This is a genomic window from Perspicuibacillus lycopersici (assembly GCF_025660475.1).
GTDB lineage: Bacteria > Bacillota > Bacilli > Bacillales > Caldibacillaceae > Perspicuibacillus > Perspicuibacillus lycopersici.
Genome location: NZ_JAOUSF010000003.1, coordinates 576716 through 692058, shown reverse-complemented (window position 1 = coordinate 692058; position 115343 = coordinate 576716). Strand labels below are relative to the sequence as shown.

General features: G+C 35.9%; 130 protein-coding genes, 1 pseudogene, 1 riboswitch and 2 other annotated features (2 of these 134 running past the window's edge). Of the genes and pseudogenes, 109 read left to right on the top strand and 22 right to left on the bottom strand.

Annotation, left to right across the window (positions count from 1 at the left end; translation table 11 throughout):
• Window positions 1-555 carry the 5' portion of a M24 family metallopeptidase gene (locus OEV98_RS11580; RefSeq protein ID WP_263073443.1) on the bottom strand. The gene continues 543 nt to the left of window position 1, outside the view, so only the first 555 of its 1098 coding nucleotides appear in the window; its start codon is at window positions 553-555; the stop codon falls past the left edge of the window.
• Window positions 556-938: 383 nt separating this feature from the next.
• Between OEV98_RS11580 and OEV98_RS11575 the strand changes: the two genes are divergently transcribed.
• The 3 genes from OEV98_RS11575 (at window position 939) to OEV98_RS11565 (ending at window position 3532) form a co-directional block, all read left to right on the top strand.
• Window positions 939-1619: a metal-dependent hydrolase gene (locus OEV98_RS11575; RefSeq protein WP_263073574.1), complete on the top strand. Its 681-nt coding sequence runs from the start codon at window positions 939-941 to the stop codon at window positions 1617-1619.
• Between the two features lie 216 nt (window positions 1620-1835).
• The gene (locus tag OEV98_RS11570) at window positions 1836-2072 is read left to right on the top strand and encodes a hypothetical protein (protein WP_263073442.1); all 237 of its coding nucleotides are present in this window, start codon (window positions 1836-1838) and stop codon (window positions 2070-2072) included.
• A gap of 143 nt (window positions 2073-2215) precedes the next feature.
• Entirely contained in the window at window positions 2216-3532 is a 1317-nt protein-coding gene (locus OEV98_RS11565) for a DRTGG domain-containing protein (protein ID WP_263073441.1), read from the top strand.
• Between the two features lie 38 nt (window positions 3533-3570).
• On the opposite strand, the gene OEV98_RS11560 is transcribed toward OEV98_RS11565, so the two are convergent.
• Window positions 3571-3882 carry a YtpI family protein gene (locus tag OEV98_RS11560; protein ID WP_263073440.1) on the bottom strand — a complete coding sequence of 104 codons (312 nt, stop codon included), beginning with the start codon at window positions 3880-3882 and terminating at the stop codon, window positions 3571-3573.
• A gap of 90 nt (window positions 3883-3972) precedes the next feature.
• Between OEV98_RS11560 and OEV98_RS11555 the strand changes: the two genes are divergently transcribed.
• Window positions 3973-4923 carry a DHH family phosphoesterase gene (locus OEV98_RS11555; RefSeq protein WP_263073439.1) on the top strand — a complete coding sequence of 317 codons (951 nt, stop codon included), beginning with the start codon at window positions 3973-3975 and terminating at the stop codon, window positions 4921-4923.
• A gap of 72 nt (window positions 4924-4995) precedes the next feature.
• On the opposite strand, the gene ytrI is transcribed toward OEV98_RS11555, so the two are convergent.
• Together ytrI and OEV98_RS11545 are read right to left on the bottom strand one after the other, a co-directional pair.
• Window positions 4996-5499 (bottom strand): sporulation membrane protein YtrI, encoded by a 504-nt coding sequence (gene ytrI / locus OEV98_RS11550; protein ID WP_263073438.1) that lies wholly within the window; start codon window positions 5497-5499, stop codon window positions 4996-4998.
• Entirely contained in the window at window positions 5496-5828 is a 333-nt protein-coding gene (locus OEV98_RS11545) for a YtrH family sporulation protein (protein WP_263073437.1), read from the bottom strand. The genes ytrI and OEV98_RS11545 overlap by 4 nt, the downstream gene beginning before the upstream one ends.
• A 419-nt stretch (window positions 5829-6247) precedes the next feature.
• Between OEV98_RS11545 and dnaE the strand changes: the two genes are divergently transcribed.
• The 8 genes from dnaE (at window position 6248) to OEV98_RS11505 (ending at window position 16931) form a co-directional block, all read left to right on the top strand.
• A complete protein-coding gene (gene dnaE / locus OEV98_RS11540; protein ID WP_263073435.1) occupies window positions 6248-9595 on the top strand; it encodes a DNA polymerase III subunit alpha in 3348 nt (1115 codons plus the stop codon).
• Between the two features lie 132 nt (window positions 9596-9727).
• Entirely contained in the window at window positions 9728-10957 is a 1230-nt protein-coding gene (locus OEV98_RS11535; RefSeq protein ID WP_263073434.1) for an NAD(P)-dependent malic enzyme, read from the top strand.
• The gene (locus OEV98_RS11530; protein WP_263073433.1) at window positions 10957-11592 is read left to right on the top strand and encodes a FadR/GntR family transcriptional regulator; all 636 of its coding nucleotides are present in this window, start codon (window positions 10957-10959) and stop codon (window positions 11590-11592) included. The genes OEV98_RS11535 and OEV98_RS11530 overlap by 1 nt, the downstream gene beginning before the upstream one ends.
• An 89-nt stretch (window positions 11593-11681) precedes the next feature.
• The gene (accD, locus tag OEV98_RS11525; RefSeq protein ID WP_263073432.1) at window positions 11682-12557 is read left to right on the top strand and encodes an acetyl-CoA carboxylase, carboxyltransferase subunit beta; all 876 of its coding nucleotides are present in this window, start codon (window positions 11682-11684) and stop codon (window positions 12555-12557) included.
• Window positions 12541-13512 (top strand): acetyl-CoA carboxylase carboxyl transferase subunit alpha, encoded by a 972-nt coding sequence (accA, locus tag OEV98_RS11520; protein ID WP_263073431.1) that lies wholly within the window; start codon window positions 12541-12543, stop codon window positions 13510-13512. The genes accD and accA overlap by 17 nt, the downstream gene beginning before the upstream one ends.
• 231 nt (window positions 13513-13743) lie before the next feature.
• Entirely contained in the window at window positions 13744-14703 is a 960-nt protein-coding gene (gene pfkA / locus OEV98_RS11515; RefSeq protein ID WP_263073430.1) for a 6-phosphofructokinase, read from the top strand.
• Between the two features lie 18 nt (window positions 14704-14721).
• A complete protein-coding gene (gene pyk, locus OEV98_RS11510) occupies window positions 14722-16482 on the top strand; it encodes a pyruvate kinase (RefSeq protein ID WP_263073429.1) in 1761 nt (586 codons plus the stop codon).
• 62 nt (window positions 16483-16544) lie between these two features.
• On the top strand, window positions 16545-16931 hold the full coding sequence (locus OEV98_RS11505; protein WP_263073428.1) for an FxsA family protein: 387 nt from the start codon (window positions 16545-16547) through the stop codon (window positions 16929-16931).
• 81 nt (window positions 16932-17012) lie between these two features.
• On the opposite strand, the gene ytvI is transcribed toward OEV98_RS11505, so the two are convergent.
• Entirely contained in the window at window positions 17013-18134 is a 1122-nt protein-coding gene (ytvI, locus tag OEV98_RS11500; protein ID WP_263073427.1) for a sporulation integral membrane protein YtvI, read from the bottom strand.
• Between the two features lie 299 nt (window positions 18135-18433).
• On the opposite strand from ytvI, the gene OEV98_RS11495 reads away from it, so the two are divergent.
• The 3 genes from OEV98_RS11495 to icd all read left to right on the top strand — a co-directional run bounded on the left by OEV98_RS11495 (window position 18434) and on the right by icd (window position 22077).
• Complete coding sequence (locus OEV98_RS11495) at window positions 18434-18892, top strand: DUF441 domain-containing protein (RefSeq protein WP_263073426.1); 459 nt, start codon at window positions 18434-18436, stop codon at window positions 18890-18892.
• Between the two features lie 684 nt (window positions 18893-19576).
• Entirely contained in the window at window positions 19577-20692 is a 1116-nt protein-coding gene (gene citZ / locus OEV98_RS11490; protein WP_263073425.1) for a citrate synthase, read from the top strand.
• Between the two features lie 116 nt (window positions 20693-20808).
• Window positions 20809-22077 (top strand): NADP-dependent isocitrate dehydrogenase, encoded by a 1269-nt coding sequence (icd, locus tag OEV98_RS11485; RefSeq protein WP_263073423.1) that lies wholly within the window; start codon window positions 20809-20811, stop codon window positions 22075-22077.
• 202 nt (window positions 22078-22279) lie between these two features.
• Here the strand turns inward: icd and OEV98_RS11480 are convergent, their stop codons facing one another.
• Complete coding sequence (locus tag OEV98_RS11480; protein ID WP_263073422.1) at window positions 22280-22699, bottom strand: hypothetical protein; 420 nt, start codon at window positions 22697-22699, stop codon at window positions 22280-22282.
• 233 nt (window positions 22700-22932) lie between these two features.
• Here OEV98_RS11480 and OEV98_RS11475 point away from each other — a divergent pair, with 233 nt between their 5' ends.
• The 9 genes from OEV98_RS11475 to OEV98_RS11435 all read left to right on the top strand — a co-directional run bounded on the left by OEV98_RS11475 (window position 22933) and on the right by OEV98_RS11435 (window position 34205).
• On the top strand, window positions 22933-23649 hold the full coding sequence (locus OEV98_RS11475) for a response regulator transcription factor (protein ID WP_263073421.1): 717 nt from the start codon (window positions 22933-22935) through the stop codon (window positions 23647-23649).
• Window positions 23646-25406, top strand: a complete 1761-nt coding sequence (pnpS, locus tag OEV98_RS11470; RefSeq protein WP_263073420.1) for a two-component system histidine kinase PnpS — start codon at window positions 23646-23648, stop codon at window positions 25404-25406. The genes OEV98_RS11475 and pnpS overlap by 4 nt, the downstream gene beginning before the upstream one ends.
• A 288-nt stretch (window positions 25407-25694) precedes the next feature.
• Entirely contained in the window at window positions 25695-26666 is a 972-nt protein-coding gene (gene hflK / locus OEV98_RS11465; RefSeq protein ID WP_263073419.1) for an FtsH protease activity modulator HflK, read from the top strand.
• Complete coding sequence (hflC, locus tag OEV98_RS11460) at window positions 26659-27588, top strand: protease modulator HflC (RefSeq protein WP_263073418.1); 930 nt, start codon at window positions 26659-26661, stop codon at window positions 27586-27588. The genes hflK and hflC overlap by 8 nt, the downstream gene beginning before the upstream one ends.
• 244 nt (window positions 27589-27832) lie before the next feature.
• The gene (polA, locus tag OEV98_RS11455; protein WP_263073417.1) at window positions 27833-30466 is read left to right on the top strand and encodes a DNA polymerase I; all 2634 of its coding nucleotides are present in this window, start codon (window positions 27833-27835) and stop codon (window positions 30464-30466) included.
• A gap of 28 nt (window positions 30467-30494) precedes the next feature.
• Window positions 30495-31325: a DNA-formamidopyrimidine glycosylase gene (gene mutM, locus OEV98_RS11450; RefSeq protein WP_263073416.1), complete on the top strand. Its 831-nt coding sequence runs from the start codon at window positions 30495-30497 to the stop codon at window positions 31323-31325.
• 109 nt (window positions 31326-31434) lie between these two features.
• The gene (gene ytaF / locus OEV98_RS11445; protein WP_263073415.1) at window positions 31435-32082 is read left to right on the top strand and encodes a sporulation membrane protein YtaF; all 648 of its coding nucleotides are present in this window, start codon (window positions 31435-31437) and stop codon (window positions 32080-32082) included.
• Between the two features lie 202 nt (window positions 32083-32284).
• Window positions 32285-32884 (top strand): dephospho-CoA kinase, encoded by a 600-nt coding sequence (gene coaE, locus OEV98_RS11440; RefSeq protein WP_263073414.1) that lies wholly within the window; start codon window positions 32285-32287, stop codon window positions 32882-32884.
• Between the two features lie 289 nt (window positions 32885-33173).
• The gene (locus tag OEV98_RS11435) at window positions 33174-34205 is read left to right on the top strand and encodes a glyceraldehyde-3-phosphate dehydrogenase (RefSeq protein WP_263073413.1); all 1032 of its coding nucleotides are present in this window, start codon (window positions 33174-33176) and stop codon (window positions 34203-34205) included.
• Window positions 34206-34320: 115 nt separating this feature from the next.
• Here the strand turns inward: OEV98_RS11435 and OEV98_RS11430 are convergent, their stop codons facing one another.
• The gene (locus OEV98_RS11430) at window positions 34321-35205 is read right to left on the bottom strand and encodes a GNAT family N-acetyltransferase (protein ID WP_263073412.1); all 885 of its coding nucleotides are present in this window, start codon (window positions 35203-35205) and stop codon (window positions 34321-34323) included.
• Between the two features lie 278 nt (window positions 35206-35483).
• On the opposite strand from OEV98_RS11430, the gene OEV98_RS11425 reads away from it, so the two are divergent.
• The 11 genes from OEV98_RS11425 to OEV98_RS11375 all read left to right on the top strand — a co-directional run bounded on the left by OEV98_RS11425 (window position 35484) and on the right by OEV98_RS11375 (window position 45046).
• Complete coding sequence (locus OEV98_RS11425; protein WP_263073411.1) at window positions 35484-35876, top strand: hypothetical protein; 393 nt, start codon at window positions 35484-35486, stop codon at window positions 35874-35876.
• A gap of 73 nt (window positions 35877-35949) precedes the next feature.
• Window positions 35950-36411 carry a transcriptional regulator NrdR gene (gene nrdR / locus OEV98_RS11420; RefSeq protein WP_263073410.1) on the top strand — a complete coding sequence of 154 codons (462 nt, stop codon included), beginning with the start codon at window positions 35950-35952 and terminating at the stop codon, window positions 36409-36411.
• A gap of 76 nt (window positions 36412-36487) precedes the next feature.
• The gene (locus OEV98_RS11415) at window positions 36488-37858 is read left to right on the top strand and encodes a replication initiation and membrane attachment family protein (RefSeq protein WP_263073409.1); all 1371 of its coding nucleotides are present in this window, start codon (window positions 36488-36490) and stop codon (window positions 37856-37858) included.
• 12 nt (window positions 37859-37870) lie between these two features.
• A complete protein-coding gene (gene dnaI, locus OEV98_RS11410; protein ID WP_407676507.1) occupies window positions 37871-38818 on the top strand; it encodes a primosomal protein DnaI in 948 nt (315 codons plus the stop codon).
• Between the two features lie 107 nt (window positions 38819-38925).
• Window positions 38926-39771, top strand: coding sequence for a putative sporulation protein YtxC (gene ytxC / locus OEV98_RS11405; protein WP_263073406.1), 846 nt, complete (start codon window positions 38926-38928; stop codon window positions 39769-39771).
• 193 nt (window positions 39772-39964) lie between these two features.
• Window positions 39965-40199, top strand: a binding site (T-box leader).
• A 153-nt stretch (window positions 40200-40352) separates the two neighbouring features.
• Window positions 40353-42290, top strand: a complete 1938-nt coding sequence (thrS, locus tag OEV98_RS11400; RefSeq protein WP_263073405.1) for a threonine--tRNA ligase — start codon at window positions 40353-40355, stop codon at window positions 42288-42290.
• Between the two features lie 267 nt (window positions 42291-42557).
• Window positions 42558-42696: a sequence feature (ribosomal protein L20 leader region), on the top strand.
• An 83-nt stretch (window positions 42697-42779) separates the two neighbouring features.
• A complete protein-coding gene (infC, locus tag OEV98_RS11395) occupies window positions 42780-43283 on the top strand; it encodes a translation initiation factor IF-3 (protein ID WP_263073404.1) in 504 nt (167 codons plus the stop codon).
• A gap of 20 nt (window positions 43284-43303) precedes the next feature.
• Window positions 43304-43492, top strand: a complete 189-nt coding sequence (gene rpmI, locus OEV98_RS11390) for a 50S ribosomal protein L35 (protein WP_263073403.1) — start codon at window positions 43304-43306, stop codon at window positions 43490-43492.
• Between the two features lie 39 nt (window positions 43493-43531).
• Entirely contained in the window at window positions 43532-43891 is a 360-nt protein-coding gene (gene rplT, locus OEV98_RS11385) for a 50S ribosomal protein L20 (protein WP_263073402.1), read from the top strand.
• A gap of 110 nt (window positions 43892-44001) precedes the next feature.
• Window positions 44002-44271: a DUF1294 domain-containing protein gene (locus OEV98_RS11380; RefSeq protein WP_263073401.1), complete on the top strand. Its 270-nt coding sequence runs from the start codon at window positions 44002-44004 to the stop codon at window positions 44269-44271.
• 202 nt (window positions 44272-44473) lie between these two features.
• The gene (locus OEV98_RS11375) at window positions 44474-45046 is read left to right on the top strand and encodes a TVP38/TMEM64 family protein (protein ID WP_263073400.1); all 573 of its coding nucleotides are present in this window, start codon (window positions 44474-44476) and stop codon (window positions 45044-45046) included.
• 113 nt (window positions 45047-45159) lie between these two features.
• Here OEV98_RS11375 and OEV98_RS11370 read toward each other — a convergent pair whose 3' ends face one another.
• Complete coding sequence (locus OEV98_RS11370) at window positions 45160-45567, bottom strand: sigma-w pathway protein ysdB (protein WP_263073399.1); 408 nt, start codon at window positions 45565-45567, stop codon at window positions 45160-45162.
• Window positions 45568-45805: 238 nt separating this feature from the next.
• Here OEV98_RS11370 and dut point away from each other — a divergent pair, with 238 nt between their 5' ends.
• Entirely contained in the window at window positions 45806-46240 is a 435-nt protein-coding gene (dut, locus tag OEV98_RS11365) for a dUTP diphosphatase (RefSeq protein ID WP_263073398.1), read from the top strand.
• Window positions 46241-46363: 123 nt separating this feature from the next.
• Here dut and OEV98_RS11360 read toward each other — a convergent pair whose 3' ends face one another.
• The 3 genes from OEV98_RS11360 to OEV98_RS11350 are packed head-to-tail and all read right to left on the bottom strand — an operon-like array spanning window position 46364 to window position 50423.
• The gene (locus OEV98_RS11360) at window positions 46364-48244 is read right to left on the bottom strand and encodes an ABC transporter ATP-binding protein (RefSeq protein WP_317633807.1); all 1881 of its coding nucleotides are present in this window, start codon (window positions 48242-48244) and stop codon (window positions 46364-46366) included.
• Window positions 48241-49968 carry an ABC transporter ATP-binding protein gene (locus OEV98_RS11355; RefSeq protein WP_263073397.1) on the bottom strand — a complete coding sequence of 576 codons (1728 nt, stop codon included), beginning with the start codon at window positions 49966-49968 and terminating at the stop codon, window positions 48241-48243. The genes OEV98_RS11360 and OEV98_RS11355 overlap by 4 nt, the downstream gene beginning before the upstream one ends.
• 17 nt (window positions 49969-49985) lie before the next feature.
• Entirely contained in the window at window positions 49986-50423 is a 438-nt protein-coding gene (locus tag OEV98_RS11350) for a MarR family winged helix-turn-helix transcriptional regulator (protein WP_263073396.1), read from the bottom strand.
• 193 nt (window positions 50424-50616) lie between these two features.
• Here OEV98_RS11350 and OEV98_RS11345 point away from each other — a divergent pair, with 193 nt between their 5' ends.
• A complete protein-coding gene (locus tag OEV98_RS11345; protein ID WP_263073394.1) occupies window positions 50617-51705 on the top strand; it encodes a M42 family metallopeptidase in 1089 nt (362 codons plus the stop codon).
• 19 nt (window positions 51706-51724) lie between these two features.
• Here OEV98_RS11345 and OEV98_RS11340 read toward each other — a convergent pair whose 3' ends face one another.
• The 3 genes from OEV98_RS11340 to sspI form a co-directional block, all read right to left on the bottom strand.
• Complete coding sequence (locus tag OEV98_RS11340) at window positions 51725-52873, bottom strand: glycosyltransferase family 4 protein (protein WP_263073392.1); 1149 nt, start codon at window positions 52871-52873, stop codon at window positions 51725-51727.
• Between the two features lie 484 nt (window positions 52874-53357).
• Window positions 53358-54200: an MBL fold metallo-hydrolase gene (locus OEV98_RS11335; protein WP_263073391.1), complete on the bottom strand. Its 843-nt coding sequence runs from the start codon at window positions 54198-54200 to the stop codon at window positions 53358-53360.
• 160 nt (window positions 54201-54360) lie between these two features.
• Window positions 54361-54567, bottom strand: coding sequence for a small acid-soluble spore protein SspI (sspI, locus tag OEV98_RS11330; RefSeq protein ID WP_263073390.1), 207 nt, complete (start codon window positions 54565-54567; stop codon window positions 54361-54363).
• Between the two features lie 153 nt (window positions 54568-54720).
• Here sspI and OEV98_RS11325 point away from each other — a divergent pair, with 153 nt between their 5' ends.
• The 16 genes from OEV98_RS11325 (at window position 54721) to OEV98_RS11250 (ending at window position 75148) form a co-directional block, all read left to right on the top strand.
• The gene (locus OEV98_RS11325; protein WP_263073389.1) at window positions 54721-55476 is read left to right on the top strand and encodes a TrmH family RNA methyltransferase; all 756 of its coding nucleotides are present in this window, start codon (window positions 54721-54723) and stop codon (window positions 55474-55476) included.
• 554 nt (window positions 55477-56030) lie between these two features.
• The gene (gene pheS, locus OEV98_RS11320; RefSeq protein WP_263073388.1) at window positions 56031-57083 is read left to right on the top strand and encodes a phenylalanine--tRNA ligase subunit alpha; all 1053 of its coding nucleotides are present in this window, start codon (window positions 56031-56033) and stop codon (window positions 57081-57083) included.
• 90 nt (window positions 57084-57173) lie between these two features.
• On the top strand, window positions 57174-59588 hold the full coding sequence (pheT, locus tag OEV98_RS11315) for a phenylalanine--tRNA ligase subunit beta (RefSeq protein ID WP_263073387.1): 2415 nt from the start codon (window positions 57174-57176) through the stop codon (window positions 59586-59588).
• Between the two features lie 188 nt (window positions 59589-59776).
• Complete coding sequence (zapA, locus tag OEV98_RS11310; RefSeq protein WP_263073385.1) at window positions 59777-60040, top strand: cell division protein ZapA; 264 nt, start codon at window positions 59777-59779, stop codon at window positions 60038-60040.
• A gap of 1 nt (window position 60041) precedes the next feature.
• A complete protein-coding gene (locus tag OEV98_RS11305; RefSeq protein ID WP_263073384.1) occupies window positions 60042-60572 on the top strand; it encodes a CvpA family protein in 531 nt (176 codons plus the stop codon).
• Between the two features lie 248 nt (window positions 60573-60820).
• On the top strand, window positions 60821-62548 hold the full coding sequence (polX, locus tag OEV98_RS11300; protein WP_263073383.1) for a DNA polymerase/3'-5' exonuclease PolX: 1728 nt from the start codon (window positions 60821-60823) through the stop codon (window positions 62546-62548).
• Between the two features lie 137 nt (window positions 62549-62685).
• Complete coding sequence (locus tag OEV98_RS11295; RefSeq protein WP_263073382.1) at window positions 62686-65037, top strand: endonuclease MutS2; 2352 nt, start codon at window positions 62686-62688, stop codon at window positions 65035-65037.
• Window positions 65038-65107: 70 nt separating this feature from the next.
• Complete coding sequence (locus OEV98_RS11290) at window positions 65108-65521, top strand: DUF350 domain-containing protein (protein WP_263073381.1); 414 nt, start codon at window positions 65108-65110, stop codon at window positions 65519-65521.
• Between the two features lie 336 nt (window positions 65522-65857).
• Entirely contained in the window at window positions 65858-67555 is a 1698-nt protein-coding gene (locus tag OEV98_RS11285) for an AMP-binding protein (RefSeq protein ID WP_263073380.1), read from the top strand.
• Window positions 67556-67743: 188 nt separating this feature from the next.
• Window positions 67744-68331 (top strand): TetR/AcrR family transcriptional regulator, encoded by a 588-nt coding sequence (locus tag OEV98_RS11280; protein ID WP_263073379.1) that lies wholly within the window; start codon window positions 67744-67746, stop codon window positions 68329-68331.
• 62 nt (window positions 68332-68393) lie between these two features.
• Window positions 68394-69167 carry an enoyl-CoA hydratase gene (locus OEV98_RS11275; RefSeq protein ID WP_263073378.1) on the top strand — a complete coding sequence of 258 codons (774 nt, stop codon included), beginning with the start codon at window positions 68394-68396 and terminating at the stop codon, window positions 69165-69167.
• Window positions 69168-69209: 42 nt separating this feature from the next.
• Complete coding sequence (locus tag OEV98_RS11270) at window positions 69210-69983, top strand: electron transfer flavoprotein subunit beta/FixA family protein (protein WP_263073377.1); 774 nt, start codon at window positions 69210-69212, stop codon at window positions 69981-69983.
• Between the two features lie 29 nt (window positions 69984-70012).
• On the top strand, window positions 70013-70990 hold the full coding sequence (locus tag OEV98_RS11265) for an electron transfer flavoprotein subunit alpha/FixB family protein (RefSeq protein ID WP_263073376.1): 978 nt from the start codon (window positions 70013-70015) through the stop codon (window positions 70988-70990).
• 210 nt (window positions 70991-71200) lie between these two features.
• Window positions 71201-71515 carry a thioredoxin gene (gene trxA / locus OEV98_RS11260; RefSeq protein ID WP_263073375.1) on the top strand — a complete coding sequence of 105 codons (315 nt, stop codon included), beginning with the start codon at window positions 71201-71203 and terminating at the stop codon, window positions 71513-71515.
• Window positions 71516-71740: 225 nt separating this feature from the next.
• Complete coding sequence (uvrC, locus tag OEV98_RS11255; RefSeq protein WP_263073374.1) at window positions 71741-73531, top strand: excinuclease ABC subunit UvrC; 1791 nt, start codon at window positions 71741-71743, stop codon at window positions 73529-73531.
• A gap of 90 nt (window positions 73532-73621) precedes the next feature.
• Window positions 73622-73800: riboswitch (Lysine riboswitch) on the top strand.
• 106 nt (window positions 73801-73906) lie between these two features.
• Window positions 73907-75148, top strand: coding sequence for an aspartate kinase (locus tag OEV98_RS11250; RefSeq protein WP_263073373.1), 1242 nt, complete (start codon window positions 73907-73909; stop codon window positions 75146-75148).
• 49 nt (window positions 75149-75197) lie between these two features.
• On the opposite strand, the gene OEV98_RS11245 is transcribed toward OEV98_RS11250, so the two are convergent.
• A complete protein-coding gene (locus tag OEV98_RS11245) occupies window positions 75198-75647 on the bottom strand; it encodes a YslB family protein (protein ID WP_317633806.1) in 450 nt (149 codons plus the stop codon).
• A 294-nt stretch (window positions 75648-75941) separates the two neighbouring features.
• On the opposite strand from OEV98_RS11245, the gene OEV98_RS11240 reads away from it, so the two are divergent.
• From OEV98_RS11240 to OEV98_RS11225, 4 genes are all read left to right on the top strand, one after another.
• The gene (locus OEV98_RS11240; RefSeq protein WP_263073372.1) at window positions 75942-76550 is read left to right on the top strand and encodes a succinate dehydrogenase cytochrome b558 subunit; all 609 of its coding nucleotides are present in this window, start codon (window positions 75942-75944) and stop codon (window positions 76548-76550) included.
• A 115-nt stretch (window positions 76551-76665) separates the two neighbouring features.
• Complete coding sequence (sdhA, locus tag OEV98_RS11235; RefSeq protein ID WP_263073371.1) at window positions 76666-78417, top strand: succinate dehydrogenase flavoprotein subunit; 1752 nt, start codon at window positions 76666-76668, stop codon at window positions 78415-78417.
• Between the two features lie 19 nt (window positions 78418-78436).
• Complete coding sequence (sdhB, locus tag OEV98_RS11230; RefSeq protein ID WP_263073370.1) at window positions 78437-79201, top strand: succinate dehydrogenase iron-sulfur subunit; 765 nt, start codon at window positions 78437-78439, stop codon at window positions 79199-79201.
• A gap of 116 nt (window positions 79202-79317) precedes the next feature.
• Entirely contained in the window at window positions 79318-79782 is a 465-nt protein-coding gene (locus OEV98_RS11225) for an acyl-CoA thioesterase (protein ID WP_263073369.1), read from the top strand.
• A 93-nt stretch (window positions 79783-79875) separates the two neighbouring features.
• On the opposite strand, the pseudogene gerE reads toward OEV98_RS11225, so the two are convergent.
• The 6 genes and pseudogenes from gerE to OEV98_RS11195 form a co-directional block, all read right to left on the bottom strand.
• Window positions 79876-79962, bottom strand: a pseudogene (gene gerE, locus OEV98_RS11220) (spore germination transcription factor GerE); the annotation flags it as partial.
• Window positions 79963-80007: 45 nt separating this feature from the next.
• The gene (locus tag OEV98_RS11215; RefSeq protein WP_263073368.1) at window positions 80008-80859 is read right to left on the bottom strand and encodes a DNA adenine methylase; all 852 of its coding nucleotides are present in this window, start codon (window positions 80857-80859) and stop codon (window positions 80008-80010) included.
• Window positions 80860-80915: 56 nt separating this feature from the next.
• Entirely contained in the window at window positions 80916-82628 is a 1713-nt protein-coding gene (locus OEV98_RS11210; RefSeq protein ID WP_263073367.1) for an AAA family ATPase, read from the bottom strand.
• 264 nt (window positions 82629-82892) lie between these two features.
• Complete coding sequence (locus OEV98_RS11205) at window positions 82893-83564, bottom strand: coiled-coil domain-containing protein (RefSeq protein WP_263073366.1); 672 nt, start codon at window positions 83562-83564, stop codon at window positions 82893-82895.
• Window positions 83565-83588: 24 nt separating this feature from the next.
• Window positions 83589-84173: an ImmA/IrrE family metallo-endopeptidase gene (locus tag OEV98_RS11200; RefSeq protein ID WP_263073365.1), complete on the bottom strand. Its 585-nt coding sequence runs from the start codon at window positions 84171-84173 to the stop codon at window positions 83589-83591.
• 14 nt (window positions 84174-84187) lie between these two features.
• The gene (locus OEV98_RS11195; protein ID WP_263073364.1) at window positions 84188-84607 is read right to left on the bottom strand and encodes a helix-turn-helix domain-containing protein; all 420 of its coding nucleotides are present in this window, start codon (window positions 84605-84607) and stop codon (window positions 84188-84190) included.
• Window positions 84608-84767: 160 nt separating this feature from the next.
• Between OEV98_RS11195 and OEV98_RS11190 the strand changes: the two genes are divergently transcribed.
• The 32 genes from OEV98_RS11190 to OEV98_RS11035 all read left to right on the top strand — a co-directional run bounded on the left by OEV98_RS11190 (window position 84768) and on the right by OEV98_RS11035 (window position 101559).
• A complete protein-coding gene (locus OEV98_RS11190; protein WP_263073363.1) occupies window positions 84768-85034 on the top strand; it encodes a helix-turn-helix transcriptional regulator in 267 nt (88 codons plus the stop codon).
• A gap of 178 nt (window positions 85035-85212) precedes the next feature.
• Window positions 85213-85977, top strand: a complete 765-nt coding sequence (locus OEV98_RS11185) for a phage antirepressor (protein WP_263073362.1) — start codon at window positions 85213-85215, stop codon at window positions 85975-85977.
• Between the two features lie 56 nt (window positions 85978-86033).
• A complete protein-coding gene (locus OEV98_RS11180; protein ID WP_263073361.1) occupies window positions 86034-86174 on the top strand; it encodes a hypothetical protein in 141 nt (46 codons plus the stop codon).
• 111 nt (window positions 86175-86285) lie between these two features.
• Window positions 86286-86792, top strand: a complete 507-nt coding sequence (locus tag OEV98_RS11175; RefSeq protein WP_263073360.1) for a helix-turn-helix transcriptional regulator — start codon at window positions 86286-86288, stop codon at window positions 86790-86792.
• Between the two features lie 2 nt (window positions 86793-86794).
• Window positions 86795-87070, top strand: coding sequence for a hypothetical protein (locus OEV98_RS11170; protein ID WP_263073359.1), 276 nt, complete (start codon window positions 86795-86797; stop codon window positions 87068-87070).
• A 263-nt stretch (window positions 87071-87333) separates the two neighbouring features.
• A complete protein-coding gene (locus OEV98_RS11165) occupies window positions 87334-87525 on the top strand; it encodes a hypothetical protein (RefSeq protein WP_263073358.1) in 192 nt (63 codons plus the stop codon).
• A gap of 100 nt (window positions 87526-87625) precedes the next feature.
• Entirely contained in the window at window positions 87626-88573 is a 948-nt protein-coding gene (locus OEV98_RS11160; protein WP_407676506.1) for a YqaJ viral recombinase family nuclease, read from the top strand.
• Window positions 88573-89433: a recombinase RecT gene (locus OEV98_RS11155; protein ID WP_263073357.1), complete on the top strand. Its 861-nt coding sequence runs from the start codon at window positions 88573-88575 to the stop codon at window positions 89431-89433. The genes OEV98_RS11160 and OEV98_RS11155 overlap by 1 nt, the downstream gene beginning before the upstream one ends.
• Window positions 89434-89595: 162 nt before the next feature.
• Window positions 89596-90471, top strand: coding sequence for a DeoR/GlpR family DNA-binding transcription regulator (locus OEV98_RS11150; protein WP_263073356.1), 876 nt, complete (start codon window positions 89596-89598; stop codon window positions 90469-90471).
• Entirely contained in the window at window positions 90365-91168 is an 804-nt protein-coding gene (locus tag OEV98_RS11145) for an ATP-binding protein (RefSeq protein ID WP_263073355.1), read from the top strand. The genes OEV98_RS11150 and OEV98_RS11145 overlap by 107 nt, the downstream gene beginning before the upstream one ends.
• Window position 91169: 1 nt before the next feature.
• Entirely contained in the window at window positions 91170-91427 is a 258-nt protein-coding gene (locus tag OEV98_RS11140) for a hypothetical protein (protein WP_263073354.1), read from the top strand.
• A 195-nt stretch (window positions 91428-91622) separates the two neighbouring features.
• The gene (locus OEV98_RS11135) at window positions 91623-91961 is read left to right on the top strand and encodes a MazG-like family protein (RefSeq protein ID WP_263073353.1); all 339 of its coding nucleotides are present in this window, start codon (window positions 91623-91625) and stop codon (window positions 91959-91961) included.
• A 171-nt stretch (window positions 91962-92132) separates the two neighbouring features.
• Entirely contained in the window at window positions 92133-92480 is a 348-nt protein-coding gene (locus tag OEV98_RS11130) for a hypothetical protein (RefSeq protein WP_263073352.1), read from the top strand.
• Window positions 92477-92887, top strand: coding sequence for a RusA family crossover junction endodeoxyribonuclease (locus OEV98_RS11125; RefSeq protein ID WP_263073351.1), 411 nt, complete (start codon window positions 92477-92479; stop codon window positions 92885-92887). The genes OEV98_RS11130 and OEV98_RS11125 overlap by 4 nt, the downstream gene beginning before the upstream one ends.
• Window positions 92888-92900: 13 nt before the next feature.
• A complete protein-coding gene (locus OEV98_RS11120; protein WP_263073350.1) occupies window positions 92901-93293 on the top strand; it encodes a replication terminator protein in 393 nt (130 codons plus the stop codon).
• A gap of 20 nt (window positions 93294-93313) precedes the next feature.
• Window positions 93314-94021: a hypothetical protein gene (locus OEV98_RS11115; protein WP_263073349.1), complete on the top strand. Its 708-nt coding sequence runs from the start codon at window positions 93314-93316 to the stop codon at window positions 94019-94021.
• 65 nt (window positions 94022-94086) lie between these two features.
• The gene (locus OEV98_RS11110; protein ID WP_263073348.1) at window positions 94087-94773 is read left to right on the top strand and encodes a hypothetical protein; all 687 of its coding nucleotides are present in this window, start codon (window positions 94087-94089) and stop codon (window positions 94771-94773) included.
• A gap of 164 nt (window positions 94774-94937) precedes the next feature.
• A complete protein-coding gene (locus tag OEV98_RS11105; protein WP_263073347.1) occupies window positions 94938-95174 on the top strand; it encodes a hypothetical protein in 237 nt (78 codons plus the stop codon).
• A 66-nt stretch (window positions 95175-95240) separates the two neighbouring features.
• Window positions 95241-95492 carry a hypothetical protein gene (locus OEV98_RS11100; RefSeq protein ID WP_263073346.1) on the top strand — a complete coding sequence of 84 codons (252 nt, stop codon included), beginning with the start codon at window positions 95241-95243 and terminating at the stop codon, window positions 95490-95492.
• A 47-nt stretch (window positions 95493-95539) separates the two neighbouring features.
• Window positions 95540-96115 (top strand): hypothetical protein, encoded by a 576-nt coding sequence (locus OEV98_RS11095; RefSeq protein WP_263073345.1) that lies wholly within the window; start codon window positions 95540-95542, stop codon window positions 96113-96115.
• A 43-nt stretch (window positions 96116-96158) separates the two neighbouring features.
• Window positions 96159-96473, top strand: coding sequence for a hypothetical protein (locus tag OEV98_RS11090; protein ID WP_263073344.1), 315 nt, complete (start codon window positions 96159-96161; stop codon window positions 96471-96473).
• 65 nt (window positions 96474-96538) lie between these two features.
• Window positions 96539-96715: a DUF3954 domain-containing protein gene (locus OEV98_RS11085; protein ID WP_263073343.1), complete on the top strand. Its 177-nt coding sequence runs from the start codon at window positions 96539-96541 to the stop codon at window positions 96713-96715.
• Window positions 96716-96949 carry a hypothetical protein gene (locus tag OEV98_RS11080; protein WP_263073342.1) on the top strand — a complete coding sequence of 78 codons (234 nt, stop codon included), beginning with the start codon at window positions 96716-96718 and terminating at the stop codon, window positions 96947-96949.
• A complete protein-coding gene (locus tag OEV98_RS11075; RefSeq protein ID WP_263073340.1) occupies window positions 96946-97296 on the top strand; it encodes a hypothetical protein in 351 nt (116 codons plus the stop codon). Before OEV98_RS11080 ends, OEV98_RS11075 begins: the two co-directional genes overlap by 4 nt.
• A gap of 53 nt (window positions 97297-97349) precedes the next feature.
• Entirely contained in the window at window positions 97350-97496 is a 147-nt protein-coding gene (locus OEV98_RS11070; RefSeq protein WP_263073339.1) for a hypothetical protein, read from the top strand.
• A gap of 130 nt (window positions 97497-97626) precedes the next feature.
• Window positions 97627-97899 (top strand): hypothetical protein, encoded by a 273-nt coding sequence (locus OEV98_RS11065; RefSeq protein WP_263073338.1) that lies wholly within the window; start codon window positions 97627-97629, stop codon window positions 97897-97899.
• Window positions 97900-97911: 12 nt separating this feature from the next.
• Window positions 97912-98397: a sigma-70 family RNA polymerase sigma factor gene (locus OEV98_RS11060; protein ID WP_263073337.1), complete on the top strand. Its 486-nt coding sequence runs from the start codon at window positions 97912-97914 to the stop codon at window positions 98395-98397.
• 125 nt (window positions 98398-98522) lie between these two features.
• Window positions 98523-98840, top strand: coding sequence for a hypothetical protein (locus OEV98_RS11055; RefSeq protein WP_263073336.1), 318 nt, complete (start codon window positions 98523-98525; stop codon window positions 98838-98840).
• A 78-nt stretch (window positions 98841-98918) separates the two neighbouring features.
• On the top strand, window positions 98919-99668 hold the full coding sequence (gene terS, locus OEV98_RS11050) for a phage terminase small subunit (protein ID WP_263073335.1): 750 nt from the start codon (window positions 98919-98921) through the stop codon (window positions 99666-99668).
• Window positions 99665-100930: a PBSX family phage terminase large subunit gene (locus OEV98_RS11045; RefSeq protein WP_263073334.1), complete on the top strand. Its 1266-nt coding sequence runs from the start codon at window positions 99665-99667 to the stop codon at window positions 100928-100930. The genes terS and OEV98_RS11045 overlap by 4 nt, the downstream gene beginning before the upstream one ends.
• 5 nt (window positions 100931-100935) lie before the next feature.
• The gene (locus OEV98_RS11040) at window positions 100936-101262 is read left to right on the top strand and encodes a hypothetical protein (RefSeq protein WP_263073332.1); all 327 of its coding nucleotides are present in this window, start codon (window positions 100936-100938) and stop codon (window positions 101260-101262) included.
• A 9-nt stretch (window positions 101263-101271) separates the two neighbouring features.
• Window positions 101272-101559: an ImmA/IrrE family metallo-endopeptidase gene (locus tag OEV98_RS11035; RefSeq protein WP_263073331.1), complete on the top strand. Its 288-nt coding sequence runs from the start codon at window positions 101272-101274 to the stop codon at window positions 101557-101559.
• 49 nt (window positions 101560-101608) lie between these two features.
• Here the strand turns inward: OEV98_RS11035 and OEV98_RS11030 are convergent, their stop codons facing one another.
• The gene (locus tag OEV98_RS11030) at window positions 101609-101773 is read right to left on the bottom strand and encodes a hypothetical protein (RefSeq protein ID WP_263073330.1); all 165 of its coding nucleotides are present in this window, start codon (window positions 101771-101773) and stop codon (window positions 101609-101611) included.
• Between the two features lie 96 nt (window positions 101774-101869).
• On the opposite strand from OEV98_RS11030, the gene OEV98_RS11025 reads away from it, so the two are divergent.
• The 20 genes from OEV98_RS11025 to OEV98_RS10930 form a co-directional block, all read left to right on the top strand.
• Window positions 101870-103387 carry a phage portal protein gene (locus OEV98_RS11025; protein WP_263073329.1) on the top strand — a complete coding sequence of 506 codons (1518 nt, stop codon included), beginning with the start codon at window positions 101870-101872 and terminating at the stop codon, window positions 103385-103387.
• On the top strand, window positions 103384-104766 hold the full coding sequence (locus OEV98_RS11020; protein ID WP_263073328.1) for a phage minor capsid protein: 1383 nt from the start codon (window positions 103384-103386) through the stop codon (window positions 104764-104766). Before OEV98_RS11025 ends, OEV98_RS11020 begins: the two co-directional genes overlap by 4 nt.
• Window positions 104766-104972, top strand: a complete 207-nt coding sequence (locus tag OEV98_RS11015; RefSeq protein WP_263073327.1) for a hypothetical protein — start codon at window positions 104766-104768, stop codon at window positions 104970-104972. The genes OEV98_RS11020 and OEV98_RS11015 overlap by 1 nt, the downstream gene beginning before the upstream one ends.
• A 289-nt stretch (window positions 104973-105261) precedes the next feature.
• Window positions 105262-105993: a scaffolding protein gene (locus OEV98_RS11010; RefSeq protein WP_263073326.1), complete on the top strand. Its 732-nt coding sequence runs from the start codon at window positions 105262-105264 to the stop codon at window positions 105991-105993.
• 20 nt (window positions 105994-106013) lie between these two features.
• On the top strand, window positions 106014-106385 hold the full coding sequence (locus tag OEV98_RS11005; protein ID WP_263073325.1) for a head decoration protein: 372 nt from the start codon (window positions 106014-106016) through the stop codon (window positions 106383-106385).
• 66 nt (window positions 106386-106451) lie between these two features.
• Window positions 106452-107531: a major capsid protein gene (locus OEV98_RS11000; protein WP_263073324.1), complete on the top strand. Its 1080-nt coding sequence runs from the start codon at window positions 106452-106454 to the stop codon at window positions 107529-107531.
• A 51-nt stretch (window positions 107532-107582) separates the two neighbouring features.
• Window positions 107583-107741: a DUF7210 family protein gene (locus OEV98_RS10995; protein ID WP_263073323.1), complete on the top strand. Its 159-nt coding sequence runs from the start codon at window positions 107583-107585 to the stop codon at window positions 107739-107741.
• Window positions 107742-107750: 9 nt separating this feature from the next.
• Window positions 107751-108119, top strand: a complete 369-nt coding sequence (locus OEV98_RS10990) for a hypothetical protein (protein WP_263073322.1) — start codon at window positions 107751-107753, stop codon at window positions 108117-108119.
• The gene (locus OEV98_RS10985; protein ID WP_263073321.1) at window positions 108116-108433 is read left to right on the top strand and encodes a hypothetical protein; all 318 of its coding nucleotides are present in this window, start codon (window positions 108116-108118) and stop codon (window positions 108431-108433) included. Before OEV98_RS10990 ends, OEV98_RS10985 begins: the two co-directional genes overlap by 4 nt.
• Window positions 108426-108866 (top strand): HK97 gp10 family phage protein, encoded by a 441-nt coding sequence (locus OEV98_RS10980; RefSeq protein ID WP_263073320.1) that lies wholly within the window; start codon window positions 108426-108428, stop codon window positions 108864-108866. Before OEV98_RS10985 ends, OEV98_RS10980 begins: the two co-directional genes overlap by 8 nt.
• An 11-nt stretch (window positions 108867-108877) precedes the next feature.
• Complete coding sequence (locus OEV98_RS10975; RefSeq protein WP_263073319.1) at window positions 108878-109282, top strand: minor capsid protein; 405 nt, start codon at window positions 108878-108880, stop codon at window positions 109280-109282.
• Window positions 109283-109286: 4 nt separating this feature from the next.
• A complete protein-coding gene (locus tag OEV98_RS10970) occupies window positions 109287-109832 on the top strand; it encodes a hypothetical protein (protein ID WP_263073318.1) in 546 nt (181 codons plus the stop codon).
• 61 nt (window positions 109833-109893) lie between these two features.
• On the top strand, window positions 109894-110259 hold the full coding sequence (locus tag OEV98_RS10965) for a hypothetical protein (protein WP_263073317.1): 366 nt from the start codon (window positions 109894-109896) through the stop codon (window positions 110257-110259).
• An 11-nt stretch (window positions 110260-110270) separates the two neighbouring features.
• Entirely contained in the window at window positions 110271-113336 is a 3066-nt protein-coding gene (locus OEV98_RS10960; RefSeq protein WP_263073316.1) for a hypothetical protein, read from the top strand.
• Between the two features lie 2 nt (window positions 113337-113338).
• Window positions 113339-113560, top strand: coding sequence for a hypothetical protein (locus OEV98_RS10955; protein WP_263073315.1), 222 nt, complete (start codon window positions 113339-113341; stop codon window positions 113558-113560).
• Window positions 113560-113739, top strand: a complete 180-nt coding sequence (locus tag OEV98_RS10950) for an XkdX family protein (RefSeq protein ID WP_263073314.1) — start codon at window positions 113560-113562, stop codon at window positions 113737-113739. Before OEV98_RS10955 ends, OEV98_RS10950 begins: the two co-directional genes overlap by 1 nt.
• A 62-nt stretch (window positions 113740-113801) precedes the next feature.
• The gene (locus OEV98_RS10945) at window positions 113802-114329 is read left to right on the top strand and encodes a hypothetical protein (RefSeq protein ID WP_263073313.1); all 528 of its coding nucleotides are present in this window, start codon (window positions 113802-113804) and stop codon (window positions 114327-114329) included.
• 62 nt (window positions 114330-114391) lie between these two features.
• A complete protein-coding gene (locus tag OEV98_RS10940; protein ID WP_263073312.1) occupies window positions 114392-114778 on the top strand; it encodes a hypothetical protein in 387 nt (128 codons plus the stop codon).
• 29 nt (window positions 114779-114807) lie between these two features.
• Window positions 114808-115107 (top strand): hypothetical protein, encoded by a 300-nt coding sequence (locus OEV98_RS10935; protein WP_263073311.1) that lies wholly within the window; start codon window positions 114808-114810, stop codon window positions 115105-115107.
• A 3-nt stretch (window positions 115108-115110) separates the two neighbouring features.
• On the top strand, window positions 115111-115343 hold the start of the coding sequence (locus OEV98_RS10930) for a phage tail tape measure protein (protein WP_263073310.1). The gene runs 2590 nt beyond the window's last position; 233 of the gene's 2823 nt are visible here — the first part of the coding sequence; its start codon is at window positions 115111-115113; its stop codon lies beyond the right edge, outside the window.

Genomic DNA, 115343 nt, shown 5'->3' with positions numbered 1-115343 from the left:
TTTTTTCTTAAGCTCATATTCAATCGCTGCAACAAGCTCAAGCTCAGTCACACCAGCTTTTATTTCATTTACACCTACAGTAATAGCATAATCAGCTAATTCACATGCTTTTTTTAATTTCTGTAGTTCCACCTCGTCTTTTACAAGGCGCAATTGGTTTAATTTTTCTTCAGCATGGATAAATGTTGCCTCTGGAAATGCTGCTTGGATGATTTCATAACGTTCGACATTTAAATGTGTTTTTTCTACAGCAATTTTCTTTACACTTTTTGTACGTTTTGCAATTTCGGTTTTCACAATTTCCCATGGGTCTTCGGTATCACTGTATCCAAATACAGTATGTTCAAATCCCGCTTGTCTCGCAGAAGGAACCTCCATTTGTGGACAAATTAAAAATGGCTCTTGCTCTGGGAATAATACGGTAGCTAGTAATCTTTCATGGGGATCACTATAAAATCCGCTAAAATAAAATACATTATCAGTAGAAGTTACAACGGCTACATCAATATCTTCCTGCTTTAGCCACTCCCCTAGTGCATGAACTCTTTTTAACATACAATCACCTCATTTTTATTAAATACAATAATAATTTTTTTAGAAATAAGAGGGTAGTATCAAATTATAGCTACTTAGTAGAAGGAATACACAAACATTCCCAAGAGAAAGCGGAGGGTATTCCTTCTGCAGGCTATGATAACCCACGAAATACGTAAACAAATTTCTAATAATTTTTTTAGTCAACCGATAGTATAAAAAATAATATATTGGTAAGCCAGTATGTACCAAATAATTGCTATTAGGAAAGAATATTAATTAAAATAATATAGAAAGAGTAGCACTTCTAAGGAAAAATGTAAACATTTGAATCAGATGCAGGAATTTTTCCTTCAAGTAGCGAAACAATGAAATTAAATAAACGAATGGAAGGGGAAATACAAATGAAAGTAACCTATCATGGCCACTCAATTGTAAAAATTCAAACAGGTGGAAAAGTGATCTTAATTGATCCCTTTATTACAGGAAATGGACTCACAGACTTGAAGGTAGAAGAAGAAAATCCAGATGTCATCATTTTAACCCATGGACATGGAGATCATGTTGGTGACACTTACACACTTGCAAAGAAAAGTAATGCGCTAGTAATTACAATGAATGAATTAGCTGTTTACTTACGATGGAAAGGTTTAAATACACATGGAATGAACATCGGTGGAGCTTATTCCTTCGACTTTGGAAAAGTTAAATTTACGCAAGCCTTTCATAGTACAGGTTTAGAAACAGAGCAAGAGGATTTTGTATACTTAGGAATGCCTGCGGGAGTTTTATTAATGATTGAAGGAAAAACAATCTATCATGCAGGAGATACTGGTTTATTTTCTGATATGAAGCTAATTGGTGAAAGACATCCAATCGATCTTGCATTTTTACCAATAGGTGATAATTTTACAATGGGACCAGAGGATGCAGCCTATGCAGCTAAATTACTACAGCCGAAAATGGTTGTACCAGTGCATTACAACACATTCCCTGTTATTCAGCAGAACCCAGAAGATTTTATTCGGTTATTAGATAATGTGAATGGAGTCATACTGCAGCCTGGTGAAGGGCTAGAATTATAGTTTGATGCATTTGTAAACAGTATCCAGACTGAATGCAAGCTTCTTCGGCGAGCGAGTGTGTATTCAGTCTGCTCATTAGTTCGTTCGGTAGCTCTATTGCAATGAAATACAACATTCCTGTATAAAATAGCCTAATAATTCGCGTTTCATTGAATCATTTTCTTCCCGTAGCATATATTTGAAACAAGCTTACTAAAAAGGAAAAGGGGAAGAAATATGAAAAATCGCTGTCTTTTATCATTGCTAATTTGTGGAGTAATGCTATATTACGCTCTGCCAAATTTAACCTTACGTGGATCAGGTCTTGACATGTACTTTTCTTGGGGATGGCTATTGTTTTTGCTCCTTGCTGTTGCAGGAAATTTAGCGGCCGTTCTTTATGTTCCAAAAAGACAAAAACAAAACGTGAAAAGCATTGGTGCTAAAACAAAAATTAGATCCTACCAAAATTAACACAGCCTGTGACTAATCGGTAGTGCAGTCCTTCCTTTCATCTTTGAATTTTTTATGAATTACTAATATATGTATGTAAAAACTGTTATAATGCTCTTGTGAGATATATTAGTACAGAATTTGTTTGATGAAAGGTGAAAGACGTGGCTACTAAACATGAGCAAATATTGAATTACATTGGAGAACTTCCGATTGGGAGTAAAATTTCTGTTAGACAAATTGCGAAAGCTTTAGGTGTCAGTGAAGGGACCGCTTATCGAGCGATTAAAGATGCAGAAAATAAAGGATATGTCAGCACGATTGAACGTGTCGGAACTATCCGAATTGAATTGAAGCGTAAAGAAAATATTGAAAAGCTGACATATGCCGAAGTCGTAAATATTGTCGACGGACAAGTACTTGGTGGAAAAAATGGGTTACATAAAACCTTGAATAAATTTGTCATCGGTGCGATGGAATTAGATGCAATGATGCGGTACACAGAAGCAGGAAATTTATTAATTATTGGTAACCGCATAAATGCACAAAAGCATGCATTGAATACTGGTGCAGCTGTATTAATTACTGGTGGCTTTGATACCGAAGATGATGTCAAACGGTTAGCCGATAAATTAGAATTACCGATAATTTCCACAAGTTACGATACGTTTACGGTAGCTACGCTTATTAACCGGGCAATATTTGATCAACTGATAAAAAAAGAGATTCTCCTTGTGGAAGATATATTAATTCCAAGAAATGAAACCTACTATTTAACGACAAATGATAAAGTGGAAAGCTGGTTTGAATTAAATAAACAATCTGGTCATTCTCGCTTTCCTGTAATCGATCAAAATTTTAAACTCGAAGGAATTGTTACGTCAAAGGATGTATTAAACCAAGAAGACAATCGACCAATTGAAAAAATTATGACGAAAAATATTATATCGGTAACCAGCACGACAAGTGTTGCCTCTGCTTCACATATGATGATTTGGGAAGGTATTGAATTATTACCGGTAGTAGATGAACAGTATCGGTTAATGGGAATCATTAGTAGACAGGATGTTTTGAAAGCATTACAAACGAATCAAAGGCAGCCACATGTTGGGGAAACGATTGATAATATTATTTCTAATAATATTCATGTGGATGAAGAAAAACAAGTAGAAAATAAATTATACACTTTTGATGTCACACCACAAATGACAAATCATCATGGAACATTGTCCTATGGTGTATTTACTTCCCTCATTATTGAATCCGCCAATCGAGCGTTTCGTTCGGTTAAAAAAGGCGAATTAATTGTGGAAAATATTACAATTTACTTCTTTAAGCCAGTTCAAATTGATCATACGATCAGTATTATTCCGAAGATTTTAGAAATCGGTAGAAAATTCGGTAAGGTAGATATTGAAGTGTTTAACGAGGGTTCTATTGCTGGTAAGGCAATGATGATGTTTCAATTTATTGATCGGTAATTTACAACAAAAAGAAAAAGTAGAGCTTTTATTGGGCTCTACTTTCCTACTTGGTTTGCTTCTTCATATTCTTTTACTACATATGGATAGTAATACTTATACGCCTTATAGCCTGTCCAAATACTAATAATACCAACAATAATAAATAAGCTACCGATAATGATTGCAATTGGAGTTTGAGTAATAAATAAGCGGTTTATTCCAAATAAACCTACAAACAATCCAAGTGCCATTGAAGATTTAGCAGCAAGCCATTTTTTCTCTATTGGTCTTTGTGAACGAACTTGTTTCATCTTATAATAGATATAAAATGAAAGGGATACTAAAATAATACAAACAAGAATTGGCATGAGCATTCCTCCGCTGACATTTCTGTTTTCATTTTACCGATTCCTTGTAAAAAATGCTACTATTAAGATTATTAAGGGAGTTTTCCAAGTATGATGGATAAAATATTAGAAAGAATAAAGGAATTTGAGACAATTATCATTCATCGCCATGTTCGTCCAGATCCGGATGCTTATGGATCACAAGGCGGATTAGCTAAAATAATTCAAGCCTCCTTTCCAAGCAAAAAAGTATATGTTGTTGGCGATGATGAAGCAACACTTCTCTATTTAAATAAAATGGATGTGATTGATGAAAAAGAATATCATGATGCACTGGTCATTGTATGTGATACAGCCAATCAAGAACGAGTAAGTGATTCTCGCTATTCGACAGGGAAATATTTGATAAAAATTGATCATCATCCAAATGAAGATCCATACGGTGACTTACTTTGGGTCGATACAAATGCAAGCTCGACCAGTGAAATGATCTATGAATTTTATTTAACATATAAAAACAATGGATTGACGTTACCAACCGAGGGTGCTCGGCTCTTGTATGCAGGCATTGTTGGCGATACTGGAAGGTTTTTATACCCAAGTACGACGGAAAAGACGTTTTCCTATGCAAGTGAATTAATTCAATATCCATTTTCAAGAACAGAGCTATATGATCAAATGTATGAAACACCGGAAAATCTAATAAAATTAAATGGGTTTATTTATCAAAACGTGGAAATTGGTGAAGGTGGGGTAGCTAAGGTCATTATCCCGAAGGAGCTACTGGAACAGTATCAAGTAAGACCGTCAGAAGCATCCTTATTGATTAGTACATTAGGAAATATCCAAGGTCTCATAGCATGGGCATTCTTTATTGAAGAAGCAGATCAAATTCGGGTCCGCTTACGTTCAAAAGGTCCGGTTATTAATGTAGTCGCTAAAAAATATAATGGCGGTGGACATCCACTTGCGGCAGGTGCATCGATATATTCATGGGATAAAGTAGATCAAGTAATGGATGATATTAAGCAAGCTTGCAAACAATTTTTAAGTAAAAAGTAATTCAAACGGCTACTGGTAATCAAAAAGACTCACACAAAAAAAGTGTGGGTCTATGGAATCAATGGCGATGAACTACTCTGCTATTTCTAATTCTATTCGAATAATCAATGTCGTATAAATGACCATTTCTCGTATTATTAATTTATAGCGCTTGTTATTAATACGAACGGGTCGGTTTTCTATTGCTTTTTTTAACAATTCCCTGCTATTAAATACTAAATTTAAATCTTTTGCTAACACCATATTTATATCCTCTTTAATGTCCTCGGTAACCTGAAATTCACTAAGTGAATCAATGTGATATTTATTAGCATTTGTTAGCTTCACAACAATTTCTTGTACGGTTAATAATTCTAAATTTTTGTCATTTAGCTTTTTATAGTCCTCTTGCCAAATATTTTTTTCCTTTTCTAATTCGGCTATTAATTCTTCTTGCTTATGAATCGTTTGTGCTTGTTTTTCTTGCATCTTTCCAAACATAAATAAAAACACACACCAACTAATGATAGCGCCAATGACGACTCCGAAAAACACACGCTGCCAATTTGGAGAACGATAATATGGTGGAACTCTCATGATAAATGCTCCTGTGTTAACCAAGTAATAATAAGTGATCCAGTTTGAGCACCACCAAGAGCAGATAAAATTAAAAATATTTGCTTAACCATTGTATCGGTTTCTCCTTGCATTAATCCACGCTCAAAATTATATACCGTATCAAAAGTTCCACCAATTGCAGCAACAATTGCCCAGATTCGTAAACTATTCGATAAACGATAAATTTCTGTTAATGGAGGATTCCCTGTTAAAAAGGCAGCTAATCCCCCAATTAAGGAACCACCGAGAAGCACGCCTAATGCAATAAAATAACTATGAAAAAATGTAGGAACAAATGCTTCGTTCACGTTATCAACCCCTAATTAGTCTCACCACACTAAAAATGCCTGTCCTTTACAATAATGTATTGAACAATTCGCTTGAATATGATTAGGACTCTATTTTTTTCTCATATGGAATTAATATGTGATTCTTTTGGACAGTTACTTAAACAGACAAATTGTACGTCGCTAACCAGTCGCCTCCGCTTTTCTGTCTAGCTGCGGCTCCTAGCGACTAGCAAACTTCGCCAATCCTCCGTACGATAAGTCAACATCGCTTCGCTTTGCTCAGCTTGTTTCCTTTATCTCCTGCAACTTGGCTCCAGTTTGTACGTCGCTAATCAGTCGCCTCCGCTTTTCAAAATAAATGTAAAAGCTGTGTAAATATAATATAATAGTGAAAAACGAACTGTATAAATATTATTGGAAGAAATGGTGGGAAAAGCATGTCTATCGTTCACCTACAAACCTATAGTGCCTATTCTTTATTATCGAGCACTATTACCCCTGATGCGCTCGTACTAGAGGCGAAGAAAAGGGGGTATGATGCAATTACCTTAACCGATCGGAATGTATTATATGGAGTCATTCCGTTTTATAAAGCATGTATGAAACATGGGATAAAACCTATCATTGGAATAACAGCAGATATTTTAATGGAGGAAAGTGAAAGCCCTCGTTCTTTCCCCCTTGTGCTGATTGCAAAAAATAAAGCTGGATATCAAAATTTAGTGAAGATTTCTAGTGCCATTCAAACAAAATCTGCAAACGGAATACCACTAAAATGGCTAAAATATTATAGTCGTCATTTGTTTGCTATTACTCCGGGAACAGAAGGAGAAATTGAGCAACTGATGGTAAACGACCAAATGGAGGAAGCCAAAGAAAGAATCCTATTCTATCAAAAGTTATTTGACTCCAATTCTTTTTTCCTATCGATTCAAAATTACCATACAAAACAAGAGCAACAACTTGTTGAAAAAATAATCCGGCTTTCGGAGGCGTGCAATCTTCCTATTGTTGCGACGAATCCAGTTTACTTTTTAGATAAAGCGGATTATGTTGCCTGGAATTGTTTAAAAGCAATTAAAGAAAATATCAATATAGATTCAGTTGCGACCAATCGATTGGAAGAGGAAAATTATTTAAAATCTGTACAGGAATTCGAAGCGCTTTTTAAAGATTTTCCACAGGCAATAAAAAACACCGAGGATATCGCAGCACAAACGAATATTTCTTTTGATTTTCACCAGCAGTTATTACCGAAATATCCATTAGCAGATAAAAATGCAGATGATTTTTTAACTGAGCTATGTGAAAAAGGCTTAAAGGAACGCATCACTTCTCCAACAAGTGAATATTATGAGCGGCTTGCCTATGAATTACAGATCATTCAAAAAATGAAATTCAGTGATTATTTTTTAATCGTTTGGGATTTCACACATTTTGCTCGAACAAATGGAATTACGATTGGTCCAGGACGGGGTTCAGCGGCGGGATCATTAGTAGCCTATGTATTAGGCATTACTGATGTCGATCCAATCCGGTATGACCTTTTATTCGAACGTTTTTTGAATCCTCAACGTGTAACGATGCCCGATATTGATATTGACTTTCCAGATCATCGGAGAGACGAAGTTATTGAATATGTTGCAAAAAAATATGGGACAAATCATGTTGCACAAATTATTACCTTTGGAACGTTTGCTGCAAAAGCTGCTATACGTGATGTCGCAAGAGTTTATGGTTTAACAAGTAAGGAATTAGAGCAATTATCGAAAGCAATTCCGAGTAGGCTAGGGATAACCTTGACATCGGCACTTAATGAATCTGCGACACTTAAGAAATTAGTGGAAATGGAAAAATACCAACTGATTTTTCAAACAGCTAAAAAAATTGAAGGATTGCCAAGACATACATCGACACATGCAGCAGGTGTAATTATTAGTGGGCAACCATTAGTCGATATTGTTCCAATCCAGCAAGGAAGTGGGGACGTTTTATTAACCCAATATCCAATGGGGATTTTAGAAGAAATTGGTCTATTAAAAATGGACTTTTTAGGTTTACGAAACCTATCGCTTATAGAGTCGATATTACAAGGCATCCAATATCAAACAAAGAAAAGAATTCGCTTAAAGGATATTCCAATAAACGACGAGAAGACATTCGAATTACTACAGGCTGGAAATACAACGGGAGTGTTTCAGTTAGAATCAGAAGGTATGAGAAATGTATTATTACGCTTAAAACCTACGGAGTTTGAAGACATTGTAGCAGTCAATGCGCTCTATCGACCAGGTCCAATGGCAAATATTCCAATTTACATTAATCGTAAGCATGGACAGGAACCTATTGTTTATCCACATCCTGACCTTGAAAGCATTTTAAAGAAAACGTATGGGGTTATCGTCTACCAAGAACAAATTATGCAAATTGCTGCTAAACTAGCAGGCTTTACATTAGGAGAGGCAGATCTTCTTCGCCGAGCAGTATCGAAGAAAAAGCGAGAAGTTTTAGATGAAGAAAGAGAACATTTTGTACAAGGAGCCATTCGTAGTGGGTATTCGCAAGAGATTGCCAATACAATTTATGATTTAATTGTTCGTTTTGCTGATTATGGATTTAACCGAAGTCATGCTGTTGCCTACAGTATCATTTCTTATCAATTAGCCTATTTAAAGAGCCATTATCCATTACATTTTATGGCTGCGCTGCTAACCTCGGTAATCGGGAATGAGGATAAAACAAAGGAATACATTAAGGAATTAAAGCAACTCGGGTATTTCATTTATGGCCCGTCCATTAATGACAGTAGCTATCGATATGAGGTAAGGAATGATGGAGTTCGTTTTAGCTTAGCAGCAATAAAAGGTGTTGGAATCCAAGCGTTGAAGGAAATTATGCGAGCAAGAAAAGAACGTCCTTTTGCAGATTTATTTGATTTTTGCTTACGTGTTTCTTTAAAAGTCGTGAATCGAAAGACGATGGAAAATTTAATCCATGCTGGCAGCTTTGATGAATTTGGCTACGATCGAGCAGTCCTGCTTGCGACATTAGACGTAGCAATTGATCATGCGCAGTTAATGAAGCCTGATGATGCGCAAATGGATTTCCTTCTAGAGGACGGCTTAGATATTAAACCAAAATATATGATGGTTGAGCCGATACCAATTGATAGTAAGCTCCAGCTGGAGAAGCAAGCATTAGGCATGTTTGTGTCTACCCATCCTGTAGCTTTATATCGAGAGCTTTTCTCCTTACATGGAGGATTACTTCTCGAGGATATAGCACCGAATGTAAGAGGGAGTAAGACGGGAGTGTATCTTGCAGAGGAAAGAAAAATTCGAACGAAAAACGGGGAAGCAATGGCTTTTCTACAAATCTCTGATGAATCCGCAGATGCTTCAGCGGTTGTGTTTCCTAATGTTTATAAAAAATATAGTGGAATTTTGAAAAAAGGAGAAATAGTATTTCTTACTGGTCATATGGAATCAAGGAACGGAAAAGAACAGTTTGTTATTCAAGATGTACAGTCTCTTTCGGTTTTAAAGGAACAAGCAGGTGATGTGCGAATATACTTACGAATTGACGATAATCATCAAACCAATTCATTACTTGTACAGTTAAAAACCATTATTAAAAAATATTCAGGTAACACTCCAGTAATTCTTTATTACGAAAATCAAAATCGTACCGTCCAATTGGCGAAGGATTTTTGGGTAGAGATGGATAGCGAATGTATTTCAAAGATAAAGCATTTATTAGGAGAAGAAAATGTTGTAATTAAATGAAGATTAAATTTCTTTACAACTAATTCTTTTATGTTAATATGAATAATATGGATTTACGTGGTCAGACCACTTAATGATCCATTGCAAATTCCAACCTAAATGATTACCCTTTGAAAAAAGGAGCGAAACCGATTGTCTAGTAAAGACGAGGCATTATACTATCATCAATTACATAAAGGAAAATTAGAGACAACTGTCAAAGTCCCATTAAAAACCGAAACGGACTTAAGCTTAGCTTATTCACCAGGGGTAGCTGAGCCATGTAAAGTAATCTATGATCGTCCGGAAGCAGTGTATGATTATACATTGAAGGGTAATACTGTTGCTATAGTAACGGATGGCACTGCTGTACTTGGATTAGGTAATATTGGTCCTACAGCAGCATTACCTGTTATGGAAGGTAAGGCAGTATTATTGAAAAGCTTTGCGGGTGTTGATGCATTTCCGATATGTCTTCAGACAACAGATGTAGAAAAAATTATCGAAACGGTAAAGCTCTTGGAACCAACATTTGGTGGAGTAAATTTAGAGGATATTGCAGCACCAAACTGTTTTGAAATTGAAGAAAGACTAAAAAAGGAACTCAATATTCCTGTTTTTCATGATGACCAACATGGAACCGCAATTGTTACAGTCGCTGGTTTAGTAAATGCAGTAAAACTTACTGGGCGAAGGATATCTGACTGTAAAGTTATTGTGAACGGAGCTGGCGCTGCAGGGATTGCGATTATTAAGCTGCTTGCTAATTATGGGGTTCAAAATATGATCATGTGTGATTCCAAAGGAGCTGTCTATGAAGGACGAGCATTTGGGATGAATCCAATCAAACAGGAAGTAGCAAAGTTTACTAATCTCCGAAAATTAACTGGTAGTTTGGAAGAGGTAATTAAAGGAGCGGATGTTTTCATCGGCGTTTCGGTTGCGGATGTACTTACGAAGGAAATGATTGCAACGATGAATGCAGAGCCTATTATTTTTGCTATGGCTAATCCAGAACCGGAAATCCTGCCAGATGAAGCTAGGAAGGCTGGGGCAGCCGTCATTGGAACGGGTCGTTCAGACTTTCCAAATCAAATAAATAATGTCCTTGCTTTTCCAGGGATGTTTAGAGGTGCGCTTGATGTTCAAGCGTCGGATATTAATGAAAAAATGAAACAAGCAGCAGTAGAAGCGATAGCGGGATTAATTCATGAAGATGAGTTATCAAGTGAATATGTGATTCCAAATCCATTTGATCCGAAAGTGGCACCAAAAGTTGCGGCAGCTGTTGCACAAGCAGCAATGGAATCTGGTGTTGCGAGGGTACATGTAAATCCAAATGATGTAAAAGCTAGGACTGAAAGGTTGGCATCCAGAAAATAATGGCGAGTGAAAAAAATAAACAATCGGACAATCAATCGAAAGTATATTTGGAAGTTGTTGGACGGATAAAAGAAATTATCGATGAAAATCAAATGGCACCAGGAGATAAGCTACCTTCCGAAAGAGAATTAACGGATATATTAGATGCTGGTCGTTCTTCTGTTCGAGAAGCATTACGTGCTCTTGAGCTTTTAGGCCTTATCGAAACAAGAAGAGGCGAAGGAACATTTATTTCAGATTTTCGTAATCATAGATTGGTTGAAATTTTAAGTGGTTTCATATTGCAAAATGAAAAAGCAAAAAAGGATGTAGTAAAAACAAGACAGTTGCTTGAGGAAATATGTATTTATACATTGATGAATCAATCGAAAAAGATAGATACAAGTTTTTGGGAGGCAAAGGAATCAATCGACGATGGGAAATTCTTTGCGATGCTAATGGGAGAGACAGATAATTATTTATTAGCGAAAATCTGGAGAATAATATCTAATTTCGAGCATTCGTTAAATTTGCCAAAAATCGAAGTAGCTAAAGAACATTATCTGCAATTATTAAAGGATATTAACATTGGCAATGTGAAAATAGCATTAAAATTTTATGAAGAAGAAATACGAAAAAATGTCGATTTCACATGACGAATTATGACAAACTTTTTGGTTTATTTTTCGTAAAGTAGTAGACAAGCATGTATAACTACATGGAAATCAACAGGGGAGGTTGTACCTTGCTAAAAGATATCTTTGCAAAAAATAAGAAAAAATATGCGACAATACCAGCAAATTCTACAAAAAATGAAGTTCCAGAAGGAATTATGACCAAATGTCCTAACTGTAAAAAAATAATGTTTACAAAAGAGCTAGAGAAAAATTTAAAAATATGTTTGCATTGTGCCTACCATTTTCAAATGGGTGCACATGAACGTTTAACTAGCTTGTTAGATGATGGTTCTTTTGAAGAAATGGACGAGGATATTATTTCTGAAAACCCTTTGCAGTTTCCTGGTTATATGGAAAAGCTTGAAAAGGATCGTAAAAAAGCGAATATTAATGAAGCAATTGTAACGGGCTTAGGTACAATTGAAGGAAATAAAACAGTTGTCGCAGTGATGGACTCTAATTTCCGGATGGGAAGTATGGGATCAGCTGTAGGTGAAAAAATTAAACGAGCAATTGACAAGGCAGATGAGTTAAAGCTTCCATTTATAATTTTTACTGCTTCTGGTGGTGCTAGAATGCAGGAAGGTATATTAAGCCTAATGCAAATGGCAAAAACAAGTGTTGCCCTTAAGCGGTTTAGTACGAATGGTGGACTTACAATTTCTGTTATGACCCACCCAACAACAGGAGGCGTTAGTGCTAGCTTTGCATCCTTAGGCGATTACAATTTGGCTGAGCCAGGGGCACTCATCGGATTTGCTGGGCGAAGAATAATCGAGCAAACGATTCGTGAAGAGCTACCAGAGGATTTTCAAACCTCTGAATTTCTATTAAAACATGGACAATTAGATGCGGTTATTCATCGGAAAGATTTAAGAGAGAAGCTTTCTCTTATTTTAGAACTGCATAAGTCAGGTGGTGAACAAAATGGCAATAGAGCTTGAGTTTGAAAAACCGATTATCGATTTACGAAAAAAAATCGAGGAATTAAGAGAGTTAACGAAAAATGCCGATGTAGATTTATCACAGGAAATTGAGAAATTAGAAACACGGCTGATGAATCTAGAAAATGAAATATATATTAACTTAAAACCATGGGATCGTGTGCAAATTGCCAGACATGCGGACAGACCAACAAGTCTCGATTATATCAATCTCTTATTTGAGGATTTCTTTGAATGCCATGGTGACCGTTTATTTGGTGATGATGAGGCAATTATCGGTGGGATTGCTAAATATAAAGGTACACCAATTACTGTTATTGGCCATCAAAGAGGAAAAGATACAAAGGAAAATATTCGCCGCAATTTCGGAATGCCACATCCAGAAGGGTATCGGAAAGCATTACGGTTAATGAAGCAAGCCGAGAAATTTAATCGACCAGTTATTTGCTTTATTGATACAAAAGGTGCTTACCCAGGAAAAGCCGCAGAAGAAAGAGGGCAAAGTGAAGCAATTGCCCGCAATTTATTTGAAATGGCAGGACTGACGGTACCAATTATTTGTGTAATTATCGGAGAAGGTGCAAGCGGAGGAGCTCTAGCAATTGGTGTTGGTAACCATGTATATATGTTAGAGAATTCTTGGTATTCGGTAATATCTCCAGAAGGTGCTGCTTCTATTCTTTGGCGAGATGCTGCCTATGCGAAGCAGGCTGCAGAATCGATGAAAATCACTGCTAAGGATTTGAAAGAATTAGAAGTTATCGACGGAATTATTCCAGAAGTAAAAGGTGGAGCCCATAAAGATGTGACGAAGCAAGCAGAGCTTATTGACGCTATGTTAAGCGAATCTTTACAGCAGCTACAACGCCTTTCAAAGGAAGAATTAATTAATCACCGTTATGAAAAATACGAACAAATTGGAAATTTTTCGTTTTTTAATAATACAAATGGATAAACTATGAACGTGCTTACTTATTAATAAGCACGTTCTTTTCTGTGTAGCTCTAACATTTCATATAAAAACACGAAATCATTTTATTTAAAGGACTATTCTGTTATTTTACAATTAGATATTAACATATTGAGTTAATGGTTTCATCATGGTATGTTAATTGTATATTCCTTAACAAAGTTTTATTTTTATTATTTAGCATTAATCTATTTCTACATATCGAGGGTGGTAATTATGAAAAAAATTGGTGTGTTAACTAGTGGTGGGGATTCACCTGGAATGAATGCTGCAATTCGCGCAGTTGTTCGGAAGGGTATGTACCACGATTTAGAAGTATATGGTATTTATAATGGATACCAAGGGTTAATAAATGGTAATATTGAAAAATTAGAATTAGGATCTGTAGGCGATATTATCCATCGAGGAGGAACAATTTTACGTTCTGCACGTCTACCGGAGTTTGCTAATTTAGAAGTGCAGAAAAAAGGTTTTGCGAAATTAAAGGAATTTGGCCTAGATGGCTTAGTAGTCATTGGTGGAGATGGTTCTTATCGTGGTGCGAATGCGCTTACGAAACTAGGATTCCCTTGTATTGGCATTCCAGGAACAATTGATAATGATATTGCTGGAACAGATTTTACTATTGGATTTGATACAGCAATAAATACTGTAATCGATGCGGTAGATAAAATTCGTGATACTGCTTCTTCTCATGAAAGAACCTTTGTGATTGAAGTAATGGGACGTAATGCTGGTGACATTGCACTATGGAGTGGTCTTGCTGGTGGTGCAGAAACAATCTTAATTCCAGAAGAAAATCAATCAATGGATGAAATTGTTGACCGCCTTACTCGTGGTAAAGAGCGTGGCAAGAAGCACAGTATCATTATTGTTGCTGAAGGTGTTACAAGTGGAGTTAAATTTGCCGAAGAAATTCAAAAACGATTAGATATTAGTGTACGCGTTTCCGTACTTGGACATATGCAACGTGGTGGATCACCTACTGTAACCGATCGTGTATTAGCAAGTCGACTTGCAGCACATGCTGTAGAGCTATTACTAGAAGGAAAAGGTGGACGTGCTGTTGGTATCCAGAAAAACCAAATTGTCGATCATGCAATTGCAGATATCGTGGATCAACCACACAGTATCGATTCAAAAATGTTCAATTTATCTAAAGAGCTATCTATTTAATCAGGGAGGATTTTTAAAATGAGAAAAACGAAAATTGTTTGTACGATCGGTCCTGCAAGTGAAAGCGTTGAAAAATTAGTCCAACTTATTGAAGCAGGAATGAATGTAGCAAGACTTAACTTTTCCCATGGGGATTATGAAGAACATGGAGCACGTATTAAAAATATTCGTGAAGCAGAAAAAATTACCGGAAAAAGTGTCGCCATTTTGCTTGATACGAAGGGACCAGAAATCCGTACACACAACATGGTAAACGGTGCAATTGAATTAAAAACAGGAAATACAGTAACGATTGCAATGGATGAAGTATTAGGAACAGAAGATAAATTTTCCGTTACATACAGTGGTTTAATTGATGATGTTCAAGTTGGTTCGAAAATATTGTTAGATGATGGTTTAATTGGACTAAATGTCATTGGCATTGATAAGGATGCAAAAGAAATTAAAGTAGAAATTTTAAATAATGGTACATTGAAAAATAAAAAAGGTGTAAATGTACCAGGTGTTTCTGTTAATTTACCAGGAATTACAGAAAAGGATGCGAATGATATTGTTTTCGGTATTGAGCAAGATATCGACTTCATTGCTGCTTCTTTCGTTCGTAGAGTATCTGATGTGTTAGATATCCGTGCTTTATTAGAAGCACATAATGCACCACATATTAAAATCATTCCTAAAATTGAAAACCAAGAAGGCGTCGATAATATTGATGAAATATTAGAAGTAAGTGATGGTTTAATGGTTGCTCGTGGGGACTTAGGTGTGGAAATCCCAGCAGAAGAAGTTCCACTTGTACAAAAAATGCTAATTAAAAAATGTAATAAATTAGCAAAACCAGTAATCACTGCTACACAAATGTTAGATTCTATGCAAAGAAATCCTCGTCCAACAAGAGCGGAAGCAAGTGACGTAGCAAATGCTATCTTTGATGGTACAGATGCTATCATGCTTTCTGGTGAAACAGCTGCTGGTACATACCCAGTGGAAGCAGTTCAAACAATGCACAATATTGCTTCACGTGCAGAAACAGCATTAGATCATAAAGAAATTCTTGCGTTACGTAGTAAAGAAACAGAACATAATTTTACAGATGCAATTTGTCAATCTGTTGCCCATACCGTTATAAATTTAGATATTGATGCTGTCATTACCCCAACAGAAAGTGGACATACAGCGCGCATGGTTTCTAAATATCGTCCGAAAGCCCCAATCATTGCAGTTACAAGCCATCCAAAAGTTGCAAAACAATTAGCACTTGTATGGGGAGTATATCCACGTGTAAGTGAAGCAGCAACAACTACAGATGAAATGCTAGAACAATCTGTAAATGAAAGCCTACGTAGTGGTATCGTAAAACATGGAAATAAAGTGGTTATCACTGCTGGTGTTCCAATCGGAGGATCAGGTACAACAAATATTATGAAAGTCCATGTAGTAGGAAATGTTTTAGCAAAAGGACAAGGTATTGGACGTAAATCTACGTTCGGTAAAGTTGTTGTAGCAAATAATGGTAAAGAAGCGCAAGAAAAGGTAACTGAGAGTTCTATTTTAGTAACATATTCATCTGACCGTGACATGATGCCTGCAATTGAAAAATGTAGTGCATTAATTACTGTAGAAGGTGGATTAACTTCCCATGCAGCAGTAGTAGGTTTAAATGTAGGTATTCCTGTAATTGTTGGTGTGGAAAATGCATTGGAAATTTTCAAAGATGGCCAAGAAATTACAGTTGATGCTGGAAGTGGTACTATATATGAAGGGCATGCAAGTGTACTTTAATACTGCTAATTTGGTATAATGGAATAAAATTCGGAAGTCGTAAATTATAGGCGGTGGTCCAAATGCGGTATTTGATTCCAGTGTTAATTATTTTGCCCGCATTAGAAATAGGTTTGTTATTATATTCAGGGCATCATCTCGGAATTGGCACCACGATTTTATTAATAATCTTTACTGGTGTAGTAGGAGCGTATTTAGCAAAAAAGCAAGGGCTCGAAACAATACGATCGGTCCAACAGCAATTGCAATATGGCATCCCACCAGGTGAAGCAATATTGGACGGACTATGTATTTTAGTAGGTGGCGTTCTATTACTTGCTCCTGGATTTATTACCGATTGTATCGGATTTCTCTTATTATTACCGTTTACAAGAAAAATCGTAAAGCCACTAATTAAAAAATGGTTTAAGCATTTGATCGATCATCGGACAATTACTATCATTCGTTAATATGAAAATAAAAAAACGGATCACAAACAGGAAAATAACCTGTTGCTGTGATTCGTTTTTTATTTTGTTTGAAACAACACATTATTCGATAGCATCTTTTCCTTTAATAAAATGCCATAAATCAGTGAATACACCTGTTCGAAACAGCGTAACAATGACAACAGCAATGATTGGACCGATAATTAAACCAGAGAAACCAAATATTTGTAGTCCCACAAAAATTGAAATGAGTGATGTTAATGGGGTAATGCCAATATTAGTGGATACAACTTTAGGCTCCATTAATTGCCTTTGAACAATTACGACAATATATAAAACCGAAAGACCGACGGCTACTGGGAAATTCCCTACTAAAAACTGATAAATAATCCATGGAACAAAAATTAAACCAGTTCCTAAATATGGTAATAAATCAATAATCGCAATAATAAAGGAAAGGGCTAGAGCATAGTCTACACGAATAATTAAAAGACCGATAAACACAATGACAAAAGTAATTGAAATTAATGTTAATTGTGCCACGATAAAGCCGAAAAATGCCTTGCGTAAATCAATATAAACATTCATACTGCTTTGTTTTACTTTATTGGGAAGAAATTTCCCGGCAAAATGTTTCAAACGATACCAATCATTACTTATAAAGAAGGTTGCTAATATCGTAAAAATTAGTACAGTGGCAGCATTTGGAAACCAAGAAATAAAACCAGGAAGCTTTGTTAATAGTGTTTGCATAAAACCCGCAACCGTGGTGGCAAGATGGGAACCAATTTCTTGAATATTGGTTATAATCGTTTGTTGCTGTTCTTCGCCAAGATTGAAAAATATATTTGTCAATTGGTTAATAAATGGATTGACAGTTCCGGTAATCCAATTTTGAATGGAATCCACTAATGCTTGAATTTGATCTGGTGAATTTTTCGCCAAATATTCTGCGCCGGATATGATTTCAAAAATTAATAATGTTAATAGACTAGCAATTAATGCGAAAATAATAATAAGGATTAATAATACAGCAAGTGGTCTTGGTAGCTTTCCTTTAAATTGGAGAAAATTAACTAGTGGGTTCATTAAAAACGCAATTATCCATGCAAAAATAAAGGGATAAACTACAGAAGATATATAATAGACGGCAACTAATAAAAAAAACGTACCGCCGACAACTATAATAGAGCGGAAAAATCGCTGAAAATAAATTGAGTTCAAGGAAAATCCTCCCAATGCATAATAACTTGACCATGTATTATATTTATTTTATCGATTTGCCTATGGAATGGAAAGAATAAAAGACAGATTATTCTCTGAATTCCTTCGACTCTATTCGAATAAATTATTTGTTTTATGACTTTTCAAGGAAAAAATTAATAAAAAATATGTAAAAGAATAGCGAAAATGGGCTATTGCTAGTTGAAATTGTCATTATTTTATTTCGATCCGTGTTTTGTTATTATTTAGGAATAAGGATGTATACAGTATAAAGAGTCTAAAAAGGAAAGGACATCAAGATGCAAGCATATTTATTTTTAGGTTTACTATTCATTATTGGCGTATTAGCGAAAAATCAATCATTAATTATCTCGATTGCCATTTTATTAGTGATAAAGTTAATTTTTCAACAGGATAAAATTTTGACTCTTATTCAATCCAAAGGAATTAATTGGGGGGTAACTGTCATTACGATTGCGGTATTAGCTCCAATTGCTACCGGGCAAATAGGTTTTAAAGATTTATATGAGTCACTAAAATCACCAATTGCATGGGTTGCTATTATTTCTGGAATTGCAGTAGCATTATTAGCCAAAAATGGTGTTGTTCTTTTAGCAAAGGAGCCCCATATTACGACAGCACTTGTATTAGGAACTATATTAGCGGTTACTTTATTTAAAGGTGTTGCCGTCGGACCACTCATCGGCGCAGGAATCGCATGGTATGCGATGAAATTATTTGGTATTTTGAATCCGTGAGTTGTTTTCGGTTAGATATTTGTTATTAGTGAGCAGACGGAATACATTTGAAGCATTATCGGAATTATTTTGCCCTGTGTAATCCGCCTGCTAAGCAATCTATCTGACTAGAAATCCATGCTTTTACTTGATTAAAATCATAAATGGAGAAAGCAAACAAGTCTTGATTTCCATATTAAGAAACACTTCCCCCGCTCCACACGATTATGCATCAGCCAGCATTTTTTGGTGCTGAAGCAGAAAAATTATTCCTATTCCACCAAATGGAAAAAATTGTGTAAGTAAATTTTTTTGGAAAAATAATAATTTCTTCACATTTTCGTCACTAACCATTCACAAAAGTAAAAAAATTAGTTATAATAAATCTGTGAACAATCTAATAGATGTGAATAGTGGTTTTTATGGAAAAATATTTTGTAAGCATTTTCTTTTTCCTTTTTGCTTTTTTATAATAGAATAAGATTATTACCAATCGTAGTTAAGTATCGTATGGATGGACTTAATACAATTTATTCTTGGATTTGAGGGGGATGGTATTTACTAAATTTCATTCTCAAAAATACTTGCAAGATTATTACGAACAAAGAACAACAAATGGGGATACTTTAATTTTTTTATTAATAAGTTTTTGATTATTTAAGTATGATAGAATAATAAAAAATTTTAAAGGAAAGGGAGAATTTTATGAGTGCAACTAAAGGGTTAGAAGGCGTTGTAGCAGCATCAACATCTATCAGTTCGATTATTGATGACACATTAACGTATGTAGGGTATGATATTGACGATTTAGCGGAAAATGCAAGTTTTGAAGAGGTAGTTTACTTACTTTGGTATCGTCGATTACCAAATGCAATTGAGTTAGAAGATTTAAAGATTCAGCTAGCAGCAAATGCTTCTATTCCAGCTGCAGTAGTTGATCATATTAAGTCCTATCCAATCAAACAAGTTCATCCAATGGCGGCTCTTCGGTCAGCAATTTCATTTTTAGGATTATTTGATGAGGAAGCAGATGATCAAAGCGAAGAAGCAAACTTCCGTAAAGCAATCCGTATTCAAGCAAAAATTCCAACTTTGGTGACAGCGTTTTCTAGAATCCGTAAAGGACTAGAACCAGTAGCACCACGTAAGGATTTTGGCTTTGCTGAAAACTTTTTATACATGCTTACCGGAAGTGAACCAGATTCCATTGCGGTAGAAGCATTTAATAAAGCGCTTGTATTACATGCAGACCATGAATTGAATGCATCAACATTTACTGCACGCGTATGTGTGGCAACCCTTTCAGATGTATATTCTGGGGTTACTGCCGCAATTGGTGCATTAAAAGGACCATTACATGGTGGTGCTAATGAACAAGTAATGAAGATGCTAACCGAAATTGGTTCTGTTGAAAATGTAGAAAGCTATATTAATAATAAAATCGCCAATAAAGAAAAGATTATGGGCTTCGGGCATCGGGTATACCGTCTAGGTGATCCGCGTGCGAAACATTTAAGAGAAATGTCTGAGAAATTAACAAAATTAACTGGTGAATCTAAGCTATACGATATGTCGGTGAAAATTGAAGCACTTGTAACAAGTCAAAAGAATATTCCACCAAATGTAGATTTTTATTCTGCATCTGTTTACCACAGCTTAGGAATTGATCATGATTTGTTTACCCCAATATTTGCGGTTAGTCGTGTATCTGGTTGGTTAGCTCATATTCTCGAACAATATGCTAACAATCGTTTAATTCGTCCACGTGCCGACTATGTTGGACCAAATAAACAGCAATATATTAAATTGGAAGATAGATAATAATTAATAATCTTTTTATTATTTTAAAAGATTGTTTTATAATAAGGATAGTAGGTTAGGAGAATAGTTTACTCCTAGCCTTTAACATGAAATTAGCGAACATGGGAGGAAGTATTATGACACAAGGTGAAAAAATTACTGTAACAAATGGCGTATTAAATGTTCCAAACAACCCAATTATTCCATTTATCGAAGGAGACGGCACGGGTCCAGATATTTGGGCATCTGCATCAAGAGTTTTAGATGCAGCTGTAGAAAAAGCATACAATGGTAAAAGAAAAATTGTTTGGAAAGAAGTTTTAGCAGGGGAAAAAGCTTTTAATCAAACAGGCGAATGGCTACCAACCGAAACATTAGATGTTATTCGTGAAAATATTATTGCTATTAAAGGTCCACTTACAACACCAATTGGTGGGGGAATTCGTTCCTTGAATGTTGCACTACGTCAGGAACTTGATTTATTCGTTTGCTTGCGACCTGTTCGTTGGTTTGAAGGGGTTCCTTCACCAGTAAAACGTCCGCAAGATACTGACATGGTTATTTTCCGTGAAAATACAGAGGATATTTATGCAGGTATTGAATATAAAGAAGGCTCTGATGAAGTGAAAAAAGTCATTAAATTTTTACAAACAGAGCTAGGTGTGAAAAAAATTCGCTTCCCTGAAACCTCTGGAATTGGAATTAAACCAGTTTCTAAGGAAGGGACGGAACGATTAGTACGTTCAGCTATTAATTATGCAATTAAAGAAGGGCGCAAATCGGTAACGTTAGTACATAAAGGTAATATTATGAAGTTTACAGAAGGTGCCTTCAAAAACTGGGGTTATGAATTAGCAGAACGCGAATTTGGAGATAAAGTCTTTACTTGGGCGCAATATGATCGCATTAAAGAAGCAGACGGAACAGATGCAGCGAATAAAGCACAAGCAGATGCAGAAGCAGCAGGAAAAATTATCATTAAAGATTCTATCGCAGATATTTTTTTACAACAAATTCTTACACGTCCTCGTGAATTTGATGTAGTTGCTACAATGAATTTAAATGGTGATTATATTTCCGATGCACTAGCAGCACAAGTTGGTGGAATCGGAATTGCCCCTGGTGCTAATATCAATTATGAAACCGGACATGCAATTTTCGAAGCAACACACGGAACTGCACCGAAATATGCGGGTCTAGATAAGGTGAACCCTTCTTCCGTTATTTTATCTGGTGTTTTAATGCTTGAACATTTAGGGTGGAATGAAGCAGCAAACTTAATTACAAATTCGATGGAAAAAACAATTGCATCGAAAGTAGTTACTTACGATTTTGCGCGCTTAATGGATGGTGCAAGAGAAGTAAAATGTTCTGAATTCGGAACACAATTAATTGATAATATGTAATTGAATAATAAACATTTGAGATAAATATTAATTCTCTATTGTTTTTCCTACGAGGCTGATACAAAACTTATCTCTAAACGAAAAGCCGATGATATTTTACTTTTGTAAAATATCATCGGCTTTTATTTTTTGCGGTTAAACTTTAATGTAGAAATAATGAGATAAAATTCGGGAAACTTTTAATAAAGGTTTCCCAATGCCTTTAAACGTCATTTAATATATGCTCTAAATATACAATTCCCATAAAAATTAGCCAGACTGCTAATGGAATTGCAAAACTTTTAATGGCTTGTCTCGGTTTATAAACTTTATTTTTCTTTTGTAGAACTCTATCTGTAATAAAGAATAACAATGAAGCCCCTAAACTATACAATAGTAATATAAGACCAAAAACAGCGTGTAAAATGTCAGAGATAATTATTTCAGATTTTTCTTTTTTCATTTTTGTTGAAGTGAATTGATTGACTTTATCACTAATGATTGAGGTTAATACTCCATAAAATAAAATTGCTGGGAAACTATACATCAAATAAACAGGTGTACTTAATGCAACAGCAAATAAATAATTTGGTAATGATGAAATAGTTTCACCAAATGGATTTGGTATGATTAGACCTAACATAATAGTAAACATAGAACCAGAGACAGATGCAGAAATTATTTTTTATGATATTATTTTATACACCTCCATACTACTCATTATAAACATAGAATGATGAAACTCTAAACATTCCATCCCCGATTTTTACAGCCCATATTTTTCGTTGGTTTCTTTTTCTCTTATCGTTATAATAAAGATATAGTTAGATGGATGTTTGGGGTTAAAATCAAACTATATTGGGGGAACAATAGAATATGGGCAAAAAGGTTTTGGTAATTGATGATGAGCAATCCATTGTAACGTTATTACAATATAATTTGAGTCAAGCAGGATATGAAGTAATTACAGCTTTAGATGGGGAAGAAGGACTGAATCTCGCAATTCAAGAGCAACCAGAGATGATAGTGTTAGATTTAATGCTACCGAAAATGGATGGTATTGAAGTTTGTAAGCTTCTCCGCCAACAGAAAATCGATATTCCAATTTTAATGTTAACAGCAAAAGATGATGAATTCGATAAAGTGCTAGGTCTTGAACTTGGTGCTGATGATTATATGACAAAACCATTTAGTCCAAGAGAAGTTGTGGCAAGAGTGAAAGCAATTTTACGAAGAGCCAACAACAATCTATCAGAGACGGCTAGTTTTAACCACCAAAATCATGAACAAATGAACATCGGTGAGCTTACCATCCTATCTGAGCAATATGAAGTTTATTTAAATGGAGAATTATTAGAGTTTACACCAAAGGAATTTGAATTATTATTGTATTTAACGAAAAATAAAGGACGAGTATTAACTCGTGATCAGCTATTGAACGCCGTCTGGAATTACGATTTTGTTGGTGATACAAGAATCGTTGATGTGCATATAAGTCATTTACGAGAAAAAATCGAAAAAAATTCTAAAAAACCAATTTATATAAAAACAATCCGTGGACTTGGATATAAGTTTGAGGAACCCCGTGTATGAGAAAGCTGCATTACAAATTAGTGTTAGCACTAGTTGTTTTAATAATCATTGTTTTAGTTTGTTTAGGCTTACTCATTGGACAATTATTTAAAAATTATTATATTAACTCTTTTCATAATCAATTTGAAAAAGAAGGTGCCATCTTAACGCAAATTATTGAAAAAGCTGGTGGCATATCAGATCTTGATTTAGAGGATTTACAAAAAAGCCACGATATATTACAAGCGAGAATTACTATTTTACAACCGGATGGTACGGTCACATATGATAGTGGAGATTCGGTTAAATACTACAATCATTCTGAAGTAATCGAAGCTATTATTGACGAATCCGCTTCTAAAGATTCCGGCCTATATCAGGTAGGACGAGGTTTTGATATTTCCTACTATTGGGAACGGATAAACATAAATGGGGAAGAAAATGGATTATTAATATTAAGTAGCACGATTAAAGAATTAAATACCGCTTATAAACAAATTTGGTTATTATTATCCATAAGCTTTGCATTAGCATTGGTCATTATTTTAATTATCGGGTCAAAAATTATGTCACGGTTTACAAAGCCTGTTGAATCTGCCGCAAATGCTGCGATTGAGCTAGCAAAAGGAAATTATCGGGCAAGGACATATGAAGATGACAATAATGAATTTGGGATTTTAAGTAAATCGATTAATATATTGGCAAGAAATTTGCAGCAAATCACAAAGGAGCAGGAAATGCAGCAGGACCGTCTAACGACATTAATCGAAAATATGGGGACCGGTCTATTGTTGATTGATGATCGTGGCTGCATTAACTTAACTAATCGTACATATAAAGAAATATTCGGTATTAAAGATCATGAGGTTGTTGGCCATTCATATAATGAAGTCATTAAATATAAGGATATTTGTAATATTATTGATGTTGTGTTTATGACCGAGCAAAAAATAAGAAAGCAAATTACAATTCCAATTGGTATTCATATGAAGAATTTTGAAATTTATGGGGCACCTATTTTCAGTTATCATAATGAATGGAAAGGTATTGTCATTGTTTTACATGATATTACCGAATTAAAAAGGCTGGAACAAATTAGAAAAGATTTTGTCGCAAATGTTTCGCATGAATTAAAAACGCCGATTACATCGATTAAAGGATTTGCAGAAACATTAATTGATGGTGCCTATTTAGATGAACAAGCGCTACATTCCTTTTTAAATATCATATTAAAGGAATCCGATCGCCTCCAATCGATTATTTCTGATTTGTTGGAGCTTTCCCGGATTGAACAGCATGGATTCCAGCTGAAGCTTGAGTTAGTAAATATTTACGAAGTAATCGCGCAAATTATGGAAATGTTACGAAATAAGGCAGACCGAAAATCGATTGAGTTAGAGCTTATCCATGATCAGGAAGAATATATAATAGAAGGTGATAGCCTTCGGATTAAGCAAATTTTTATCAATTTACTATCTAATGCTATTTCCTATACACCACAAAATGGAAAAGTAACGATTCAATTTCAAAAAGCAAATGATTTTATCCATGTTTCCATTACCGATACTGGTATTGGGATTGCAAGAGAAGAAATCCCAAGAATATTTGAGCGGTTTTATCGGGTGGACAAGGACCGAAGCAGGAACTCTGGTGGAACTGGCCTCGGTCTAGCCATTGTAAAGCATTTAGTAGAGGCACATCATGGAGAAATAGATGTGGAAAGTGAATTAGGGAAGGGTTCCACCTTTATCGTCAAGCTAAGAGAAAAACAAGAGTGAAACGGATGAAATTTACAAACGATTTACACTAGCTTTATGTAATATTAACATGGGGTTGTTACCATATATATGAAAACCCCATCATCCATAAACTGGATGGAAAAAGACAGAGCTACCCCGCTCTGTCTTTTTCTTTGTGTATTTTAAAGGGAGTCTGCTTTGTAGTTCCAGTGTCTCTATTGCAGAAAGTAATGAAAAATTAATGACGATGAAATAATTGAAACCTAAATGATCCTTCATACGTACTACTGTTTATTACGAAAATGTTTTAATAGAAAGGAAGATTAGATGACAAGTATAAAACGAATATATGTTACTACTGGTTTTGTCATTGGAATCATTATATTAGGAATTGTAGGCTTAACCTCTTGGTATACCGTTGATGAATCGGAGCAAGCCATCGTATTAACCTTTGGGGAGGCTGGTCCACCAATTTCTGAGCCTGGATTGAAATTTAAATTTCCATGGCCAATTCAGTCAGTAGAAAAATTATCAAAAGAAACATTCAGTCTACAATTTGGGTATGTAGAAAAAGACGGGGAAATAGTTTCGGAAAGTGAAGAAGATACAAAAATGATCACTGGAGATGAAAATATAGTTTTAGCAGATTTAGTTGTCCAGTGGAAAATAACAGACCCAGAAAAATATTTGTTTAATGCCGATAGTCCAGAGGAAATCTTATATAATGCAACAAGTGCATCATTACGGAGCATTATTGGAAGCTCTACTATAGACGAGGCATTAACAGATGGAAGAGCAGCAATCGAAGGAAATGTACGCGAGCTTTTAACAGAATTAGTCAACCAATACGATATTGGTGTTTCAATATCGGCAGTAAAATTACAGGATGTAGAACTGCCAAATGATGAAGTACGTGCCGCATTTACAAATGTAACGGATGCTAGAGAAACGATGAACACGAAAATTAATGAAGCAGAAAAGTATAAAAATCAAAAATTAAATGAAGCAATTGGGGAAGAAGAAGCTATTATTTCTCGTGCAGAAGGAGAGAAAACCGCTCGTCTTGAACAGGCAAGAGGGGATGTTGCTGTATTTAATGAGCTGTATGAACAATATAGTAGTAGCCCTGAAGTAACGAGAGAACGTTTAGTTATTGAAACATTAGAACAAGTGCTACCAAATGCAGAAATTTATATTATGAATGATGACGGCGATACATTGAAATATTTTCCACTCCGTCCATTAGATAGTACTGCACCTAAAACAACAACAGAGGAAGGAAGTGACACAAATGAGTAATGTTGTCGATATGGAGCCAAAACGAAATGACTTCCCAATCAGAAAATGGATACGAACAGGCTTCTTTTTCCTTGTAATTATTTTGGCTCTAATCATTCTCTTCACGAATGTATTCATTGCGAAGGAAGGAGAATATAAAGTCGTCCGTCAATTTGGGGAAATTGTTCGGGTAGAAAATGAGCCCGGATTATATTTTAAAATTCCTTTTATACAAGATGTTACAACATTACCAAAACATCAACTGTCTTATGATGTAAAGGAATCAGAAATTAATACGAAAGATAAAAAGCGGATGATCATTGATAATTATGCCGTTTGGCGGATTACCAACCCGCAAGAAATGATTACAAATGCTAGAACAGTAGATGGTGCGGAAGCAAGGATGGATGAATTTATTTATTCCATTGTTCGTACAGAGCTTGGACAATTGAATTATGATGAGATTATTAATGAGAAGGAATCGTCTCGTGGTAGTTTAAATGACCGAATAACCGATCAAGTTAATGAATTGCTAACAGCAGATAAGTATGGTATTGAATTAATTGATGTGCGGATTAAACGAACAGATCTACCAGAGGAAAACGAAAATTCCGTTTATACAAGAATGATCTCCGAACGTGAATCAACAGCCCAAGATTACTTATCACAAGGGGATGCTAAGAAAAACATTGTCATTGCAGAAACAGACCGAGAAGTACGGGAAAAGCTAGCAAAAGCAAATGCAGATGCAGAGGAAATTCGTGCAGAGGGTGAAGGGGAAGCTGCAAAAATTTATAATGAAGCATTCTCAAAAGATCCTGATTTTTATAGCTTATATCGTACGCTAGAGTCGTATAAAAAGACAATTAATGATAAAACTGTTATTATCTTGCCTTCTGATTCTCCATATGCGAGATTATTACAAGGTTACTTAGGTGAATAACTCCCTTATTAAATATTGTTAAATAACAAAATTCATTAAAAAAACGATATTTCAAAAGATGTATTAGATATTTTTGTCATGATAGCCGTTGTTTCCATTTTCCCATTATTCCATGATAGAATAAGGGAAGGAAATGACGGCTTTTTACTATTATTTTTTATCATGAAAGAAATTGATTTGATGTGTGATAGAAGCTTACAGGTCGTTTACATAAAATGAAAAAATGAACTAGGAGGTAAAATCAGTGGCTAATAAAGTTGTATTAATTGATGGAAATAGTATCGCCTACCGTGCCTTTTTTGCATTACCATTACTAAATAATGATAAAGGGATACATACAAATGCCATTTATGGATTTACGATGATGTTAATGAAGATTTTGGAGGAAGAAAAACCAAGTCATGTATTAGTAGCGTTTGATGCGGGGAAGACAACATTTCGCCATTCCACGTATAAGGAATATAAAGGTGGAAGACAAAAAACACCGCCGGAATTATCGGAGCAATTTCCATATATCCGTGAGCTATTAAAGGCATATGGCATTGTCCATTATGAGCTAGAAAATTTTGAAGCGGATGATATTATTGGAACATTATCAAAGCAAGCAGAAAACGAAGGGTTTGAAGTAACCATTGTTTCTGGGGATAAGGATTTAACACAGCTTGCTTCGGACAAAACTACCGTTTGTGTTACTAGAAAAGGAGTAACCGATATCGAGAAATACACTCCTGCACATATTGCCGAAAAATATGGATTAAGCGTCCAACAAATCGTCGATATGAAAGGGTTAATGGGAGATAGTAGTGATAATATACCTGGGGTACCTGGTATTGGTGAAAAAACGGCAATCAAATTATTAAAGGAATTTTCTACTGTAGAAAATTTATTGGAATCGATTGATCAAGTAAGTGGAAAAAAGGTAAAAGAAAATTTAACAACCTATAAAGATCAAGCTGTCATGAGTAAGGAATTAGCTACAATATTCCGGGAAGCGCCGATAGAAATAACACTCGATCAGCTTCAATACGACGGTATAAATAATGAGAAAATAATTCCGTTTTTTAAAGAGCTAGGCTTTCAATCATTATTAGATAAAATTGGTGGGAGTTCAGAAGCAGTAGAAGCAGAACAGCTAGAATCGGTAGCATATACTTTTGTAAAAAATATTTCAACCGAAATGCTCCAACCAGATAGTGCACTTTATATAGAAATAATTGAAGATAATTATCAGAATGCACCGATTTTAGGTATTACAGTTATTAATGATAATGACAATTATTATATACCTTTAAAAACGGCAATGGGGTCTGATTCTTTTAAAGCATGGCTGGAAGATGAAACTATGAAAAAATTTGTTTATGATGCGAAACGCTCCATAGTTTCCTTAAGAAAGCATGGGGTAGAACTTCGCGGGATAGCATTTGATTTATTAATTGCTTCTTACATTTTGAATCCTTCTGAAAATATACAAGACTTCAGTGATGTGGCAAAGGTTCATGGGTATACTAATATTTCATCTGATGAAGCGGTGTATGGTAAAGGTGCAAAACGTAGCGAACGTACGGATGAGGAACGTGCAGAGCATGTCGTTCGTAAAGGTATTTGTATCTATCAATTAAAGGAAACATTAGTGGAAGAATTACAGAAAAATGAGCAATATGAGCTATTCACCGATTTAGAAATGCCACTTTCAATTATTTTAGCGGAAATGGAGAGTACAGGTGTACAGCTAGATATTGGACGTTTACATGCAATGGGAGAAGAAATTAAAGGTAAACTCGAAACGATTGAAGAAGAAATTTACCGTTTAGCAGGAGAAACATTTAATATTAATTCACCTAAGCAATTAGGAGTAATTCTTTTTGAAAAATTAGGTTTACCAGTATTCAAAAAAACGAAGACAGGCTATTCTACCTCTGCGGATGTGTTAGAAAAGCTGCAGCATGACCATGAAATTGTTGATCTAATTCTTACGTATCGTCAGCTTGGAAAGCTTCAATCTACTTATATTGAAGGATTGCTTAAGGTCGTAAATAAAGAAACAAATAAAGTATATACCCGTTTTAATCAAGCATTGACCCAAACAGGAAGATTAAGTTCAACGGATCCAAATCTTCAAAATATCCCTATCCGTTTAGAAGAGGGCAGGAAGATTAGACAAGCATTTGTACCTTCCGAGCGCGATTGGGTAATATTTGCAGCCGATTATTCCCAAATTGAATTACGCGTTCTTGCCCATATTTGTGAGGATGAAAAGCTTATCGATGCGTTTATGCATGATATGGATATTCATACGAAAACAGCAATGGATGTTTTCCATGTGGAAAAAGATGAAGTGACCAGTAATATGAGACGTCAAGCGAAGGCAGTAAACTTTGGGATTGTCTATGGGATAAGTGACTATGGATTATCACAAAATTTAGGAATCACTAGAAAAGAGGCAGGCAAGTTTATTGATCGCTATTTTGCCTCTTATCCAGGGGTAAAACAATTTATGACAGATATTGTCCAAGATGCTAAACAGAAGGGCTATGTATCGACATTGCTTAAGCGCAGAAGATATATTCCAGAAATTACAAGTAGGAATTTCAATGTTCGAAGCTTTGCGGAACGGACAGCAATGAATACGCCAATCCAAGGTAGTGCAGCAGATATTATTAAAAAAGCGATGATTGATATGGCGAAGCGATTAGAAAAAGAACAATTACAAGCAAAGCTATTGCTACAAGTACATGATGAATTAATTTTTGAAGCACCAAAAGAGGAAATTGAGAAGCTTAAGGTGATTGTGCCAGATGTGATGGAGCATGCGGTACAATTAAAGGTACCATTGAAGGTCGATTATGCCTATGGTCCAACATGGTTTGATGCAAAATAATTAACGGAAAGAAGGATAGGATTTATCAATGCCAGAACTACCAGAAGTGGAAACGGTAAGAAAAACATTAGAAGCGCTAGTAATTGGAAAAACAATCGAGGAAATCCAAGTGTTTTGGCCAAAAATTATTAAACAGCCAGACGATGTTCAGGAATTTATCCAGCAAATAAAGGGTCAAACGATTCGGCGAATTGGTCGGAGGGGAAAGTTTTTAATTTTCTATTTAGATGAGGATGCGCTTATTTCCCATTTGCGAATGGAAGGAAAATATGGGGTGCATGCAAAGGAAGAAGCTTTCGATAAACATACACATGTGATTTTTTTCTTCACGGATGGAACTCAATTAAGATATCGTGATGTAAGGAAATTTGGTACAATGCATGTGTTTCCAATTGGCGAAGAATTTTCCCAGTTGCCATTAAAACAGCTTGGACCAGAGCCTTTTGATAAAGATTTTACACTACGTTATTTTGGGAATGCATTATCCAAAACAACGAGAAATATTAAGGCAGTATTACTGGATCAAACAGTTGTTACTGGCCTAGGAAATATTTATGTGGACGAATCACTGTTCCGGGCAAAAATTCATCCAGAGCGATTAGCAAATACGCTTTCGCAAGCTGATATTAAGCGACTAAGGACAGAAATCATTGCCACACTCCAAGAGGCTGTCGAAAAAGGCGGGAGCACTGTCCGTTCCTACGTAAATTCTCAAGGACAAATTGGTATGTTTCAATTGGAGCTAAATGTTTATGGTCAAGAAGGAAAGCCATGTAAACGATGTGGAACATTGATTGAAAAAACTAAGGTTAGTGGCAGAGGAACCCATATTTGCCCAAAATGCCAAAAGAACCAATAGAAATCAATTGCTCCAAGTATCCCATTCGACAAAATTAGCTAGCGAACATTTAAATAGCTCCTTTCATACGATGTAAATAGTTATGTATGGAAAGGAGCTATTTATCGTTATGCAGTTTTTCCCAGTATTACTTCTTGCCTTTGCCGTAAGTATTGATAGCTTTAATGTCGGTTTTACTTACGGATTAAGAAAAGTACAAATTCCTTTTCACGCAATAATTATTATTGCTTGTTGTTCAGGCTTGGCTCTGTATTTTGCGTCTATTCTTGGAGTCTATATGGGGACCTTTTTGTCACCAAGTATAAGCTCAACTGTTGGTGGAATCATTTTGATTCTGTTAGGTATATGGGCACTAGTGCAATTTTTTAAAACTTCAAAGGATAACCAGGCAGTGGATGTTTCTACAGAAAAGGTAGAAAAAGTTTTACTTAAGCTTGAATGGAAATCTGCTGGAATTGTCATCCATATTTTGAAGAAGCCATTGACGGCTGATTTAGATCACTCTGGTAAAATTACTGGCTTTGAAGCAGTTTTATTAGGGATGGCATTATCGTTAGATGCTTTAGGTGCGGGAATTGGTTCTTCCATGCTAGGGTTTTCTCCGCTTATTTTAGCAATCACGGTCGGGGTCATGAGCGCGTTTTTTGCTGCGGCTGGAATAAGAATTGGTGCATCCTTATCGAGTATTAAATGGATTAAGCAATTTTCGTTTATTCCAGGTATTTTACTCATTTGTATTGGACTATGGAAAATATAAATAGTGAGAGAGATAAAGGACGTTAACGTGTCATAGCTGTTTTTGAAAGAATATAAAAGGAAAGTATAGGCATTGATTATACTTTCCGCTAAAAAGCTATGCTCCTGTTCCGTAAAGCGTACCTCTATTGGCTGCTAATCATTGGCTTGTCCAATTTGACATGCTAAAATAGAGGTATTAACACAAACGGGAGGTAACATGGATGGCATTGGTTATAGGTGTTACAGGGGGGATAGCTACTGGAAAAAGTACGGTTTCGGCACTGATTAAGGAACAAGGGTTTACTGTAATCGACGCTGATATTGCTGCAAGACAGGTTGTTGAGCCTGGGGAAGTAGCACATCAGCAAATTATTGAAAACTTTGGGATAGATTTACTACTCGAAAATGGACAAATTAATCGGCAAAAATTAGGTAGTATCGTTTTTCATGATGAGGAAAAACGGCAATTACTGAATTCAATTGTTCATCCAGAAGTCCGGAAAAAAATGAACGATGAAAAACAGGCGGCTTTTGAGCGTGGGGAGCAAGTCATCTTTCTAGATATTCCATTATTGTTTGAAAGTAAGCTAACAGCCATGGTGGAGAAGATTATTGTTGTATATGTGGACGAACAAACGCAATTAAGTCGATTAATGAATCGAAATGGATTGTCAAAGGAAGATGCACTGTCTAGAATTCAATCACAGATTTCTATTGAAGAAAAAGTAAAATTAGGCGATGCCATCATCGATAATCGAGGCTCTATTGAAGATACAAAGCATCAATTATTAGCAATCTTTGAGAAATGGAATATACAATAATAAGAGTGAAAAGGTCGGTAATGAAATACATCTTGCTTTCATTAACAGCATAAAAAAAGATCAATTTCTTTCATTTGATGGAAAATTGATCTTTTTTTTAATGTGTATACAGAAATCATCATATAAATAAAGTGAAGAATAATTATGGATTATTTCCGGAGATTAATCAAAATTAGTTAAACATTTTTACTGATTTAAGAAAAATAATTACTAATGAAAAGATAATTATGTTATACTAATTATGAAAATAAACCTTTTTGTATATCATAATGTAACAAGGGGGCTCGTCATGGGGAAGAGAGTTGCAATTAACGGATTTGGGAGAATTGGACGAATGGTATTTCGAAAGGCAATATTAGATGATGCGTTTACTATTGTTGCCATTAATGCTAGCTACCCGGCTGAAACGCTTGCCCATTTAATCAAATATGATACCATTCATGGCAAGTTTTCTGCGGAAGTGAAAGCTGGAGAAGACTGTTTGATCGTAAACGGTAGAAAAGTATACTTATTAAACAATCGAAATCCACAGGAATTACCTTGGGAACAATTAAAGATTGATATTGTCATTGAAGCAACTGGAAAATTTAATGCACGTGAAAAGGCGGCATTACACTTACATGCTGGTGCGAAAAAAGTAATATTAACAGCTCCGGGGAAAAATGAAGATGTAACAATTGTGATGGGGGTAAATGAAGAGGATTTAAATATTGCAACACATCAAATTATATCAAATGCTTCCTGTACAACGAATTGTTTAGCGCCAGTCGTTAAAGTGTTAGATGAGGAATTCGGTATTGTAAACGGATTCATGACTACGGTGCATTCTTATACGAATGATCAAAAAAATATCGATAATCCACATAAAGATTTACGTCGAGCTCGTGCGTGTGGGCAATCCATTATTCCGACGACAACAGGAGCGGCGAAGGCAATTGCGAAAGTTCTCCCACAGCTTAAAGGAAAATTACATGGAATGGCATTACGAGTACCTACTCCAAATGTTTCATTAGTAGATTTAGTAGTAGATTTAAAAAAGGAAGTATCTGCTGAGGAAATTAATAGAGCTTTCGTCAAAGCAAGCGAAACATGTATGAAAAATCTTTTAGATATTACCTTTGAGCCACTTGTATCCAGTGATTTTAATACTAACTCAAAATCCGCGATTGTAGACGGATTATCAACAATGGTTATGGAAGGAAAAAAAGTAAAAGTTCTTGCATGGTATGATAATGAATGGGGATATTCCTGTCGAGTAGTAGATCTCGTAGGATATGTAGCCTATGAAATGGAGAAAAAAGTAGAGGTTTCTATGATGTAATAAATGAACCTCCACCACTGATTCTCCGTTCGGATAGGGTAATTGGTGGTGCAGGTTTTACATGGATGTATGAGCCGCTTATCAGCATGAAAATTTTTTTAAGAACAAACCATTTTTAACGAAGAATCTCTTTAGAGAGAAAACTTAAATTGTGAATGGCTAGGAAGCCTGCTTTTTTATATAATCTAATGGCAGCTTCTTTTTTTCTGTTGACACATAGTGTGATCGCATGAATATGTTCAAAAGTAAAGATCCAAGCGATTGCCCCAGCTAGCAACTGACCACCAATCCCATTGCCTCTTGAAACTTCTTTTACTGCGAAAAATTCGATGCTTGCCTCACCTACGAGCGGATCCACTTCTACATAAATATATCCCGCTAAACTTTGTAAATTTGTTGCAATAAAGATTTTTCGATAATCGTTTAGTCGCTCAATTATTTGCTTGCCACTATAATATGTGTTAGGAAAAATCTCATCATGTAGTTGTTGCATATCCGCGACATAGTCTGGCGATAGTTCGGCAATGGCCGTTTTTTTTACTAATGATTGATTTTCTTTAGGAAACGCTAAGATAGATTCTTCACTTTTTTTTATAAAACCAACCGCATTTGCTAGCTGAAGTGCCTGTGTATTTTTGTTGTTAGGAAACATATAGATGGTTTTTATTTCAATAGGGAGAAGCTGCTCGATTTCCTTCCATAATTCCAGTGGTGCATTTGCATGCCTACCTCCACCTTTAATAAAAGGTCCCCATATTTCAGCCGTTTGATTTTTCAAGTCCGCATCAAAACCTAATACACCTATTAATGTCGAATGGTAAAATGCAACTAGAAAGCTTTCTTGATAAGGAATCTCCAATTCTTCTAGTAAGTATTTCGTAATCTCCTCGGGATTTATCCCACAATAGCCAATATGTGATTCTTCTAGCTTATTTAATTCAGAGATAAAATGACTAATGATTTCCAGCTCTTCTAAATGCATTTTTCTAATTTGCAGCATATATTTTTCTCCATAAGTTTCTGTCTTTGTGAATATGTATATTTTCGATACGACATTATAAAACTCCTTTTTCCTAATGAAGCGGTATCTTGCCGACTAGAAGTAAACACATGTAACGACCGAATCTCTTAAAACCAGATGATACTGACACCTACAAATGATAGAAATACAAAAAAATCTCGTGATATTGACATCTATTAGAACATCATCATTTTTAATACGTAAAAAATGTAGTAAGATAGAACTAAATGAAAAAGTATCCGGAGGGATTGAACACAATGAGTAAAAAACGATCATTTTTTCAACGCTGGCAGAAGCAATGTGAAACGAGAGACGATCATTTTGATCCAGAATTAAAAAGTCATTATTATAAAACATCGTTTGATAAAGTTTTTCAAGGTGTAGAAGATACGATTAGAAAAAATACGAATATGACCATTACATCGACAGCAAAGGATAGAGGAGAAATTGCAATAAAAATGTCCAACGGTCCGAAGGCATTTATTGTTGCGACTGTTATTCAAGTTCGACCTTTTGAAACTGCTGTTGATTTTATGGTATCATCAGACAACTTATCCATTACTGGATTATATCCTTCACTTAAAAAAGTAGTATTACAATTATATGCAGAGTTGGATAAAAGTCTTCCGTTTGTAGGTACGAAAAAATAATCATTAATTGATGTGGAACTGCAAAAACACAAGATTTTTCATACTTCAATGGTTGGAAACGGAGGTGCAACGAATGAAATGTCCATCTTGTCAATACAATGGCACAAGAGTCATAGATTCTAGGCCGATTGATGAAGGTCGGTCGATACGGAGAAGACGTGAATGTGAAGCATGTAGCTTTCGTTTTACTACATTTGAAAAAGTCGAACAAACTCCTTTAATTGTGGTGAAAAAAGGAGGGACTCGTGAAGAATTTGACCGTGAGAAAATTTTACGAGGCTTACTGAAGGCATGTGAAAAGCGTCCTGTTCCGTTAAGTGTATTAGAAAATATTACGATGGAAATCGAGCATGAACTACGAAATATCGGTATATCAGAGGTAGACAGTGAGTCTATTGGCGAAATGGTAATGGACAAGCTAGCAACTGTAGACGAAGTGGCATATGTTCGCTTCGCATCGGTGTATCGTCAGTTTAAAGATATCAATGTGTTTATCGATGAACTTAAGGAATTGTTGAAAAAAGAAAAAGGATAATCAGCATGTAGTGTGAACGATTTTGTTCATACTACATGGTAAGTGAAAATTTGTAAAAAATACGAGGTTGATTTTTATGGAACCACATTGGAAGGAAGTTATTCCAGGTGATCAATATGTTGTTTCGATTGACGGACCTTTAAATGAAGGAGATCAAAAAGTTCTTTCATTTTTATATCAGCCTTTAATTGGTCCGATATGTGTAAGTTTATATTGGACATTAAGAAATCAAATTGAAGAGAATCGACTTTCGTCAGAGGTCGTTTCCCATTATTATATTATGAATTTAATGGATACTAACTTACAGGAAATCTATGCAGCAAGACAGAAACTGGAAGCCATTGGATTATTAGAAACCTATGTAAAAAAGCAAGAGGATAGTCGATTTTTTGTGTATTTGTTAAAGCCGCCATTATCTCCAAGTCAATTTTTTTCAGATGGTTTATTAAATATATATTTGTATCAAAAGATTGGTCAAGATTATTACAATCGTCTCAAACGATTCTTCGCAGACCAACATTTACCATTACATGATTTTGAAAATATTACAAAGGAATTTCAGCAAGTTTTTTCTTCCTCTAGCTCCTATGCATTTTATTCGAATGACTCGATGAAAGATGGAGAATGGAAAATCTCCGCTAAAGGAGAGGCAGTCCCTGTCACCGTTTCACCGGAAAGCTTCGATTTCGAATTACTGATGGCCGGGCTGAATGAAGCAGTTGTTCCGAAAGAGGCAATCACTTCGGAAGTAAAGGATGTTATTTTAAAACTTTCCTTCCTATATGGAATTGACCCCATTCAAATGAAAAATATCGTTTTAGGTGCCATTAATGAGCAAAATACGATTGATTTGGAAATGTTAAGAAAAGGTGCTAGAGATTGGTATACAATTGAGCATTACAGTTCCTTTCCGAAACTAGTAGATCGAATTCAATCGCCTATTTATCACACGGTTGTGGAGGCTCCAAAAACGAAAGAAGAACAATTAATCCACTATTTGGAAACGGTTAGCCCACGACAATTATTAGAAGATTTATCTGAAGGATCGGAACCTGTCGCGGCAGATTTACACCTTGTGGAAGATGTTATGTTTAAACAAAAACTAACGCCTGGTGTTATTAATGTGTTAATCCAATATTGCCTATTACGTACGGATATGAAGCTAACAAAAGGATTCGTAGAAAAAATTGCTTCCCATTGGGCTCGGAAAAAAGTAAAAACCGTTCCCGAAGCAATGGAATTAGCAAAAAGTGAAAATCGCCAATATTTGGAATGGCAGCAAGGAAAAAAAGAGAAGAAGCCAATACAAAGAAAACCGATTCGAACGGAAATGGTTCCTGATTGGTTTGAAAATCGTGTCCAAAAGAAAGAAACAGAGGAAGAAATAGATAATTTTGAAGAAGAAAAACGAAAAATGGAAGAAAAATTAAAGAAATATAAAAAGTAGGAGGTGGTAATGGTGGAGAAAATCGGAGATACATTAAAAAAACTAGGGGAACGAAGTAGTTTCCTAGACCGTTACGAAAAGATGAGAAAAGAAATTTTAGATAATCCCGAAGTTCGCCGATTTATTGAAGAAAACCGTGGCGAAGTAACACGGACGATGATTGATAATAGTTTAGTGAAATTGTACGAATTTATTTCGCAAAGCAAAAATTGTGCAAACTGTACCTGTCTTGGCGAGTGTAAAAATATTATTCCGGGCTTTGAGCCAGAGCTTGTGATCAATCGTAATGTAATTGATGTCCACTACGTTCCTTGTAAATTTAAAGTAATGGAAGATGAAAAAAAGAAGGCAGAAAGGCTAATTCAATGTTTGCATATGCCGAAGGAAATTTTACAAGCGTCGATGAGTGATGTATTAATTGATTCTCCCAGCCGTTTAAAGGCTGTTCAAAGGGCAGAACAATTCATTGAGAAATATAATAAAGACAATTTTCAAAGAGGTTTTTATTTCTATGGACCATTTGGAACGGGAAAAACCTATTTACTTGGCGCCATTGCAAATGAGCTAGCAAGGAGAAAAATACCGTCCTTAATCGTGTATGTTCCAGAGCTTATTCGTGAGATGAAACAATCCATCAATGATCATACGTTAAATGACAAGCTACAAATGTTAAAAAACGCACCTATTCTTATGTTCGATGATATCGGTGCAGAAGCGGTATCAAGCTGGGTGAGAGATGAAGTGCTATCTCCCATTTTACAATATCGCATGCTGGAGAAATTGCCGACATTTTTCACATCAAATTTTGATTTACAAGCATTATTACATCATCTAACCTATTCCCAGCGGGGAGAAGAAGAAAAGCTTAAAGCTGGGAGAATTATTGAAAGAATCCAGTATTTAGCAGATCCAATAAAGATCGATGGAAAAAATAAACGCTTTGAAAGCGAAGAGCAATAGATCTCATCTCAAGTATTGATATTGAAAATAAAATGAAAATCCACTTCTAAAATAACCAAGCCCCCCATATATATGAAAACAGGAATTCCTCATAGGGGGGAAAGAGTTTGGTTGTTATTCATTTTCAAAATCAAGAAGAAGTTGACTATTTATATATGCTTTTGAAGAAACATCAATCAGATGGTATACAGCTAACAAAAGGTTCGCTACAATTAACCGTCGATATTGACGATAGTAATATGGAATACGGATATTCTGTTTTGCATGTAGCGCTCAAGAAGCTAATATTAGAGAAAAAGAGAAATGATTGGTGGATAAGTATTTTAGAAGAGGAATTTTTTTATACGGATTTGGACGAGCAATTGCATATTCTTGATATGGTTCATTCAATTATTGCAGGAAAGCGTAATGATTTAACGGTAGAAATTGATCATGCTGCGGATGAACGGCAAATTGATGAAGCGATAAGCGATTTATTGCAAACAAGTCAATCGTTTTCTTTAGAGGCTTTCATTACGTTTCGCTTACGATTTTATATGGAAAAGCTTGTTACGTACATAGAGCTTGCGATTGATGAATATAAGCTGGAACAGGATTATCAAATGTTTATTCATTATTTACGTGATTTTATTAAAGATCGAAAGGCGCAAATGGATTGTGTTTATCTTGTAAACAATGAAGGCTTTATTTTTTTTGATGAAAATAAACAAGAAATAAAGCGTTCTGAGCTGAATAAACGGATTGACCGAAAATTATTAACACATCATCCAATTTATGTCGATTCAACTACGATTGCACCACTATTATCGATTGCTCCGAATAAAATTTATCTCTATACGAATGAACCTGAACAAGGAATTATTCAAACAATAAAACAAGTATTTGAAGAAAAGCTTGAAATCGAACCGTTATCTAATTTCTCATCATATTCCACGAATTTTCCCATCCAATGAAGATGGGATTTTTTTATGTTAAGATTATCGTATAGATGCATGGCAGACTAATGATGAAACTCCTTTATTTAGCAATCAAGAACATTTTATTGATTGTCGAATTTATATAGATTTTCTTGCATTATTGGATTAAAATTATTATAATACGTTCATAATACATTTATTACAGTCGTAATAGAAATAATTTCATACTACATAAGTAATGCGAAGGATATGAGTTTTTATACCGCCTTTACAGAGAGGGAAGCCTAGGCTGGAAACTTCCTACTGCGAATAAAATGCTTACCACCTTCAAACTTCAGCTGTGAAACCTTTTTAGTAATAGCTGACGGCAACAACCGTTATTGAAACTGAGTCGAATAGAGTTGAAATAGTATTTTATTCGAGAATCAGGGTGGAACCACGGGTAGCTAACACTCGTCCCTATTGACTAGGGACGAGTTTTTTTATTTTGTCTCTTTTCTAAAGGATTGTTTTTATTCCATAATATAGGTTTATTAAATGAGCTTAGAGTAACAACAATCTATAAGAAAACAACCTTTATAAAACAAATAAATCCAGAAAAAATAGGAGGAAGAAAAATGTCTGAAGTTATTAAAATTACATTCCCAGACGGTGCTGTAAAAGAATTTTCTAAAGGAACATCAATCGAAGATATTGCTGCTTCCATTAGCCCAGGTTTAAAGAAAAAAGCGTACGCAGGAAAACTCAATGGTAATCCAATTGACCTACGGACACCAATTCAAGAAGATGGAGAAATTCAAATTTTTACAGATAAAGATGAAGAAAGCCTTGAAATAATGCGCCACAGCTCTGCACATTTAATGGCTCAAGCAATTAAACGTCTTTATAAAAACGTAAAGCTTGGTGTTGGTCCAGTAATTGAAAATGGTTTTTATTATGATATTGATATGGAACAATCCATTACGCCTGAGGATCTACCAGTAATCGAAAAAGAAATGAAAAAAATCATTAATGAAAACCTAGAGATTACACGTAAAGAGGTTTCAAGAGACGAAGCCATTCGTATTTATAAGGAAATTGGGGATGAATATAAATTAGAGCTTATAGAAGCAATCCCTGAAAACGAAACGGTAACTATTTATGAGCAAGGGGAATTCTTTGACCTTTGTCGTGGCGTACATGTACCATCCACTGGTAAAATTAAGGAAATTAAACTATTAAGTATTGCTGGTGCTTACTGGCGAGGAAATAGCGATAATAAAATGCTTCAACGTATTTATGGTACTGCCTTCTTTAAAAAAGCAGATCTTGATGAATATTTACGCTTATTAGAAGAAGCAAAAGAACGGGATCACCGTAAGCTCGGGAAAGAATTAAGCTTGTTCACAAATAACCAATTAGTTGGACAAGGTCTTCCACTATGGCTACCAAAAGGTGCTACTATTCGCCGGACAATCGAGCGTTATATTGTTGATAAAGAAGTAAGTCTTGGCTATGATCATGTTTATACGCCAGTACTTGGTAGTGTTGATTTATATAAAACAAGCGGACACTGGGATCATTACCATGAAGATATGTTCCCTGTAATGGAAATGGATAATGAACAATTGGTACTTCGCCCAATGAACTGCCCACATCATATGATGGTTTATAAAAATGCGATTCATAGTTACCGAGAATTACCAATTCGTATTGCAGAATTAGGAACGATGCATCGCTATGAAATGAGTGGAGCATTATCAGGGCTGCAACGGGTTCGCGGAATGACACTAAATGATGCCCATGTTTTTGTTCGTCCAGATCAAATTAAAGATGAATTTAAGCGTGTGGTAGAGCTTATTATGGAAGTCTATAAAGATTTTAATATTACCGATTATTCCTTCCGTCTATCTTATCGTGATCCAGAGGATACGGAAAAATATTTTGATGATGATGAAATGTGGAATAAAGCACAAACGATGCTTAAAGAAGCAATGGATGATTTACAGTTAAATTACTATGAAGCGGAAGGAGAAGCAGCATTTTATGGTCCGAAATTGGATGTCCAAGTACGAACAGCACTTGGAAAAGATGAAACATTGTCAACCGTGCAGCTTGATTTCTTACTTCCAGAACGCTTTGACTTAACCTATGTTGGCGAAGATGGAAAACAACATCGTCCAGTTGTCATCCACCGTGGGGTTGTCTCAACAATGGAACGCTTTGTTGCTTATTTAATTGAAGAATATAAAGGAGCTTTCCCAACATGGTTAGCACCTGTGCAAGTACAAGTAATTCCAGTATCACCAGAGGTGCATTTCGATTATGCGAAATCTGTGAAAGAAAGCTTGAAGAAAGTAGGAATTCGTGTCGAGCTTGATGCCCGTGATGAGAAAATTGGCTATAAAATTAGAGAAGCACAAATGCTGAAAATTCCTTACATGCTTGTCGTAGGTGATAAAGAAGTAGCAGATAAAGCAGTAAATGTTCGAAAATATGGTGAACAAAAATCTGAAACGATTGATTTTGAAACGTTCTTAAATAATCTCTTAACGGAAGCGAAAATTATTAATTAATTCCATTGTTATGTGTGAACATCGTCCTTTTGCGAGGGACGATGTTTTCTGTTAAAAAACCAATTAAATATCGTGCAAAGCAAGGATAGCAGTATATGGCGATTCCTATTTTCAGCAGTCTGCAAAAACTTTCCTAATCGATGAAAAAAGATGGTTGTATTTTTGTATATTTTTTGATATATTAATACATGTTGATTTTATTATTGAACAAGAATTGACATCATGTCTTCATTGTGCTATATTAAGAAGAGTGAATTGAATACAGTTTGAGAAAAGAAGAGGCACCCGCTTCTCACCTGAAAGACGCTAATAGCTGTTAACAGGTTTTAGAATCTCATCATGAAATTATGTATTGTATACATGAAAATGAGCTGTGCGGGTGAATGACCTGCACTTTTTTATTGCCTAAAAATCGACAGTAAAATATCTTTTCGTCCAAACGATGTATTCAAGAATATACCTTGGAGGTGTCTTAATATTAGCAAAGATATGTTTGTAAACGAGGGCATTCGCGCTCGGGAAGTTCGTATAATTGATGCTAACGGCGAACAATTGGGCATTAAAACAAAGCAAGAAGCTTTGGAAATTGCTGCCCGTAGAAACTTGGATCTTGTGCTTGTTGCTCCAAATGCAAAACCACCAGTAGCCAGAGTAATGGACTACGGGAAATATCGTTTTGAACAACAAAAGAAAGATAAAGAAGCACGTAAAAATCAAAAAGTGATTAACGTGAAAGAAGTTCGATTTAGCCCAACAATTGATGAGCATGATTTCAATACTAAATTGCGTAATGCTCGTAAATTTTTAGAAAAAGGCGATAAAGTAAAAGCATCCATTCGTTTTAAAGGTCGTGCAATCACACATAAAGAAATCGGTCAAAAAGTACTTGATCGCTTATCTGCTGAATGTGAAGATTTAGCTACGGTTGAATCAAAACCGAAAATGGATGGTCGCAGTATGTTCTTAGTATTAGCACCAAAAATTGAAAAGTAGATTTTTAAGGAGGAATACCTATGCCTAAAATGAAAACTCACCGTGGCTCTGCAAAACGTTTCAAGAAAACAGGAACTGGCAAATTGAAACGTTCTCATGCATATAGAAGTCATATGTTCGCTAACAAATCTCAAAAACAAAAACGTAAACTTCGTAAAGGTGCAGTTGTATCTTCTGGGGATTACAAACGCATCCAACACATGATCTAATATTTATAAACTTTTGAAGGAATTTTAGGAGGGACTATAATGGCACGTGTAAAAGGTGGTACTGTTACGCGCAAACGTCGTAAAAAAGTACTTAAATTAGCAAAAGGTTATTTCGGTTCGAAACACCGTTTATATAAAGTAGCAAACCAACAAGTAATGAAATCATTAATGTATGCATATCGTGACCGTCGTAAACGGAAGAGTGAATTCCGTAAACTTTGGATCACTCGTATCAATGCAGCAGCTCGTATGAACGGACTTTCTTACAGCCGCTTAATGCATGGTTTGAAACTTGCAGGTATCGAAGTAAACCGTAAAATGCTTGCTGAATTAGCAATCACTGATGCAGCTGCATTTGCTGAATTAGCGAATACTGCTAAAGCTCAATTAAACAAATAATTTTTCTTTCATAATAAGTCATCCTCTAGACGAGGGTGGCTTTTTTGTTTACTCTGGACTTAAGTTCCTTTCTTCCGATTGAGAAAGGGTAAGGATAAGGAGATACAAATATGAAAATAATTAGCATTACTTTACTATTCATAAATTTGATTGGCTTTCTTTTAATGGGGATTGATAAAAAGAGAGCGAGAAAACATCAATGGCGGATCAAAGAAAGTACGCTATGGCTTTTCGCATTTATTGGTGGAGGTGTCGGAACGACTATAGGTATGTATTTGTTTCATCATAAAACAAAGCATACGAGCTTCAAGCTAGGATTCCCATTCCTTGCCATCATTCAAGTAGTGATTGTTTACTACCTATATAATCATTTTCGTTAGTCCTTTTATAAGCGAAAAGATGAATACAGCGATTATGTTCTTCTGGTAAAATCATTATTCCAAAAAAATCATTAGATTCCTCGAATAAAATAGAAACAAATTGTATAGGTATTAATAGAATCATATTTTTATGGCTTTATTCCTCTTATTCATGTTTCATTGCAACAAGTATTACAGCTGTAGACCAGAGGAGGATAGATAAATGGATGATAAGGCTTCTTTTGTCATATCGTTTTTGGAAGTGAGCGGGATATTTGCGCCGATTGCATTTATTGCATTTCATACGTTTAGACAATTTCTCTTTGTTCCAGTAGTGGTAGTCTGTTTAGCCGGGGGATTATTATTTGGCACCGTTTTTGGTTCTATATTTTCTTTAGTAGGACTCACGTTTTCTAGTCTTATGTTTTATTTTATTTTAAAAATGTTCCCTCGGGTTCATAAAAAACTGTTTGAAATTAAGAGGAAGTGGTTTGGACCATATTCGAATTTTACATCTGGGCAAGTAGCTGTATTAAAATTAATACCATTTATGCATTATCAATTACTATGTTTTTGTTTAATGGAACGTCAAAAAAGCTTTAGTGAATATGCGTTTGCATCCTTTATGACTAATATTCCGGTTGTCATCTTTTATACAGTATTCGGTCAGTTCTTTAAACAGTTTTCTCCATCCATGGCGATTATTGTATTAATTGCTTTGTCGGTTTTAATTGTAGTGTTGCGGGAAAAAGTAGTGGTCATCAAATGGAAGGACTTTTTTAAAGCGACTATTTAAATGGAAAAATGAGATGATCAAACTAGTTGACAGGGAGCTTTCATATTTTAAAGGGAAATGACAAAAGCCATCAAGAAGAAGTTCTCTTGATGGCTTTTATCGATAGTTTGCGCCTACCAGGAATGATCTGGTAGGTTTGCTTTGTTGTTTAAAAATTCCTTGATAGGGCTCTTCCAATCAATTTTAGCCTTTGGATAATGGACTAACACTTGCTGTTCAATAGCTTTGAAATCATTTTTTGTTAATCCTTTTAATGATGAAACGGTTCGAGGGAAAATAAAAATCGAAACTACTTCAAATGAATCGCGTGTTGTTCCAAGATATTTTTCTCCTTCAAATAATACTCCTTTATAAGTTAAGACAAAATTTTTTCGTACATTGTTTACATCATCTAAAAAATAAAACCGTTTTTGTTCGTGTGCGAGCTCCAATTTTCGTTTTGGATGAAGTAAATATCGAATGCCACTATAAATGAAAAGCACAATTAACACAAGTAGAACAAAACGTAATATAATTGCCATTTTGAAACCCTCCACGCGGAAATCCTCTTAGTATATCGTACCCGAAGGAAAAATTGTCCAAACCTGATTTAGTAGCTAACTTACTAAAAATAACTTGTATTATTACCGATTATACGTATGATTAAGGAAAAAGGTTTCACGATTTATTCATTTTGTTATAATTTTTTTATAAAGAATGAAATAAATAGGATACAAAAAAATGTAGTACGCTAAAAATGAATGAAGAAGAGGGATATTGATGGATTATAAATTGAAGGTTAAATTGATACATCATGATGCAAAATTACCATATCGAGCTAACGAAGGGGATGCTGGTTTGGACTTATTTTCTATAGAAGAGAAAATAATTAAGCCAGGTGAAGCAGAATTAATTAGGACTGGAATTCAAATGGAATTACCTAGAGGTACAGAGGCACAGGTTAGACCGAGAAGTGGTTTGGCACTCAAGCATTCAATTACCGTCTTAAATAGTCCTGGAACGATAGATGAGGGATATCGAGGAGAAATTAAAGTGATATTAATAAACCATGGTAAGGAAGACTTTAAGGTAGAGAGGCATATGAGAATAGCACAAATGGTTATCGCACCAGTTTTACAAGTGAAATTGAAGCAAGTAGAGGTGTTATCCGATACCGTACGAGATAAAGGTGGATTTGGATCGTCAGGGAAATAATATTGTAAAAAAATAATTGCGTTTGTTAGCAGTGGACAACCTGTAGAGTAAAAGGACAAAAAAACCTCAAGAAAAGGCGATAACCTTTATCTTGAGGTTTTACTAATAGTAAATAGTAACTGCTTAGCTGCTTCCATTTTGCTTACTTCCTGAAAATTGACTTTGATAAAGATCTGTATAAAATCCATTGGCAGCAAGTAATTCATCATGTGTACCTTTCTCAATGACATTTCCGTGGTTCATCACGAGTATTAGATCCGCATTACGAATTGTTGAAAGTCGATGGGCGATGACAAAGCTTGTTCGATTCTTCATTAATTCATTCATTGCTTGTTGAATTGCTACCTCTGTCCGAGTATCTACACTACTTGTTGCTTCATCCAAAATGAGAATGGTTGGATCTGCTAAAATCGCCCGGGCAATTGTCAGAAGCTGCTTTTGACCTTGTGAGATATTGGATGCTTCCTCATTAATTACCGTTTCATAACCATCTGGTAACGTGCGAATAAAATGATCAGCATATGCTGCTTTGGCTGCTTGGATAATCTCGAATTCCGAAGCATTCGTTTTTCCGTAACCAATATTCTCTTTAATCGTACCATTAAATAACCAAGTATCCTGTAAAACCATTCCAAATAAGCTTCGTAAATGACTGTACTTCATGTCTCGAATATTTACGCCATCAATCGTAATGGATCCATTGGATATTTCATAGAAGCGCATTAATAGATTCATTAACGTTGTTTTTCCAGCTCCAGTTGGGCCGACAATAGCAACCATTTGTCCTTGTTTAATGTCAATATTCATATCCTCAATAAGTGGTTCATCCTGCTTGTAGCGAAATGCGACATGCTCAAATCGTACATTTCCTTTTGGATTACTTAATTGTTGTGGGTTTTCTTTTTCTGGAATTTCTTCTTCTTCATCTAAAACCTCAAATACTCGTTCAGCAGAAGCAATTGTCGACTGGATAATATTGGCGATATTGGCAGCCTGTGTAATCGGTTGGGAAAATTGTCTTGCATATTGAATAAATGCTTGAATATCACCAACCTCTATCGCACGCTTCGTTACAAATACTCCACCAAAGATTGCAACTAGAACATATCCAATATTATTAACAAATCCCATTAAAGGCATTATAATTCCGGATATGAATTGTGCCTTCCAGCCAGCATTGTATAATGTTTCATTTATTGCTTCAAATTCACCAATCGCTTTTTTCTCTTGACCGAATGCTTTGACGATTTGATGGCCAGTGAACATTTCTTCTACATGTCCATTTAGTTTTCCAAGGGCTACTTGTTGTCCTTTAAAATAGCCTTGCGATTTTTTTGCAATTAGTGCTGTAATGACAAAGCTTAACGGTAATGTAAGCAAAACAATAAGTGTCATTAGCGGACTAATCGTTAGCATCATCACGATTACACCAATTATGGTGACAATGGAGGTTATTAATTGGGTAAGACTTTGCTGTAATGTATTACTAATATTATCGACATCATTGATTACCCGACTTAATACTTCTCCGTGTGTATGGGAATCAAAATATTTTAATGGCAAACGGGAAAACTTCTCATCCACTTCTTTCCGTAGCTGGTACACCGTTCGTTGTGCCACACTAGCCATTACGTATTGCTGAATGTAACTAAAGAATGAACTTAAAATATATAGCCCAGCTAATAGAAGTAAAATTTGCCCAATATACGAATAATCAATAGAAGCACCTGGTATGCCTTGGAACTTAGCCATCATTCCTTCAAAAATTTTCGTAGTAGCATTTCCGAGTAGTTTTGGACTTAAAATCGTGAAAATGGTACTTAAAATAGCTGCTAACAAAACGATTAGTAAACGATAACGACTTGGCATTAAATAGTGGCTGAGTCGTTTTAATGTTCTTTTAAAATTTTTTGGCTTTTGCCCCTTCATCATCGCCATTCCGTGGGGACCACCGCCTCTTGCGTGGGGATGATTGGATTTGTTTTGTTTTTCATTTCCACTCATGCTAACTCCTCCTCTGAAAGCTGGGAGTACACAATTTCATGATAAACAGAACTTGATTGTAAAAGTTCTTGGTGCGTGCCAATTCCAGCAATTTTTCCCTCATCTAATACAATAATTTGATCTGCATCCATTACCGTACTCACTCTTTGCGCAATCATTAAAACGGTGGCATTATTTATTTCGTTTTTTAATGCAGCACGTAATTTTGCATCTGTTTTGAAATCGAGTGCAGAGAAGCTATCATCAAAAATATAGATTTCCGGCTTTTTAATAAGGGCACGAGCAATGGATAATCTTTGTTTTTGACCACCTGAAACATTAGTACCACCTTGGGAAATTTGTGTTTGTAAACCATCCTTCATCTCCCGAATAAAGCTGCTAGCCTGTGCAATTTCTAATGCCCTTTCTACTTCCGTATCGCTTGCGTCTTGTTTTCCGTATTTTATATTTTCGGTAATTGTTCCAGTGAACAACACTGCCTTTTGTGGAACAAAGCCGATTTTTTCCCGCAAATAATCTAAATTCCATTTCCGTACATCGATTCCATCGACAAGTACAGTTCCTTCTGTTACATCATAAAATCTTGGAATTAGATTTACTAATGTTGATTTACCAGCACCAGTACCACCGATAATAGCAGTTACTTCACCAGGATTGGCTCGGAAAGAGATGTTGGCGATTGCTGGAATTTCTGCCCCGGGATAATGGAAGGTTACATTTTGAAATTCAATTGATCCCTTGATGCTGCTTGTACTTTTTGGGTTATTAGAATTTTTGATTGATGATGTCGTATCTAAAATTTCATTAATCCGTGTAGCGGAAACTTGTGCACGTGGAAATAGGACAAACATCATCGAAGCCATCATAAAGGCGAACATAATTTGCATGGCATATTGAATAAATGCCATTAAATCACCTACTTGCATGTCTCCATTGCTAATACGAATACTACCAAACCAGACAATCGCAATAGTGGAGAAGTTAATGATTAACATCATGAGCGGCATCATGAACGCCATAATTTTATTTACTTTAATTGCAGTACTTGTTAAATCTAAATTGGCATCATTGAAGCGGTTTTCCTCGTATTTTACACGATTAAAGGAACGAATGACACGAACACCAATTAATTTTTCACGTAAAACGCGATTTAAGTTATCTAATTTCTTTTGAATAACTTTAAATAATGGGATACCTTTTCGTGCAATTAAAAAAATAGTAAGTGCTAGAATAGGCACTGAAATTAGAAAGACAAGTGATAGTTTGGCATCTGTTGTTAGTGCCATGAAAATACCACCAATTGCCATAATAGGTGCCATGACCATCACCCGTAAGGTTAATATAAGTACCTGTTGTACTTGGTTAATATCGTTTGTCGTTCTTGTAATTAATGAAGCAGTACCAAGCTTATCAAATTCATCCTGTGAAAAGCTTACGACATGTTTAAATACTTTATCACGTAGTCCCCGGCCAAATCCGGTAGCAATCTTTGCCGAAAAAAAACTAGCAAAGATGGAACAAATCATCCCGCCTGCTGCAACGAGCAGCATTACTCCACCAATGGACCATATATAGTCAATATCTCCATTAACAACTCCATGGTCAATAATATTGGACATTAAACGTGGTAAATAAACCTCGGATATTGTTTGTAACAAGGTGAGTACTAAACTAATCGCAATTGCGATTCGAAATGGTTTTAAAAACGGTAAGATTTTCTTCATAATGTCACCTCATTTTTTTATTGGTCTAATGGTTCATCTTTTGGAAGATTCACCATTTTTTCAATGAGTTTCGTTAAAATGATTACTTCCTGTTTCGATAATTTAGAGATGTATGCATGGAAAATTTTATGTCTGTTTTCCAGTACAGTAGTTAGCTCTTTTTTTCCTAATGGTGTTAACTCCACCAAAATGGATCTTCGATCGCTTGGATCGTTAATTCGCTTTACAAAGCCTGGTTTTTCTAATCGATCAATCATTACGGTAATCGCACTAGGCTTTACATCTAATAACTCCGCTAATTTCGTCAACCGTATTTTTCCTGCTTTGTTAATTGCGTATAAAAGGAAAAGCTGTGACTTTGTAATCGTGGAACCACCTAGTTTCTCGATGTCCGAATCAATATTTCTTTTTAATGTCTCAATGGCGATTTGTAATCGTTCGATTGGTTGATCCAAAAGCGAGCCTCCTTTTTTATTTAATCAAATTAATATTTAAACTGTTTAAATATTAATTCGTGTCATAGGAAAAGTCAAGATAATAATAGAGGTATCATTACTTTCTTTAAATAGCTTAAGAAAATTCATATTTGTCCATTAAATTATCATCTAGTATAATAAGAATATTCTTGTAAGAAATGGAGGAATGGAATTGGGATCATTAGATGAAACATTAACAATGCTTAAAGATTTAACAGATGCACGAGGAATCCCAGGGAATGAAAAAGAACCACGAGAAGTATTTAAGAAGTACATAGCACCTTTTTCGGATGAACTATCACAGGATGGGATTGGTAGTTTAATTGCAAAAAAAGTAGGTCAAGAAGACGGACCTTCTGTAATGATAACTGGGCACTTAGATGAAGTTGGTTTTATGGTGACGAATATTGATGAAAAAGGCTTTATTCGTTTTCAAACAGTTGGTGGCTGGTGGAATCAAGTGATGCTTTCCCAACGGGTGACCATTGTAACATCTACAGGAGAATCAATTACAGGTATAATCGGTTCCAAACCACCACATATTTTACCGGCTGAAGCTCGGAAAAAACCGTTTGACATTAAGGATATGTTTGTAGACATTGGCGCAACTAGTAAAGAGGAAGCAACTTCTTGGGGCGTTCGTCCAGGAGATATGATAGTTCCTTATTTCGAATTTACAGTAATGAAAAATGAAAAGCATTTATTGGCGAAAGCATGGGATAACCGAATCGGTTTAGCAATTGCAATCGATGTGTTAAAAAATTTGAAAAAGGAAAAACACCCAAATGTCGTTTACGGCGTTGGTGCTGTCCAAGAGGAAGTAGGACTGCGTGGAGCGAAAACAGCAGCTTTCAAAGTGGAGCCAGACATTGGTTTTGCAGTGGATGTTGGTATTGCGGGGGATACTCCAGGGATTTCTGAAAAAGAAGCTTTATCTAAGTTAGGTAATGGTCCACAAATAATTGTTTATGATGCATCAATGATTTCTCATAAAGGTTTACGAGATTTCGTTACGAATGTAGCTGATGAATTACAAATTCCTTATCAATTTGAGTCGATTCCTGGTGGCGGAACGGATGCTGGGTCTATCCATTTAACAAAAGCAGGAATTCCATCATTAGCAATTACGATTCCAACTAGATATATCCATTCCAATGCAGGAATTCTTCATCGTGATGATTATGAAAATGCAGTGAAATTAATTACCGAAGTTGTGAAACGTTTAGATAAAGAAACAGTGAATAATATTAAATTTGATTAAAAGAAAATTGGGCTCCTTATTAGGAAGCCCAATTTTTTAATTGTTCTATCTGATCAAGTGCTTCTTGATAATCGAGTAATAATTGGTCGAAAATGGCATCCCAGCTTTGTGATAGTGCAAATTCCCGTGCGTTTAAACTCCATTGATTACGTAATGAATGATTTTCTATTAATAAAATAATGGCATCAATAAATTGCTGCACAGCTTTTGGCTCACAAAGTGTCCCGGTAATGCTTTGCTTAATTAAATTTTTTACTCCACCTGAATTTGCTCCAATGACAGGAGTTCCCGAAGCTAATGATTCGATAACGACATTCCCAAATGTTTCGGTTGGAGAAGGGAAGACAAAGATATCTGATCCAGAATACACTTGTGCTAATTCCGCACCATTTAAAAAACCAGTGAAGGTCATATTGGCAGGTGCATTTTTCATCATTTCTTCCTTTGATGGACCATCACCAACGATTAACCAATGAACCTGTGATTTGATTTTATCCGGTAATTGGCTGGAAATTTTCATTAACGTATCAATATCTTTTTCTGGAGCTAGTCTGCCGACAAAGGATAAAATAAATTTTTCTTTAATAGAATATTTCTTTCTTAATTGTTCTGGATCATAATTTGGATGGAATAATTCGCAATCTACCCCGCCGGGCCATATTTGTAAATTCATAAATCCTTTTTTCTTTAATTGAGCAATTGTATCATTGGAAGGAACAAATATTTTCCGGAAGGATTTATGAAACCATTTCATATATTTCCATACGAATGGCTTTAAAAATTGTAAATTATAGTATTCTAAGTATTTATCAAAATTTGTATGATAGGATCCGACAAGCGGAATATTATGTTTCTTCGCATAACGCAATCCACAGTATCCGATGTTAAACGGTGTAACAATATGGATGATATCAGGTTTAAATCGTTGTAGCTCAGCCTTTACTTTAAACATATTTGGCAGTGCTAATCGACATTCAGGATATAAATAAAATGGTAAACTAGCAAAACGACGAATTTGACTGTCAAAATTATTTTCTTTTTTATTATCTGGTGCAAAAACGATATATTCAATTCCTTTAGAATCTAAGTATTGAGTATAATGTTTTAGTGTTACGGCTACCCCATTGACATCTGGTGCAAAAGTGTCCGTAAATATTGCAATTTTCATCTAATCCCCCCACGTAAAAAAATATACTCGTTTACAGCTTCCCTGATTTTTATTGCTCAACATTGCATATAATAAGTATTTTAAAGTTTATTGGTTTCGAAGTTTCCTATATTATTTGATCCTTAATTTTGTCATATTTAATATCTTTATAATCATTATAAAGGAAAATTATTTAAATAATTATAATTAATTTTAAAATGTGTATAAAATATGTATTTTTTTTAATTTACAATTGATGAATTTCATAAAGGGTGTTTTCGTAAAGAGTGTAATAGCCTGTAAACTGTGTCCCTCCGTGTATTTTCCTCTTAAGCACAATAAGCTTTAGAAAAAAGTAGAAAAAAGCAAAAAAGCACTCTATTGTATTAAACAGTATGAGTGCATAAAAGGCAATATTATAAGTGGACGTTTGTAGGTTTACAGCATAGACATAGTCTGGCTGCGCACGATGAGAGAATTTCTTCACTAACAAACAATTTGTATTTTAAATGTATTTCCCATGATCTGGGATTTCTGATTGGTCGAAATTTTTTACTAAGGTTTTTAAACCTTTGTGAAGTTCTTCCCCTGTTAGTGGCAAACCGTGACCGGTGATGGCTGCGTTTGGGTCTAGTTTGGCTAGTTTTATTACGGATTGTTTTGCAGCTTTCCAATCGGTTGTTAAATATCTCGGTGGGCCGTGGATTTCCTGTTTTTGTACGAGTACATTGTATAAGGAATCTTGTTTAACCGTTACAAATGCATCGCCAACTATTAAGGTACGATCATTTTTACGAAATAAGGAAATATGCCCATCAGAATGACCGGGAGTATGTATCCAATTCCAGTCAGGCAAATGGGGCAATGTTCCGTCGCTTGGTAGTGCCTGAATATGATTTTTTAAATCAATCCCTTCATTTGGAAATAGTGGGGATACTTTTGCTATTATTCCACCTTCTACCGTTCCATCTGGTTCGGGATAATTTTTTTGTCCTGTTAAGTAGGGTAGCTCGAGCTTGTGGGCATATATTGGAATATTCCATTCTTGAATTAAATGTTCCAATGCACCAATATGGTCAAAATGGCCATGAGTTAAAATGATTGCTTCTGGTTTTGCATCGCGACCAAACTGCTCATGAATGAAGGAAATAATTGTTTTACTAGAACCTGGCATACCCGCATCCACCATTACAAAGCCAGTGTTTGTTTCGATAAAGGCAATATTGACGATTTGAACGGCATAGCAAAAAACACCGTCTGCCACTTCTTGGAATAAACCACTAGTAAGAGATGTCATTGGGATAAATTTTCGACTCATTGTATGGTTTTCATGTTCTTGCTGGTTCATGTCCATAGCTTCACCACGTTTCTGTATGCTTTAATAAACAGTCTATTTTCTAAAGGAATAATGTTACGTAACTTGATAAGAACTAGCCATAAATTGATCAAAGGCAGTGAAAAAGTAAAAGGGGGCAATTCTATGGAATAGCCCCAAGAAAACAATGGAATTACTTTAAGCCTTCTTCTAACGTTTCTAACATCATTTTTTGCTCTTCTTGTGATGCGTTATTCCATATAACTTCAAATAATACGCCAAGACCTGGAAGCATTTTTTCTTCCCCAACTTGGATGGCGTCGACAATTGTGTCTTTCAATTGATCCTGTGTATTACCTGAGACATTTTGAATAATCGCATTTCTTAAATTGAAATTCATTGCAAATCATCCTCCAAATTTTTATATCAGTGATATTGTGTTACTTTTCAATGTGTAATATGTATAAATAATTAGGTATACTGTAAAATGTGAGAAATAAGGGAGTAAAAATAAATTCCCTTTTGTAAAATTTTTGAATATAGGAGAATCCAAGTGAAATACATTCAATCAAGTAAAAACGAGAAAGTGAAACAGTGGAAAAAATTAACAACAAAAAAAGAACGAGATAAATCGGGCTTATTTCTCGTCGAAGGAGAGCATTTAGTAGAAGAAGCATTACAGGCAGGACTCATCCAAGAGGTAATTGTTACAGAAAGCTATCAGCCAAAGCTTGCAAAGGTAAAATTCTCTGGTCATGACGTATTTGTGATTGCAAACGATATTAGTAAACTAATCTCTGAGACCGAAACACCGCAGGGGATTTTTGCTGTTTGTAAACAATTCAACCATTCGAAAGTGGCTGGTAGTAAATATTTACTTATCGATGCGGTACAGGACCCAGGTAATTTAGGTACGATGATTCGGACAGCCGATGCTGTTGGAGCCGATGCAGTAATCGTCGGTGAAGGTAGTGTAGACGTTTATAATGCGAAAGTATTACGCTCTGCACAAGGAAGTAATTTTCATTTACCAATTATACGGGGCAATCTTCACGAATGGATAGATAAATTACAGCAACAATCGATCCCAGTTTACGGAACAGCATTACAAAATGGAGAACCGATGTATGAAGTGCAGTCCGGAGCAAGCTTTGCAATTATTGTAGGAAACGAAGGACAAGGAGTCGATCCGTCCTTATTAGCGAAAACAACCAAAAATTTATATATTCCGATTTACGGAAAAAGTGAATCATTAAATGTAGCTGTCGCAACTGGTGTGCTACTTTATTATTTACGAGGAAATAAATAAAAATTATATTTTATCAGGAAAAATGGGGCAAATTTTTATATAGATGGGTATTAGCCATTGAAATTACTGGAAAACACCGATATAATAACAATAATATTAAGTTAAATAAGGAAAGCGATGATTGAGGCAAGTAATTTGGCAAATATATTTGCTCGGAAAGTATGTCGAAGCGAACGCCATCATGCTACTTGCAGGGAGAAAATGCCTAGATTGAAAGCATTTCAGTAGCACCCAAATGAAAATTCACCTCATGAGCTCTCTTCGGGACCACTTCCATTAACCGAATACTGCGTACTTTGTACGTATTTTTGGTGAAAGAAGTGTAAAGACTGAGCGGAAATTCCGTTATCAAATGAAGTGGATACACTTATCCAAATCCTCGTACTAGAGGAATAGTGGATTAATGTATCAATAAGGGTGGTACCGCGATTCAATCCTCGTCCCTTTTTGGACGAGGATTTTTTGTGTTCATTTTTTGAAATAACCAAATGGATATGCATTCCGTTGTGTTACAAACATCATTCATTTTTACGTATAAAAGGAGGTAATTAAACGTGCAAGATCGTTTAAATCAATTGCAAGAAGAGGCATTATTACAAATTGAAGCAGCAAGCAGCTTGAAAGAATTACAGGATGTCCGTGTTGCTTATTTAGGGAAAAAAGGACCAATAACAGAAGTATTACGTGGTATGGGGAAGCTTTCTGAAGAAGAACGTCCATTAGTTGGCGCATTAGCAAATGAAGTACGCGGAAAAATTGCAGAACGTTTGCAGGAAAAACAAGTATTACTTGAAGCAGAAGCGGTTCAGAAGAAATTAGCAGAGGAATCCATTGATGTAACATTGCCAGGAAGACCAGTACCACAAGGGAATGATCATCCATTAACACGAATTGTACAAGAAATTGAGGACCTATTTATTGGCCTTGGCTATACAGTGGAGGAAGGTCCGGAAGTTGAAACCGATTATTACAACTTTGAGGCATTGAATTTGCCTAAGGATCACCCAGCACGTGATATGCAGGACTCCTTCTATATTACAGAAGAAACATTAATGCGAACGCAAACTTCTCCAGTTCAAGCAAGAACAATGGAAAAACATAAAGGAAAAGGACCAATTAAAATTATTTGTCCAGGAAAAGTATATCGCCGGGATAATGATGATGCGACACACTCCCATCAGTTCATGCAAATTGAAGGTTTAGTTGTTGATGAAAATATTCGCATGAGTGATTTAAAAGGAACACTAGAAGTATTTGCGAAAAAAATCTTTGGTGCCGACCGAAAAATCCGGTTACGTCCAAGCTTTTTCCCTTTTACAGAGCCTTCTGTTGAAATGGATGTTTCCTGCAAAATTTGTGGAGGAGATGGCTGTAGTGTATGTAAAGGAACTGGTTGGATTGAAATTTTAGGTGCTGGTATGGTTCATCCGAATGTACTGCGCATGAGTGGTTTTGATCCAGAGAAATATAGTGGATTTGCATTCGGAATGGGTCCAGAGCGTATTGCAATGTTGAAGTATGGGGTAGATGATATTCGTCATTTCTATACAAACGATGTTCGTTTCTTGAAACAATTTTCACCTGTCGATTCTTCAACCGAGAAGTAATGGCACCAACAGTGAATACTTGTTTAGAAAATAGATTGGTTAATGGCCAAGGCCGTGATTATTGAAAAGGAAAGATATGGAGGTTAAATCATGCTTGTTTCATATAAATGGTTACAATCATTCGTTGATTTAGGAAATATTACTCCTGAAGAATTAGCGGAAAAAATTACAAAATCAGGAATTGAAGTAGAAGGAATAGAACAAAAGAGCACAACAATGAAAAACATAGTAGTTGGTCATGTGTTGGAAAAAGAAACACATCCAAATGCAGATAAATTAAATAAATGCTTAGTAGATCTCGGAGAAGGGGAACCAGTTCAAATCATATGCGGAGCTCCAAATGTCGCTGCTGGACAAAAGGTAGTGGTTGCAAAACCAGGTGCAAGACTTCCAGGCAATATAAAAATAAAAAAATCAAAAATTCGTGGGGAAGAATCAAACGGAATGATTTGTTCCTTACAAGAGCTTGGTTTCGAAGGGAAAGTTGTACCAAAGGACTATGCAGAAGGAATTTATGTATTACCAAGTGATGCTATAGCTGGTAGTGATGCATTAGAATTGTTAAATTTAAATGATGCGATTCTTGAGCTTGGCCTGACACCAAACCGTGCAGATTGTATGAGTATGTACGGAGTAGCATATGAAACAGCTGCGATACTAGGTAAATCCGTTCAGATTCCGAAATCAAATTATACATCTTCGAATGAAAAAACAAGTGATTATATTTCAGTAACAGTAGAAGCAACAGCTGATAATCCTTTGTACACTGCAAAAGTGATAAAAAATGTTAAAATTGGTCCATCGCCACTATGGTTACAAACAAGATTAATGAATGCAGGGATTCGCCCACATAACAATGTAGTAGATATCACCAATTTCATTTTATTGGAGTATGGGCAACCATTACACGCATTTGACTATGATCGTTTCGGTTCAAAAGAAATTGTCGTTCGTCGTGCAAAAGTAGGAGAAAAGCTAACTACTTTAGATGATGTCGAGCGGGAATTGTCCAGTGATCATCTTGTTATTACAAATGGAAGTGAGCCAGTAGCATTAGCAGGTGTAATGGGTGGCGCAAATTCGGAAGTACAAAATGATACGACAACGATTCTTTTAGAATCTGCCTACTTTACAGGTGCAGTCGTTCGTAAAGCATCAAAGGACCATGGCCTACGTAGTGAAGCAAGTAGTCGTTATGAAAAAGGTATTGATCCAAAACGCATTCATCTAGCAGCAGAGCGCGCAGCAGCATTAATTGCCGAGCTTGCAGGCGGTGAAGTGCTAGATGGTTTAGTAGAATTCGATCAATTAGTAACTGAACCAATTTCGATTGCAATTGAATTGAGTAAAGTAAATCAATTTCTAGGAACGGAATTATCGTTGGATGATGTAGCAAGCATATTGCAACGCCTCCAATTCCCTTATCAATTGGATGGAGAAAAAATCTCAGTTTCAATTCCTACACGGAGATGGGATTTACAAATTGCTGAAGATATGTATGAGGAAATTGCCCGAATATATGGATATGATAATTTACCAACTACATTACCGAAAGGTGAACAAACAGCAGGTGGCTTAACTGCATATCAGAAGAAACGTCGGATTGTAAGAGAAGTATTGGAAGGTGCTGGTGTTAACCAAGCGATTACCTATTCGTTAACTAGTAAAGAAAAAGTTAGCCAGTTCGCGTTAACGAAGGCAGAGCCTGTAGAGCTTGCAATGCCAATGAGCGAGGAGCATGGTGTTTTACGACTAAGCTTAATACCACATCTTTTAGATGCAGTTTCCTATAACCGCGCAAGAAAAAATGAAAATGTATCCTTATTTGAAATTGGATCTGTCTTCCTTTCAAATGGAGCAGGTGTATTACCAAAGGAAAGCGAGCATTTAGCAGGGGCACTTACTGGCTTATATATAAACCATCCATGGCAAGCACAAAAGGTTGTAGTTGATTTCTATACAGTTAAAGGAATATTAGAACAGCTATTTAAGAAATTACAGCTAGATACAATGATTCGCTATGAGAAAGCCGAATATGAAGGAATGCATCCTGGCCAAACAGCAAATATTCTATTGAACGATCAAGTAGTTGGATATGTTGGAAAAATCCATCCATCCGTTGAAAAACAATATGATGTGAAAAACGTTTATGTGTTTGAACTAATGTTAGATGAGCTTCTTCATACAAATGTTCCACCTTTAGCATATACAATGATTCCAAGATTCCCATCGATGACACGTGATATTGCGTTAATCGTTGAGAATGGTACAACAGCAGGAGAATTAGAGGAAATTATTCGAACTGCTGGTGGTAAGTTATTAAAAGAAGCGAAAGTATTTGATGTGTATGAAGGAGATAAAGTAGAGGCGGGTAAAAAATCTGTTGCCTTCACGTTAACTTATTTTGACCCAAGCCGTACCTTGACAGATGAAGAAGTAGGGAAAGCACATGAGAAAATTTTAACTGCCCTAAAGGATAGAGCAAGAGCAGAGTTAAGACAATAATGAATAGCGGTTAAAAAAGGCGTACAACTCGTTTCGGAGTTGCCGCCTTTTTTGTTTATAAGAAACTAGAGAAAGTCCAAACCTGATAAATGATTGACTAAAAGACAATTTTTACAAATTCCCTTCACAATTTAATTTTTTTCATGTTATCATATAAACTAGGATTCTTTTGAATGGAGGCAATAAACTTGTCCGAAAATGAGAAAAATAGAATTACAGTAGAAATTTATGGTCAACCATATATTATTGTAGGACCGGAAAGTTCGGAGCATATCCGTATGGTTGCTGCAATGGTAGATGAAAAAATGCGCGGTATTGGCAAAAGGAATCCTTCTTTAGATACAAGTAAATTAGCTGTTCTTACTGCAGTAAATGCTGTTCATGAATATATAAAAATGAAAGATAAAGTAGAGCAATTGGAAAAAGAAATACAGGATCGGAAGGTTGACTAGCATGCTTACGATTATATTGATTATCCTTTTAATCATCGGTTTTATTGTTGGTTTAAGAAGAGGATTTATTTTACAATTAATTCACTTAACAAGTTATTTTATCGCATTTATTTTAGCTGCATCCTTTTATAAGGAATTGGCACTTCGACTTACCTTGTGGATACCATATCCAACGTTTGGAGACCAGGATACGATTCAAAGCTTATTAAATGTAGTAAATGCAGAGGAGGCTTATTATAATGGGATTGCTTTCTTTGTAATTTTCTTCGCAGTGAAAATTATTCTGCAAATTATTGGATCCATGCTGGATTTTGTTGCAAGCATTCCTATTATTAAACAATTAAATGTTTGGGCAGGAGGAATTTTAGGCTTTCTAGAAATCTACTTAATGATCTTCATTCTATTATACTTAGCTTCCCTACTTCCTATTGAACAAGTCCAAACAACGATTGATCAATCAGCATTGGCAAAGGGTATTATTAAGAATACGCCACTTTTCTCTCAGCAATTACAGGAAATGTGGTTTAATTAAAGATAACTTCTCTTTCTAAGAGAAGTTTTTCTTTTGATATTTTCAGGATATAGCTGCTTCCAATTCTTTGTATGGATGGCGTTTATTTTTTGTTTCTATGATGAAAAATGGTAAAGTAAACATAGTAAAGTTTGTGTTATAAATGATAGAAATGATTGTTATTCCATCTGTAATTGGTGTATGGATGGTATAAAATTTTAAGCTTACATCGAAAAATGAATGGTGGAGCGAAAGAATAGGTGAGGGTTTTGATAGACAATAAAAAAGACATTATTCGTTTATTGGAAACGATTGCTATATATATGGAGCTTAAAGGAGAAAATCCGTTTAAAATACAAGCTTTTCGAAAAGCCGCATTAATAATCGAACATGAAGAACGGACATTACAAGAAATAGAGGATTTTATGACATTACCGGGGATTGGAAAAGGAACCGCTAGTGTGATAGAGGAATTTATCCAAACGGGTAAATCTGAAGCATTGAAGAAACTGCAGGATGAGGTACCGAAAGGATTAATATTATTATTGCAAATTCCTGGCCTTGGTGGAAAAACAATTGCAAAGCTATATAAGGAATTAGGCATTGAAAATGTCGAGGATTTAAAAGCTGCTTGCCTAGAAGGAAGCATTCGCGGTTTAAAAGGATTTGGTGTGAAAAAGGAAGAGAAAATTTTAGCGGCAATTGAAACAATAGGAAATCGCCCAGACCGTTTACCACTTGCGTTTATGCTGCCACTTGCTAATTGGATTGAAGAACAGTTGAGGCAATGTAAAGCGATCGAACAATTTTCCCGTGCTGGAAGTATTCGACGAATGAAGGAAACAATTAAAGATTTAGATTTTATTATTGCAACAAATGATCCGAAGACTGTAAAAGAAGAACTAATGAAAATGCCAAATATTAAAGAAGTAACCAATCAAGGGGATACAAAAGTTTCTTGTATTTATTCCTTCGAGCTCGATGTTTCGGCAGACTTTCGATTAGTAAAGCCAGAGGAATTTGCAACAACATTGCATCATTTTACTGGCTCAAAGGAACATAATGTACGGATGCGACAGCTTGCAAAAGAACGAAAAGAAAAAATTAGTGAATATGGGGTAGAGCAATTAGAGACGGGAAAAATATTGACGTTTCAAACAGAAACAGAATTTTATCAGCATTTTAATCTTCCTTATCTATCCCCTGAGCTGCGTGAAGATGGTAGTGAACTGGATAAACTAAATATAGTAGCGGATTTAATATCATTACAAGATATTCAAGGAGACCTTCACATGCATTCTACCTGGAGTGATGGGGCGCATTCAATAGAGGAAATGATTGAAAGCTGTAGGTCACGTGGATATCAATACATGGCAATTACCGACCATTCACAGTTCCTCAAAGTTGCGAATGGCTTGGATAAAGAAAGATTACGGAAGCAACGGGAAATTATTCATGAGCTGAATGAAAAATACGATGATATTACCATTCTCTCTGGAATTGAAATGGATATTTTACCAGATGGAACATTAGACTTTGAAGAAGATGTGTTAAAAGAAATGGATATTGTAATAGCATCGATTCACTCTGCCTTTGGCCAAACAGAAGCGGCAATCATGAACCGATTAAAAACAGCCCTAACCAATCCATATGTTAATATCATCGCCCATCCAACGGGTAGAGTAATCGGAAAACGTGATGGATATTCAGTGAACATGGATAAACTGATCGAATTAGCTAAAGAAACAAACACGATATTGGAATTAAACGCAAGTCCAAAACGACTAGACTTAGCAGTGGAATATTTAATAAAAGCCCAAGAGGCAGGAGTAAAAATTATAATAAACACCGACTCCCACCATAAAGACTCTTTACGAAACATGGAATTAGGAGTAGCTCATGCAAGAAAAGCATGGCTAAAAAAAGAGACGATAGTAAATGCATGTTCGAAGGAAGAACTATTACAAATATTAAATAAAAAGACTGCCCTTTCATAATACTTATAGAGGGTAGTACATGTAATAACTATATAGTAACGAGTTACGAATACTATTCCAATGAAATAGTATCAGCAATAGATATAAAGAAAACTTTCATGTAAAAAGCATGAGTGATAAAAGAGGAGGATTTCTCCGTGAACGAAAAAGCATTACACACATTAGAATTTAATAAAGTAAAAACACAATTAATAAAACATGCCGCATCTGCCCTCGGAAAAGAACTAGCAGAGCGCCTAATACCATCAACTGATTTTGAAGAAATTGTCCGATTGCAAAAAGAAACAGATGAAGCTGCAAATGTCCTACGCTTAAAAGGACATGTACCACTTGGAGGAATATTTAATATTATTCCAGCAGTCAAACGTGCAGAAATCGGCGGTATGCTCCATATTGGCGAACTTGTAGAGATTGCTAGTACTATTCGTGCAAGTAGACAAATAAAAAAATTCTTTGAACCGTTATTTGAGGAAGCAAAACTAGAAATCTTACAACAATATTATGAAGATATGAATCCTCCGGTATCATTGGAACGTACAATTAGTAATGCGATTAGTGAAAACGGTGAAGTTTTAGATAGTGCAAGTGATAAGCTACGCACCGTTCGGGTACAAATTCGCAGCTACGAAGGTAGAGTACGAGAAAAATTAGAAAGTATTATCCGTTCGTCAAGTGCCCAAAAGATGCTTTCAGATGCCATTATTACAATACGAAACGACCGATTTGTTATTCCTGTAAAACAAGAATATCGTACCCATTTTGGTGGAATGGTTCACGATCAATCCTCCTCCGGGCAAACGTTATTTATTGAACCACAATCGGTTGTATCATTAAACAATGAGCTACACAATGCGCGAATGAAAGAGCAAATAGAAGTTGAACGGATATTAACCGAATTGTCAAATGAAGTAGGGGCTCATAGTGAAGAACTACGAATTCTTGTGGCCATTTTAAGAGAAATAGATTTTATGTTTATGAAAGCAAAGCTTGGCGCAGAAATGAAGGCAACCAAGCCGGAAATAAATAATGAAGGTAAAATCCGTCTTTTTAAAGCACGTCACCCGTTTATTCCACGGGATGAAGTAGTTGCAAATGATATAGAGCTTGGAAAGGACTTTACAACAATTGTCATTACTGGACCAAATACCGGTGGTAAAACTGTTACATTAAAAACAGTGGGCTTGATTACGTTAATGGCACAAGCGGGCTTACAAATTCCAGCGCAAGATGGTTCAGAGGTTGCGGTGTTCCAATCGATTTTTGCAGATATCGGCGATGAACAATCGATTGAACAAAGCTTGAGTACCTTTTCCTCACATATGGTTAATATTGTGGAAATTTTAAAGCATGTCAATCATGAAAGTCTTGTATTGTTTGATGAACTAGGTGCAGGTACAGATCCACAAGAAGGTGCAGCATTAGCAATGGCACTACTGGATGAAGTACATCGATGTGGTGCAAGAGTCATTGCGACTACCCATTATCCAGAACTAAAAGCATATGGCTATAATCGTGAAGGTGTTATTAATGCAAGCGTGGAATTTAATGTAGAGACACTCAGTCCTACCTATCGTTTATTAATCGGTGTTCCGGGAAGAAGTAATGCTTTTGAAATATCGAAACGATTAGGATTATCTACTGAAATTATTGAAAGAGCAAAAACGCATATCCATGCAGAGACAAATAAAATTGATAATATGATTGCTTCATTAGAGGAAAGTACTCGACAAGCGGAAAGAGAAGAGAAAGATGCCCGCGATTTATTGAAATCAGCGGAAAAACTACATGAAGATTTACAAAAAGAAATGATGGATTACTATCAGAAGAAAGATCAGTTGATAGAGAAAGCAAAATTGAAGGCGAAGGCAATTATTCAAGAGGCTGAAAGAGAAGCAGAAGAAGTTATCACAAGCTTGCGGCAAATGCAATTTGAAAAAGCAGCAGAAATAAAAGAGCATGAATTAATTGAAGCTAAGAAAAGGCTACAAGATGCCGTTCCTGTTATTGCCATGGACGGGAAACAAAAGATAAAAAAACAAAAGCAAAGCTTCCAGCCTGGTGATGAAGTGAAGGTTATTAGCTTTGATCAAAAGGGGCATCTGATCGAAAAAGTTGCCAATGATGAATGGCAAGTCCAAATTGGTATTTTAAAAATGAAGGTGCAGGAACATGATTTAGAATTAGTAAAAAGTAAACCTACTGTTGAGGCGAAATCAATTACGACAATAAAAGGGAAAGAGTACCATGTTGGGCTAGAGCTAGACTTACGTGGTGAACGCTTTGAGGATGCACTAATCAAAGTAGAAAAATATATCGATGATGCATTGCTTGCCGGCTATCCAAGGGTGTCGATAATTCACGGAAAAGGAACTGGTGCGCTTCGCTCAGGTGTCCAAAATTATTTGAAAAATCATCGTGCCGTGAAAAATATTCGCTTCGGAAATGCGAATGAGGGCGGAATTGGAGTTACGGTTGTAGAATTTAAATAAGCACCTTTTAAATTCAATTTAGCTATTATGAAAAACATATATGAACATTAAGGATAAATGAGGGATAGTGATGGAAGGTTTTTGGGAACATAGTTTGGTCATTCATGCGGCGAATTTTAGTGTAGCAGTTCTTTGCACACTTCTCTTTATGGCGATATTTGAACTTGTAACAAAATATAATAATTGGGATGAAATCAAAAAAGGAAATATTTCCGTTGCAATGGCAACAGGCGGGAAAATATTTGGTATTGCAAATATTTTCCGTCATTCCATTATGCATAATGACACATTATTAGTGATGATTGGTTGGGGATTTTTTGGTTTCTTCTTGCTAATTACCGCCTATTATATTTTTGAATTTTTCACACCGAAATTTAAAATCGATGATGAGATTGCAAATGATAATCGAGCAGTTGGGCTAATTTCTATGATTATTTCCATCGGTTTATCATATGTAATTGGTGCAGGTATCACATATAAATAATTCATCAAACGACAGAGAAAGATGTTTGGGAGGAGAAAGTTCTGGAAAGACTTGGGAAAATTTTATTCATTTTCTGTGGCTTATTTTTTGTCATTGGTATCATTTATTTATTCTTTTTTGCTTAACGAGTGATTTGTTACTCCTACATGAATTTGTAGGAGTTTTTACTTTGTTTAACGGTTGTAAATGTAGGGTATATCCCCTAATGGAGATGTCATAAAAATTATTTGTTGTACTACTATTCTCTCTTGTAAACGCTACCATTTTTATATATGATTAGTTTTAAGAACAATTAAAAAAGTTCTTATTTATCGGATAATAAAAGGGAGGGAGAATATGACAAATAGGCCATGGTTAAAGCATTATCCAGAAGAAATTCCTCATGAATTGGAATACCAAAATGAACCGCTTCAGTATAGCTTAAAAAGGACTGCGGAAAAATACCCCGATCATTGTGCAATTCATTTTATGGGTAAGGAATTAACGTATAAAGAATTATACGAATCTGTATTATGCTTTGCTAATTATTTACAAAAAATTGGGATTGAAAAAGGTGACAGGGTAGCGATTATGCTTCCGAATACTCCGCAAGCAGTGATTAGTTTTTATGGAATCTTATTTGCCGGTGGTATTGTAGTACAAACGAATCCTATGTATACCGAACGTGAATTGGCCTTTCAAATGCAAGATTCGGGTGCAAAAGTAATTATTGCCTTAGATATTTTATTTCCAAGAATAAAAAAGGTGGAAAAGGAAACGAATGTAAAACATATTATTGTTACTGCAATTAAGGATTTTTTACCATTTCCGAAAAATCTAGTGTATCCATTTATTCAAAAGAAACAGTATGGTTTTTCTGTTAAAGTTGCCCATTTAGGAAATCACCATGTATTATCGGAATGTATTAAGCAAGGAGTACCAGAGGAAACCGTGCAAACGGTGAATTATCATGAGGATATTGCAATATTGCAATATACTGGTGGAACGACGGGATTTCCAAAAGGAGTTATGCTTACTCATGAAAATCTTGCATCCAATGCTAAAATGTGTGAGGCTTGGATGTATAGGTGTAAAGAAGCAGGCGAAGTAGTGTTAGGTGCACTTCCACTATTTCATGTATATGGAATGACTACTGTATTACTATTATCTGTTGCCAGAGGGCAAAAAATGGTATTAATTCCAAAGCCAGAGACAAAAACGATGTTGAAGGCGATATCCGAGCAGCAGGTGACGCTTTTTCCAGGTGCACCAACAATGTATATCGGTTTATTAAATCATCCGGAGCTGACGAAATACGATCTTTCCTCTATCGATAGCTGTATTAGTGGATCTGCACCATTACCTGTAGAAGTTCAAGATCAATTTGAAAAAATAACCGGTGGAAAATTAGTGGAAGGCTATGGATTAACCGAATCGTCACCAGTTACCCATGCAAATTTGCTCTGGGATGGTGAACGGGTAAAAGGTAGTATTGGCCTACCTTGGCCAGATACTTTAGCAGAAATTCGTTCACTTGAGACGGATGAAGCACTCCCGCCAGGGGAAATGGGAGAACTAGTTGTCAAAGGTCCTCAGGTTATGAAAGGGTATTGGAAGCGCCCAGAGGATACAGAGCAAACATTGCGTGACGGGTGGTTATATACTGGAGATATTGGTTATATGGATGAGGAAGGTTATTTTTATATTGTGGATCGGAAGAAGGATGTTATTATCGCTGGAGGATTTAATATTTATCCAAGAGAGATTGAAGAGGTATTATACGAGCATTCTGCAATTAAAGAAACAGTTGTTGTTGGCGTTCCAGATCCATATCGTGGGGAAACGGTGAAAGCATATATCGTATTAAAAGATGGGGCGAATGTGACAGAGGATGAATTAAATACTTTTACGCGAAAGCATTTAGCAGCATTTAAAGTTCCTCGTGTATATGAATTTCGGAAAGAATTGCCGAAAACAACGGTTGGAAAAATTTTAAGACGACAATTAGTAGCAGAAGAAAGACAGAAGCTTGAACGATTAAATAAAATAGATTAAAGGCTATTACCGTTCATGAAGTATTTGCCCGAAACTTTGGGCATGCTTTTTCGTTAAGTTTGGACAACTATATAGACATTTTCATTGACAAAAATATGATAACCCTTTATCATAAAATATGAATGATGATTCATTCATATTTTATTTTTCTCAGCTAGTATTTACGTAAAAGGATAAAGGTGAACATAATGAAAACACAAAAACCAAAATATAAACAAATCATTGATGCAGCAGTTGTAACTTTTGCTGAAAATGGCTATCACCAATCACAAGTTTCTAAAATAGCGAAAAACGCAAAAGTAGCAGATGGAACCATTTATCTTTACTTTAAAAATAAAGAAGATATATTAATTTCCGTTTTCCAGGAAAAAATGGGTCAGTTCGTCGAGAAGCTAGAGGAAGTAATTCAAGGAGAAAACAGTGCATCTGAAAAATTACGATTACTGATTGAAAATCATTTTCGGATATTATCAGAGGATAGTAATTTAGCAATTGTTACACAATTAGAATTGCGTCAAACAAACAAGGAATTACGTGCACAAATTAATGAAATTCTTAAAGGATATTTACAATTAGTAGATCAGATTTTAATTCAAGGAATAGAAACTGGGGAATTCTCAAAGGAATTAGATACAAGATTAGCGCGCCAAATGGTATTTGGTACGATTGATGAAACCGTTACTACTTGGGTTATGAATGAACAAAAATATGATTTAGTCCGACTTGCACCAAAGGTGAAGGATATGCTAATCCACGGGTGCGGGTCTCATCACTAATATATCGTACAAAGGGGTATAAAACTACTAATTTTTCAATATAGTGAAGGGAGATGGGTTGAATGGAATTTTTAAAATGGAGACTAGAGAGCAAAACTGCAATAATAACGATTAATCGTCCACCAGCAAATGCATTGTCTAATTCATTGCTACATGAATTGGATGGATTATTATCCGAGCTAGAAAATAATACGGATGTTCGTGTCATTGTATTGCATGGGGAAGGAAGATTTTTCTCTGCTGGAGCTGATATTAAAGAATTTACTGTTGTCCAATCTGGAGAGCAATTTTCGAAGCTTGCACGTGATGGACAGCAGCTTTTTGAAAAAATGGAACGGTTCCCAAAACCAATTATTGCATCCATCCATGGCGCAGCATTAGGAGGTGCATTAGAGCTTGCGATGAGCTGTCATATTCGATTAGTAAGTGAAACGGCGAAGCTAGGATTGCCAGAGTTACAATTAGGAATAATTCCTGGATTTGCTGGTACGCAAAGACTACCAAAATATGTTGGTACAGCTAAGGCAGCAGAAATGATGTTTACTAGTGAGCCTATTTCTGGATTGGAAGCGGTTCAATGGGGATTAGCGACAAGGGCATTTCCTGAAGAGGTGCTAATGGAACAAACGATGAAACTAGCAAAGAAAATAGAGAAGAAGAGTCCAGTGTCATTAAAAGCGGTTATTAAATTACTAAACTATAGTAAATCAGCCCAATTTTATCAAGGGGTTGAGAATGAAGCAACAATGTTTGGTGAAGTTTTCGATACTAATGATGCGAAAGAAGGAATCCAAGCATTTATCGAAAAAAGAGAGCCTAATTTTACCGGGCAATAATAATAGTATTACATTTAATAATTTCATAGGAGGTAGTCCACAATGAATATATTTGTACTATTAAAGAGAACGTTTGACACGGAAGAGAAGATATCCATTGCAAATGGTGTGATTAATGAAGATGGGGCCGAATTCATAATTAATCCATATGATGAATATGCCGTTGAAGAAGCAATTCAAATTCGTGATGATCATGGAGGAGAAGTAACAGTTCTTACGGTCGGTAACGAGGATGCCGAGAAACAGCTGCGAACGGCATTGGCGATGGGAGCAGATAAAGCAGTACTTATCAATATTGAAGATGATGTGGAATATAGTGATCAATACACTACCGCAAAAATAATTGCAGAATACTTAAAAGATAAGGAAGTAGATTTAATAATTGCAGGAAATGTTGCGATTGATAATGCATCTGGCCAAGTCGGTCCACGTGTTGCGGACTTACTGGATATCCCATATATCACGACTATAACTAATTTAACGATTGATGGAAAAAATGTAAGCGTTGTCCGGGATGTGGAGGGAGATGAAGAAAAAATCGAAACTACCTTGCCATTGCTTGTAACAGCACAGCAAGGCTTGAATGATCCTAGATATCCATCGCTTCCAGGAATAATGAAAGCGAAAAAGAAACCTTTAGCAACATTAGAATTAGATGATCTAGATTTAGAGGAAGAAGATGTAGAAGCAAAAACAAAAACAATTGAAATATATTTACCACAACAAAAACAAGCTGGGAAACTATTAACAGGAGAAATAGAAGAACAGGTGAAGGAGCTAGTTTCCTTACTTCACACGGAAGCAAAAGTAATTTAAAATCATCCGACGAATGGGAGGTTAATTAAATGGCAAGGAAAGTATTGGTCTTTGGGGAAGTAAAAGAAGGAAGCCTTCGAAATGTTTCTTTTGAAGCAATTGCTGCAGGAAAGACGATTGCAGAAGGCGGAGAAGTAGTTGGAGTATTAGTGGGAGATGCCGTTGCACAGCTAGCGGATCATTTTTTTCACTATGGAGCAGATCGTGTAGTTGTTGTAGAGCATGAAAAATTAAATCACTATACTTCTGATGGATATTCACAAGCACTTTTAGCAGTAGTGAATGAAGAAAAGCCAGAAGGAATCGTGTTTGGACATACTTCATTAGGAAAAGATTTATCGCCAAAATTAGCAAGCAAGCTTGATGCTGGGTTAATATCAGATGCGATTTCTGTAGAAGCAGTCGGGGGAAATATTGTATTTACACGACCGATTTATTCCGGAAAAGCTTTTGAGAAAAAAATAGTCACAAGCGGTATTATTTTTGCTACGATTCGTCCAAACAATATTACACCATTAGTAAAGGATGAAGCACATACAGGTGAAGTAACCACGATTGCAGTGGATATTAAAGATTTACGTACTATTATCAAAGAAGTAGTTCGGAAAACAAGTGAAGGTGTGGACTTAACCGAGGCAAAAGTTGTTATTGCTGGTGGCCGGGGATTAAAAAGTGCGGACGGCTTTAAGCCTTTACAAGAATTAGCAGATGTATTAGGAGGAGCAGTTGGTGCCTCGCGCGGAGCCTGTGATGCAGGGTATTGCGATTATTCCTTGCAAATAGGGCAAACAGGTAAGGTTGTAACACCTGATTTATATATTGCCGTAGGAATATCAGGAGCTATTCAACATTTAGCTGGAATGTCCAATTCAAAAGTAATTGTCGCTATTAATAAAGATCCGGAAGCAAATATATTTAATATTGCAGATTACGGTATCGTTGGGGATCTTTTTGAAGTACTCCCTATTCTTATCGAAGAAATGAAAAGCCTAAAGGTAAAAGCATAGTAAAAAACAGCTAATAAAATGTGGTCCCATGATGGGAAGCAACAAGCAGCGAGGATTTTTCTTCAGCTGCTTTTTTCATACTCGGTTCAATTATTGGTTATTTTTGAATAAATGGGGTAAAATGTTTTTTGAATCTAATTATTCGCAAAAACAAGCGAACGGTGATATACTGTCGATAAGATTTTAGAATATTTTTAGGAGGATTTTAATATGGCAATTACACATGCATCTGACAAAAGTTTCTCACAAGAAACTAGTAGTGGTCTTGTATTAGCTGATTTCTGGGCAACATGGTGTGGACCTTGTAAAATGATTGCTCCAGTTCTTGAAGAAATTGATTCAGAAATGGGAGAAAAAGTAAAAATCGTTAAATTAGATGTTGATGATAACCAAGAAACAGCAGCTAAATACGGTGTTATGAGTATCCCAACGTTAATTTTATTTAAAGATGGAGAAATCGTTGATAAAGTAGTTGGCTACCGTCCAAAAGAAGCTTTAGAAGAAGTAATCAACAATCACCTATAATAAACAACACTAAGCAGCCCTCGTGGCTGCTTTTCTTTTCATATGAATATCCTCAATTGCGAAAGCCCATTCAATTTTTACGAACCTAAAAGCGTTTTTTCCGCGCAATGTATAGTATAATATCCATAAATAAATACTGTTATTTTTAGTGTCTGCGGACCATTACCATAAGAATTTTAAATGTATATAGAGTGTTTGCTTATATTTACTGACGGAGTGACAAAAATGGAAAAAAACAACGTAATTCAAGAAAAACTAGCATTACTCCCTGATCAGCCTGGTTGTTATTTAATGAAAGACCGTCAAGGTACGATCATATATGTAGGGAAGGCGAAAATTTTAAAAAACCGTGTCCGATCTTATTTCACTGGTTCCCATGATGGAAAAACTCAAGCACTAGTCAATGAAATCGTTGACTTTGAATACATCATAACCTCATCCAATATTGAAGCATTAATACTAGAAATGAATTTAATTAAGCAATACAATCCAAAATATAATGTAATGTTAAAGGATGATAAAAGCTATCCCTTTATCAAACTGACAGCTGAACGACATCCAAGACTAATCATCACACGAAAAGTAAAGAAGGATAAAGGAAAATATTTCGGCCCTTATCCAAATGTCCATGCAGCAAACGAAACAAAAAAATTGCTGGATAGATTGTATCCACTGCGGAAATGTAGTACTTTACCAAATCGCGTCTGCTTGTACTATCATATCGGACAATGTATGGCACCTTGTATCAATGAAATACCGGAAGCAACCTATAAGGAAATGACCGATGAAATTACGAAGTTTTTAAATGGTGGATATAAAGAAATTAAAAAGCAACTATCTGAAAAAATGATGGCAGCAGCAGAAAATTTAGAGTTTGAAAAGGCAAAAGAATTTCGTGATAAAATTTCAGATATTGAGACAACAATGGAAAAACAAAAGATGACAGCAACCGATTTTGTTGATCGTGACGTGTTCGGATATGCAGTCGATAAAGGCTGGATGTGTGTTCAAGTATTCTTCATTCGGCAAGGAAAAATGATTCAGCGAGATGTATCTATGTTTCCAATTTATGATGAGCCAGAAGAAGAAATGCTTACGTTTTTGGGACAATTTTATCAACAACCGAATCACTTTAAGCCAAAGGAAATTTTACTACAAGAAGAGGTAGATGCAGAAATCGTAAAAGAGCTGTTAGATGTAAAGATTCTTCAGCCAAAACGTGGGCAAAAGAAGGACATCGTCCAATTGGCTAGCAAAAATGCAGCTGTCGCTTTGAAGGAAAAATTTTCATTAATTGAACGAGATGAGGCGCGAACCATTAAAGCGGTGGATCACCTTGGGGAAATTCTTGGAATTTACACACCATATCGTATTGAAACATTTGATAATTCGAATATTCAAGGGACAAATCCCGTTTCTGCTATGGTAGTATTTACGAATGGAAAACCAGACAAAAAACAATATCGTAAATATAAGATTCGAACGGTAGAAGGTCCGGATGATTATGAGTCAATGCGTGAGGTTATTCGTAGACGATATACAAGAGTATTGAAAGATAATTTACCATTACCAGATTTAATTTTAATTGATGGTGGGAAGGGGCAGATTGAAGCAGCAAAGGATATTTTAATTAATGAATTAAATTTAGAAATCCCGGTTGCTGGTCTTGCGAAAGATGATAAACATAATACTGCCAATCTTCTATTCGGGGACCCGCTGGAAGTCGTCCCATTAGATAGAAGCAGTCAGGAATTTTATTTATTGCAACGAATTCAAGATGAGGTCCATCGATTTGCAATTACCTTTCATCGACAATTACGTGGAAAATCGATGTTTCAATCCATACTCGATGATATTCCAGGTATCGGCGAAAAGAGAAAGAAGTTACTTATGAAGCATTTTGGATCAGTGAAGAAAATGAAAGAGGCAGCAATCGAGGAGTATATAGAAATCGGAATTCCAAAAAATGTTGCAGATGAAATTATTAGTGCGTTAAAAGAGTCGGATAAAAATTAATTTTTAGACTTTTCCTAAATACAATAATATTATTGTAGTAAAAAAATTGCTATGCTATAATGATGAAAAATTTAATATTACTTCATACTAAGTGAAGGTAGAGGTGCGAGCTTCAAAAGTACATGTTTGGAAGAGAATGGGCTCTGAAGAAAAACATGGAAAGGGTAGTCTCGCCGAAAGAAAAAATATCCCGATCTATATTTTTTCTTGGTTTTGCCATTGAATAAATGCAGAACTGTCAAGATTGTTCTTGGAGGGCTATCTCACTGTGAAACGCTATTTTTATTAATTTTGCGTAACGCAGGCAATGGGATAAATTCTCATTGCCTTTTCTTTTTTAAAATTTATTTGCAACGAAGAAATGAGGGAAACAAGTTGGGGATTATTGTCCAAAAATTTGGTGGTACTTCGGTTGGTTCAATCGAAAGAATTAGAAATGTAACGGATCGAATAGTGGAGGAAATGAGTAAAGGAAATCAAGTGGTTACGGTTGTATCCGCGATGGGAAAATCAACCGATGAATTAGTCGGATTAGCTAAACAAATCAGTGCCACTCCTGCGAAAAGAGAGCTTGATATGCTGCTTGCAACAGGTGAACAGGTGACTATTTCACTGCTAACGATGGCATTAATTGAAAGAGGATTGCCTGCTGTATCTTTAACTGGTTGGCAAGCTGGCATTCAAACCGAATCGGTACATGGGAATGCTAGAATTTTACATATTGACACGAAGCGGATAAGCAATGAATTAGCGGAAGGAAGGATCGTTATCGTTGCTGGGTTCCAAGGTGCTACGGTAGATAATCAAATTACGACACTAGGTCGCGGAGGGTCGGATACAACTGCTGTAGCAATTGCGTCCGCTCTCCAGGCTGAACGATGTGATATTTATACAGATGTGACCGGAGTATATACAGCAGATCCACGATTTGTGAAAGGGGCACGCCAATTACCAGCTATTTCTTATGATGAAATGCTTGAGCTTGCTAACTTAGGTGCAGGTGTACTGCATCCAAGAGCAGTGGAATATGCAAAAAATTATCAAATTCCACTTGTCGTTCGTTCTAGTATGGAACGAAAAGATGGAACATACGTATTGGAGGAAGCAATAATGGAACAAAACTTAGTGGTTAGAGGTGTAGCTTTTGAAAAAGATACTACGAAAATGACGGTATTTGGTATGAAAAATGGACTATCGAGTTTATCCACGATTTTTACTCCGTTAGCAAAAAATCATATTAATGTGGATATCATTATTCAAAGCTATACCGATAATAAAGAAAACAATGTATCGTTTTCCGTAAAAAGTGAAGATAAGCAAGCAGTGCTTAATGTATTAGAGGAACAAAAGGAAATGATTCAATACGATCATATCGATTGGGAGGATAAGCTTGCAAAAGTTTCTATCGTCGGTTCTGGAATGATTTCAAATCCAGGTGTGGCAGCTCTAATGTTTGACAGTCTCGCAAGTCAAGGAATAATGATTAAAATGGTAAGTACCTCAGAAATTAAAGTTTCTGCAGTTGTAGATGAGTCGGAAATGATAAAAGCTGCTCAAATTTTACATACAGCATTTCATTTGGATGAGGTTTTAGAAACAGTTAGTGTGGGTAAATAATGAGAGGAAAAATGAAAAACTTCATCATAAATTGATGAAGTTTTTTCGATTACAAATCTAGAGGAATATTGTCCCATTTAATGGTAAAGCTAACTATACCATCACGTTTTTTGGGATGCTCATATGCTTCTGTGTACAATTTTTTTTGTTGTTGAATTTGTTCAGCTAAAAATCCTGCTTCTAATTGAAAGGTAGGGTTTGTGTTGGCATGGAGCCGATATTGGATAAGGTCACTAGTTAGTGTTAATTCCATTTCATTTTTCTTTTGCTCTTCTAGTTGTAGTGAACCCCAACCTGCTTTTATAAAAAATTCCTTAATTTCATCAAATGTAAATAGTGGGTATTTCCTAGCCAGCCTTTTCCCTGCCCAATACAGAAGGCTTGGACCATCTTTTCCTAGCAATTCATTTATAAGCTCTTCACGGATCAATTCATATCCAAAAGCAGGAATTGAAATTTCTGACAAATTCAACGTTTCATCCATTATCTTTCGCTTCACCGATGCTCCCCCTTTTCTCTAAATCTATTATATACAATTTTCCATTGATTATTTATGTTTTTTTTCACTGGGAAAAATTATATTAATATATTCAATGTAAAATATTCCAAATAAGAATGTTAATTAATTTTTAATAAACATTATAATAAAATACTTTTTGAATATTATTAAATGTGTATCCGTTTTCTTGACGCTCATACATATAAAGAGTAAAATAAACATGTCAAATATTTGCCATAGTTTTTACAATTTATTGTTTAATATTTTCTTAGAATAAGGGGGGTACATCTTAGGATGGCTAAAAACCGCGAGTTTTTGAATCGGAGACTGCACTCGTTATTAGGAGTAATTCCGGTAGGGGTATTTTTAACTTTGCATTTAGTTGTGAACTATTCTGCAACGAAAGGCGTCGAAGCATTTAATTCTGCATCAAAATTTATGGAAAGTCTCCCTTTCCTACTGTTTCTCGAAATTTTTATAATCTACATACCAATTTTGTATCATGCAATATATGGAGTATATATTGCCTTTACTGCAAAAAATAATTTGGGTAGATTCAGTACATTTCGTAATTGGATGTTTGTACTTCAACGTTTTACTGGTGTTTTCCTAATTATTTTTATAGCTTGGCATGTTTGGGAAACACGACTTGCAAAAGCGTTCGGTTCAGAAGTTAACTTCGATATGATGGCGAATATATTAGACAATCCATTTATGCTAGCTTTTTATATCATTGGGGTTCTTTCTGCAACATTCCACTTTGCTAATGGATTATGGTCATTCTGTGTGAGCTGGGGTATCACTATTTCGCCAAGATCTCAAGTTGTAACAACATATGTGACACTAGTAATTTTTGTCATTCTATCGGTAATTGGAGTACGAGCGTTGCTAGCATTCATCTAATTGTAAGAAAAATAAACCGAATATTATATTTTTATGAAAATAGAAGACTACTTAAGGAATTCAACTGTCATATTGCATCAATAGATTAAATGATTAAGAGGAGTGAGCCTAAGAAATGAGTAAAGGAAAAATTATTGTTGTTGGCGGTGGATTAGCCGGATTAATGGCAACAATCAAATCAGCCGAAGCAGGAGTACCCGTTGAACTATTCTCATTAGTTCCAGTTAAGCGTTCTCACTCTGTTTGTGCTCAAGGCGGAATTAACGGAGCGGTAAATACAAAAGGGGAGGGAGATTCTCCTTGGAATCACTTTGATGATACCGTATACGGAGGAGACTTTTTAGCTAACCAACCACCTGTTAAAGCAATGTGTGAAGCAGCACCAGGAATTATTCACTTGTTTGACCGTATGGGGGTTATGTTTAACCGTACTTCAGAAGGGCTTCTAGACTTTAGACGTTTTGGTGGAACATTATTTCACCGTACAGCATATGCAGGTGCAACCACTGGGCAACAATTGCTGTACGCATTAGACGAACAAGTGCGTCGTCATGAGGTTGCTGGATTAGTTACGAAATATGAAGGCTGGGAATTTTTAGGAGTAATCCTTGATGATGAAGGAATTTGCCGAGGAATTGTTGCGCAAAATCTGAAATCAATGGAAATTAAATCCTTTGCAGCAGATGCGGTTATTTTAGCATCTGGTGGACCAGGTATTATATTTGGTAAATCAACGAATTCCATTATTAATACTGGATCTGCTGCCTCTATCGTGTATCAACAAGGTGCCTATTATGCAAATGGCGAATTTATTCAAATACATCCTACTGCAATTCCAGGAGATGATAAGCTTCGTCTAATGAGTGAATCTGCTCGTGGAGAAGGTGGCCGAATTTGGACATATAAAGATGGTAAGCCTTGGTATTTCTTAGAAGAAAAATATCCATTGTATGGAAATCTTGTTCCACGCGATATAGCAACACGTGAAATATTCAAAGTTTGTGTCGATATGAAGCTAGGAATTAATGGGGAAAACATGGTTTATCTTGATTTATCCCATAAGGATTCGCATGAATTAGATGTAAAACTTGGTGGGATTATTGAAATTTATGAAAAATTCATGGGTGAAGATCCTCATAAAGTTCCTATGAAAATTTTCCCGGCGGTTCATTACTCAATGGGTGGACTTTGGGTAGATTATGATCAAATGACCAATATTCCAGGATTATTTGCTGCAGGGGAATGTGATTATTCTCAACATGGTGCGAACCGATTAGGAGCGAATTCCCTTCTTTCTGCTATTTATGGTGGAATGGTTGCAGGACCGAATGCAGTTCGATATATCGATGGATTAGAAAAGAGCTCGGATGCTATTTCTTCTACATTGTTTGATCGCTATCAAAAACAAGAAGAAGATAAATGGGAAAACATATTGGCAATGGATGGAACCGAAAATGCATATGTTCTTCACAAAGAACTTGGGGAAATAATGACGGATAATGTAACAGTAGTTCGTTACAATGATAGATTGCAAAAAACGGATGAAAAAATTCAGGAATTATTGGAAAGATATAAAAACATTAATATTAATGACACTGGAAGATGGAGTAACCAAGGTGCAATGTTTACAAGACAATTGGAAAACATGCTGCAATTATCGCGAGTGATTACCATTGGTGCATTAAATCGTAATGAGTCAAGGGGTGCTCATTATAAACCAGATTTCCCTGAAAGAAATGATGAAGAATGGTTAAAAACGACAATGGCGAAATTTGTTAGTCCTAATGAAGCGCCAGCATTCCATTATGAAGATGTAGACGTGTCATTAATTAAACCACGGAAACGGGATTATACAAAAAAACATTAAAAAGGGGAGAGATTAATTCATGGCTGAGCAACAAAAAACAGTAACATTTATCATTACAAGACAAGATAGTCCGGATTCTCCTCCATATGAGGAAACATTTGAGATTCCTTACCGTCCAAATTTAAATGTAATTTCTGCATTAATGGAAATTCGCAGAAACCCAGTAACGGCTGATGGCAAAAAGACAACACCGGTAACTTGGGAAATGAGCTGTTTAGAAGAGGTATGTGGCGCTTGCTCGATGGTGATTAATGGAAAACCAAGACAATCCTGCTCTGCAATCGTTGATCAATTAGAGCAACCAATTCGATTAGCACCAATGACTACTTTCCCAGTCGTTCGTGACTTAATGGTTGACCGTAGCAGAATGTTCGATTCCTTGAAAAAGGTAAAGGCTTGGATTCCAATCGATGGTACCTATGATTTAGGTCCTGGGCCACGTATGCCAGAAAATAAACGACAATGGGCATATGAATTATCCAAATGTATGACTTGTGGGGTATGTTTAGAAGCTTGTCCAAATGTGAATTCAGATTCTGATTTCATCGGACCAGCACCACTATCACAAGTTCGTTTATTCAATGCACATCCAACAGGTGAAATGAATAGAGCAGAACGGTTAGAAGCAATTATGGGTGATGGTGGATTAGCAAACTGCGGTAATTCACAAAACTGTGTGCAAGCATGTCCGAAAGGCATTCCGTTAACAACTTCCATTGCTGCACTAAATCGCGAAGCAACAATGCAAATGTTCCGTAATTTCTTTGGTAGTGACTATAATTAATATTAGTATAATAGAATAATATTTTTAAAATTTAGGTTGGTTTGTTAAAAGATAAATCAACCTAAATTTTAAACTAAAAACGAATGAATATTCATTCATTATTAGGAGGGAAACAGATGAAGCAAATTTCTTATATTGAGAATATAGATGAATGGATGGCTGGATTTACTTTTTTTCGACCATTGAAAGTCCGGTTTATGGAAACAGATATGTTTGGCCATGTTAATAATACGATTGCTTTTACTTATTTTGAATTTGCTCGGATTGAATTTTTTAAATGGCTAGGATTTATGCAGGATTGGGTAAAGCAAGAGAATGAAACCATTCCGGTTGCGGCTGACTTACAATGTGATTTTATTAACCAAATGTACTTTGATGATGAACTAATGATCTATGTAAAGGTAGGCAAGCTAGGGAATTCCTCTGTCGATCTTCATTATTTCGTTAGAAAAAAGGATGGTACGATTTGCTTAACTGGTAGAGGAGCAATGGTTCAAGTGAACAAAAACACGGGAAAAGCAGTACCGTGGAATGAGGCTATGCGAGCGAAATTTTTACATGGGAAAGGGAAAGAAGCGTAGAAAACGAACCGATTATAACACAAATGTCTATTCATTTATATAGAAAATAAAACAATATTAAACCGGCCATCTTTCATGATAGCCGGTTTTCTTCTAAAGCTTTAACTCCCCCATGCGGAGAAGTTCAACAACAGCTTGTGAACGCCCCTTTACTCCAAGCTTTTGCATGGCATTTGAGATACATAGCAATTGCAAAAAAAATAGGGCTATACCTTTTGGTTAGCCCTATATTAATTGTAAATAATCTTTTGGATTTAGTTGATTGAGTTTTTTTGAAAAAAACATGTATTCTATACCTTTAGTTTTATTTTGTGCAGAATAGCTTAGATAATATTCAATATAAGGTAATTTATCATACATTTTTTTTACTTCTATTTCGTGGTCATAGGTTACAATCCATTTTCTATTAATTAATTCGTTTTGTATTTTATTTGATAGTAAAAGATGGTCATCATCTGTATAAAAATTTGTATATAGAGCAGGTCCTTGTTTAAAATATGGGGGATCAAAAAAAGTAAAAGAATTTCTTGTTTTTTTTATGACCTTCTCAATAAATTCCACTGCATCCATATTGGTAACTCTAATATGATCCTTTTTACTGGCTATAAGTTTTATTTTATTTATAAGATCTCCTTTATTAAAACGACAGTCTAGTTTGTACATGCCGTTCTGGTTTTTTCCCCCCATTACCCCCCCTTTGATAATTCCAGACCGGTTTGTTCGATTTAGATATAGGGTCGAAAAACCAAGCGATAATAGATCCATGGTTTCTTTACCCGTTTGAATTTCTTTTTGTTTATACCATTCATCAATGCTAATATTGCAACTACTTATTTTATCTACTAGTTCATCAGTATGGTTTATTACAGAATACCAGAAGGAATATATTGATCTATCGTAATCATTAATAACGACTTTATTTACATCATTATTTAAAAGAAGAGCGATAGCTACTCCAGCACCCCCAGCAAATGGTTCGATGTAAGTGGAACTTTTATTTTGTTCTATTAAGGCTTTAATGTATCTATGTATCTTGTATTTCCCCCCTGGATATCTTAAAGGTGAAGGGTTTGCCATTTTTCTCACACTCCTGACCAATTTATATTATATTATAGTTATTCATAATTGGCCAGTTAAAATCCCTTGCTCTTTAATTGTGATAGCTTAATATCAACTAATTTTGTGAAATTTTTAGAGAAATCAAAAATATCATTCTGTTTTTTTATTTCGTTATAATAATATTTATATATACCGGATTGTTCAAAGAAAGATAAATGTGATCTAAACCATTTTTTAAAATCATCCCTATTTAATTTTTTATTAATTATCATCTCATCCAATTCAATTAATATATTCTGTGGGTGATAATTTCCTAAATTTATATTATTCTCCACTGAATTCCAAAATGAGAGATGATTTTCTTCTTCTTTAGCTATATTATATAACGCTCTAAATAGAGTTGCCTCAGGACTAAAGTCATCAGGTAAAAATAAGACATTACTAGGGATATTATTAATTTTGTTATAACCGATTGGTTCATTTTCTAAATAATTGTATACATTTGGCTGTTTATTATATTTTGCATCTCCATCAAGAATAATAATGGTATCTTTAAAATAACTATCCTTCTCAGGAAGGTTTAATAAGGTAGAACAACTTATTTGTGAAGAAATTAATTCACATTGGTTTAATAAATTCTTCGTCTCAGATTCTTCCTCATATATTTTAAGTATCTGCTCTAATGCGAATCTAGCTTCTTCATCCTCTAGGTAAATTTTTACCTTCGGCATTGAGTATTGTATTTGTGAAAAAAGATCGGCCTTTATTGAAGTGTAGGTATCTGTTCCTCTATAGTATGGCCTTAAATTATTTCTAAAATAAAGTACAGCGAATTTAGTTTTATCTTTATTCTGCAGTTTTAGCATTTCTTTGATGATTGTTAAAGAATGACTAGTAAAAATAATTTGTAGATTTAGTTTCTCAGCTTGTTCCCTTAAAAGACGTAATAATCTAATCTGTGCATCTGGGTGTAAAGAGGCATCAAGCTCGTCAATACAAAGAATTCCACCATTGTAATTTGGCTCGTTTGAGATATTTTCAAAGGAAAGTAAGGCATTAAGGATGCCACTAATGCTATCTTGACCGATGGACTGAGTTAGTATACTCGATGAATCTGGTTTGACATAAAATCCAGAATATTTGATTTTCGGTTTTATTGTCTCATACAATTCATCTTTTTTAGGATCAATCGATCTAGGAAGTACTTTATTGTACATTTCAATATAATTTTTAGTGATATGTTCCTGATTGTTAATGTTTTTTCTATTTGTTACTTTTGTTAGATTTTCATCTGTAGATTTTGATTCTCCAAAAGGGAATAGTCTACTAGTACTGACGAAAAAAGTAGGAAGAGGAATTCTCCCTGATTCTGTAATTCCTGTTTTACTATATACATCATTAGTAACTACTTCATTCTGTACCCCATCAAAACTCACAGTTCTTGGGACTAATTTTAAATACGGTTCATTAGGATGTGAAGTTCTTACTCTTTTAAAAATATCCATATTTTTATAGTTATACTTTAAAGTTACCTCATAATAATCATCAAACTTCCTTGCATCTCTATGTTCATCTTTACTTAAAATGAAATAATCTTTAAATTCTGGATGAAAATCCTTATTACTTAAGGTTTTAAAAGATTTTGTTCCAGATCCGTTTGCTATAATACCTAACAATGTTGATTTACCAATACCATTTGTGCCAGATATTAATGTTAAACGTGATGGAATTTCAAGAAAAAGTTCATTAAACTTACGGAATTTTTTAATGTTTATATTTTTTAACATAACTGCCTCCAATAAATAATAAAATCGTTCCTAAGATTTATTTTTAATTATCATTAAAAGGAGTGGGTAAGTTCCACTACTGAAAAATATAAATTTAGATTTTTAATTCACTGGTATAAGTGTAGCTGAGGTGGTAAGTTCAATCCAATATCCATCCGAACAATACTGGCAATCTATTGGTGTCTGCTATCGTTTTAAATACACCTTCCAATTCTCCCTCGTTTTTCTTCTTGCATAAACATACTCTCTTGAAAAACTACGGTTTTATTCAACCGGTACCAATATTATCGGAATCGTTGCTTCGATTTCCTCACCGTCTAAACCATCAAAAACAAAGCTTTCTATTGAATATTCGCTACCTTCCCCAAAAGTTTCAGCTACTTTGCTTATTCCGTTTGTTCCGCGAACAAAAATATTTCCTCTATAGCCATCTTGGGCACGGAGTTCATATCTCCCAGTAGGGATATCAGAGCCAAAATAATAGTATCCTGCACCAAGTTTATAAGGGTCTTCCCCAGTCTTTTTAATTTGAACGGTTAATGCATCTAATTCTTCTTTTTTCTTTTTGATATCTGTATCAAGAACGGCCAATTCAGTACCTTTATCGTTTATTTCATTGGTTAATGAATCGCGGTTATTAATAATTTCATTGGCTTCATCAATTATTTTCTTGTTTTGGTTAATTTCGTTTAAAACTTTATTTTTTTCATCAGTCACACTGACTAACTCCGTCCTTGTCTCATTAATTTTATTCTCTAAATCCTCTAATTCAGTATTTTTTGTTTTAATCTCTGTGGTAATTTGGTCATAACTCATTTTCTTATTATCAATTTTTACTTTTGCTACTGACTGACCTATTCCTAAGCCAATTAAAAAGAATATAATTGCACTTACAGTAATCAAAAACCATAATTTCTTATAGAATGGTGTTTCCAAAAAATTTCCCCCTCTGTTATGAAATTAAATCCATTCTAAACTACCTAATTTATTCTTTAATGTCGCAAAACCGTCCACTCTATGATGATATGTTAGTTCTAATCGATACCGTGCGAATTCTTCTGTAACAACAAAGTAATCCGCAATATCAGAAATAAGCACCGTCTCAGTAACTGCAGCTTGATAAATTTGTTTCAGAAATTTGAATGGCATAAGAAGATACGCTGCCATTCTTTTTGCCTGGTTCTCTTGCTTATTTATTAAATGCTTGTCTAAATGTAACTGAGAGGAATCATGAGAATAGCAGTGGCAAAATTCCTCTGCCAATAACAGTTTTTTCTCTATTGCGTTTAACCCTTCGGCAATGAAGATGGTTCCTCTACGGCCGCTGGACTTAAGAACTGAAAACGATTTTAGTTTATTAATAGATTCGTAATCTACATAAGTTTCTGTAAAATCAGGATGCAATGGCATTATCTTAATGCCATACTTCCAACATATTTCATACAAATCTATTTCATCTGGATAGCGATAGTTAAAATGGGACAATACATAGTTTGCACGTTCTTCCCAATAATCTTGTGTTGGTCTGATTATCTGTTGCTGCATAACTTACATCTCCATTAATCCTCAAATTCTCCAAATCCTTCTGGATCTTCTTCATCGTCATCTTCTAATAAAATCTTCTTCATTTTATACAATGTAATCAGTTCTTTAACCTTTTTTTCCGGATCAGAGGCTAAGTCGTGGAAAATGACTTTGTGTTTTTTTAGTTCCTCAAATACTTTATACTCATCTTCAGTTAACTTTATTTCTTTCCCTCCAACCGAAATTTGTTTCTCTTCATCGTCACCGGTAAGATAGGAAACCGTAACCCCAAATTTCTCTGCTAATTTTTTTAAATTTTCAACAGATGGTTGATTTCTTCCTTGCTCGTAATAGCCGTAACCACTTTCGGTCATCCCTAAATAATCAGCGACATTTTTTTGAGTTAATTTATTTCTTTTTCGTAGCATTCGTAATCTTTCAGATAATATTGACATGTTAATCTTCCTTTGTTTTCTTGGGTTTTTACTAATTATACAACTTGTAGTTGGGTTAAAAAATATTTCTAATTAAATACAACAAAAAATTGTATTTTGATATTGACTTACAACTTTTTGTTGGGTAAAATTAAAACAACAAAACGTTGGGAGGTGCGAAATGGTTCAGCGAAGAACTAAGCTTATTTCACTTAGAAAGAGTCATCACTATACTCAAAAATACGTTGTTGAACTTCTTAAAGAACAACATGATATCGAAATAACTGAGAGTTACTATGGCATGATTGAACAAGGTGTACGGACTCCTAGTTTGAGTGTCGCTTTGGCAATTACAGAGTTATTTAATGCAGATCCAAATGAAATTTTTTTTAAAGTAAAACCCAACGAAATATTGGGTGATGTAAATTCATCCAAGGAGGCGATTTAAATGGATTTAGAAACAGTTGCACTCCTAGCTGAAATAAAATACAAAATTTTAGAATCGGCAGTACTCATCAATAACGATTGCACAAAGGAAGAAGCATCGAAACTTTAGTAGAAGCAGTCAGAGCTATCGATGGTAGCATTCCAGAAAAAATTGAATATTGAACAAAGGAGTTGAACTAATGAATAAATTACAAGTATTTAACTTCAATCATAATCAAGTCCGTACCATTTTGCAGAATGGTGAACCATGGTTTGTTGCAAAGGATGTATGTGAAGTTTTGGAAATCGTTAATGTTAGTCGCACTCTTGATCGTTTGGATGAAGATGAAAAGGGTCTTCATACTGTGAATACCCTTGGAGGTGCGCAACAGTTATCAATCGTAAATGAACCAGGTCTATATTCTTTGATACTTACAAGTCGAAAATCGGAAGCCAAACAATTTAAAAGATGGATTACGCATGAAGTTATTCCTTCTATCAGAAAACACGGCGCGTATATGACACCTGAAAAGATTGAGGAAGTTCTTCTTAACCCAGATACTCTAATCAAACTAGCTACCAATCTTAAAGAGGAACAGCAAAAACGATTGGCAGCTGAGCATCTGATTGAGCAACAAAAACCGCTCGTAAGTTTTGCCGAATCATGTATGGCATCCGATAAAAGTTTGTTGATTCGAGAAGTGGCCAAACTCATTTCGAAACAAGGCATCTTGATAGGGGAAAAGAGACTCTTCCAAAAGTTGAGGGAATGGAAGTTAATCTTTTCGGGCAAGAACGAACCCTATCAAGAGTACATAGAGAGAGGCTATTTCGAGATTTCCCAAGGTATCAAAGAAAGTGAAAAAGGGTCCTTTACTTGGTTAACAATGAGAGTCACTCCAAAAGGACAAATGTATATTATTAACCGCCTCAAAAAAGAGCTGGGACAGAAGGCTGTTATCTAAGATGAGAGGGTTGTACTGCCTTCCCAATAGCATAGCAATATATTGAGGTGATCTGTATGGCAAAAAAAGAGAAAAAGAAATCACCGCTTTATGTAGGTAAAGAAACCTACGGAGATATGCCAATTGAAGAGGCGTTCAAAAAAGCATTGGAGCCATACTTCAACGGTGACAAACTGCTTAGCAAGAAAATTTCGTAGCCGATTTCGGCTGCCTTTTTGGACAGACAAGCTCTTTGTTGATCCAAGTCTACAAGTAAACGTTGTATATAAAAAGACAATTTTAAATACAAAAAGGGAGATGGAATTTACATGATTGGAGAGGCTCTTCGACATTTGCGAGGAGAAGAGGAGCTTACTCAAGAACAACTAGCATTTGACCTCAACGTGAGTAAGCAAATGGTATCGCACATGGAAACAGGTAGAAGGAAAATGCAAAAGGATATAGCAAAAGCAGCATTATCTACCTACGACGTACCAGAAGTAGCAATTGAACTTATTTATGAATTTAGTGGAGGTTACACTTCCCCTTTGTTTAACGGAAAAGCAATTGAACGTCATCGGTTAGCTCTAGAAGAATTTGCAATCCGAGAATCGAAGGAAGCTATTCGGATTTTGGAAGAGGTTAGCTTTATCAAACCTCCCGGCGAGACCACCTCGGATGAGAGGGAGAGAGTGGGAAGGGTAATTGATGAATTAATCGATGCAGAAGCAGCAATCAACAACTTAAAAGCCATTCTCGCTAAGGAATATAAAATCAGTTTAAAAAAACGGTATGACCTACGAAAACCATATTGGAAAGCGAAAGGATGGATTTAATAATGCTCGGAGCAAATTTTTTAATAGAGGACCAAGAAGCTGCTTTAAAAGAGTTAGTGTGTATCGCAGATTGCCTGCAACTAATGACGATGCGTATCCAAAAAGGACAATTCAATGCTGCAAGACTTCACATAGAAGATATTGATCGTTCACTACAAGAACTTGCTATCTTAAAAAACAATAGGTTGCAACGGAAAAGCGATATCGATGTTTTATTCGAGGAATTAAGTGATCTTGGGGTAGATGTGCATTACGTAAGTGTAGGAGAGCGAGGCTAACCAAATGAGTGAATTATATACAGTACTTATGTCTGTCATAGTCTTAAATGTTTGCATTAAATCCCTAGTAAAAAAAGAAAAGCAGTAGCCACCCTAGCTACCGCAAATCACAATCAAAATAAACTTACTTTTATTATACCTGATGGGCGTTAAGCCCGTCAACATTGGCAGAAAGGGATGATCCCCATATATAACCCCCTCCCGTTGCTTTCTGTCAATGTTGATGGTTTTAAACCATTAGAAAAAAGAAAGGAGAAAATAAGATGCCATTTTATCCAATGATCAATGAAGAAATACAAACTAGTCATTATGGTGTGGATTATTTTGGTCAAGAGGTACTAATCGGAGACGAAATCATGGTTTTAGATGATGAGTTTTTCTTAAAGGACGAGCTTTTATCTGAAACAGTGAAAGTTTTAGAATTAGCAGGCGCAACAACTACGATTGCACAATAAAAGACTCCCACCAGGCAAGGTATAGGAGTCTTAAACAAAATTAACATTTACCGTAATTGTAGCATAACGGTAACGATTCTGCAAAGGAGGAATGGGAAATATGGCAATGAATCAAAATGCCATTCACACGCTTAATATGAGTCGATTTGAATGGTTGCAAGAAAGAACAAAAGGCATTGGCGGTAGTGACGCAGGAATTATTCTTGGATTGAATAAGTATCGTACAGCTTTTGAATTATGGTTGGAAAAAACAGGACAAGTGGAACCACAGGAAATCGATAATGAAGCGATTTATTGGGGAAACCAGATGGAAAATGTAGTTGCAAAAGAGTTTGAAAGAAGAACTGGTAAGAAAGTTAGAAGAACCAATTATATGTATAACCATCCGGAATATTCCTTTATTAAGGCAAATGTGGATCGTGTGATTGTCGGTGAATCAGCGATTCTAGAATGTAAAACAGCGAGTGCTCATTTATACAAGGAATGGGCAGGCGAAGAAATACCAGCAACTTATTTAGTACAGGTTCAGCATTATCTTGGTGTCACTGGCAAAGAAAAAGCATATATCGCAGTCTTAATCGGTGGAAATCGATTTATATGGAAAGAGATTGAACGCGATGATGAATTAATCCATATGATTTTCGAAGCAGAAAAACACTTTTGGAATTATCATGTGGAACAAAACATTGCTCCAGCGTTAGATGGATCAAGTGCTGCTGAAAAGTATTTGAAAGAAAAATACGAACTAGCCGAGGCAAATAAAGAAGTTGTATTGCCAAGTGAGTATAAAGATTTGCTGCTTCAATACGAAAAGGTAAAACAGGATGAAAGTCTTATCAAAACGGCAAAGACAGAAATCGAAAACAAAATCAAAGCAGAGCTAAAAGATGCCGAAACAGGGATTATCGATTCGTATATCGTTACTTGGAAAAATCAGTTCCAAAATCGTGTAGATACCAAGGCATTGAAAGAAAAGTTTCCTGATATTTATCAGCAAGTCTTAAAAGAAACATCATTTCGGAAATTCGCAGTTAAGGAGGCTAAATAATGGCAACTAATGCAGCATTGAAAAATCAGTTATCTAACAAACAAGAAGGAGCACCAACAAAAGTATCTGCTCAATCGTTAGGTCTTAAAGCATTGCTAAGTACACCAACGATGAAAAAGAAATTTGATGAGGTTTTGGACAAGAAAGCACCTCAATTCATGGCATCACTACTTAATCTTTACAGTGGAGATCCTGGACTAAGAGAAGCAGAACCAATGAGTATTGTCTCGAGTGCCATGGTAGCAGCTTCATTAGATTTACCGATTGATAAAAATTTAGGATATGCGTGGATTGTTCCATTTTATGACAGCAAGAAGGGGTATAAAGCAGCACAATTCCAACTGGGATATAAAGGATACATCCAATTAGCACTCCGTACAGGTCAATATAAAGCCATAAACGTGATTGAAGTATACGAAGGCGAATTAAAGAGTTGGAATCGATTGACAGAGGAAATTGACCTAGATTTATCAGCAACAAAAAGCGATAAAGTCATTGGCTATTGTGGTTACTTCAAACTAGTAAACGGATTTGAAAAAGCTGTTTATTGGACTCGTGATCAAGTCGAGACTCACCGTATAAAACACAACAAAATGAAGGATAAAACAGCTTTAAACAATGTTTGGAAATCGGATTATGATGCAATGGCTATGAAAACAGTTCTTCGGAACATGTTAGGTAAATGGGGAATTTTATCCATTGAAATGCAAAAAGCCATTTCCGAGGATGAAGCAGATCATGAATTAAAGGATATTACAGATGAAGCTTCCGAGGTTGCTGATGTTGATGTAATTGAAGCTGAGGCAGAACTTGTAACTGAACCAGAACAAACAGAGGTTTCATTCGATGAAGCTCAGTGACGTTCCTTATAAAGTCCTTCTCCCGGGTTGGATCTGGGAGGAGGCTAAAGATAGTAACCATTTTAAAAAGCTTGTACTTCAGTATATGCAGCGATATCCGCATTATTCCATAAAAAGTGTAAAAGGAAAATTTGCGATTTGTTATAGGAAGTAGGTGATACGATGCCCGGAAGTTACCCGTTTTACATGTATTCTGGAATACTTGAGCCCAAACACTACAAAAATATAGGTTCTGCATTATGGCTTTTTCTCTGGTGCATAAGTTCCACTACTAAAGAGATTGAGAAGGACGGAATAAACTGGGGCATTGTATTAGGGAATAAGCCTATGAAACTAGAGGAGTTTGCAAAAATATTTGAAGTAAGCGAAAGAACCATTCAACGATGGTTAAACGATTTAGAAAAATATCAATATATCAAAATTACAAGAGCACCTTATGGACTTATTTTAACCGTAAAAAATTCTAAGAAATTCAATAAAGAGAGAGATGACAAAAATGTCCACTCTCCAAGAGATACGACAAATATGTCGAGTCTGGACACGACAGAAATGTCTGGTCTCCACGACAAAAATGTCCACTCTAATAAAGATATAACAAAGATAAATAATAATACTACTACTGCTACTAAGAAATCAGATCCAATTGATTTGATTGCAGACCGATATACTGATTTGCGAACAATACAAGAAGGTAAGCCAACGTATCCTAAACCACAAGATTTCGAAGCAATCGCCCAGATAGTCGCCCAGGGAGTGCCGCCATCCCGAACTATCGAATTGCTTGAACAGTGTTTTAAGGTTTTTGAAGTTAGAAATCCTAAAGGCAAAATTAAGTCCTTTAGTTATTGCGTCGACTATATTACCGACCATTATCAAGCAGAACTAGCGAAAGAGGAAGCCAAGAAGCTAGCGAAAAGGAGGTTACCAGAAGATGGCAAAAACGATCGCAGACGTGCTAGCGGAACTGCGAAAGAAATCACAACTGATAACTCCATCACAGGAGGACAAGTTGGCAGACTCCGAAGAAAAGGAGTATGATTGCCCGAAATGTAAAGACGAGCTTGGGTATTTAAAGGGGACTTGGCCAAATGAAGTTTGGGTTCGATGTGAATGTATCGAGTGGAAAAGAATTCAAAAAATCATGAAGGCAAGTGAAATAACAGAAGAATTTAAAAAGCTTGGATTCCAGAACTTTTTGCTCGATGGAAAGCAGCAAGTAATAAAGGATGCATATGAATGCGCGATCGAGTATTTGCAAAAGTTCGAGAATATTAGACTTAATCGGAAAAATAGTATCGCTTTATTAGGTCAGCCAGGATCAGGGAAAACACATTTGCTTACGGCAATTGCAAATAATCTCATGCGAAAAAAATCGATTCCAGTTCTTTATTTTCCTTACGTCGAAGGGTTTAACGATTTGAAGGACGATTTCGACAAACTGGAAGAGAAATTGGAACGGATGAAAAACATAGATGTATTATTTATCGACGATTTATTCAAACCGGTGAAAGGAAAGCCAAGGGCAACAGAATGGCAAGTGGAGCAAACATACGCAGTTGTAAATCATCGATATTTGAATCATAAGCCTATCATGATTTCGTCTGAACTTACTGTAGACGAACTAGCAGAAATCGATGAGGCCTTAGGTACCCGAATTTACGAAATGTGTTCGGATTTCACGGTGGTAATTAAAGGCGATAGAAAACAATTGAATCATAGATTGGCAGGTGCATAGAATGTGTGAATTGTGTAACGGAACGCACGTAGTACATACACAGGATAATTTCACCTTTGGCTTTTTTACTTGTCCTATTTGCGGTCCAGCATCCGAAGAATTACTGGCAATGGAACGAAAGAAACGTCAGAAAAGGTATTTGGAAATGGAACAATATTTTATCCGAAACGGATGGATGGAAGGGGCAAATGGTTATGAGGGGAGTATACACGGCTCGCAACATGAAGCGAGATATGAAAACGCAAGCGGTTATCGATGAATTGGTAGGTTTAGGAATTACTGGCGACGGAGCAATTAGCTTACATGATTTGGATTATCGCACATTGAAACACATGTTGGTCATGGAAAGAATTCGGAGGGAGAGATAACCCATGAAAAAATGTAAGCAGTGCAATGGCAGAGGCTTCGTATTCGATAAGATTGGGGTTTGGACTGAAACAGGAATAAAAATTCAATGCACCAAGTGTTACGGAAAGGGCGTGAAGTAGTGAATTACGACCAATTACAACATGAAGTATTAACTGATGTTCATCTCGAAAGGTTAAGACAAAATCGAAAATGGGGCATACAACGGCATGATCAAGGTACCTGGTTAATGATTTTGGCAGAGGAATTTGGGGAAGTTGCTCAAGCAATGCAAAAGGCAAAGGGTTGGGGTAAACCAACCGATGCAAGTGATTTATACACGGAATTGATACATTTATCGGCAGTTGCGGTTGCAATCGCTGAACAAATCAAAGAAGAAGGTGCTGCTATTGAAATCGGTAATCATACGCAGATCAAGAAAATTTGAAGCAGAACAAGCGATTCTGGAACTAGAAAAGCGTGGATATGAAGTGGTTTTTCCGTTGACGGAACAAAATTACCAAGGGAAATATTTTAACACTGATAGATACAACCGCAAAATCTTTGTAGAAAATACGTTTAATAGCACTTGGATAGCGAAACTGAGGAAGGTGGAGTTATGAAATTAGGTCAGCTAGTAAGATTCAGAAAATGTCTGGTCAAAGGTCATGAGGGTGCGTCTTTTAATTACCTTACTCCAGAACAGGAAAAGGAACTAGAGGATACGTGTCAGTTAAGAATCAAAAAATTAGTTGAGCAGGAATTTGAAGAGTATAAATCAGGGATTGTTGTTGGGAAAAGAAGGGTTGGAATCGACCGTGTCCTTGAAGAAAGTCACGATATGGAGGGAAATTCTCTTGAATACTTCTTTGTATCAGATATGAATTTCGAAACAGTCTTTCTGGTCGCTTGCGATCTTAGGGGATTGTACAAAGTGAAGGACAGTGATTTGGAGGTAATCGGATGATTAAGTTCACTGTCTATGGGGAAGCCGTTGCTCAAGGCAGACCGAGGGCTACAACCGTAAATGGTCAAGTGAGGATGTATGATCCAAAGAAATCGAGTGATTTCAAAAAATATGTGAAGTTAGTAGCCTCCCAACATAAGCCTAAAGAAGTTTTGAAAGGCCCGATATCTATGAAGGTAGATATCTATAAACCTAGTTTAAAAAGCTTCAGCAAAAAGAAGATATTGGCAGCTGAACAAGGCGAATTAAGACCAACAACCAAGCCAGATGTAGACAACTATGTAAAAGGAATTAAGGACGCTTTAAAATCAGTCATTTGGAAAGATGATAGTCAAGTCGTGGAATTACATATAAGCAAGTGGTACAGCGAGAACCCACGAATTGAAATAGAAATTCAAGAAATCTAAGGGGGAACTAAAAGTGAATAAAATTATTGATTTAAACACATTCGCAGAAGGTGCACTGGCTGAAAGAGCCAATGTTGAGCTTCAAAAGATTTTAGAAAACATCGCGGATCCTAATACAGATCCAAAGAAAAAGAGAACGCTCACCATCACTATTAATTTAGCTGCAGATGATAAGAGAGACGTTGTTCTTACAAGCGTTGTTGCAAAATCAAAATTGGCTCCAGCTAAAGATATTCAAGCCAAACTTATTATGGATTTAGACTCACGAGGAAAGGTTACAGGAGCAGAATTAAAATCAGGTATTAAAGGCCAAACGTTCATAGACGTGGATACGGGAGAAATTTTAGACGATACAGGAAATCAGGTAGCAGTTGAAAACAAGATTATTAATTTTAAAAACAACTAATTTAATTGGGGGATAAAAAAATGATAAAAGAAGCGTTACAGTACATTGTTGGATTAGGAAATTTAGAAGTTCACTATGAAAATGGTCAAAGCTATTCAACTCAGCCGTTGCATTTATTGAAAGAACCAACAACGAATCCAATTGAAGTGAGAAGTTTATCCGGTTTGGTTGAATATCTTACATCTGAATTTGATACAGAAAGTCAGTTAATGGTCCATGTTAGCTCACCTACCGAAGTAGTTGCATTTAGTACCTTAAATTTAAATAAAAATCGAAATGAGTATATTCGAGCAACGGCATTGTTACCGTCATTCTCTTTCGATAGATTCTACGATGCGGAAGACTTTAATATCAAACTCCAATCCGCATTTGTTAAAAATGAAGATCGTGACATTATGTTAAAAGTAGTCGGAAATATCAGAGAAGAAAACGTAAAAACAGTCGGTGATGATGGCGTATCGCAAGCTGTCCAAGCAAAAGTAGGGGTTGCCACTGTCGCTACAGTCCAGGTACCTAACCCAGTTATTTTAAAACCATATAGAACATTTGTCGAAGTAGATCAACCTGAGAGTGACTTTATTTTCCGGATGCAAAACGGACCGCGAGCTGCATTATTCGAAGCAGATGGAGGAGCTTGGAAATTGCAGGCAATGAGAAACATCAAGGATTACCTAAACGCTGCATTAGAGCAAGAAATAGTAGAAGGAAAAGTAATCGTAATAGCTTAATAATTGCTTAATTGAGTGAGGGGCGTGCTTCGCCCCTGATTAAATCAATTTTTGGGGTGTTCGAATTGGAAAACGTATCAAAATACCGTAGTGGTCCACCACGGTTCGGGAAAAAACCTTACAAAGATAGTTGGGATCCGTCGGTGAAAACAACGAAACTCACATCAGATGAATTAGAGCAGCTACGTAACGGCAAACCAGTGGATGAAATATTGAAGGAGCGTGAGCAAGTGGATAAATCAAAAGCAAAAATCGCCCATTTTGAGAAAAATGTATCCAACGAGACTACTAATATTAAAAAAGCATTAACAAGCGAAAATGAGCCCAAAACAATCGAAATTGATACATCAAATACAAAGTACGAAACGAGATATTTAAATATTGATTATAAGCAAAGATTTGAAGAGTTATCTGCAAGTCATGAAAAGCTAGTGTATGAAGCCAAAGAGGCAGAGGAAAAGGTTGCTGCATTAGAACCGGAAGTAAATAACCTCAAACGAGAAGTTATAGATGCACATAAGCAGCTGGCTGGTTGGCAAGAGCGATTTGACCTGATGGAAGAAAACTTTAATGCTGCTCTTATTGATAAAGAACACGCAATAAATGAAACGGTATTTTTAGAAAATCAGTTAAGCAATGCCAGAAAAGAAATTCTTCGTTTAAACGAAGAAGTAAGCGCACTGAAAACCGAAGTAAAACCACTTAGAGAGTTTGCCTTTCTCAAACTGTCGAGGGATGTGAACAGTGCATGAATGTCGTGATTGTTGATGATCGTCCTGCTTGGATGCAAAAAGAAGATAGAGAGATGGCGTGTTTTTCACGCTGTCCTCTATACCGAAAATGTTCATCACGACATGGCTTCGAATGTAAAAGATTAGGCGGAGATAAAATCGCAAAAGTGGGGAAGTGAATTTTGATGGGATCCTCGTTAAGAAAACTAAAGCGTCAAATGAATCGGAAAAACAATATCGATCCGTTTGAATTTGGTGAGACAGTTTATAAAAAAGGATACGACGAGGGAGCAAGTGCTCAACGAGAGGCGGATGTTAAGCAGCTGGCGAAGGTGCTAGAGAAATTGGAGAAGGTTCCTGGTATAGGCGAAAAAACGGCGGATAAAGTACGGTTGTATTTTTTAGATAAGTTTGCGAAGTAGAAAGATATTGCGAAGTAAAAAAAGGATTTTGATTTAGCAATGCCTTAAATTAAAAGGAGGATATTAATGCTAACTAAAAGGGAAATCGAAAACTTGAAGAAATATTCATTTTTAGAATCAGGTCATCTGGCAAAGGTATATGAAACTGTTGATGGTAAGTTCAATGTTTGTCCTATTAAGTCCCCAAGGCATCATAGGGGCGACAAAATGATTAGTTGTGAACGTTTGTTAGCACAATTTGATACAAGAGAGGAAGCCGAAAAAGCTTTGATTGATATATGTGGCTACTCAAAAAGCTTTGTCGAATCTTTGAGATGATTATTACGCAATACGAACCAACTGCAAAGTAAGGGAGGAAAATAAATATGACATTGAAAGATATGAAAATATTCATTCCTGAAATACCAAAGGAGTGGACAAAGAGAACACGATCTGGACACACAAATATTTGGAATGATGATTTTTACAATACCGGATTACCAAAAGTTGAACTAGCTCCACCACAACGTGGCTTATATGCAGAACGCTTTGAAGATGGTTGGTATTGGGTGTGCGGATGTAGTAAGTGCTTAGAAAATGGCGAAAAGTGGTCTTATATCGTATGCGAAGAACATGATCGTTGCATTACTTGTGGAACTCATAGGAAAGACCTTACTGATATTCCTTGGGGACATCCAGACGGTTTTCAATGCAAACCTTGTCGTACAAAAGAGCATGAGGAACGTAAACAAGAAGCTTTACGATTAGCAAAAGAAAATGGTCATAATGAATGGGATTGTTTTCGTGAAGATAAAATTATCTGTCCAGCGTGTGCTTCGGAATGTTCTAGTGATGACATGTATGAATCTGAGGAACACGAAATAACTTGCCATGTTTGTGATACAGAATTTGTTGTTGAAATTGAGTACAAGCTACTATACACATCAGTTTTAAAAAAGTAATGCCATTTTGAAAAAAGTGTAGAAGAAAGGAGTTATTGCAATCGTGTTTCTCTATGATCCAAGAACGAATTTATCTACCCCTACTACTTATAAAGAATTGATTGGTTTAACAGGAAAAAAGCTTGGAAAAGTGACAGGATATAAAGCTGGAAGTATGCCGGTTGTTATGGTGGATTCGAAAACGTTGGAGATTATAGACGAGTTTCGTTCTGCAAGGGAAGCTGGACGAAAATGTAATTATAGCTATCAAGCAATTTTAGACCGGAGTAAGAATAAATATCCTTACAAAAATGAACCGTATGTGTTTATGTTCGAGAAAGATTATATAGAGCAATATGGAGCGTTAGAAATTTCATAAAAAAGCCAGGATCACTCCCGGCCATAATATACCGACAATTCCATTATAGCATGGGAGTGTTCCTGATGAAAACAGACGTAGAAAAAATGACAGCTGAAATTGATTTGACTGAAAACTCTTTGTATATCGTAAAGGATGGAAAAGTAACAAAAGTCCCAGCTATCCAGCATGGTGAAGATAAAATCGTTTGGAAAAATGGTGATGTTTTAGATTGGGTAAGAAGTGAAAGGGTGAGAGTTTAAATGGAAGACGATAAATATATTCTAATAGATTTGGAACAAACATTAGGTACTGGTGAAGTTCATTTTTGGAATCAAAATAGATTTGGTTATACAAAAATCCCTGGCGTAGCTGGGAAATTTGAGGTTAAAGAAGCAGCTACAATTGTTAGTAATGATCTTGATAATAATACAGTGGCTGTTCCAGTCAAGCAATTCAATACGATTCTTGAGAAGTATGGGGAAGTGATGAATTGACCGAGGTAGTAGAACTCAATTTTAATCTAGGTTTATGTGCTGTATGCAATAAGAATCCCGCAACACAGTTCTGCGATTACATCACTGAATATACCAATAATTTAATATTTGTAAGGGATTTTAAAACATTCAGCAAGGTAAATCGCAGAGGAGAACAATATGAAACTTGTGATTTACCAATGTGTAAAGATTGTGGATTCGAAATATCAAAGGACCATGATTTATGTCCACATCATTACAGTTTACATCTACAAAGAGAGTTACCAAATCCATTTCATCAAAAGCGCAGAACCCAAGCTAAAGGTTATTTAGCGGGTTTGGAAATTCAAGCTACATTTAAAAGATAGCGAAAAACTGTTCATTAATGAACCAAATATGAAGTAAGAGGAGAGTTGCAAAAATGAAAAAACCAAGAAAACGAGGAATAGAAAAAGCACAAAAAGAAATGGATAGATATGAGAATTGGAAGGAACATGTTGAAGCAGTTGGCGGAACTTTAATCAAATGTAAAGATGGTAAAGTTCGAGGGATTTTAAGGGGTGATTAATACACATTCCGAATCTAAAACTTAATAAAAAGTCCTTACGGAAGAACCGACGGACATCATTCTTTAGAGTAGCTTTACAGCTGCTTTAGAGCGTGGTGTCCTTTTTTATTTGCACAAAGGAGCTGAGAATATGAATCAATCATTAAATGATCAATTAAGAGAATGGTTGAAACAGCATCCAGAATTAACACCTAAGAAACCACCAACTATAAAAGAACAAGTAAAAGAATGGAAACAACAAGCCCGCGAGATTAAGGAGCACAGCAAGAAGAAAAAGAAACGAGATTTTGAGCAGAAACAGGGCAATTTCGAGAGCTTATCAGAATCAGATATTAAGTATCTCATGGGGTTATATCGACCAACGTACTCGAGAAAAAAAGGCGGAGCATTTAAACAACGATAGGAGGGATTCATAATGAATTGGGCAGATGAAATGATTTTAGAATATCAAGAGGGTAAAAGAGGATTAAAAAATCTAAAGAACCGGTTGAATTATGAGGACCCAAAAAATCGTGAGGATATGAAGCAAATTAACAGTATGATTGGAGATATGGATTTTGTGATTGAGTGGTTGGAAACTGGAAGGCAACCAGGTATGCGAAGAGGTGTAGATAAGAGAAGCACCTACCAAATCAAATACTTAGAAAATATGGATTTGATACCCGATATTTCGGAACAATTGAACGAAGAACGAAAACCGTTGTATTTATCAGATTCACAAAAGAGAATATTGTTAAACATTTTTTCCTCATTTTCGTTAAGGGAAAGACAATGTTATATTTTGTATACTGCACAAGGATTGAGCATGGCTGAAATTGCAGAAGAATTAGGGTTGAAGAAACGAACAGTTCAGCAATACATTGAACGCGCTAGAAAGAAAGTCAAAGAAAGAATGTCATGACGTACGAAAAGACGTACGAAGTTGGTATTGTTGAGTAGGAGTAATTTTATTACTCTATAAGAAATTTTTTACGAAGGTTTTTTATCTCCCTTTGTCGAAATGAGTAGATAAAGGGGGTGAATTTAATGGGAGTAAAAATAAGTGGTTTGGATGAATTTGATAAGTTTTTAAATGATTTACAGAAAAAAGCTAACGAGGCAAGTGGTGAAGTAAGTTTTCCTGAATTGTTTAATGATGATTTTATGAGAACTTACACTAAGTTAAATGACATCGAAGAGTTCTTCAATAAAAGCCCTTTTAAAATAGAGACCCAAGAGGACTTTGAAAATTTGGATGAAATTGAATTAAACAAATATGTTAAAGAGGTTACTAGTTTTTTAAGTTGGGAAGAAATGAAAGAAGAAGCTGGAACCTTATACATGAAGAAAAAATTAGGGTTTTAAAAACAAGCATCCTTCCTGGATGCTTTTTCTTTTGCTCCAAAACAACACAAATACTGCGGAGGTGGACGGTGATGTGATGTGGCTAGACCTAGAAATCCAAAACGAGAAGAAGCATTCGAAATATGGAAAAATAGCGATGGGAAGAAGAAATTAAAAGATATTGCTGGAGAATTAGAATTGTCCGATTCCCAAATTCGAAAATGGAAAAATGAAGATCAGTGGGATAAAAAATTAAAAAGTAACGTTACTAATTCGAAAAGTAACGTTACGAAACGAACACGGGGCGCACCTAAAGGAAATCAGAATGCAATTGGCAATGAAGGCGGAGCTCCTAAAGGAAATCAAAATGCAGTAACACATGGACTATTCTCAAAATACATCCCACCGGAAACTTTAGAATTGATGGGCATGTTAGAAGAAAAGAATCCTGCTGATTTAATTTGGGATCAAATCATGATTCAATATGCAGCGATCATTCGTGCTCAAAAAATCATGTTTGTAACTGATAAATACGAAATGATTAAGGAACTGAAAAAGGAAAAACAAAGCTCGTCCCAGTCTGGTAGTAGCTGGGAAGAAGAACACGAATTCCAATTTGCATGGGACCGACAAGCGACATTCTTGAATGCACAATCAAGAGCTATGTCAGAATTACGTAGTTTAATTAAACAGTTTAATGACCTAGCTCACGAAAATGATGAGCGCAGATTGAAACTTGAACAAATGAGCTTAAATATCGAAAAGACTAAAGCAGAAGTTAAAACACTTAGCAAGACCGAGGATAAAGGTCCTCTCAAAATTATCGTTGATTATGGTGATGAAGAATGACAGTAACAGCGGTAAAAGTTCAATTCAATCGCCATTTTAAAGAGATTAACCAATCACAAAAGCGGTACCGTGTGCTTAAAGGAAGTGCTGGATCTGGTAAATCCGTAAATATTGCACAGGATTTTATCATTAAGCTAAGTGATGAAAGATATAAAGGTGCCAATCTCCTTTGTGTACGTAAAGTTAACGAAACGAATAGAAACAGTACTTACGCAGAATTAACGGGAGCTATTAATAAAATATACGGTGCAAGAGCAGAAGAATTTTGGGAAATTCGACAGTCTCCCCTCACATTAAGGAGCCGCGTTACTGGTAACGAGGTTATTTTTCGTGGAGTGAATGATGCACGTGATCGTGAGAAATTAAAATCCATTACCTTCGCTCATGGGAAATTAACTTGGATATGGATTGAAGAAGCAACTGAGCTCCAAGAATCAGACGTTGATATCCTTGATGACCGTTTACGTGGGGAATTAGACAATCCGAATCTTTATTACCAAATTACGTTCACATTTAACCCAGTGTCAGCAACGCATTGGATTAAACGAAAATACTTCGATATTGTTAATCCGGATATCTTAACGCACCATTCGACTTATTTACAAAATAGGTTTATTGATAAAGCATATCACCGTCGGATGATGTTACGTAAGGAACAGGATCCAGAAGGATATGAAGTGTATGGTTTAGGTAACTGGGGCGAAATTGGAGGAGTTATCCTTAAAAATTATAAGGTTATGGAATTCGATACGTCATTCCATATGTTTGATTCGAAACATTACGCACAAGACTTTGGATTTAATCACGCGAATGCCATTTTGGAAGTCGGTGTAAAAGACGGAGATTTCTATGTTTGTGACGAAATTTACGTGCATGAGAAAGATACAAGTGAAATAATTGAGATAGCGAACAGACGAGGCTTAGACAAGTATTTAACCATGTACTGTGATTCTGCTGAGCCTGACCGTATTCAAATGTGGAACAATGCCGGTTATCGTGCTGTTGCCGTAGAAAAAGAGCCAGGAAGCGTGCAAGCGCAAATAGATTATTTAAAGCAAAGAATGATCTATATCCATCCGAATTGTGTAAATACCATAAAGGAAATACAACAGTGGTCCTGGAAGAAAGACAAAAAGACAGGTTTATATCTTGATGAGCCAGTGACAGTGTTTGACGATGCAATGGCTGCTCTTCGTTATTCAACGGAACCATTAAGAAAACCAGAATTAAATTGGTCTAGCGAGCGACCAAGAGGTTGGTGATAAACATGATAAAAAACGTTATATGTGATCGATGCAATAAAACTTTTGTTGTAACCAAGACAAGGAAGAAATTTTTTAAAGACGGGGATAAAGGTACCGTTGTATTTCACTATTTCGAGTGTCCCTTTTGTAAGGAACGGTATTCGTTCCATATAGAAAGTGATGAAATCAAACGATTAGTGAAAAAGCAAAAACGATTGAGAAATAAAATACCTGGCACAATTGATGAAAAACAGCTTGATAAGATCTACAAAGAAATGGATGATTTGAAAAACAAAATTAAGGCAATGAACGCAGAATATAAAGCTTTATTTAAGTTAGATAAAAGGTAGGTGAATCATTTGATACCGAGCAAAGTGAAAGTGGCTGGAATTGAATATCAAATAATTAAGAAGCCTTATGTGAAAATAGGTGAAGACAGAAATTATCGTGGGAAGTGTGATAGCAATTTAGGAAAAATCGAATTGGCAGAAGGGATGGGGCCAGATATAGAGGAGCAAATATTTGTCCATGAATTAGTTCATGCTTGCTTAGATCAGGCTGGTTATGATGAACATGATGAGGATCTAGTTAATAGGTTAGGTATTGTATTACATCAGGTTTTAAAAGATAACAAGTTAACTTTTTAAAGTTAAAAGTGCACTTATCAAATGAGATAAATGCACTTACAATCATTATTTACTTTTCAGTTCTAACACCTTTAAACTTCCCACCAGAAGTTTTTTGATCCATGAACTGACCATTTGATGTATTTCTTTTTATATAGTTACCGTTTGGACCTTTTAGTTGGCTACGACCTTTAACTGCACCATCACGATGGTTTTTCCCTGTATTACCTGCCATTGGACATACCTCCTTTCTTCATTGATAAATATAATACGAAAGTACTAGAACAAGAGATTCACTGAGAATAAAAAAACTATTTATGGGGGTGAACACATGACCATCCAATATGTAAAACAGAAATTCCCGCCTCCTCCTTTTGATGATCAGCTGGAAAATATTCTATATTTCCGGGAATTGTACGAAGGAAATCACGAAAATATTTTCGATATTACCTCTCTCAATCAGGACGCGATTGCAACGAAAAAAGAGTTGCGAAAGGTTCCGTATTATTCAAGACCAAGAGTTGAACAGAAAGTTAAAGCGTTAGAGTCAAATATTCGGTATGTCGTAGTCAATTTTTCTGCAGTTATCGCAGAGTTGCCAGCTGATTTAATCAATCGATCGCTAGGTAATATTTCCGCAGATACCGAAAATGACAATCAGCTGCTCGAATTTGTGGAGGCTGTTTCTAAAACATCCAAAATAAATCAAAATATCTGGTCAGCCGTGGTACAACATCAAGTGGATGGTGGTGTTGCTTATCGTATACGTCGCGATGCAAAAGGAACGTGGTTTGAATGGAAGCCAGCCGACCTCTACTTAGAACATGAAGATGGCTTAGGAGCAGACATCACTTGGAAAGAAAAGCGTGAGAAAAAAGAATATTTGCGTGTTGAACGTCAACGGATAGAAGGAGACAAGTTGTTTATTAAGCAGCTTGTTTTTTTAATTGATGGCGATACCGTAAAAGAAGAATTAGAAATCCGTGAATATGCTGCCCAATACAAATTGATTATTCCAGATGATCAAGTACTAGACGGTGTAAACGAACTCATGTGTGGATTTGTTCCGAATGATGAAACATTGCTAGTGCCTCGAGGGCGTTCAGCATTACGGAATGTTGATAAGATTCAAGAGGAAATTAACTGGACGATTACTCGTGACTCCATCGTTTTTGAGAAGCACGGCAAACCGAAATTAGCAATTCCTAGTGGACTATGGGATAGCGTGGCGAATAAGAACCATTCACACTATGGATCCCGTTTTGTACGAAATGCCGATCTCGAAGTCGTATCTTACGACGAAAAAAACGGTGCTGTTCCAATGTATATCGTTTGGGACGCAAAAACAGAGCAATCTTTTGAGCACGTAAAGCGATTAATCGAATACATGATGTCTGTTTCTAAAACGTCTCCTCAAGCTGCAGGTGTGAAGGACGGCAAAGGCGAATCAGCAATCGCATTGTTGTATTTATGGATCCAATCAGTTATTAAAGCCGAGGCTATCAAAGATAAATTTGATACGGCCATAAAAGAAGCGATTCGAAAATGCACCATTCTTGAAAATGCGCTTGGCGGTACCAATTTCGAAATTAAGGATCCGGTGGTTGAGTGGGCGGATATGCTGCCAAAAGCTGATTCTGAGAAAGATGATGAAGAAAGCACCAAGTATGAACGTGGTGTACAATCACTTGAAACAACGGTACGGAATCTTCATCCAGACTGGAGCGAGGATGCAATACAAGCTGAGGTTGATAAGATTTTGGAGGAAAAAGCTGTAAATAGTATGAATCCTACTTATACGCAACCGCCAAAAGCAAATGTCAATGATGAGGACGATGATGACGAATGATGGAGCTCATCAAGAAGTTTTTGGCACTGTTCTCCAAGGCTTCTAACAATATCATCAACAGAATTCGTAATATGACCAATCCCAATGAAGAAAATGAGATACTACAGCAAGTTGTTGAGATTCTAAACAAACTTGTGGAGAAATCCTCTAAACTTCTGCCAAGTATCATCAAAAAATCTTATAAAAATGGTTCAGAAGAAGCGATAAAGTCTTTATTGAACCAAGGGTTTTCCGATGGAGAAATCATCAAACCTATCAAATCTATTGTTCATCAAGATGCCATTCAAGCGATCATCAACGAAGCTTTTTATTCCATTCTCGAAGCAACAGACAATATGAGTGAGGACGTGAAAGGGCGGATTCGTGAGGTTGTTAAGACTGCTAACGAAAATGTTCTCCAAGGAATTAGTAGGAAGAGAGCCGTCCAAGACGCTGCTAAACTTCTAACGGAAAAAGATATTACTGGAATCGTAGACGCAGCTGGCAGACGGTGGCCAATTGATAAGTATATGGCAAACGTCATTCAGTACCATCAACGGAAAGCGCATGTTGAGGGATCAATTAATCGAATGATTGAAAATGACTTAGACTTGGTATATGTCAATTTTGTTGGCGTTACGTGTGAAAGGTGCGCACAGTATCAAGGTCGTGTCTATTCGTTGAGCGGGAAAGATAAGCGATTCCCTAAACTCGATGTAAGGCCGCCATATCATAGCCATTGTGTTCACAGTGTTTCAGCGTGGGTTGAGGACTATATGGACGAGGAAGAGATTCAGCAAGCGATAAAAGAATCTAACCGTCCTTTCACTGATAACCGAACAGAAGAGAACATTCGAGAGTACGAACGAATCCAACGAGAGAAATCAAAGCAAAACGAGACTCGCAAGCAATGGATAAGATACAAACAAAGGTTGCCTAATGATACTCCAGATTTAAAGATTTTTGCTAGTTTAAAAGCCAGGAATACTAAATCTTTTCAAGATTTACAGAACGACTATAGAAAAGTTGGGATGTACATTAAGGCAAAAGAAGATATTTTAGGAGGAAAATATCCTTTACGTGTTAATCCAAATAAGCAAAAAAGGCATATTGAAGGGACGTCAGAGTATCAAGATTATGTAAAAAAACTGGAGAAAAGGCAATTAAAACCTAGTATACTTAAGGTAGATGCAAATCAATTGGTGAAACAATATCATGGAACTGGACGTATAATAGTCACCAGTTCAAATCAACCTCCAAAGGAAGCTATAAAAGCAGATTATGTTGTAGGAATTTATTTTGATTCCACTATACAGCAATACATCCCTACAAAATCGGCAATGATAGTTTATTCTCGTACTGGAATCCATGTCTATCCGAAAGAAGATGATCTATATTGATGCTTGAAAAATTAAACTCGTTGAAAGGTAAAAAAGTTGAAATATTACTTAAAGAGGGTCGCCCCATTAGATGTATTCCTAAACAATATCTCGAAGAAGAGTACGAATCCTATTTGGTGGAACTTTTCGAAGAATCTGCAGGATTTCAAAAAGGAACATTAATGGAGTTAGAAGAGGAACAAATAAAAGAAATTCGTCCATTTTAAAAGTCACACGTTTGTGAAAAAACGTTGTGGCTTTTTGTTTTGCTTGAAAAATTTGCGAAGGAGCGGAGATATATGCCTGTAACTGGTGTTGTTAAACAATTCAGGGACGGTAAAGTAGTTGAATGCTCTTGAGGAAAGCAATGTTTGGAAGCTCATAATGGTCAACTTCCTGCTAAAAGGACGAAGAAGTATGGTTCAAATAAATATGAAATTGCCTTTTCACGTGCTGTAGGCGTTAAAGAACATCACGGAAAAATAAGAGCGACGGCTCTAAAACGGGAGGAAAGACATGAAAAAAATGATTTTAAAAATTCGTTTGTTGATTATTTCTATTTGGCTACTCTTTGCCGTTAAAAAAGAGGATAAGAAAATATTTAAACCTACTCGCCGATTAAATTTGCAATTCTTTGCGGATCCAGCTGATCCGCCAGCAGGTGGCGATCCACAAGACCCATCACCAGAGGATAAGAAATTTTCCCAGGACGAAGTAAACAAAATAGTCCAAGATAGATTATCTCGGGCGGAGAAAAAGGCGCAAAAAGAATTAGCGAAATCGATGGGATTTGAATCGGTAGAGGAAATGCAAGCAGCACTCAATAAGGACAAGGATAAGGACAAAAAACAAGACAAAGATAAAGATCCAGTCGATATTGAGAAGCTGCTAGAAGAAAAGCTGAAAGATGAGCGTCAAAAAACATTTAAAAGATTAGTAACATCCGAGGTTAAAGTGTTGGCGAATGAACTCGGGTTTGCAGATTGGGAAGATGCTTTGGCTCTTGCTGATTTATCCGAAGTAAAAGAGGATGAAAAAGGTAATATCGCAGGAGTGAAAGAAGCTCTCGAAGCGTTGGCAAAGAAAAAGCCGCACTTGTTAAAACAACAAAGTTCTAATGGAGTATTTGGCGCAGCCATCCCAAACAATGGCGGTGGGCAAGGTACTCAAAAGAACTTAGAAGAAATCAAAAAGATGGCTCAAAGCCGAGGAGTTACTCAAACACAAGCCTATAACCCATGGGCTTAAATCTAAAGGAGGAATAATTCATGCGTTTACAGCCAGTACAATTATTTGAAATGCAAGATCATTATGAAATTCTAGCAAGCTATGAAGTTATTCGTGAGGTTACAAATGGAATAACAATCGATGCTTCTACAGTTGCTGCAGTTGACGGAAAGAAAATCGTAAAAAAAGGAATGCCGATGGGTAAGTTATCCAATGGGAAATATGCTCCTTATAACCCAGACGGCACAGATGGTAGCCAAAACCCTACAGTTATCCTAAAACACACTTATGATGTTACTGATGGTGATGTTGTTGCAGCAGGATATGAAGTTGCGAAGGTTATTTCTGAGCGTATTCCAGTAGAAGTAGATGATACACTCAAAGGCAAAATGCCACAAATTATATTTGCTTAAATAAAAGCTATGTCAGTTGATGATGTAGCTTTTTTAATTACTTTAAAATTCGAAAGGATGATTTAAATGCCAGTAGAACTTTTATCATTAGAACAAGCATTATCGGGTGAAGAATTATTAGTTTATTCCCGTAATTTAGCAACACCGCAAACGTTTTTACATGAATTACTATTTCCTGCTCGCGAAACTTCTGAATTAACAGTGGATGTAGTTCGCGAAGGTTCCCGTCTCCCAGTAATGGCGCAAATTGCTGAATTAGGAACAGAAGTTGAATACGGTAGCCGCGAAGGGATGTCTGGTCAACGGATCAGTATCCCAAAAATCCAACGTGGACGTGCAATGGATGAAAAATTAGTACGTTTATTGCTCCAAGCTTCAAATGGTGGTTTACGTGCTGCCGAGATTTCTGAATTACGTCGTACGCAATTTGATGATGCAACATACGCTATTGACGCTATTAAAGCTAGAAAAGAGTGGATTGCCCTACAAGCTATTTCTACTGGTAAGGTAGCTTATACAGAAAGTGGAGTCCAATTCACGGTTGATTTTGGCTATACAGAAGACCAAAGACCAGTATTAAGTGGTACTGACAAATGGAGTGACACTGTTAACTCTAATCCAATTGACGATATACAGACTTGGTCAGGAAAGATGGCTGACAAAGGGATTGGATTAACTAGAGCTTTAGCTTCTCGACAAATCATTTCTTACTTATTGCAAAACTTAAACATTCGTCGTCAGTATTTTGGTAATCCAAGTGGATCCGCACAACCGCCTCAATTGAATCAAGCTCAATTGAATGAAGTGTTCGCTTCTCTTGGTCTACCGAAGATAGCGCAATATGACACACAAGCAAGGATAGAAAATAAAGCATTAGTGAATGGAAAATTGTCATTTAGTACAATTCGTATGGCTCCACAAGATCGTTTCATTATGCTTCCAGATGGTCCATTAGGTCACTATTTATGGGCTGAAACCACCGAAGAAATGATGAGTGACATTCAAGCAGAAAAAACAGATTCTAACGGTATTTTCGTCTTCCGCAAAATAAATGAACATCCAGTTCGCGTGGAAACTATCGGTGTGAACCTAGCATTCCCTTCGTTTGGATTTAATGATTCTGTAGTTTCTGCTAGTGTACTATAATATCAAGGGCGCCTTTATAGGTGCCTTTTTATAATCGAAAGGGTGATAAAAATGGACTTAAAAGTAAAAGGCCATGTTAAGCATAACGGAAAATGGTACAAACCTGGGCAAGAACTAAAAAAAATAAAGAACGAAGACGGTAACCGATTAGTGGATTTAGATGCTGCAGAAGAAATTGGTAAGTCAGAAGAACCAAAAGTAACGGAGTAGGTGATTGCGTTGCCTACAGTAGAAGATATAAATGCTTGGATCCAGGGAAATGTACTCGATACTAAGTCATGGGAAGATGCTAGTCGTAAAGAAGTAGCGCTAGTGCAAGCAGAACGAAATCTTAAACGCTGGTATCCAAATGCAGAATTGACTAACGAAATCATTAGTTACCAAGTCATTTGGGAGCTTCAAGGATTGGATCCCGTTCTTAAATACGGTAAACAAGGAATTAAAGCTATCAGTGAAGGGCAAGACCGCATTGATTATCTCGAACGTGACAAAGTTGCTCCAGAGGTGCGCGAAATTTTGGGTGTTCCTTTATATGAACTAGAAGAAATTGAGTCACCGGTCATTCTCGAAGGCGGTATCTTGTTATGAGTATATTCGGTTATCCTGCTGATATCATCCATAAATCAGCGATTTTGGATGAATGGAATCGTGTGACTGACTATAATTCAATACCTAAAAAAGCAAAAGTAGTCGAAGAACAAAAACTCATCAAAAATGATAAAGGCGAGGATGTTATCTCCATTGCTGAAATCCATCTTGAAGGAATACAAGACATTAAAACACAGGATTACTTTTTGTACACCAATGCTTTAGGCAAAGAAATTCGATACGACATCAAACATATCGAAATAAAAAAGAATATCGGTACCGACGATGTAAAGAAGGTAATTATCTATGGCTAAAGAGATATTTTCCATCGAGGGAATTGAAATCCTTTCGAAAAAGCTCGATAATCTTGAAAAAGAGATGGAAAAGCGGATTGATAAAGTATTAATTAAACTTGCACTGAAAGTCATTGCCGATGCGAAACGGTTAGCTCCCCTAGATTCAGGGGATTTAGAAGCAGCGTTAGTTGTAAGTGACGTAAAAAAAGAACTAAAGAGGAGATATATCGATTTTGGAACTAGTCCTGAAGTGGACCATTATGCTACTGTTCAGCATGAAGGCTTTCGCAAGACCAAAGACGGTAAAGTTATTTACATGTCGCCTGGCAATAAAACAGAGAGTAAGCCACACTATAAAGGATACGAACCCGGCAAAAAGTATTTAGAAAATGCCATTACATTGAACGAGCGATTAATCATTACAGAATTGAGAAAAGCACTCGCTTTTTGAGGTGAGTATTTATGACAGGAAAAGAATTAATTGAATATTTGAAGGGAAATGGATTTAAGGTTTTTCCAGATCCAAACGTTATGCCCGATGTTGAAGAGTCGCAATTGCCGGCTCTTTTTGTTTTTGGTACTGGAGGAAGAGAATCGGATGATGATTTGCCAATTGATTATCCCACATTCCAAATTATCGTGAAGGGCAAGAATTACAAATCCGATGTTACACAAATGGAAAAGACGGAGCAACTAGCAAAAAGTCTTATCAAATTGCTAGATAAAAAGATTGGTTATGTAATTGGCAACAACTACATCTACCACAGCAAAGCTATGCAATCGAATCCAATTCCTATTGGAATAGATACGTTGGATAGACCAGTATTTTCCACCAATTTTCGATTTAAGTTACAAGAAGGGAGATAGTTAAATGACAGTAAATGTTATCAACGTACCAATTGGACCTGCGATAGTAGAGGTTGGCGAAGAGAATCCAACCGTATTTGATATAACAAAGGGCGGTATTGTATTCGCGGCTAATTTTACAAAGCAAGATATCACGGTAGATCAATTTGGTGATACACCAGTTAAAGCTATTTTAAAGGGGGGTACTTGCCAATTAACAGTACCTTTTGCATTAAGCGATTTGAAAAAACTTAGTACTGTTACACCTGGAAGCAAATATCAAGAGGATGCTACGGATCCTGAAAATGTAAAAAAACGATTAAATGTATATGCGAAGGCCGGATATGATCTTTTGAAAGATGCAAAAAAAGTAGTGGTTAAACCGACTACTCCAGGAACTACACCTAACGACTACATCACGATTCCTTTAGGTGCACCATTACCTGAAATTAGCTGGACGTACAACTCGGACAATGAACGTGTAGCCAATATTGTATTTGCAGGTTATCCCGATACAGAAGGACTATTGTACTTCCTAGGAGATGAGGCGGTAATCTTTCCCAGTGAGTAAGGGGCATTTTATATCTTTATATCAATTTGTCCCCTGGTGGAAAAATTAAGGAGGGATAGAAATGTCTGGTATTTCTTATCGTGACCAATATATGTTAACCGATAAAGAGGGATATTTAATCCCTCAATATTGGGATGAAGATGCAGGTACCTATAGACCGTTAACCGATCCCAATAAAGGAAATTTTTTAAAAGAAACGAAAACTGAATCTGATGCAGTTGAGGGTGTACTAACATTCGAAGCAAATATTAATTACATTGAAATTTTAAACCGTGATGAAGAAAATGACGGGGTATTCACCGTAAATGGAATAGAAATTTATGTTCCTTCTGGTAAACCATTTTCTAAAACAGGTATCTTAGGTACGGTTGGTAAAACTGTGACTATCACTGGGTCTACGTCATATGTCGTAAATCAGTATGTGTAAGGAGTTTAATTATGGGCTACACAAACGATGGCAACCAAATTATACGAATTGATAATAACAAGGCATTGAAGGAAAAAATCGAGATACTTACCACGCAACAAAATAAAAAATCCGTGGTATTAGAGCATGGCGTGTCGGTGATTGATGCGGATGTTAATGGTCCGCTAGATTTAGAGATTTATGGTAGGACGTTAGTTAGTTTAGGAAATAGCATATTAGAACAAACGAAGAAATTTGTATTAGGGCAGAGAGGATATAAAGTAAAATTCATTGACGGTACTTTGTATAGCGAGGTTACCAAGTTCCAGCCACCTAGTTTAAATACCGTAGCTAATTTTATTGGAAAAGTACTAGGTAGCACTATTGAAAATCCTCATATACTTAAAAATAGGGGTTCTTCCACAACTTTGATTACACCCACAGATACTTCAGCGGTTGAATATGGATATGGTGCAATTCAATCAATTGATGGGACTACAATTGAAGCAAGTGGAAACGTAAATGGGGCTATTGCACAACAACTAATTTCTTTTAATATCATAGCAGAAATCGAAAGAAAAATAGGTACTGTACCGAAAAGTACGACCCTTGAAAAAATTCAATGGGTACAAGATAATGTGGAAAGGATAATTTTGTCTTGGTATGGATTTGGTTCCAGTCCTAATGGCAACAAGGCAAATTTAAAGTCTTTTAGAGTGGACAACAATTCTTGGCATAACTATACGCCAAGTCATACAAATTCTAATACAACACGTTTAGGGTATCCTATAGTTAACAGTGATTTAAGACTATTTATTAGCACGGACGGGTTCATAAATTTCTTAGCTTACGCTGAGCCTTCAGATGGTACTACACCTTCTGCCATTAACACAGACTATGTAGAACTACAAATCGAATTAAAACCAACTTGTGAATTTTACCGTCCATCCATTATTCGTGTGGCGAATTTTGAAGGGAAACAAAGATTAAGCACAATAGAAAATCCACATATGGCAAAAAATGCACCAAGCGGGACAACAGAATTATCCACACCTTCTTCTACGGCTTTAATCGAACAAGACGGGACTGGATATAAACAAATAAGCAGTCCTGATAGTCAATATTTAACTGTCCAGAGAACTGGTGTAGGTGATATTGCGCAAACTGTATTTTCATTTAATATTATTGAGGAAATAGAAAGACAAATAGGAAAAATACCAAAGGTAACATTGGTCGAAAAGATCCAATGGGCAAAAGAAAACACAGCAAGGGTAACATGTATTTGGGATGGGTATGGCAGAAGTGCTGGAGGATTTAAAGCTACTTTAGCAGCTTACAACTTTGACTATTCTTCATGGGATGGATTAATACAACATACAAATTCATCAGTTTATACTCTCTCAAGGGGGTTAAATATTTCATCAATATCTCGTGTTGATTCTAATGGCTTCGTCCATTTTATAGCCTATGCTGAACCATCTGATGGTGTGACTCCTTCTACAATATATACCGATTATGTAGAGTTAGAAATTGAATTAAAACCGAATGATGACCTTTACCATCCGAAAGTACCTCTCTATGAAGTGCTAGATGATGAATACACCAAAATATTAGTTGAATGGGATGAAAATGAAGTAATCAAACGTTATCCATCTGTTCAAGGTATGCAGCACCTACAAAATCCTTATGTAATGGTCGAAGGGGAAAACTTGATACCTCCATTTACCGATTCAAGATGGTCGGTACATGGGAACGCTAAACTTATCAGCCCGTATGAGATTGAGTTAAATCCAACTTCTCTTTACAATGTATCATTATTAAAACTCCCAATGATAAAAAATAGGACTTACTATTTTGATAAGGGAGATACCACAGAAGGGTCTCAATTTAGAATAGAAATTAAAGATTCTAGTGGTAATAATCTATTAGTCATTGGTAGCAGTTCCTACTTTACAGTACCAAGTAACGCATACGAGATGCTTATGAAGTTTCAAAATAATATAAGCGGACAGTCTTTTATTGGAAGGAATCCTATGCTCACAATAGGTGACCAACCAAAACCATTTGTACCTTACAATCCATCATATCTGTATGCTACAACAAAACTGGGGCAAATTGGAGCATACAAAGATGTACTATTTAAAGAAGATGGAAAGTGGAAGGTTCAAAAGTACATTGAAAAGAATAATGAACTAGATGGTACTTTGGAATGGTATCTAAATGTAGATTACAATGGATTCAAACGATTTGCTGTATCAAACTATTCCTCTGCTAGCTCAAACAATAGCAAGTCAAGAGTTATTGATTATAAAGGCAGAAGTTTAATAATGAATCCAAATGTTGATGCGGTAGATTCATTTTATCTACAAACTTCGAATGGATATTTGTATGTTACAGCTCTTGATAGTGAGACTGGTTTCCCTGAATCAGGCTACTCACCTTCAACAAGCGATATTCAACGTTACTTTAACGGTTGGAAATACGTAGACGGTCAAACATGGCAATCCGTTACTGGAAACGGACAAACAGCTACAGCGCAGCAAGCACTTGTTACCAAGCCGACAGACTATGTACCTTATAAACTATCATATGTTTTAGCTAATCCAGTAGTTGAGGAAGTACAAGTTGAAGGAGATTTGACGGTCAATGGTTTAACTCAAGTGGAAGTGGGTAGTGGGGTAGTTGTAAGGGAGAAGGTTACACCGGTGCTTTATAGTGGTAACTATTTTATCAACGAGAAAAACTTAGCCCAATCAATGTTGAAAAATAGGTTAATGAAATTCTTAAAAGTGTTTAAAGGACAAGTTGATGATACACCGAATTGGACATTTGGTCCTACCAACGCAAACGGTGCCGAAAAGGGTACATTAGTAGAATCAAAATTTGATTCGACAGCTGAATACACAGTAACCTATCTTGTGTTAGACCGCGACTCATTCACTGTCAACGCAACAGAAGTAAAAGCATTCTATGACTCGTCATTAAAATCAGTAATTGATAGTTTGGTAGTAGAACAGGCAGACACCAAAACTGAACAAACCATTTTATCAAAACAAATCTACGACATGCTTGTAAGATTAAAAGCACTGGAGGGATAGGAATGGAAGCTTTAGAAGAATATATTTTGAATGAAGTAGGTAAGACCCGCGAGGAGTTTGAGAAAGAGGTTGAGGCAAAGCGTGATGCCTCTCCTCTTAAAGCTCTCCAAGAGGAAAACGCAACTTTGCTTTATGATGCCATGATAAAAGATTTTAAAATTGAAACGCTTGAACAAGACCAGGCGAATTTAATGTATTTGGTCATGATGGGAGGAATGGAGTAATGGATTGGTACGGTACGATTAAACGTTATTACGATAAAGGTCTTTGGACAAAGAAAATGGTTGGTGACGCAGTTTACGTCGGTAAGATTACCACTGACCAGTATTTTGATATTACAGGCGAGGAATATGAAGTGCCTGATACAGTACCATTTTCTGTTGGGAATGTAGTGGATAAATAAGTAACACCGTAGAAGGATAAGCCTCCTTTTTGTCGAATTTAGTAGATAAAGGAGGGGTTTTAGTGGATGATAAAAAAAGATTGAGATTAAGTTACATTAAATATGGATTAAAAGAATCCAGAAAGAGATTAAAAAATAGTGTAAACTCTGGAAGGAGCGTGCCGATCAACGCGTCCTTGAGTGAAATATTGTTTTGGATTATTGCAATGGATGAATGGCATATAAAAAACAGAAATTTGGGAAATTCTTATAAAAAAAGAAGAAAAATAGAAATTGGTGGACAATATGTTCTAGGTTTAAGGCATGCTTATAATTCACTGAAGCATAATATGACATTTATTAAACCTATGCGAACGAAAAACCTCATAGAGTTTATTAAGAATAGTGAAATATATGCTGAAGACTATACTTCAGAAATATTATGGGTTAAAGTTGATAGAATGATAGATGAACATGATACGGAGTACAATATAAAGAATTATAAAAAGTATATAGAAGGAAAGGGTATTATACAAACAATCGATGGGGCAATTAACTTTCTAAATAAAGTAAATGGCGAGTTACAGTATCAATTTCATAGCACAAAATAAGAGTCTTATTTTTATATTTGTTGAGTCCTAAATCAAGGGCTTTTTTTAATGGAGGAAAAAATATGTTAGATAAACTTAAAAATGCCATGTCGAACGAAAATATAGCGTATTTAGGCGATAAAAAGGTCGAGATAAAGAAATTAACTCCAGTTCTTTGGAAAAAGTTATTCGCAACCATCGATCGCTTACCAGGTTTGGTCGTACAAGTGTTACTCGCACCAAAAGAAGATTTCTATAGTTATATTGTATCTGCTTCTGAGCTCGCTATGAAAGAAGTAGTGCAAGTAGTTGCCGTATTAAGCGATATCGATGAAGAATATATCGATAATCATGTGGGATTGGATGAACTTGTGGATTACTTAGTAAAAACAGTGAAAAAGAATAACTTTAAAGGCATTGTAAAAAACGTGAAGAGCCTTCTACCGGAAGTCCAAAAGACGGAAAAGTAGAAGGCTCTTCTATATCTACGGACGATTATTTGCAACATGCAGCTCGTGTATTAGGAGTCACACAAAAAGAAATTGAAAACGAATATTACATGGTTGATTTACCTGACATCTTAAAGGTGAAAACCAAAGAGCAAGCAGCGAGATTATTTGAACAAATTATGATTCGATTAGCAACCAATCAACGATTTATGCCGGATGATGAGTACAAACAATTTGTAGCTTCTATCATGCCGAATGAAAACAAAGCAGTAGAGAACCAGTTCAACCGTGAGAAATTTGAAGAATTAAGGATGTTGACGAATATGGGCGTTAACCGGAAGGGAGGGTAACGCATGGAAGATTTAGGATCCTTACGAGCGAGACTTTTGTTGGAATCTGAGAATTTCAAAAAGGGAATGAATGATGCTCGTAACGAATTAGAGAAAACTAGTTTCTCAGCAAAGACATTAGCAGATTCGATAAAAGGTGATTTTGATAGAATTCAATCGGCTGCAATGGTTTTAGGAGGAGCGATTGCAGGTGTTGTCGGAATATCGGCAAAAACAGCTATCGACTTCGAGAAACA

What these genes read in the sequence shown, in the direction of transcription:
- OEV98_RS11575 (WP_263073574.1), top strand. Translation starts at nt 939, where the DNA reads ATGAAAGTAACCTATCATGGCCACTCAATTGTAAAAATTCAAACAGGT.
- OEV98_RS11570 (WP_263073442.1), top strand. Translation starts at nt 1,836, where the DNA reads ATGAAAAATCGCTGTCTTTTATCATTGCTAATTTGTGGAGTAATGCTA.
- OEV98_RS11560 (WP_263073440.1), bottom strand. Translation starts at nt 3,882, where the DNA reads ATGCCAATTCTTGTTTGTATTATTTTAGTATCCCTTTCATTTTATATC.
- OEV98_RS11555 (WP_263073439.1), top strand. Translation starts at nt 3,973, where the DNA reads ATGATGGATAAAATATTAGAAAGAATAAAGGAATTTGAGACAATTATC.
- ytrI (WP_263073438.1), bottom strand. Translation starts at nt 5,499, where the DNA reads ATGAGAGTTCCACCATATTATCGTTCTCCAAATTGGCAGCGTGTGTTT.
- dnaE (WP_263073435.1), top strand. Translation starts at nt 6,248, where the DNA reads ATGTCTATCGTTCACCTACAAACCTATAGTGCCTATTCTTTATTATCG.
- OEV98_RS11530 (WP_263073433.1), top strand. Translation starts at nt 10,957, where the DNA reads ATGGCGAGTGAAAAAAATAAACAATCGGACAATCAATCGAAAGTATAT.
- accA (WP_263073431.1), top strand. Translation starts at nt 12,541, where the DNA reads ATGGCAATAGAGCTTGAGTTTGAAAAACCGATTATCGATTTACGAAAA.
- pfkA (WP_263073430.1), top strand. Translation starts at nt 13,744, where the DNA reads ATGAAAAAAATTGGTGTGTTAACTAGTGGTGGGGATTCACCTGGAATG.
- pyk (WP_263073429.1), top strand. Translation starts at nt 14,722, where the DNA reads ATGAGAAAAACGAAAATTGTTTGTACGATCGGTCCTGCAAGTGAAAGC.
- OEV98_RS11505 (WP_263073428.1), top strand. Translation starts at nt 16,545, where the DNA reads ATGCGGTATTTGATTCCAGTGTTAATTATTTTGCCCGCATTAGAAATA.
- OEV98_RS11495 (WP_263073426.1), top strand. Translation starts at nt 18,434, where the DNA reads ATGCAAGCATATTTATTTTTAGGTTTACTATTCATTATTGGCGTATTA.
- citZ (WP_263073425.1), top strand. Translation starts at nt 19,577, where the DNA reads ATGAGTGCAACTAAAGGGTTAGAAGGCGTTGTAGCAGCATCAACATCT.
- icd (WP_263073423.1), top strand. Translation starts at nt 20,809, where the DNA reads ATGACACAAGGTGAAAAAATTACTGTAACAAATGGCGTATTAAATGTT.
- OEV98_RS11480 (WP_263073422.1), bottom strand. Translation starts at nt 22,699, where the DNA reads ATGTTAGGTCTAATCATACCAAATCCATTTGGTGAAACTATTTCATCA.
- OEV98_RS11475 (WP_263073421.1), top strand. Translation starts at nt 22,933, where the DNA reads ATGGGCAAAAAGGTTTTGGTAATTGATGATGAGCAATCCATTGTAACG.
- pnpS (WP_263073420.1), top strand. Translation starts at nt 23,646, where the DNA reads ATGAGAAAGCTGCATTACAAATTAGTGTTAGCACTAGTTGTTTTAATA.
- hflK (WP_263073419.1), top strand. Translation starts at nt 25,695, where the DNA reads ATGACAAGTATAAAACGAATATATGTTACTACTGGTTTTGTCATTGGA.
- hflC (WP_263073418.1), top strand. Translation starts at nt 26,659, where the DNA reads ATGAGTAATGTTGTCGATATGGAGCCAAAACGAAATGACTTCCCAATC.
- mutM (WP_263073416.1), top strand. Translation starts at nt 30,495, where the DNA reads ATGCCAGAACTACCAGAAGTGGAAACGGTAAGAAAAACATTAGAAGCG.
- ytaF (WP_263073415.1), top strand. Translation starts at nt 31,435, where the DNA reads ATGCAGTTTTTCCCAGTATTACTTCTTGCCTTTGCCGTAAGTATTGAT.
- coaE (WP_263073414.1), top strand. Translation starts at nt 32,285, where the DNA reads ATGGCATTGGTTATAGGTGTTACAGGGGGGATAGCTACTGGAAAAAGT.
- OEV98_RS11435 (WP_263073413.1), top strand. Translation starts at nt 33,174, where the DNA reads ATGGGGAAGAGAGTTGCAATTAACGGATTTGGGAGAATTGGACGAATG.
- OEV98_RS11430 (WP_263073412.1), bottom strand. Translation starts at nt 35,205, where the DNA reads ATGCTGCAAATTAGAAAAATGCATTTAGAAGAGCTGGAAATCATTAGT.
- OEV98_RS11425 (WP_263073411.1), top strand. Translation starts at nt 35,484, where the DNA reads ATGAGTAAAAAACGATCATTTTTTCAACGCTGGCAGAAGCAATGTGAA.
- nrdR (WP_263073410.1), top strand. Translation starts at nt 35,950, where the DNA reads ATGAAATGTCCATCTTGTCAATACAATGGCACAAGAGTCATAGATTCT.
- OEV98_RS11415 (WP_263073409.1), top strand. Translation starts at nt 36,488, where the DNA reads ATGGAACCACATTGGAAGGAAGTTATTCCAGGTGATCAATATGTTGTT.
- thrS (WP_263073405.1), top strand. Translation starts at nt 40,353, where the DNA reads ATGTCTGAAGTTATTAAAATTACATTCCCAGACGGTGCTGTAAAAGAA.
- infC (WP_263073404.1), top strand. Translation starts at nt 42,780, where the DNA reads ATGTTTGTAAACGAGGGCATTCGCGCTCGGGAAGTTCGTATAATTGAT.
- rpmI (WP_263073403.1), top strand. Translation starts at nt 43,304, where the DNA reads ATGCCTAAAATGAAAACTCACCGTGGCTCTGCAAAACGTTTCAAGAAA.
- rplT (WP_263073402.1), top strand. Translation starts at nt 43,532, where the DNA reads ATGGCACGTGTAAAAGGTGGTACTGTTACGCGCAAACGTCGTAAAAAA.
- OEV98_RS11380 (WP_263073401.1), top strand. Translation starts at nt 44,002, where the DNA reads ATGAAAATAATTAGCATTACTTTACTATTCATAAATTTGATTGGCTTT.
- OEV98_RS11375 (WP_263073400.1), top strand. Translation starts at nt 44,474, where the DNA reads ATGGATGATAAGGCTTCTTTTGTCATATCGTTTTTGGAAGTGAGCGGG.
- OEV98_RS11370 (WP_263073399.1), bottom strand. Translation starts at nt 45,567, where the DNA reads ATGGCAATTATATTACGTTTTGTTCTACTTGTGTTAATTGTGCTTTTC.
- dut (WP_263073398.1), top strand. Translation starts at nt 45,806, where the DNA reads ATGGATTATAAATTGAAGGTTAAATTGATACATCATGATGCAAAATTA.
- OEV98_RS11360 (WP_317633807.1), bottom strand. Translation starts at nt 48,244, where the DNA reads ATGAGTGGAAATGAAAAACAAAACAAATCCAATCATCCCCACGCAAGA.
- OEV98_RS11355 (WP_263073397.1), bottom strand. Translation starts at nt 49,968, where the DNA reads ATGAAGAAAATCTTACCGTTTTTAAAACCATTTCGAATCGCAATTGCG.
- OEV98_RS11340 (WP_263073392.1), bottom strand. Translation starts at nt 52,873, where the DNA reads ATGAAAATTGCAATATTTACGGACACTTTTGCACCAGATGTCAATGGG.
- OEV98_RS11335 (WP_263073391.1), bottom strand. Translation starts at nt 54,200, where the DNA reads ATGAACCAGCAAGAACATGAAAACCATACAATGAGTCGAAAATTTATC.
- sspI (WP_263073390.1), bottom strand. Translation starts at nt 54,567, where the DNA reads ATGAATTTCAATTTAAGAAATGCGATTATTCAAAATGTCTCAGGTAAT.
- pheT (WP_263073387.1), top strand. Translation starts at nt 57,174, where the DNA reads ATGCTTGTTTCATATAAATGGTTACAATCATTCGTTGATTTAGGAAAT.
- OEV98_RS11305 (WP_263073384.1), top strand. Translation starts at nt 60,042, where the DNA reads ATGCTTACGATTATATTGATTATCCTTTTAATCATCGGTTTTATTGTT.
- OEV98_RS11290 (WP_263073381.1), top strand. Translation starts at nt 65,108, where the DNA reads ATGGAAGGTTTTTGGGAACATAGTTTGGTCATTCATGCGGCGAATTTT.
- OEV98_RS11285 (WP_263073380.1), top strand. Translation starts at nt 65,858, where the DNA reads ATGACAAATAGGCCATGGTTAAAGCATTATCCAGAAGAAATTCCTCAT.
- OEV98_RS11280 (WP_263073379.1), top strand. Translation starts at nt 67,744, where the DNA reads ATGAAAACACAAAAACCAAAATATAAACAAATCATTGATGCAGCAGTT.
- OEV98_RS11275 (WP_263073378.1), top strand. Translation starts at nt 68,394, where the DNA reads ATGGAATTTTTAAAATGGAGACTAGAGAGCAAAACTGCAATAATAACG.
- OEV98_RS11270 (WP_263073377.1), top strand. Translation starts at nt 69,210, where the DNA reads ATGAATATATTTGTACTATTAAAGAGAACGTTTGACACGGAAGAGAAG.
- OEV98_RS11265 (WP_263073376.1), top strand. Translation starts at nt 70,013, where the DNA reads ATGGCAAGGAAAGTATTGGTCTTTGGGGAAGTAAAAGAAGGAAGCCTT.
- trxA (WP_263073375.1), top strand. Translation starts at nt 71,201, where the DNA reads ATGGCAATTACACATGCATCTGACAAAAGTTTCTCACAAGAAACTAGT.
- uvrC (WP_263073374.1), top strand. Translation starts at nt 71,741, where the DNA reads ATGGAAAAAAACAACGTAATTCAAGAAAAACTAGCATTACTCCCTGAT.
- OEV98_RS11240 (WP_263073372.1), top strand. Translation starts at nt 75,942, where the DNA reads ATGGCTAAAAACCGCGAGTTTTTGAATCGGAGACTGCACTCGTTATTA.
- sdhA (WP_263073371.1), top strand. Translation starts at nt 76,666, where the DNA reads ATGAGTAAAGGAAAAATTATTGTTGTTGGCGGTGGATTAGCCGGATTA.
- sdhB (WP_263073370.1), top strand. Translation starts at nt 78,437, where the DNA reads ATGGCTGAGCAACAAAAAACAGTAACATTTATCATTACAAGACAAGAT.
- OEV98_RS11225 (WP_263073369.1), top strand. Translation starts at nt 79,318, where the DNA reads ATGAAGCAAATTTCTTATATTGAGAATATAGATGAATGGATGGCTGGA.
- OEV98_RS11215 (WP_263073368.1), bottom strand. Translation starts at nt 80,859, where the DNA reads ATGGCAAACCCTTCACCTTTAAGATATCCAGGGGGGAAATACAAGATA.
- OEV98_RS11210 (WP_263073367.1), bottom strand. Translation starts at nt 82,628, where the DNA reads ATGTTAAAAAATATAAACATTAAAAAATTCCGTAAGTTTAATGAACTT.
- OEV98_RS11200 (WP_263073365.1), bottom strand. Translation starts at nt 84,173, where the DNA reads ATGCAGCAACAGATAATCAGACCAACACAAGATTATTGGGAAGAACGT.
- OEV98_RS11195 (WP_263073364.1), bottom strand. Translation starts at nt 84,607, where the DNA reads ATGTCAATATTATCTGAAAGATTACGAATGCTACGAAAAAGAAATAAA.
- OEV98_RS11190 (WP_263073363.1), top strand. Translation starts at nt 84,768, where the DNA reads ATGGTTCAGCGAAGAACTAAGCTTATTTCACTTAGAAAGAGTCATCAC.
- OEV98_RS11185 (WP_263073362.1), top strand. Translation starts at nt 85,213, where the DNA reads ATGAATAAATTACAAGTATTTAACTTCAATCATAATCAAGTCCGTACC.
- OEV98_RS11180 (WP_263073361.1), top strand. Translation starts at nt 86,034, where the DNA reads ATGGCAAAAAAAGAGAAAAAGAAATCACCGCTTTATGTAGGTAAAGAA.
- OEV98_RS11175 (WP_263073360.1), top strand. Translation starts at nt 86,286, where the DNA reads ATGATTGGAGAGGCTCTTCGACATTTGCGAGGAGAAGAGGAGCTTACT.
- OEV98_RS11170 (WP_263073359.1), top strand. Translation starts at nt 86,795, where the DNA reads ATGCTCGGAGCAAATTTTTTAATAGAGGACCAAGAAGCTGCTTTAAAA.
- OEV98_RS11165 (WP_263073358.1), top strand. Translation starts at nt 87,334, where the DNA reads ATGCCATTTTATCCAATGATCAATGAAGAAATACAAACTAGTCATTAT.
- OEV98_RS11160 (WP_407676506.1), top strand. Translation starts at nt 87,626, where the DNA reads ATGGCAATGAATCAAAATGCCATTCACACGCTTAATATGAGTCGATTT.
- OEV98_RS11155 (WP_263073357.1), top strand. Translation starts at nt 88,573, where the DNA reads ATGGCAACTAATGCAGCATTGAAAAATCAGTTATCTAACAAACAAGAA.
- OEV98_RS11150 (WP_263073356.1), top strand. Translation starts at nt 89,596, where the DNA reads ATGCCCGGAAGTTACCCGTTTTACATGTATTCTGGAATACTTGAGCCC.
- OEV98_RS11145 (WP_263073355.1), top strand. Translation starts at nt 90,365, where the DNA reads ATGGCAAAAACGATCGCAGACGTGCTAGCGGAACTGCGAAAGAAATCA.
- OEV98_RS11140 (WP_263073354.1), top strand. Translation starts at nt 91,170, where the DNA reads ATGTGTGAATTGTGTAACGGAACGCACGTAGTACATACACAGGATAAT.
- OEV98_RS11135 (WP_263073353.1), top strand. Translation starts at nt 91,623, where the DNA reads ATGCACCAAGTGTTACGGAAAGGGCGTGAAGTAGTGAATTACGACCAA.
- OEV98_RS11130 (WP_263073352.1), top strand. Translation starts at nt 92,133, where the DNA reads ATGAAATTAGGTCAGCTAGTAAGATTCAGAAAATGTCTGGTCAAAGGT.
- OEV98_RS11125 (WP_263073351.1), top strand. Translation starts at nt 92,477, where the DNA reads ATGATTAAGTTCACTGTCTATGGGGAAGCCGTTGCTCAAGGCAGACCG.
- OEV98_RS11115 (WP_263073349.1), top strand. Translation starts at nt 93,314, where the DNA reads ATGATAAAAGAAGCGTTACAGTACATTGTTGGATTAGGAAATTTAGAA.
- OEV98_RS11105 (WP_263073347.1), top strand. Translation starts at nt 94,938, where the DNA reads ATGGGATCCTCGTTAAGAAAACTAAAGCGTCAAATGAATCGGAAAAAC.
- OEV98_RS11100 (WP_263073346.1), top strand. Translation starts at nt 95,241, where the DNA reads ATGCTAACTAAAAGGGAAATCGAAAACTTGAAGAAATATTCATTTTTA.
- OEV98_RS11095 (WP_263073345.1), top strand. Translation starts at nt 95,540, where the DNA reads ATGACATTGAAAGATATGAAAATATTCATTCCTGAAATACCAAAGGAG.
- OEV98_RS11085 (WP_263073343.1), top strand. Translation starts at nt 96,539, where the DNA reads ATGAAAACAGACGTAGAAAAAATGACAGCTGAAATTGATTTGACTGAA.
- OEV98_RS11080 (WP_263073342.1), top strand. Translation starts at nt 96,716, where the DNA reads ATGGAAGACGATAAATATATTCTAATAGATTTGGAACAAACATTAGGT.
- OEV98_RS11070 (WP_263073339.1), top strand. Translation starts at nt 97,350, where the DNA reads ATGAAAAAACCAAGAAAACGAGGAATAGAAAAAGCACAAAAAGAAATG.
- OEV98_RS11065 (WP_263073338.1), top strand. Translation starts at nt 97,627, where the DNA reads ATGAATCAATCATTAAATGATCAATTAAGAGAATGGTTGAAACAGCAT.
- OEV98_RS11060 (WP_263073337.1), top strand. Translation starts at nt 97,912, where the DNA reads ATGAATTGGGCAGATGAAATGATTTTAGAATATCAAGAGGGTAAAAGA.
- OEV98_RS11055 (WP_263073336.1), top strand. Translation starts at nt 98,523, where the DNA reads ATGGGAGTAAAAATAAGTGGTTTGGATGAATTTGATAAGTTTTTAAAT.
- OEV98_RS11045 (WP_263073334.1), top strand. Translation starts at nt 99,665, where the DNA reads ATGACAGTAACAGCGGTAAAAGTTCAATTCAATCGCCATTTTAAAGAG.
- OEV98_RS11040 (WP_263073332.1), top strand. Translation starts at nt 100,936, where the DNA reads ATGATAAAAAACGTTATATGTGATCGATGCAATAAAACTTTTGTTGTA.
- OEV98_RS11030 (WP_263073330.1), bottom strand. Translation starts at nt 101,773, where the DNA reads ATGGCAGGTAATACAGGGAAAAACCATCGTGATGGTGCAGTTAAAGGT.
- OEV98_RS11025 (WP_263073329.1), top strand. Translation starts at nt 101,870, where the DNA reads ATGACCATCCAATATGTAAAACAGAAATTCCCGCCTCCTCCTTTTGAT.
- OEV98_RS11020 (WP_263073328.1), top strand. Translation starts at nt 103,384, where the DNA reads ATGATGGAGCTCATCAAGAAGTTTTTGGCACTGTTCTCCAAGGCTTCT.
- OEV98_RS11015 (WP_263073327.1), top strand. Translation starts at nt 104,766, where the DNA reads ATGCTTGAAAAATTAAACTCGTTGAAAGGTAAAAAAGTTGAAATATTA.
- OEV98_RS11010 (WP_263073326.1), top strand. Translation starts at nt 105,262, where the DNA reads ATGAAAAAAATGATTTTAAAAATTCGTTTGTTGATTATTTCTATTTGG.
- OEV98_RS11005 (WP_263073325.1), top strand. Translation starts at nt 106,014, where the DNA reads ATGCGTTTACAGCCAGTACAATTATTTGAAATGCAAGATCATTATGAA.
- OEV98_RS11000 (WP_263073324.1), top strand. Translation starts at nt 106,452, where the DNA reads ATGCCAGTAGAACTTTTATCATTAGAACAAGCATTATCGGGTGAAGAA.
- OEV98_RS10995 (WP_263073323.1), top strand. Translation starts at nt 107,583, where the DNA reads ATGGACTTAAAAGTAAAAGGCCATGTTAAGCATAACGGAAAATGGTAC.
- OEV98_RS10985 (WP_263073321.1), top strand. Translation starts at nt 108,116, where the DNA reads ATGAGTATATTCGGTTATCCTGCTGATATCATCCATAAATCAGCGATT.
- OEV98_RS10980 (WP_263073320.1), top strand. Translation starts at nt 108,426, where the DNA reads ATGGCTAAAGAGATATTTTCCATCGAGGGAATTGAAATCCTTTCGAAA.
- OEV98_RS10975 (WP_263073319.1), top strand. Translation starts at nt 108,878, where the DNA reads ATGACAGGAAAAGAATTAATTGAATATTTGAAGGGAAATGGATTTAAG.
- OEV98_RS10970 (WP_263073318.1), top strand. Translation starts at nt 109,287, where the DNA reads ATGACAGTAAATGTTATCAACGTACCAATTGGACCTGCGATAGTAGAG.
- OEV98_RS10965 (WP_263073317.1), top strand. Translation starts at nt 109,894, where the DNA reads ATGTCTGGTATTTCTTATCGTGACCAATATATGTTAACCGATAAAGAG.
- OEV98_RS10960 (WP_263073316.1), top strand. Translation starts at nt 110,271, where the DNA reads ATGGGCTACACAAACGATGGCAACCAAATTATACGAATTGATAATAAC.
- OEV98_RS10955 (WP_263073315.1), top strand. Translation starts at nt 113,339, where the DNA reads ATGGAAGCTTTAGAAGAATATATTTTGAATGAAGTAGGTAAGACCCGC.
- OEV98_RS10950 (WP_263073314.1), top strand. Translation starts at nt 113,560, where the DNA reads ATGGATTGGTACGGTACGATTAAACGTTATTACGATAAAGGTCTTTGG.
- OEV98_RS10940 (WP_263073312.1), top strand. Translation starts at nt 114,392, where the DNA reads ATGTTAGATAAACTTAAAAATGCCATGTCGAACGAAAATATAGCGTAT.